Source organism: Coprococcus sp. OM04-5BH, from assembly GCF_003482105.1.
Classification (GTDB): domain Bacteria; phylum Bacillota; class Clostridia; order Lachnospirales; family Lachnospiraceae; genus Coprococcus.
The window spans coordinates 57,672-173,014 of record NZ_QULM01000004.1; the positions used below are offsets into that span (position 1 = coordinate 57,672).

Annotated in this window: 97 protein-coding genes, 2 tRNA genes, 1 pseudogene and 2 riboswitches (1 of these 102 only partly in view); of the genes and pseudogenes, 85 read left to right on the top strand and 15 right to left on the bottom strand. The window is 42.1% G+C overall.

Features of this window, described 5'->3' with window-relative positions:
- The 5 genes from clpB to DXB54_RS08645 all read left to right on the top strand — a co-directional run.
- On the top strand, positions 1-1,097 hold the 3' portion of the coding sequence (gene clpB / locus DXB54_RS08625; RefSeq protein ID WP_021938027.1) for an ATP-dependent chaperone ClpB. 1,474 nt of this gene lie to the left of the window's left edge; 1,097 of the gene's 2,571 nt are visible here — the last part of the coding sequence; its start codon lies off the left edge, out of view; it ends in the stop codon at positions 1,095-1,097.
- Positions 1,098-1,183: 86 nt separating this feature from the next.
- Entirely contained in the window at positions 1,184-2,419 is a 1,236-nt protein-coding gene (gene glyA, locus DXB54_RS08630) for a serine hydroxymethyltransferase (protein ID WP_021938026.1), read from the top strand.
- Positions 2,420-2,701: 282 nt separating this feature from the next.
- Positions 2,702-4,525, top strand: a complete 1,824-nt coding sequence (gene ftsH, locus DXB54_RS08635; RefSeq protein ID WP_118695018.1) for an ATP-dependent zinc metalloprotease FtsH — start codon at positions 2,702-2,704, stop codon at positions 4,523-4,525.
- Positions 4,526-4,673: 148 nt separating this feature from the next.
- Positions 4,674-4,904 (top strand): hypothetical protein, encoded by a 231-nt coding sequence (locus DXB54_RS08640; RefSeq protein ID WP_021938024.1) that lies wholly within the window; start codon positions 4,674-4,676, stop codon positions 4,902-4,904.
- Positions 4,894-5,451: a zeta toxin family protein gene (locus DXB54_RS08645; RefSeq protein ID WP_021938023.1), complete on the top strand. Its 558-nt coding sequence runs from the start codon at positions 4,894-4,896 to the stop codon at positions 5,449-5,451. Before DXB54_RS08640 ends, DXB54_RS08645 begins: the two co-directional genes overlap by 11 nt.
- 65 nt (positions 5,452-5,516) lie before the next feature.
- Here DXB54_RS08645 and yfbR read toward each other — a convergent pair whose 3' ends face one another.
- Positions 5,517-6,110: a 5'-deoxynucleotidase gene (gene yfbR / locus DXB54_RS08650; protein WP_021938022.1), complete on the bottom strand. Its 594-nt coding sequence runs from the start codon at positions 6,108-6,110 to the stop codon at positions 5,517-5,519.
- Between the two features lie 92 nt (positions 6,111-6,202).
- The gene (gene uvrC, locus DXB54_RS08655; protein ID WP_118694928.1) at positions 6,203-8,086 is read right to left on the bottom strand and encodes an excinuclease ABC subunit UvrC; all 1,884 of its coding nucleotides are present in this window, start codon (positions 8,084-8,086) and stop codon (positions 6,203-6,205) included.
- 315 nt (positions 8,087-8,401) lie between these two features.
- On the opposite strand from uvrC, the gene hprK reads away from it, so the two are divergent.
- From hprK to purB, 30 genes are all read left to right on the top strand, one after another.
- Positions 8,402-9,349 carry an HPr(Ser) kinase/phosphatase gene (gene hprK / locus DXB54_RS08660; RefSeq protein ID WP_021938020.1) on the top strand — a complete coding sequence of 316 codons (948 nt, stop codon included), beginning with the start codon at positions 8,402-8,404 and terminating at the stop codon, positions 9,347-9,349.
- A gap of 6 nt (positions 9,350-9,355) precedes the next feature.
- Positions 9,356-10,297 carry an ROK family glucokinase gene (locus DXB54_RS08665; RefSeq protein ID WP_021938019.1) on the top strand — a complete coding sequence of 314 codons (942 nt, stop codon included), beginning with the start codon at positions 9,356-9,358 and terminating at the stop codon, positions 10,295-10,297.
- 204 nt (positions 10,298-10,501) lie between these two features.
- Complete coding sequence (gene murB / locus DXB54_RS08670; protein ID WP_118694929.1) at positions 10,502-11,410, top strand: UDP-N-acetylmuramate dehydrogenase; 909 nt, start codon at positions 10,502-10,504, stop codon at positions 11,408-11,410.
- A 1-nt stretch (position 11,411) separates the two neighbouring features.
- Positions 11,412-12,290 (top strand): RNase adapter RapZ, encoded by an 879-nt coding sequence (gene rapZ / locus DXB54_RS08675; protein WP_021938017.1) that lies wholly within the window; start codon positions 11,412-11,414, stop codon positions 12,288-12,290.
- A 21-nt stretch (positions 12,291-12,311) separates the two neighbouring features.
- Positions 12,312-13,277, top strand: a complete 966-nt coding sequence (whiA, locus tag DXB54_RS08680; RefSeq protein WP_021938016.1) for a DNA-binding protein WhiA — start codon at positions 12,312-12,314, stop codon at positions 13,275-13,277.
- A gap of 17 nt (positions 13,278-13,294) precedes the next feature.
- Positions 13,295-13,552: an HPr family phosphocarrier protein gene (locus DXB54_RS08685; RefSeq protein WP_021938015.1), complete on the top strand. Its 258-nt coding sequence runs from the start codon at positions 13,295-13,297 to the stop codon at positions 13,550-13,552.
- A 95-nt stretch (positions 13,553-13,647) separates the two neighbouring features.
- A complete protein-coding gene (locus DXB54_RS08690) occupies positions 13,648-16,365 on the top strand; it encodes a tetratricopeptide repeat protein (RefSeq protein ID WP_021938014.1) in 2,718 nt (905 codons plus the stop codon).
- Between the two features lie 216 nt (positions 16,366-16,581).
- Complete coding sequence (locus DXB54_RS08695) at positions 16,582-17,067, top strand: hypothetical protein (protein WP_021938013.1); 486 nt, start codon at positions 16,582-16,584, stop codon at positions 17,065-17,067.
- Positions 17,068-17,189: 122 nt separating this feature from the next.
- Positions 17,190-18,470 carry a DUF4143 domain-containing protein gene (locus tag DXB54_RS08700; RefSeq protein ID WP_021938012.1) on the top strand — a complete coding sequence of 427 codons (1,281 nt, stop codon included), beginning with the start codon at positions 17,190-17,192 and terminating at the stop codon, positions 18,468-18,470.
- Between the two features lie 6 nt (positions 18,471-18,476).
- Positions 18,477-18,549, top strand: a tRNA-Thr gene (locus tag DXB54_RS08705).
- Positions 18,550-18,619: 70 nt separating this feature from the next.
- A complete protein-coding gene (locus DXB54_RS08710; RefSeq protein WP_021938011.1) occupies positions 18,620-19,159 on the top strand; it encodes a DUF5662 family protein in 540 nt (179 codons plus the stop codon).
- A gap of 153 nt (positions 19,160-19,312) precedes the next feature.
- Positions 19,313-22,909, top strand: coding sequence for a DNA polymerase III subunit alpha (locus DXB54_RS08715; protein ID WP_118694930.1), 3,597 nt, complete (start codon positions 19,313-19,315; stop codon positions 22,907-22,909).
- A 193-nt stretch (positions 22,910-23,102) separates the two neighbouring features.
- Positions 23,103-23,894 (top strand): TrmH family RNA methyltransferase, encoded by a 792-nt coding sequence (locus DXB54_RS08720; RefSeq protein WP_021938009.1) that lies wholly within the window; start codon positions 23,103-23,105, stop codon positions 23,892-23,894.
- A 204-nt stretch (positions 23,895-24,098) separates the two neighbouring features.
- Complete coding sequence (locus DXB54_RS08725) at positions 24,099-24,728, top strand: single-stranded DNA-binding protein (protein ID WP_021938008.1); 630 nt, start codon at positions 24,099-24,101, stop codon at positions 24,726-24,728.
- Positions 24,729-24,814: 86 nt separating this feature from the next.
- Entirely contained in the window at positions 24,815-24,964 is a 150-nt protein-coding gene (locus DXB54_RS11885) for a hypothetical protein (RefSeq protein WP_158578219.1), read from the top strand.
- A gap of 36 nt (positions 24,965-25,000) precedes the next feature.
- Positions 25,001-25,172, top strand: a riboswitch (Lysine riboswitch).
- 303 nt (positions 25,173-25,475) lie between these two features.
- The gene (gene dapA, locus DXB54_RS08730; protein WP_021938007.1) at positions 25,476-26,363 is read left to right on the top strand and encodes a 4-hydroxy-tetrahydrodipicolinate synthase; all 888 of its coding nucleotides are present in this window, start codon (positions 25,476-25,478) and stop codon (positions 26,361-26,363) included.
- A gap of 189 nt (positions 26,364-26,552) precedes the next feature.
- Positions 26,553-27,308 carry a 4-hydroxy-tetrahydrodipicolinate reductase gene (dapB, locus tag DXB54_RS08735; RefSeq protein WP_118694931.1) on the top strand — a complete coding sequence of 252 codons (756 nt, stop codon included), beginning with the start codon at positions 26,553-26,555 and terminating at the stop codon, positions 27,306-27,308.
- 33 nt (positions 27,309-27,341) lie between these two features.
- Entirely contained in the window at positions 27,342-27,674 is a 333-nt protein-coding gene (locus tag DXB54_RS08740) for a DUF6145 family protein (RefSeq protein WP_021938005.1), read from the top strand.
- A 14-nt stretch (positions 27,675-27,688) separates the two neighbouring features.
- A complete protein-coding gene (locus tag DXB54_RS08745; RefSeq protein WP_118694932.1) occupies positions 27,689-28,456 on the top strand; it encodes a type III pantothenate kinase in 768 nt (255 codons plus the stop codon).
- Positions 28,453-29,394 (top strand): tRNA dihydrouridine synthase DusB, encoded by a 942-nt coding sequence (gene dusB, locus DXB54_RS08750; protein ID WP_118694933.1) that lies wholly within the window; start codon positions 28,453-28,455, stop codon positions 29,392-29,394. Before DXB54_RS08745 ends, dusB begins: the two co-directional genes overlap by 4 nt.
- Before the next feature lie 187 nt (positions 29,395-29,581).
- Positions 29,582-30,430, top strand: coding sequence for a 3D domain-containing protein (locus tag DXB54_RS08755; protein WP_118694934.1), 849 nt, complete (start codon positions 29,582-29,584; stop codon positions 30,428-30,430).
- 60 nt (positions 30,431-30,490) lie between these two features.
- A complete protein-coding gene (gene thrC / locus DXB54_RS08760; protein ID WP_118694935.1) occupies positions 30,491-31,978 on the top strand; it encodes a threonine synthase in 1,488 nt (495 codons plus the stop codon).
- Between the two features lie 1,323 nt (positions 31,979-33,301).
- Entirely contained in the window at positions 33,302-33,727 is a 426-nt protein-coding gene (gene queD, locus DXB54_RS08765) for a 6-carboxytetrahydropterin synthase QueD (protein ID WP_118694936.1), read from the top strand.
- A gap of 37 nt (positions 33,728-33,764) precedes the next feature.
- The gene (gene queE, locus DXB54_RS08770; protein WP_118694937.1) at positions 33,765-34,433 is read left to right on the top strand and encodes a putative 7-carboxy-7-deazaguanine synthase QueE; all 669 of its coding nucleotides are present in this window, start codon (positions 33,765-33,767) and stop codon (positions 34,431-34,433) included.
- A gap of 1 nt (position 34,434) precedes the next feature.
- Positions 34,435-35,019, top strand: coding sequence for a GTP cyclohydrolase I FolE (gene folE / locus DXB54_RS08775; RefSeq protein ID WP_021937596.1), 585 nt, complete (start codon positions 34,435-34,437; stop codon positions 35,017-35,019).
- Positions 35,020-35,307: 288 nt separating this feature from the next.
- Positions 35,308-35,973 (top strand): 7-cyano-7-deazaguanine synthase QueC, encoded by a 666-nt coding sequence (gene queC, locus DXB54_RS08780; protein WP_118695021.1) that lies wholly within the window; start codon positions 35,308-35,310, stop codon positions 35,971-35,973.
- A gap of 138 nt (positions 35,974-36,111) precedes the next feature.
- The gene (locus tag DXB54_RS08785) at positions 36,112-37,017 is read left to right on the top strand and encodes a diacylglycerol/lipid kinase family protein (RefSeq protein ID WP_118694938.1); all 906 of its coding nucleotides are present in this window, start codon (positions 36,112-36,114) and stop codon (positions 37,015-37,017) included.
- Between the two features lie 165 nt (positions 37,018-37,182).
- Positions 37,183-38,535, top strand: coding sequence for a phosphoglucosamine mutase (gene glmM / locus DXB54_RS08790; protein ID WP_021937593.1), 1,353 nt, complete (start codon positions 37,183-37,185; stop codon positions 38,533-38,535).
- A 266-nt stretch (positions 38,536-38,801) separates the two neighbouring features.
- Positions 38,802-40,274, top strand: a complete 1,473-nt coding sequence (purF, locus tag DXB54_RS08795) for an amidophosphoribosyltransferase (protein ID WP_118694939.1) — start codon at positions 38,802-38,804, stop codon at positions 40,272-40,274.
- Between the two features lie 113 nt (positions 40,275-40,387).
- Positions 40,388-41,842 carry an adenylosuccinate lyase gene (gene purB / locus DXB54_RS08800; RefSeq protein ID WP_118694940.1) on the top strand — a complete coding sequence of 485 codons (1,455 nt, stop codon included), beginning with the start codon at positions 40,388-40,390 and terminating at the stop codon, positions 41,840-41,842.
- 103 nt (positions 41,843-41,945) lie between these two features.
- Here the strand turns inward: purB and DXB54_RS08805 are convergent, their stop codons facing one another.
- The gene (locus DXB54_RS08805; RefSeq protein ID WP_021937590.1) at positions 41,946-42,824 is read right to left on the bottom strand and encodes a LysR family transcriptional regulator; all 879 of its coding nucleotides are present in this window, start codon (positions 42,822-42,824) and stop codon (positions 41,946-41,948) included.
- A 291-nt stretch (positions 42,825-43,115) separates the two neighbouring features.
- On the opposite strand from DXB54_RS08805, the gene DXB54_RS08810 reads away from it, so the two are divergent.
- From DXB54_RS08810 to DXB54_RS08850, 9 genes are all read left to right on the top strand, one after another.
- Positions 43,116-44,399, top strand: coding sequence for an adenylosuccinate synthase (locus tag DXB54_RS08810; protein WP_118695022.1), 1,284 nt, complete (start codon positions 43,116-43,118; stop codon positions 44,397-44,399).
- Positions 44,400-44,664: 265 nt separating this feature from the next.
- Positions 44,665-45,129 (top strand): hypothetical protein, encoded by a 465-nt coding sequence (locus DXB54_RS08815; protein ID WP_118694941.1) that lies wholly within the window; start codon positions 44,665-44,667, stop codon positions 45,127-45,129.
- Positions 45,130-45,192: 63 nt separating this feature from the next.
- Positions 45,193-46,173 carry a biotin--[acetyl-CoA-carboxylase] ligase gene (locus DXB54_RS08820; protein ID WP_118694942.1) on the top strand — a complete coding sequence of 327 codons (981 nt, stop codon included), beginning with the start codon at positions 45,193-45,195 and terminating at the stop codon, positions 46,171-46,173.
- Positions 46,174-46,309: 136 nt separating this feature from the next.
- Complete coding sequence (locus DXB54_RS08825; RefSeq protein WP_021937586.1) at positions 46,310-47,524, top strand: NADP-dependent isocitrate dehydrogenase; 1,215 nt, start codon at positions 46,310-46,312, stop codon at positions 47,522-47,524.
- Between the two features lie 14 nt (positions 47,525-47,538).
- Positions 47,539-48,342 (top strand): glycosyltransferase, encoded by an 804-nt coding sequence (locus DXB54_RS08830; protein ID WP_118694943.1) that lies wholly within the window; start codon positions 47,539-47,541, stop codon positions 48,340-48,342.
- A 94-nt stretch (positions 48,343-48,436) separates the two neighbouring features.
- Positions 48,437-48,724, top strand: coding sequence for an Asp-tRNA(Asn)/Glu-tRNA(Gln) amidotransferase subunit GatC (gene gatC / locus DXB54_RS08835; protein ID WP_021937584.1), 288 nt, complete (start codon positions 48,437-48,439; stop codon positions 48,722-48,724).
- A gap of 23 nt (positions 48,725-48,747) precedes the next feature.
- Positions 48,748-50,217, top strand: coding sequence for an Asp-tRNA(Asn)/Glu-tRNA(Gln) amidotransferase subunit GatA (gene gatA / locus DXB54_RS08840; RefSeq protein ID WP_199708751.1), 1,470 nt, complete (start codon positions 48,748-48,750; stop codon positions 50,215-50,217).
- 1 nt (position 50,218) lies between these two features.
- The gene (gene gatB / locus DXB54_RS08845) at positions 50,219-51,652 is read left to right on the top strand and encodes an Asp-tRNA(Asn)/Glu-tRNA(Gln) amidotransferase subunit GatB (RefSeq protein WP_118694945.1); all 1,434 of its coding nucleotides are present in this window, start codon (positions 50,219-50,221) and stop codon (positions 51,650-51,652) included.
- 148 nt (positions 51,653-51,800) lie between these two features.
- Positions 51,801-53,240, top strand: a complete 1,440-nt coding sequence (locus DXB54_RS08850) for a sugar transferase (RefSeq protein WP_021937581.1) — start codon at positions 51,801-51,803, stop codon at positions 53,238-53,240.
- 165 nt (positions 53,241-53,405) lie between these two features.
- Here DXB54_RS08850 and DXB54_RS08855 read toward each other — a convergent pair whose 3' ends face one another.
- Together DXB54_RS08855 and DXB54_RS08860 are read right to left on the bottom strand one after the other, a co-directional pair.
- Positions 53,406-54,629: a UDPGP type 1 family protein gene (locus DXB54_RS08855; protein ID WP_118694946.1), complete on the bottom strand. Its 1,224-nt coding sequence runs from the start codon at positions 54,627-54,629 to the stop codon at positions 53,406-53,408.
- 324 nt (positions 54,630-54,953) lie between these two features.
- Positions 54,954-55,688 (bottom strand): glycosyltransferase family 2 protein, encoded by a 735-nt coding sequence (locus DXB54_RS08860; RefSeq protein ID WP_021937579.1) that lies wholly within the window; start codon positions 55,686-55,688, stop codon positions 54,954-54,956.
- A gap of 340 nt (positions 55,689-56,028) precedes the next feature.
- On the opposite strand from DXB54_RS08860, the gene DXB54_RS08865 reads away from it, so the two are divergent.
- The 4 genes from DXB54_RS08865 to DXB54_RS08880 all read left to right on the top strand — a co-directional run bounded on the left by DXB54_RS08865 (position 56,029) and on the right by DXB54_RS08880 (position 65,517).
- Positions 56,029-56,691: a DUF3592 domain-containing protein gene (locus DXB54_RS08865; RefSeq protein WP_118694947.1), complete on the top strand. Its 663-nt coding sequence runs from the start codon at positions 56,029-56,031 to the stop codon at positions 56,689-56,691.
- A gap of 127 nt (positions 56,692-56,818) precedes the next feature.
- Positions 56,819-58,894 (top strand): LCP family protein, encoded by a 2,076-nt coding sequence (locus DXB54_RS08870; protein WP_158578220.1) that lies wholly within the window; start codon positions 56,819-56,821, stop codon positions 58,892-58,894.
- 510 nt (positions 58,895-59,404) lie between these two features.
- The gene (gltB, locus tag DXB54_RS08875) at positions 59,405-63,946 is read left to right on the top strand and encodes a glutamate synthase large subunit (protein WP_118694949.1); all 4,542 of its coding nucleotides are present in this window, start codon (positions 59,405-59,407) and stop codon (positions 63,944-63,946) included.
- Positions 63,947-63,948: 2 nt separating this feature from the next.
- Complete coding sequence (locus tag DXB54_RS08880) at positions 63,949-65,517, top strand: glutamate synthase subunit beta (RefSeq protein WP_021937575.1); 1,569 nt, start codon at positions 63,949-63,951, stop codon at positions 65,515-65,517.
- Between the two features lie 310 nt (positions 65,518-65,827).
- Here the strand turns inward: DXB54_RS08880 and DXB54_RS08885 are convergent, their stop codons facing one another.
- From DXB54_RS08885 to DXB54_RS08900, 4 genes are all read right to left on the bottom strand, one after another.
- Positions 65,828-67,075, bottom strand: coding sequence for a 6-phosphofructokinase (locus DXB54_RS08885; protein ID WP_118694950.1), 1,248 nt, complete (start codon positions 67,073-67,075; stop codon positions 65,828-65,830).
- 31 nt (positions 67,076-67,106) lie between these two features.
- Positions 67,107-68,051 (bottom strand): DUF2156 domain-containing protein, encoded by a 945-nt coding sequence (locus tag DXB54_RS08890; RefSeq protein WP_118694951.1) that lies wholly within the window; start codon positions 68,049-68,051, stop codon positions 67,107-67,109.
- A 15-nt stretch (positions 68,052-68,066) separates the two neighbouring features.
- The gene (locus DXB54_RS08895) at positions 68,067-68,660 is read right to left on the bottom strand and encodes a hypothetical protein (RefSeq protein ID WP_118694952.1); all 594 of its coding nucleotides are present in this window, start codon (positions 68,658-68,660) and stop codon (positions 68,067-68,069) included.
- 74 nt (positions 68,661-68,734) lie between these two features.
- Complete coding sequence (locus tag DXB54_RS08900) at positions 68,735-69,193, bottom strand: hypothetical protein (RefSeq protein ID WP_118694953.1); 459 nt, start codon at positions 69,191-69,193, stop codon at positions 68,735-68,737.
- Positions 69,194-69,437: 244 nt separating this feature from the next.
- Here DXB54_RS08900 and DXB54_RS08905 point away from each other — a divergent pair, with 244 nt between their 5' ends.
- From DXB54_RS08905 to DXB54_RS08915, 3 genes are all read left to right on the top strand, one after another.
- Positions 69,438-69,731, top strand: coding sequence for a hypothetical protein (locus DXB54_RS08905; RefSeq protein WP_021937570.1), 294 nt, complete (start codon positions 69,438-69,440; stop codon positions 69,729-69,731).
- A gap of 45 nt (positions 69,732-69,776) precedes the next feature.
- A complete protein-coding gene (locus DXB54_RS08910; protein ID WP_118694954.1) occupies positions 69,777-71,555 on the top strand; it encodes a MutS family DNA mismatch repair protein in 1,779 nt (592 codons plus the stop codon).
- Between the two features lie 255 nt (positions 71,556-71,810).
- Positions 71,811-73,889, top strand: a complete 2,079-nt coding sequence (locus DXB54_RS08915; RefSeq protein ID WP_021937568.1) for a hypothetical protein — start codon at positions 71,811-71,813, stop codon at positions 73,887-73,889.
- A gap of 168 nt (positions 73,890-74,057) precedes the next feature.
- Here the strand turns inward: DXB54_RS08915 and DXB54_RS08920 are convergent, their stop codons facing one another.
- The gene (locus DXB54_RS08920; protein WP_021937567.1) at positions 74,058-74,564 is read right to left on the bottom strand and encodes a YqeG family HAD IIIA-type phosphatase; all 507 of its coding nucleotides are present in this window, start codon (positions 74,562-74,564) and stop codon (positions 74,058-74,060) included.
- Positions 74,565-74,744: 180 nt separating this feature from the next.
- Here DXB54_RS08920 and DXB54_RS08925 point away from each other — a divergent pair, with 180 nt between their 5' ends.
- The 13 genes from DXB54_RS08925 (at position 74,745) to DXB54_RS08985 (ending at position 88,591) form a co-directional block, all read left to right on the top strand.
- Entirely contained in the window at positions 74,745-75,653 is a 909-nt protein-coding gene (locus DXB54_RS08925; protein ID WP_118694955.1) for an Rpn family recombination-promoting nuclease/putative transposase, read from the top strand.
- A gap of 70 nt (positions 75,654-75,723) precedes the next feature.
- Positions 75,724-75,855, top strand: a riboswitch (FMN riboswitch).
- Positions 75,856-76,177: 322 nt separating this feature from the next.
- Entirely contained in the window at positions 76,178-77,305 is a 1,128-nt protein-coding gene (ribD, locus tag DXB54_RS08930) for a bifunctional diaminohydroxyphosphoribosylaminopyrimidine deaminase/5-amino-6-(5-phosphoribosylamino)uracil reductase RibD (RefSeq protein ID WP_118694956.1), read from the top strand.
- A gap of 321 nt (positions 77,306-77,626) precedes the next feature.
- A complete protein-coding gene (locus DXB54_RS08935) occupies positions 77,627-78,304 on the top strand; it encodes a riboflavin synthase (protein ID WP_118694957.1) in 678 nt (225 codons plus the stop codon).
- A 185-nt stretch (positions 78,305-78,489) separates the two neighbouring features.
- Positions 78,490-79,689: a bifunctional 3,4-dihydroxy-2-butanone-4-phosphate synthase/GTP cyclohydrolase II gene (locus DXB54_RS08940; RefSeq protein WP_118694958.1), complete on the top strand. Its 1,200-nt coding sequence runs from the start codon at positions 78,490-78,492 to the stop codon at positions 79,687-79,689.
- A gap of 447 nt (positions 79,690-80,136) precedes the next feature.
- A complete protein-coding gene (ribH, locus tag DXB54_RS08945; RefSeq protein ID WP_021937768.1) occupies positions 80,137-80,598 on the top strand; it encodes a 6,7-dimethyl-8-ribityllumazine synthase in 462 nt (153 codons plus the stop codon).
- Between the two features lie 102 nt (positions 80,599-80,700).
- Positions 80,701-81,519, top strand: a complete 819-nt coding sequence (locus DXB54_RS08950; protein ID WP_021937767.1) for an HAD family hydrolase — start codon at positions 80,701-80,703, stop codon at positions 81,517-81,519.
- The gene (locus tag DXB54_RS08955; RefSeq protein ID WP_118694959.1) at positions 81,519-82,340 is read left to right on the top strand and encodes a DUF1189 domain-containing protein; all 822 of its coding nucleotides are present in this window, start codon (positions 81,519-81,521) and stop codon (positions 82,338-82,340) included. Before DXB54_RS08950 ends, DXB54_RS08955 begins: the two co-directional genes overlap by 1 nt.
- Before the next feature lie 119 nt (positions 82,341-82,459).
- Positions 82,460-82,981 (top strand): CYTH domain-containing protein, encoded by a 522-nt coding sequence (locus tag DXB54_RS08960; RefSeq protein ID WP_021937765.1) that lies wholly within the window; start codon positions 82,460-82,462, stop codon positions 82,979-82,981.
- A gap of 125 nt (positions 82,982-83,106) precedes the next feature.
- Positions 83,107-83,649, top strand: a complete 543-nt coding sequence (locus tag DXB54_RS08965) for a DJ-1 family glyoxalase III (RefSeq protein ID WP_021937764.1) — start codon at positions 83,107-83,109, stop codon at positions 83,647-83,649.
- Positions 83,650-86,031 carry an ATP-dependent DNA helicase gene (locus tag DXB54_RS08970; protein WP_118694960.1) on the top strand — a complete coding sequence of 794 codons (2,382 nt, stop codon included), beginning with the start codon at positions 83,650-83,652 and terminating at the stop codon, positions 86,029-86,031.
- 96 nt (positions 86,032-86,127) lie between these two features.
- Positions 86,128-87,498, top strand: a complete 1,371-nt coding sequence (locus tag DXB54_RS08975; RefSeq protein WP_021937762.1) for a UDP-N-acetylmuramoyl-tripeptide--D-alanyl-D-alanine ligase — start codon at positions 86,128-86,130, stop codon at positions 87,496-87,498.
- 226 nt (positions 87,499-87,724) lie between these two features.
- The gene (locus tag DXB54_RS08980; protein ID WP_118694961.1) at positions 87,725-88,156 is read left to right on the top strand and encodes a DUF6465 family protein; all 432 of its coding nucleotides are present in this window, start codon (positions 87,725-87,727) and stop codon (positions 88,154-88,156) included.
- 249 nt (positions 88,157-88,405) lie between these two features.
- On the top strand, positions 88,406-88,591 hold the full coding sequence (locus DXB54_RS08985) for a hypothetical protein (RefSeq protein WP_147361027.1): 186 nt from the start codon (positions 88,406-88,408) through the stop codon (positions 88,589-88,591).
- 119 nt (positions 88,592-88,710) lie between these two features.
- Here DXB54_RS08985 and DXB54_RS08990 read toward each other — a convergent pair.
- Positions 88,711-89,991 (bottom strand): annotated as a pseudogene (locus DXB54_RS08990) (ammonium transporter); the annotation flags it as partial.
- Between the two features lie 276 nt (positions 89,992-90,267).
- On the opposite strand from DXB54_RS08990, the gene DXB54_RS08995 reads away from it, so the two are divergent.
- The 8 genes from DXB54_RS08995 to DXB54_RS09030 all read left to right on the top strand — a co-directional run bounded on the left by DXB54_RS08995 (position 90,268) and on the right by DXB54_RS09030 (position 101,085).
- A complete protein-coding gene (locus DXB54_RS08995) occupies positions 90,268-91,104 on the top strand; it encodes a helix-turn-helix domain-containing protein (RefSeq protein WP_118694963.1) in 837 nt (278 codons plus the stop codon).
- A 225-nt stretch (positions 91,105-91,329) separates the two neighbouring features.
- Positions 91,330-91,668, top strand: a complete 339-nt coding sequence (locus tag DXB54_RS09000; RefSeq protein ID WP_021937757.1) for a P-II family nitrogen regulator — start codon at positions 91,330-91,332, stop codon at positions 91,666-91,668.
- A 140-nt stretch (positions 91,669-91,808) separates the two neighbouring features.
- Positions 91,809-93,215 carry an ATP-dependent Clp protease ATP-binding subunit ClpX gene (clpX, locus tag DXB54_RS09005; RefSeq protein ID WP_118694964.1) on the top strand — a complete coding sequence of 469 codons (1,407 nt, stop codon included), beginning with the start codon at positions 91,809-91,811 and terminating at the stop codon, positions 93,213-93,215.
- A 387-nt stretch (positions 93,216-93,602) separates the two neighbouring features.
- On the top strand, positions 93,603-94,163 hold the full coding sequence (locus DXB54_RS09010; protein WP_118694965.1) for a manganese efflux pump MntP: 561 nt from the start codon (positions 93,603-93,605) through the stop codon (positions 94,161-94,163).
- A gap of 93 nt (positions 94,164-94,256) precedes the next feature.
- Positions 94,257-96,170 (top strand): DUF885 domain-containing protein, encoded by a 1,914-nt coding sequence (locus DXB54_RS09015; RefSeq protein ID WP_118694966.1) that lies wholly within the window; start codon positions 94,257-94,259, stop codon positions 96,168-96,170.
- A gap of 177 nt (positions 96,171-96,347) precedes the next feature.
- The gene (locus tag DXB54_RS09020; RefSeq protein WP_118694967.1) at positions 96,348-98,048 is read left to right on the top strand and encodes a S8 family peptidase; all 1,701 of its coding nucleotides are present in this window, start codon (positions 96,348-96,350) and stop codon (positions 98,046-98,048) included.
- 217 nt (positions 98,049-98,265) lie between these two features.
- Positions 98,266-99,696, top strand: a complete 1,431-nt coding sequence (locus DXB54_RS09025) for a thiolase family protein (RefSeq protein ID WP_118694968.1) — start codon at positions 98,266-98,268, stop codon at positions 99,694-99,696.
- Positions 99,697-99,741: 45 nt separating this feature from the next.
- Positions 99,742-101,085, top strand: coding sequence for an AMP-binding protein (locus DXB54_RS09030; protein WP_118694969.1), 1,344 nt, complete (start codon positions 99,742-99,744; stop codon positions 101,083-101,085).
- 51 nt (positions 101,086-101,136) lie between these two features.
- On the opposite strand, the gene DXB54_RS12405 is transcribed toward DXB54_RS09030, so the two are convergent.
- A complete protein-coding gene (locus DXB54_RS12405; protein ID WP_118694970.1) occupies positions 101,137-101,355 on the bottom strand; it encodes a LytTR family DNA-binding domain-containing protein in 219 nt (72 codons plus the stop codon).
- Positions 101,356-101,548: 193 nt separating this feature from the next.
- On the opposite strand from DXB54_RS12405, the gene DXB54_RS09040 reads away from it, so the two are divergent.
- Together DXB54_RS09040 and DXB54_RS09045 are read left to right on the top strand one after the other, a co-directional pair.
- Entirely contained in the window at positions 101,549-102,121 is a 573-nt protein-coding gene (locus DXB54_RS09040; RefSeq protein WP_118694971.1) for a hypothetical protein, read from the top strand.
- 45 nt (positions 102,122-102,166) lie between these two features.
- Positions 102,167-102,520, top strand: coding sequence for a hypothetical protein (locus tag DXB54_RS09045; RefSeq protein WP_118694972.1), 354 nt, complete (start codon positions 102,167-102,169; stop codon positions 102,518-102,520).
- 491 nt (positions 102,521-103,011) lie between these two features.
- Here the strand turns inward: DXB54_RS09045 and DXB54_RS09050 are convergent, their stop codons facing one another.
- Positions 103,012-103,581, bottom strand: a complete 570-nt coding sequence (locus DXB54_RS09050) for a hypothetical protein (RefSeq protein WP_118694973.1) — start codon at positions 103,579-103,581, stop codon at positions 103,012-103,014.
- Positions 103,582-104,048: 467 nt separating this feature from the next.
- On the opposite strand from DXB54_RS09050, the gene DXB54_RS09055 reads away from it, so the two are divergent.
- The 11 genes from DXB54_RS09055 to DXB54_RS09105 all read left to right on the top strand — a co-directional run bounded on the left by DXB54_RS09055 (position 104,049) and on the right by DXB54_RS09105 (position 114,425).
- Positions 104,049-105,371, top strand: coding sequence for a bifunctional folylpolyglutamate synthase/dihydrofolate synthase (locus DXB54_RS09055; protein ID WP_243104788.1), 1,323 nt, complete (start codon positions 104,049-104,051; stop codon positions 105,369-105,371).
- A gap of 34 nt (positions 105,372-105,405) precedes the next feature.
- Positions 105,406-105,885, top strand: a complete 480-nt coding sequence (locus DXB54_RS09060; protein ID WP_118694974.1) for an HD domain-containing protein — start codon at positions 105,406-105,408, stop codon at positions 105,883-105,885.
- Between the two features lie 76 nt (positions 105,886-105,961).
- A complete protein-coding gene (gene folP, locus DXB54_RS09065) occupies positions 105,962-106,765 on the top strand; it encodes a dihydropteroate synthase (protein ID WP_118694975.1) in 804 nt (267 codons plus the stop codon).
- Positions 106,766-106,814: 49 nt separating this feature from the next.
- A complete protein-coding gene (gene folK / locus DXB54_RS09070) occupies positions 106,815-107,636 on the top strand; it encodes a 2-amino-4-hydroxy-6-hydroxymethyldihydropteridine diphosphokinase (protein ID WP_118694976.1) in 822 nt (273 codons plus the stop codon).
- A gap of 12 nt (positions 107,637-107,648) precedes the next feature.
- Complete coding sequence (locus DXB54_RS09075) at positions 107,649-108,629, top strand: prephenate dehydratase (protein WP_118694977.1); 981 nt, start codon at positions 107,649-107,651, stop codon at positions 108,627-108,629.
- Between the two features lie 64 nt (positions 108,630-108,693).
- Complete coding sequence (locus DXB54_RS09080; RefSeq protein ID WP_118694978.1) at positions 108,694-110,229, top strand: Ppx/GppA phosphatase family protein; 1,536 nt, start codon at positions 108,694-108,696, stop codon at positions 110,227-110,229.
- 3 nt (positions 110,230-110,232) lie between these two features.
- Positions 110,233-112,359, top strand: a complete 2,127-nt coding sequence (locus tag DXB54_RS09085; protein ID WP_021938567.1) for an RNA degradosome polyphosphate kinase — start codon at positions 110,233-110,235, stop codon at positions 112,357-112,359.
- Positions 112,360-112,651: 292 nt separating this feature from the next.
- Positions 112,652-113,146, top strand: a complete 495-nt coding sequence (gene infC / locus DXB54_RS09090; protein ID WP_021938566.1) for a translation initiation factor IF-3 — start codon at positions 112,652-112,654, stop codon at positions 113,144-113,146.
- Between the two features lie 39 nt (positions 113,147-113,185).
- Positions 113,186-113,383, top strand: a complete 198-nt coding sequence (gene rpmI / locus DXB54_RS09095; RefSeq protein WP_021938565.1) for a 50S ribosomal protein L35 — start codon at positions 113,186-113,188, stop codon at positions 113,381-113,383.
- 20 nt (positions 113,384-113,403) lie between these two features.
- Complete coding sequence (gene rplT, locus DXB54_RS09100; protein ID WP_118694979.1) at positions 113,404-113,760, top strand: 50S ribosomal protein L20; 357 nt, start codon at positions 113,404-113,406, stop codon at positions 113,758-113,760.
- A gap of 206 nt (positions 113,761-113,966) precedes the next feature.
- The gene (locus tag DXB54_RS09105) at positions 113,967-114,425 is read left to right on the top strand and encodes a ferritin-like domain-containing protein (protein WP_021938563.1); all 459 of its coding nucleotides are present in this window, start codon (positions 113,967-113,969) and stop codon (positions 114,423-114,425) included.
- A gap of 275 nt (positions 114,426-114,700) precedes the next feature.
- Here DXB54_RS09105 and DXB54_RS09110 read toward each other — a convergent pair.
- A tRNA-Leu gene (locus tag DXB54_RS09110) sits at positions 114,701-114,784 on the bottom strand.
- A 224-nt stretch (positions 114,785-115,008) separates the two neighbouring features.
- A complete protein-coding gene (locus tag DXB54_RS09115) occupies positions 115,009-115,314 on the bottom strand; it encodes a hypothetical protein (protein ID WP_021938562.1) in 306 nt (101 codons plus the stop codon).
- Between the last annotated feature and the right edge of the window lie 29 nt (positions 115,315-115,343).

Genomic DNA, 115,343 nt, shown 5'->3' on the forward strand with positions numbered 1-115,343 from the left:
ACGATCTTAACAAGGCGGCAGAGTTACAATATGGTAAGCTTCCTGCCATCAAGAAGGAGCTGGAGACCCTTGAGGCGTCTGCTTCCGACAAGGAAAGGGAGCTGGTACATGAGGTTGTATCCGAGGAGGAGATCTCCAAGATAGTATCAAAGTGGACCGGTATACCTGTATCGAAGCTTACCGAAAGCGAGAAGAGCAAGACCCTTAACCTGGCAAATGAGCTTAAGAAGAGAGTCGTTGGACAGGACAATGCCGTAGAACTTGTAAGTGACGCCATAATCAGATCAAAGGCAGGTATCAAGGATCCTACAAAGCCTATCGGTTCCTTCCTGTTCCTTGGTCCTACAGGTGTAGGTAAGACAGAGCTTGCCAAGTCACTGGCAGCAGCCTTATTTGACAATGAGGCTAATATGGTCCGTATCGATATGAGTGAATACATGGAGAAGCATTCAGTGGCAAGGCTTATAGGAGCGCCTCCGGGATATGTAGGATATGAAGAGGGTGGTCAGCTTACTGAGGCTGTAAGGAGAAAGCCATACTCAGTTATCCTTTTTGATGAGGTTGAGAAGGCTCACCCGGATGTATTCAATGTATTGCTTCAGGTGCTTGATGATGGACGTATAACAGACTCCCAGGGCAGAACTGTGGACTTTAAGAATACCATAATCATCATGACCTCTAATATAGGTGGTGCTGATATAGCTGCCGAGGGTGGCAACATAAGTGATAAGGTAAGAGAAGAGGTTATGAGTGAGCTTAAAGCTCATTTCAGACCAGAGTTCCTTAACCGTATAGATGAGACGATCCTGTTCAATGCTCTTTCAAGAGAGAATATCAAGGGTATTGTGGATCTTATGCTGGCTGATCTTAACAAGAGACTGGCAGACCGTGAGATAAGGATCGAGCTTACAGACGCAGCCAAGGAGGCAGTGGTAGAACAGGGCTATGATCAGGTATACGGTGCAAGACCTCTTAAGAGATATCTCCAGAAGAATGTGGAGACTCTGGTTGCCAGGATGATCCTTTCAGGACAGGTAAGCACAGATAAGCCGGTAGTCCTTGATTACGACGGAAAGGGGCTTGTGGCAAGAAATTAATAAAATAAGAAAATGATTTCCCTTCCTTGCAAATGTGTGTGCAGTTTGATACTATATATACATTAAGTTTAGGAGGAATCATTAATATGTTTGGATTTGAGGAAATTACGAAGGTAGATCCTGAAGTTGCGGCAGCAATGACAGATGAGTTAAACAGACAGAACAATAATCTTGAGCTTATTGCCTCAGAGAATATTGTTTCAAAGGCAGTTATGGCAGCTATGGGAAGCCATCTTACAAACAAGTATGCTGAGGGATATCCGGGCAAGAGATATTACGGTGGATGTCAGTATGTTGATGTGGTTGAAGATCTTGCCAGAGAGAGAGCCAAGGAATTATTCGGATGTGAGTATGTAAATGTTCAGCCTCATTCAGGTGCACAGGCCAATATGGCAGTGTTCTTCGCTATCATGCAGCCTGGTGACACATTCATGGGTATGAACCTTGACCACGGCGGACATCTTACCCACGGTTCACCTGTCAACATGTCAGGAAAGTACTTCCATTGTGTTCCTTATGGTGTTAATGATGATGGATTTATAGATTATGACAATGTTCTTGCCATTGCGAAGGAATGTAAGCCAAAGCTCATAGTAGCAGGTGCTTCAGCATATGCAAGAGCCATTGACTTCAAGAAGTTCAGAGAGATAGCTGACGAAGTAGGTGCATACCTTATGGTAGACATGGCACATATTGCGGGTCTTGTGGCAGCAGGACTTCACATGAGCCCTATCCCATATGCACATGTTACAACAACCACTACTCACAAGACCCTTCGCGGACCTCGTGGTGGTATGATCATGAGCAGCAATGAAGTAAATGAGAAGTTTAACTTCAATAAGGCAGTATTCCCTGGTATCCAGGGTGGACCTCTTATGCATGTTATCGCAGGTAAGGCAGTATGCTTCAAGGAAGCTCTTACACCTGAGTTCAAGGCATATCAGCAGCAGGTTGTCAAGAATGCGGCAGCTCTTGCTTCTGCACTTATGGCAAGAGGCTTTGATATTGTATCAGGCGGTACAGATAACCACCTTATGCTCCTTGATCTCAAGAGACTTGGACGTACAGGTAAGGAGGTTGAGAAGCTCCTTGATGAGGTTCATATTACAGCCAATAAGAACACAGTTCCAAATGATCCAAAGTCACCATTTGTAACAAGTGGTGTAAGACTTGGAACACCTGCTGTAACCTCAAGAGGTGCAGATGAAGCTGATATGGAGATTATCGCAGAAGCAATCAAGGCAGCAGTCCTTGACGGCGATAAGGCAAAGGCAGAAGAGCTGGTTAAGAGCATTGTAACAAAGTACCCACTCTACGCATAAAAACTTTTTGAAAAAGTGTAATATAAAGAAGACCATCTATCCAATACAGGAAAGGTGGTCTTTTTTTATAAATTTTTTCAAAAAAAACAATAACCATTCCCTTATATTTTCCCCTATAGTATTGCCTGAAAAAGGAAATACTAATATAATGTTACAGGTAAAATCAGTTTTTAAGACTGAAATATCTTATACAGAAAGGATAAGCTATTGGACGATAAGCAGAATAATAACGACATAAATGGAAATGACAATAACAATAAAAATAAGAAAAATCCGAAATCTATGATAGTTCTTATTGTTATTTCCGTTGTCCTTACACTTTTGTTCTGGAAGGTGTATAACCGTATATCCGACGGACGTACAGATGAAGCCCCATACAGCCAGTTTGTACAGGCACTTGACGCCGGAGAGATAAGTGAGGTTGAAGTATACAGCTCACAGATCAAATGGGTGCCTAAGCAGGGAACAGGAATACTGTCAAAGACAACCTATGTGACAGTTCCTATCGCTGATGACAGTCTGGCGCTGAGACTTAAGACAGCAGCGGACAAATACGGAACAGAATATAAGGGCGTTGACGAAAGCGGTGGAGCCATATTCTACAGTATTATTTCAAATGTGGCTATATTTGCCCTGTTCTTCCTCTTCTTAAATCTCATGATGAAGAAGGGCGGAGGAATAATGAACGTAGGCAAGTCCAACGCCAAGGTATATATGGAGAAGAAGACCGGAGTTACATTTGCAGATGTGGCAGGGGAGGAGGAGGCTAAGGAGTCCCTCACAGAGATGGTTGACTTCCTTCATAATCCGAAGAGGTATCTTGACATAGGTGCGAAGCTGCCAAAGGGAGCACTTCTTGTGGGACCTCCGGGAACAGGTAAGACCCTTCTTGCAAAGGCGGTTGCAGGTGAGGCTAATGTTCCTTTCTTCTCAATGTCAGGCTCAAGCTTTGTTGAGATGTATGTAGGCGTAGGCGCCTCAAGAGTAAGAGATCTGTTCAAACAGGCTGCTCAGATGGCACCATGTATTATATTTATTGATGAGATCGACGCCATCGGTAAGAGCAGGGACAGCCGTCATGGCGGTGACTCCGAGCGTGAACAGACTTTAAACCAGCTTCTTGCGGAGATGGATGGTTTTGATACATCTAAGGGTATAGTTATACTTGCGGCAACCAACAGACCGGAGACTCTTGACAAGGCGCTTCTCCGTCCGGGACGATTTGACAGAAGAGTTATTGTGGAGAAGCCTGATCTTAAGGGACGTGAGGATACCCTTAAGGTTCATTCAAAGAATGTTAAGATGGATGAGACTGTGGATCTTCATGAGCTGGCACTGGCAACCTCGGGAGCAGTTGGTGCCGACCTTGCGAATATCATAAATGAGGCAGCTCTTGCTGCTGTAAGGAACAACAGAGACTTAGTTTCGCAGCAGGATCTTATAGGTGCCGTGGAGGTGGTATTTGCAGGTAAGGAAAAGAAGGACAGACTGTTAAGCAGAGAAGAGAAGCGTATAGTTGCGTACCATGAGGTGGGACATGCGCTGCTTGTGGCACTGCAGAAGCATACAGAACCTATCCAGCGTATAACCATAGTTCCGAGAACCATGGGTTCCCTCGGCTATGTATGGCAGGTGCCGGAGGAAGAGAAATATCTGGTGTCAAAGGCTGAGATGGAGGCTGATATTGTTACACTCCTCGGTGGACGTGCTGCAGAGGAGCTGAAATTCGCCTCTGTGACCACAGGAGCTTCAAACGATATTGAGCAGGCAACCAGAAAGGCAAGAGCCATGGTTACAGTCTACGGTATGTCTGATAAGTTCGGAATGGTACAGCTTGAGGCTGTAGAGGGTCAGTATCTTGATAGAAGCATGGCACTCCAGTGCTCCGATGAAACAGCTACCAAGATAGATAAAGAAGTAAGAGACATGATAAAGGCGTCATATGTTAAGGCGAAGGGCATATTATCAAAGCATCTTGATACTCTTGACTCCATTGCGGCTTTCCTTATTGAACATGAAACAATTACAGGAAAGGAATTTATGGAGATATTTGAGAGGATAGAAGGGGCAAAAGAAACAAAGGAAGCCCAGCCTGTACAGGCGTAGATAGAGAAAAAAAGAGCACCCATTCTGGGTGCTCTTTGATTTTGTAATGATTGTTGCTCTATTTTTATATGGATAAATGATCAATACTTTGTTATACTTTGAATATATTACATTATGCTAATTGAAATTTACAAAGGAGGCAGTGATATTGGTAGAAAAAATTTCATTTAATGATAAAAATATCAATGTGGTTTCTTTTGATAGTCGTGATCAGATGATTTCTTCTCAGGAGTCTGAAATGGACAGAAGAGCAATCTGTGCCGTGAAAGCAGCCGTTGAAAAGGCGGTTGTGTGTAAGAAGCCTGTTGCAAAGTATGACGTGAAAGCAAAGAAAGCATATATTCAGTATGCAGATGGGAAGATTAAATATGTTGACTAAGAAGCCCATGGTCTTATTTTTTGCGGGACCTAATGGATCAGGGAAAAGTACTATAACACAATATTTTGATATTGTGGGAGAATATACAAATGCAGACGATATGGTAAAAACTGTTGGCATGAGTAATGCAGTTGCGGCTGTTCTGGCAGATGAAAAAAGGTATCAAACCATTGACGAGAAAAGAGATTTTACATTTGAAACAGTTTTATCATCTGGATATAAATTGAAGATATTAAATAAAGCAAAAGAGGAAGGATATTTTATAAAGGGAGTATTCGTATTAACCGTTGATCCTAATATAAATATTGCCAGAGTTGAAGCAAGGGTGGCGTCAGGCGGACATGATGTTGAAAGAGAGAAAATAGTTAGCCGATACACAAAATCGTTAAAGAATATCCCTGCCCTTATGGAACTGTGTGATATATTGCATGTGTACGATAATTCGGTAGAGCCTGTTCGTATAATCAGAAAGCATAAGGACGATATAACAATTTTCCCTAACGATATATGGAGCGAAGAACAAATACTTGGCTTGTTGGGATTTTAGTAAAAAGAGAGTATCCACTTTGAGGAGGTTTAATAATATGCCACTCAAAACAGATACTCTCTTTTTTATTTCTTCAACAGTTCATCAAGGGTCTTGCCGTAGGCAGGAAGAAATTCTTCAACGAAATCCTTTACCTCCGGGAAATTCCCGGTCAGTTCATTTATCCTGGTAGTTGTAGACTCCAGTGCACTCTTAAATTCTGTGTTGCCGGAGCCTGTCTCTTCCATACATTTAATAAGGGCTGACAGCTTGTCGGCACATTTTACGAGCTTCCACAGGTCGGCGTCCTCATTGCTTTTGATGAGCACGTTCTCGTAAGCACCGCGGAGATCCTCGGGAAGCTTGTACAGAAGCTTTCTTAAGGCAATATTCTCAACGGATTTAAAGGCGTCGGTAAGCTCATCATTATAGTATTTCACAGGGGTTGGCATGTCTCCGGTAATTATCTCCGATGCGTCATGGTACATGCCGATCAGGGCGGCCTTCTCCGCGTCATAGTCCTTGCCGTAGCGGACATTTGCAATGGTTGCAAGGGCATGGGAGATGAAAGCAACCTCAAGGCTGTGCTCGCAGAGACTTTCCTCCCGGGAATTTCTCATGAGAGCCCATCTGTCTATATATTTCATTCTTGATATAAGTGCAAAAAAATTGTATTCCATAAAGTATCCTTTCTCTGTAATTAGTCGTGAAAGATCAGGCTCATAAAAAGATCATGGCTTATTTTTACTCTTCACGTTTATTATCTGTTTGTTTATTTATTATCTGTCTGTTTATTATCTGCCTGTTTATTATTTCTCTGTTTTGTATTCCCTGACGTTGGACTTTCCTTATGAAAGAAGTCATATACATTCTTCGCTGCGTCCTTTGTCATGCCGGGAGCCATGGACAGGGTGGTGGCATCGGCGTTTTTTATGGCAGCTATGTCCTTGAAGTAGGCAAGCAGTGCCTTTCTGCGCTTGTCACCTATTCCCGGTATGTCATCAAGTATGGAGTGAACCTGGGATCTGCTTCTGAGACTTCTGTGGTACTCAATGGCAAATCTGTGGGCTTCGTCCTGCAGTCTTGTGATCATGTTAAATGCCTGCGTATTCGCAGGGAATTCTATTTCCTCGTTGTTGTAGTAAAGACCTCTGGTCCTGTGGTGGTCATCCTTTACCATGCCACATACAGGGATATCTATGTGAAGATCATTGAGTACCTCAAGGGCGATGTTCACCTGACCTTTACCACCATCCATCATAAGGATATCCGGGTAGATGTTAAAACGCTCGTCAGAAAATCTTCTGTATAAAACCTCCCTCATACTGGCGTAATCATCGGGACCGTCAATGGTCTTAAGCTTGAACTTCCTGTAGTCGTTCCGCTTCGCCTTGCCATCCTCGAACACCACCATTGAGGCAACGGAATGATATCCGCTTATGTGGGATATATCAAATGCCTCAAGCCTTCTGGCAGATGGCACTCCGATCAGGTTTGCAAGCTCCTTTGCAGCTCCTACGGTACGTTCTTGCTCACGCTTTAGTTTTTCCGTATCCTGGGAAAGTACAAGGTGGGCGTTGTCCCTTGCCAGCTTAAGCAGCTGCATTTTCTCGCCCTTGGCAGGAATGGTTATCTTGACCTGGTTGCCACGACGCTTGCTTAAGTATTCCTCCACCAGCCCGCAGTCCGTTATTTCATGCTCAACGATTATTTCCTTAGGCAGATACGGAGTGGCGGCGTAGTACTGCTTGATAAATGCGTTCAGGATATCTCCGTAGGTCTCGGACATTACACCCTTCATGTGAAAATGTTCCCTGCCAAGCATTTTGCCTCCGCGGATGAAGAAGATGGATATAACGCCCTCGTTCATGTTGTTTGAGGCGACGGCGATAACGTCTCTGTCCTCAGTGCTGTTGTTATCCACGCGCTGCTTCTCGGAAATATGCTTCACGCTTTCTATAAGATCCCGCATTTCCGCAGCCCGCTCAAATTCCATCTCGCCGGCATATTCCATCATTTTATCGTTCAGATCCTTCAGGACAGGCTTGTAGTGTCCGTTCAGAAATGCTATGGCTTTCTCGATGTTTTCTGCGTATGCCTCCTTGGAGATATATCCCTGGCAAGGGGCTTTGCACTGGTTTATCTGATAGTAAAGGCATGGACGCTCCAGACCTATATCTCTTGGAAGCTTCCTGTTGCAGGTCCTTATATTATATATTTTCCTCAGTAATTCGATAGTATCCTTAACAGCCCGGCTGTTGGTGTAGGGACCGAAATACTTGGAGTGGTCACGCTTCATCTGATGGGCATAAAGAATCCTTGGGAAATCCTCATTTACAGTTATCTGGATGTAAGGATAGCCCTTGTCATCTGTAAGCATAGTGTTGTAGTGGGGGTGGTGCTCCTTTATGAGATTACACTCAAGCACCAGCGCCTCGATCTCGGAGCCACAGATTATATACTCGAACCAGGCAATATGACTGACCATCTTCTCGATCTTAGGTGAACGCTTGTAACCCACCTGAAAGTACTGGTGCACCCGGTTATACAGGTCTATGGCCTTGCCCACATAGATGATCTGGTCGTTTTTGTCGTGCATAAGATAAACTCCCGGCGTATGGGGGAGTTTCTTTAATTCTTCTTCTATACTAAACATGTATCTGATCTCGTTTCATAAAAATTGGTCTTAATAGATTATACACACAACCGGGAAAAAACAAAATAGCGAATTCCGGAAAAAGGTACTTAAAACAAAATACAAAAACCGGCAGAAAACAATGCTTAAAACAAAACACAAAAAACAATGCCTAAAACAAAATGCCAAATTGAAGAAACAACCTGTAAAAACAGTGGCAGTACAACCGAAAATATGATATCATGTCCCTATAGTGCGTGTATGTGGCACAGGGGAGCCCTAAGATGGGTAGTTGGGTGCCGCTTGCGTATAAAATAAGGAGGAACAAGTATTAGTATGGATTACAGTGTTACAGTTTCCCAGCTTATAGAGAAAATGAACCTTAAGAATTATACTCCGGAGATAGATACCGACAAGGTCCTTATAATGGATCCGGGTATGAACAGACCGGCGGTACAGTTCGGCGGTTTCTTTGAGCATTTTGATGCGGGAAGAATACAGATCTGTGGTAACGTAGAGCATGCCTATATCAAGGCTATGCATACAGAGGAAGAGAATATTGAGATCATGAATGAATTCTTCTCATATAAGCCGCCATGTCTTATATTCTGCCGTGGGCTGGAGCCTTATGAATTTATAATAGAAGCAGGAAGAAAGCATGGGGTTCCTGTTCTTACATCAGACGCTGTCACATCGGCATTTGTCCATGAGGTTGACAGATGGCTCCACGTTGAACTGGCACCGAGGATATCGGTACATGCCGTACTTGTAGATGTATACGGCGAGGGTGTTCTTATCATGGGTGAGAGCGGAATAGGTAAGTCAGAGGCAGCTCTTGAACTTATAAAGAGAGGGCACAGACTTGTGGCGGATGATGTTGTTGAGATAAAGAAGGTCAGTGAGGCAACACTTCTTGGATCGGCACCTAATATCACAAGACATTTTATTGAGCTTCGTGGAATCGGTATCATAGACGTAAAGTCATTGTTTGGTGTAGAGTGTGTAAAGCTTGAGCAGAGTATAGACCTTGTTATCAATCTTGAGGAGTGGAGCAAGGATACGGAATACGACAGACTTGGTCTTGAGGATCAGTATACGGAGTTCCTTGGAAACAGAGTGGTAAGCCACAATATTCCTATCAGACCGGGTAGAAATATTGCAATCATAGTAGAATCGGCAGCCGTAAACCACAGACAGAAGAAGATGGGTTACAATGCTGCACAGGAGCTCTATAACAGAGTTACCCAGAACATAATGAAGGGCAATGCAAAGAAGGAGGATTAATTCAAAATGGCAAAGTATGTATTTGGAGTAGATATCGGGGGAACAACAGTAAAGATCGGTATATTCACAGATGACGGTAAGCTTCTTGACAAATGGGAGATACCTACAAGAACTGATGAAGGCGGAAAGTACATCCTCTCAGACATAGCTGAATCCGTTGAAGACAGGCGTGTTGAGATGGGAATTGACAAGAAGGATGTTCTTGGTGTAGGAATGGGCGTCCCGGGACCTGTAAGAGCAGACGGAACAGTTCTCAGATGTGTAAACCTTGGATGGGGAATCTTCAATGTTGAGGAGGAGCTTTCAAAGCTTACAGGATATGTAGTTAAGGCCGGAAATGACGCCAATATGGCAGCCCTCGGCGAGATGTGGCAGGGGGGTGGAAAAGGCCACAGAAACATAGTTATGGTCACACTTGGTACAGGCGTAGGCGGAGGAATAATCATCAACGGAAAGATGATCTCCGGTGTAAACGGTGCCGGCGGTGAGATCGGACATATCTGTGTAAATGACAGCGAGACAGAAAAGTGCGGCTGCGGCAACACAGGCTGTCTTGAGCAGTACACATCAGCCACAGGAATAGTAAGAAGTGCCAATATCCTTCTTAATACAACAGACAAGCCATCAAAGCTCCGTACAGTACAGTATATTTCAGCAAAAGAGATATTTGACGCTGCAAAGGACGGCGACGAGCTGGCAGCTTCTCTTGTGGAAAATCACGGCAAGGTCCTCGGTAAGGCACTGGCACAGATTGCATGCGTAGTTGACCCTGAGATCTTCGTAATCGGTGGTGGTGTTTCAAGAGCAGGAGATATTCTTGTTGATACTACAAAGAAGTATTTCCTTGAGTATGCTTTCCATGCATGCAGAACAACACAGTTTGCTCTTGCAACCCTTGGAAATGACGCCGGAATATACGGTGGAGCCTGCAGCATAATCACAAAATAGTGTTTTTTCGGAAAAATTAGCTAAAAATATACAAGACATTTGAAAATCCGGCATTATTTATATGGATTTTTCATATTGAATTTAAAAAGTCTTTAATGTATGATATGAATGTTTAGTTAGCATGGGATATATTTGTCCCGTGGAAACTGAATAAAATATGGTACATCAGAGACTTTTTTCGTGTTGGAAGGTTTGGAGTTATATATGACAGAATTTATTGACGCATTAAGAGAAGCAGTTCATGCAGAAAATGTTAAACAGAATGTTTTATTAAAAGAGCATACAACCTTCAAGATCGGCGGACCGGCTGATTATTTTGTAAGCCCTGAAACAGCAGAAGCCATAGCTGATGTGGTCAGAATATGCAGAGACTATGACATGCCATATTTTATACTTGGAAACGGAAGCAATGTACTGGCAGCAGATAAGGGCTACAGAGGTGTGGTGATCAATATTATGGGCAGGATGAACAACATAGCTGTTGATGGTAATATCATAACGGCGGAAGCGGGAGCATCCTTAATTAAGGTGTCACAGGTTGCCAGGAATAATGGACTTACGGGAATGGAATTCGCTTCGGGAATACCGGGAAGCCTCGGGGGTGCTGTGTACATGAATGCAGGAGCCTACGGCGGTGAGATGAAGCAGATAATACAATCTGTAAGTGTTATAGATGAGACAGGAAAGCTTTCGGAGCTTAGCTGTGAGGAGATGGATTTTTCCTACAGACACAGCCTGGCTGAGGAGAAGGGACTTATCGTTACCGGAGCGGTCATAGAGCTTAAAAAGGGTGATGTAAGTGATATACAGGCAGAGATGGACAGCCTTCTGGCAAAGAGAAGGGAAAAGCAGCCTTTAGCTTATCCTTCTGCCGGATCAACCTTTAAGAGACCTGAGGGATATTTTGCAGGCAAGCTTATAATGGACGCAGGTCTTCGGGGATACAAGGTAGGAGGAGCACAGGTTTCAGAGAAGCACTGCGGCTTTGTGATAAATACAGGAGAGGCTACGGCACAGGATGTTGTAACCCTTATGGATGATGTTGTAGAAAAGGTAAAGAGGGAGTTTGGCGTGACTCTTGAGCCTGAGGTTAAGATGTTAGGAGAGTTCTAGTATGAGATTTGTTATTGTTACCGGTATGAGCGGTGCAGGAAAAGGTACTGCCCTTAATACTCTTGAGGACGCCGGATATTTCTGCGTTGACAACCTTCCGATACAGCTTATAAAGAGATTTGCAGAGATAGCTTATGACGAACAGATACAGGTGGACAATGTGGCAATCGGTGTGGATATAAGAAGCGGACGCGCACTGTCACAGCTTAATTCCTGCCTTGCAGATCTTAAGAAATGCGGCTTCCCTTATGAGATATTGTTCATTGAATGTTCAGATGCTACACTTGTTAAAAGATATAAGGAGACCAGAAGAAACCATCCGCTTTCCACAAGGGATGGCAGGATAATAGATGGTATAAAGAAGGAAAGGGAACTTATAGGTTTCTTAAAGGAAGAGGCAGATTACATTATAGATACCTCAAGCCTTTTGGTGAGAGAGCTTAAGAAGGAGCTTGACAAGATATTTGTCAGCAATATGGAATACGGTAATTTCATAATCACGGTCATGTCCTTTGGATTCAAGTATGGAATACCGAGGGATTCGGATCTTGTATTTGATGTGAGATTTCTGCCGAATCCTTATTATGATCTTGAACTGAGACCTCTCACGGGAAATGATGAGCCTGTCCAGAAGTATGTAATGAACTGTGATGAAGCTTATACCTTTCTTGATAAATTTGACGACATGCTGCAATTTCTCATTCCTAATTACATAAAGGAAGGGAAGAACCAGTTGGTTATATCCATTGGATGTACAGGAGGAAAGCACAGGTCTGTTACTATTGCAAATAATGTGTATACAAGACTTTCAAAATCCCCGTATACCGTAAGGATAGTACATAGGGATATTGCCAAGGACGCAATAGTAAAACAACAGTAATGATGGATACAGGAGCAGCATATGTCATTTTCTTCTGATGTGAAAAAGGAACTTGCCAGGAACATAAGTGCTGCAAGGCATTGCAGGATCGCAGAACTGGCAGGGATGATAGGCATGGTGGGACATGTGGACTGCCAAGACGGGAAGCCGGTAAGGATAGTGATATCCACCGAGAGAAGTGTCATAGCAAATACCATGTCGGAGCTTATAAAGAAGCTGTTCGGGCTTGTGCCTGAGTGCTCGGTAAAGAGAGCCGGGGCAGACAGCCGTGTGTACAGAATGGTCTTTAATAGGCAGGAAGATGTTGAGAGGATACTTACAACATTAAAGATAACAGAAAAAACAGAAAACAACGGTGGAAATGTCCGTGGCATGGATTGCCAGGAAATGCATATAAGCGGTCTTGTGATACAGAAGGACTGTTGCAGGCGGGCATTTATAAAGGGAGTCTTCATGACATCCGGATCCATAAGTGATCCGGAGAAGGGGTATCATTTTGAGGTGGTATGTGATAACCCGGAGAGGGCAGAGCTTATATCAGGTATAATACATAATTTTGATATAGACAGTAAGGTTATTGCCAGAAAGAGATACCATGTGGTTTACATTAAGGACGGCACCATGATAGTTGACATGCTTAATCTCATGGGAGCTTATTCTTCTCTTATGGATATGGAGAATATAAGGATCCTTAAGGATATAGCCAATAATGTGAACCGGAAGGTGAACTGTGAGGCCGCAAATCTTAACAAGACTGTAAATGCGGCAGTGAGACAGATCGAGGATATAGAGTATATTATAAAAGTAAAGGGTATACACTATCTGCCTGACAACCTGGTGGAACTGGCACAGGCCAGGCTTGAGGCAAGAGATGCATCCCTTAAAGAGCTAGGTGAGATGATAAATCCCCCGATAGGAAAGTCGGGAGTGAATCATAGATTAAGAAAAATCAGTGAAATTGCAGACCACCTTCGTGGCTGCAGGTAAAACTTAGGAGGATTATTATGGTTGAAAAAACAGTGGAAATCGCATTGACAGCAGTTTCGGAGGAAAGACCTGTTGCGGTACTGGTGCAGCTTGCAAGTCAGTTCGACAGCAAGATACATCTTATTTCCGGTAATAAGAAGATAAATGCCAAGAGCATAATGGGTATGATGAGTCTTGGATTCGCAGAGGGCGAACCTATTACTGTTCAGGCAGAAGGGCCGGATGAGGAGAAAGCCTGTGAACAGCTTGCTGCCTATATTCAAAACGAAAAATAATCCTGTGTATATATCGCTTTTTATTGCACCAGTGATTTTATTGTGATAAAATTAAATCCGTTAGTGGACATTCAATGTCATCGGAGGAATGTAATATGGGATTTTTTGGTGGCTTATTCAGTAAGATATCTTTCGTTGCGAAGTTTTCAAAAAAGAAAGAGCCTGTAAACAATGTGGAGCTTCAGTTCAATAAGGCTATGAACCTTATGGATAATGGAGATGGGGAGGAGTCAGTTACAATACTTGAACAGGTTTCAGATATCGGAATCATGGATCCTCAGTACAGGAGCTATGGTAATGATGCACTTCTGGTTCTGGCTGAATTCTTTGAAAAGGGAAAGTATCGTAACGCTAAGACAGAGATTGATCTTAATAAAGCAACTAAATACTTAGAGAAATATGTTAATCAGAACAAGGATGGAGATACCATATATAAGCTGGCCAAGATGCTTTTAGAGGTGCAGAACTTCTCAAAGGCCATAAAGTACTTTGAGATGTCAGCTACAGAGTGTGGCATCAAGGCTGCATATATGAATCTGGGAGCCATATATGAGAGTGGACTTAATCGTGTTGACCAGTATGGTAACAAGAGTGATTTTGTTGTCCCTGTCGATATGGAGAAGGCTATGCACTGGTACAAGCTTCTTGCAGACACCGGTGATGCCAAGGCTAAAGCATCATATGAGAGAGTACTTTATGCCAGCACCCATGAGGACAGTATCGAATTCGAGGAAAAGGACAGGCTTTATACAGAGATAGCCGCCAGAAGAAAGGAAAAGGGAAAAGAGCCTAGATATAAAGTTATCGAGGCCTCGAGACTCCAGTACCAGTATACATATGTTCATAATCAGGTTGAGGGGTATATACATAAGCTTCCTAAGGACTGGGTAAAGACAATTAACGAGTCTACGGGAGAGGAATATTACGCACCTAGTCTTACATATAAGGATTTCGCTATATATGTTTATTATGACAGTATACCAAAGGATTCAAAGAAGACCCTTGAGAATTACCTGAGATATTGTAATGATGCATTTGATGAAGAACTTCAGCTTAAGGCCTATGTAACAGAGTACGCAGATGGTATATGCACTACATACTATCATAAGGATCTTGAGAAGGGTATTGTTTCATTTGCATTTTATCAGGGACGCCGACTGGCATGTATGAGGTTCGTATGTGCATCAATGGAGATTATTGAGCAGTACGAGGAGATTATATTTGAAACAGCGAATTCATTTGCATTTATAGATCCGACTCTTGTAAGTGAGGAAAGTGCCAACAGAAAGGATATGCAGTATTACAATGAGGCAATATACTGTTACTATCTGGAAGACTATGAGGGCGCCATGAAGGCTGCCAAGCAGGCACTTAAGTTCGGAAGTATTAAGGCAAGTTATCTGCTTATAGAGTTGTATTATGATGAGGATTCACCATACAGAGATATAGAGAAAACCATCAGCTATGCGAAGCAGCTCTTTGAAGCTACAAAGGATCCTGAGCTGGCGTTTCTTCTTGGACTGGTATATGACCAGCAGCTTAAGGATTACATGAAAGCTCTTAACTGGTATGAGAATGCAGAACGTCTTGGACACAAGAGAGTCGCATTCTACCTTGGAAGGATCTACTACTATGGCTTGCTCAGAACCAAGAGAGATGGTGCCAAGGCACTTATGTATTTCAAGAAAGCACAGGCTAATGGTGTGTCTGAGGCTGATGGATACATAAAGGATCTTGAGGAGCTTAAGGGAGAGGATCTTCAGACAGCCGTTGAGAAGTGGGAGAGAGCCGTACAGGCAGGCAGTGAGTCTGCAGCCATCAAGATTGCAATGATGAAGCAGAGACAGATATTCTATATTGCTACACCATACGAGATTGAGAAGGCATACCTTGAAGCTCTTGGACTCGGAAGCGCTCAGGCAGGATACGAGCTTGGTAAGATTTATCAGCTTCAGGAGAAGCAGGATGATTACAAGGGTGAGATAAAGAGTATAAAATACTTTGAAAAGGCATTTAACGCCAACTATGATGACTGGGATAAGGTTAATCTGTTTAAGGTTATCACATATAAGTGTGAGAAGGGACTTCCTAAGGAAGAAGCTATCAAGCTTTATATTGAGAATGCAAGCATGGGATATGTACCTGCCATAGAGAAGCTCATTGAACTGGTTCCTACAACTACAGCTCAGATATGGTCACTGTATAACGCACTCATTGACCTTGCGGAGACCGGAGATGAGACAGCCATTGTGGCTATGAACAAGCTTGAGCTTAATTATGTCGATCTGGTTCTCAGAGAACCTGACAAGAAACAAAAGGTTGTGGAGAATAAATTCTTCCGCCTCTGTGTTCCTAAGGAGTGTACAGCTACTATAAACGATGAGGGCGGCACGATTAAGCTTGCGGATTCAATTGTAGAGTTTGCCGTGGCAGAGATGCCTGTCAATGCCAGTGCTGAGGAGGATTACCTTAAGATATACAAGCTTATATGTTCGGAATATCTTCCTGATGAGAATGCAGATATCATCATTGCCAATTCAAGAATGGTAGGATCGGCGATACTCGCAAACAAAGAGAATGTTCATTCTTACAGCATACTTCTTATAAGCTCGAAGAACCAGTATATATTCAAGCTGAGTTCAAGAGACAGAAGAGAAATGATGCAGTTCAAGGATGTACTTATAAATATGGCTAAGACTCTTGTGGAGACTGGTGAGATATACAGAGCTACAGGTGACAGCAAGAAGAATATCGGTCTTGCGTTCCTGTTAAAGACAAACGAGAGTGGATACCTTTCAATCGGAAAGCAGTAGTAATATCTGGCTGTGGATTTACATAAATCCCGGAGGAATACTCCGGGATTTTCTTACATGTAATGTCAATGAAGGTGGCATTACATTGTAGCAGCCCTTGCTGCAGACAATTTCAAATGGACGTCGGTATTTTATATAATGGTTGAGGAACATGTCATACATGTTATAGCAGAAGAATTATCAGAAATAATAAGAAAGAAAAAGGGGTAATGTGAAATGGCAATAACCGCAAAAAAAGAAGTAAAAGTCAGACCGGTAAGAATGGATGTAAGATTGGCGAATGATGTAGAGAAGCTTGCGAGGAAGACTTTTCGGTCGCAAAATGATATAGCTGTGATTGCCATGAGAAAGTATCTTTATGAGAATCGCAGATTTTTTATAGAAGACATGATAGATGATTGCATATTCAGAGAGATAGAGCCTACAATAACAGTAAGAAAAGAGTCAGCTGCCGTAAGCTATGGTGTTATAGGGATCACGGCAGATAAGACTAAGAATCCGGATGTATATCATATAAAGACTGTTGTCAGAAATAAAGAGGGAGAATATATTTTTTCAGATGTTCATGACATCAATATTACAGGGAAGAATGATGACTGGAAGTGTTATAAGGAGTTTGTATACGGAATAGCAATTAAGTTCATTAATGTTGAAGATGATTGCTATAAGGATTATTTTTACGACAGATTCCAGTACGATTAAGCAAATTTATATTTACTAAATTGCAAAAAAGTGTTATCCTATTATAGTCTTTGACGTGAAATTGTTACTGGTAAAGAGACAGTATGGTTTGCGAAAAGTGTCGTTGCAAGAGGTGATAGGAAATGTTTAGGAACATTATTAATGATTTGGCCGGCTGGTATGAAAGAGAAGAGCAAAAGGCGGCATTAATAAAAGGTGGTAAGGCTGTAGGTAAAACATGGGCAGCTTTAGATTTTGCCACAGGTTTTTTTGATGAGTATATTGTGATAGATCTGGCAGAGTATCCTGATCTTCTTGAGTATATATCGAAGGAAAGAAAACCGGATAAGGTTCATGCAAAATTAGTTACAACTGTAGATAAGTATGATTTTGAGGGCAAGCTACTTATATTTGATAATGCCCAGTTAAATACACTATCCATAAAAAATCTTGCGATGTATGCAGGAAGCAGAAAGGACTGCCGTGTGCTTATTATTGCAACTGCAGGCGGGAAGCTGGATATCGAAGATCAGTGCAAGGATATACTTGATGTGTTTGAAATGACACCTATGACCTTCGAGGAGTTTCTTAAGGCCGGCAAGGGTAGGAAATTGTGTAAGTATATTGAAAATCAGATGATGGATGCCCTGTCTGATGAGGTCAGAGAAAGTGTCAAGACAATGCTTGAGACATTCTTCCTTACAGGTGGAATGCCGGAGGTGGTCAGTGCATATTACAAGAATGAAAGCTTTATTGACGCTGATGCTGCATTAATTAAGCTGCTGGACAGAATCAATGAATATATTGTGGACACAGCACCCAGGAGAAGTCTCCGTAAGGTAGTGGCTGTGTGGAAGAGTATTCCTAAACAGCTCACCAAGGATAACAAGAAGTTTATGTATGGTTATGTGGATCCTAAGGCAAGAGCGAGAGAGTATGAGGATTCTGTGGAGTTTCTTGTTAAGGCCGGTGTTGTTAACAGAGTGTACAGAATTAAGGAAGGTGTGCTTCCTCTTGAAAACCAGGTGGACGAAAAGTCTTTTGAATTGTACCATCTGGATCATGGGCTCTTGAGGATCATGTCTGAAATAAAATGTACGGATGTTGATTTGAATAATGTGTATGATACTATGGGAGGCGTTATTGCCGAGCAGTATGCATACTCGGAATTAAAGGCAAATAAGAAGATAGGTACTTTATATTTCTGGATATCATCCGCAACTGCCAAAGTTGATTTTGTTTATGAGGGAGAAGGAGAGGTTATACCTGTTGATGTGCAGACTGCTCCCCATTCAAAGGCACAGAGTGTAAAGGTGTTTACAGGAAGATATAATAATAATACGTCGGTTAGAATTTCCACTGATGACATGTATGTTAAGAAGGGATTGTTGAATATCCCATTATATGGAATCTGGAATTTCTGATATATTGCCGAAATAGCTCAGTTGGTAGAGCAACGCATTCGTAATGCGTGGGTCGAGGGTTCGAGTCCCTTTTTCGGCTGGTTATAACCCCCAAGGTGTGGATACAGACTTTGGGGCTTTTTCATATAATGGAAAAGGAAGTGCATGATATGACAAAATGGTATAAGCATTTGAAGACAATAAATAATCATAAAAGAATGGTGATGAAGTATTGCTTTAAGGTGGGGCTTTATAAGCAGGGTTTACTACATGACCTGTCTAAGTACTCTTATACCGAGTTTTCTGTGGGGGCGAAGTATTATCAGGGAACAAGAAGCCCTAATGACGCAGAACGTGAGGACAAGGGTTACTCCGGCGCATGGCTTCACCACAAGGGAAGGAATAAACACCATCTTGAATACTGGATAGATTACAGTTCCAACAGGTCAGAGGGACTGGTAGGCTGCAGGATGCCGGTTAAATATGTTGTGGAGATGTTCTGTGACAGGATAGCTGCTTCAAGAAATTATAATAAAGATAATTATACGGACGCGATGCCTCTTGAATATTTTGAGAAGGGGAGATCAAAGACTCTGCTGCACCCGGAAAGTGCGGAATTGTTGTACAGCCTTCTTCTAATGCTTAAGGAAAAGGGAGAGGATGAAACTTTCATGTATATCAGAAAGAATATCCTTCACAACAAGAAATAATATTAATACACTGAGAAATGATATTAATACACCGAGAAATGATATTAATACACCGAGAAATGATAATAATACAACAGAAATGATATTAATATAAGACCTGATCGGAGTGCCGGTCCGGTTTGGAAATGATTTTAAGATAAATGGGAGGAATATATGGAATTTACTCATCTGCATGTGCATACTGAATATAGTTTGTTAGATGGCTCAGCCAAGATAAAGGAACTGGTTGCCAGAGCGGCAGAACTTGGATATGACTCCCTTGCCATAACAGACCATGGTGTCATGTATGGCGTAATTGATTTCTATGAGGCTGCCAGAGCTGTCGGCATAAAGCCCATAATCGGATGTGAGGTCTATGTAAGCCCCGGATCCAGATTTGACAGAGAGGTGAATAAGGGAGAAGACAGATATTATCATCTGGTGCTTCTGGCAGAGAATAATACAGGATATAAAAACTTGTCCAAGATAGTGTCAAGAGGATTTACCGAGGGCTTTTATTACAAGCCCCGAGTGGATATGGAGGTTCTTAAGGAATTCCATGAGGGCATTATCGCGCTGTCCGCATGTCTTGCCGGTGAGGTGGCAGTTAATCTGAGAAAGGGTAATTATGCGGGGGCAAAGGAAGCTGCCTTAAGACATCTGGATATATTTGGGGAGAATAATTATTTCCTTGAAATGCAGGATCATGGTATTCCGGACCAGGCAACTGTGAATGCAGGGGTTATGAGACTGTCAAAGGAGCTTGGAATACCTATGGTAGTAACCAACGACTCTCATTACATATATGCGGAGGATGCAGACGCCCATGATATCCTCCTGTGTATTCAGACAAATAAAAAAGTTTCGGATACGGACAGGATGAAATATGATGGCGGTCAGTACTATCTTAAATCAAAGGAGGAAATGTACAGTTTGTTCCCATATGCCGGGGAGGCTCTGGAGAACACCCATAAGATAGCCGAGAGATGTAATGTTGAGATAGTGTTTGGCGAGCAGAAGGTTCCTGAGTTTAAGGTTCCGGACGGACTTACTGCCTATGAGTATCTCACAAAGCTGTGTATGGAGGGACTTAAGGAGAGATATCCGGTTCCGACAAAGGAGATCACCGACAGACTGGAGTATGAGCTTAATACCATAAAGAACATGGGATATGTGGATTACTTCCTTATAGTCCACGATTTCATAAAATATGCCAGGGATAATGACATTCCTGTAGGACCGGGACGAGGCTCTGCAGCAGGAAGTATAGTTTCCTATTGCCTTCATATAACCAGCCTTGATCCAATAAAATATAATCTTCTCTTTGAGAGATTTCTTAACCCTGAGAGAGTATCCATGCCCGATATAGACGTGGATTTCTGCTACGAGAGACGTCAGGAGGTAATAGATTACGTTGTAAGAAAGTACGGTAAGGAAAAGGTTGTGCAGATCGTAACCTTCCAGACAATGGCGGCAAGAAATGTAATTAGGGATGTGGGAAGAGTTCTTGACCTGCCTTATGCTCTCTGTGACGCAGTTGCCAAGTCGGTACCAATGGAGCTTAATATGACCATCACCAAGGCTCTTTCAGTAAGCAAGGATCTTAAGGATATGTATGAACAGAAACCTGAGGTCAAGCACCTTATAGATATGGCACTTAAGCTTGAGGGACTTCCGAGAAATACGGGTATGCATGCAGCCGGCGTTGTTATCGGCAGGGATTCCATAGATGAGTATGTTCCTCTTGCCAAGGGCGGTGATGATTCTGTTATTACACAGTTCACAGCCACTACCATTGAGCGTCTGGGACTTCTTAAGATGGACTTCTTAGGCTTAAGAACCCTTACGGTTATCCATGACGCAGTAAGATTTGCCAAGGAACAGTATGGCGTAGATATAGATATAAATAATCTGGATTACAATGATCCTAAGATATTCGAGCTTTTAAGCTCAGGTCACACAGAGGGAGTGTTCCAGCTTGAAAGTGCCGGTATGAAGAGCTTCATGAAGGAGCTTAAGCCAAGGAATCTTGAGGATGTTATTGCGGGAATATCCCTGTATCGTCCCGGACCGATGGATTTTATACCTAATTATATAAACGGAAAGGAGCACCCGGAGACCATAGCTTACGATACACCTCTTCTCGAGGATATACTTAAGCCTACCTACGGTTGTATTGTATATCAGGAACAGGTTATGCAGATAGTCATGAAGCTGGCAGGATATACCCTTGGACGAAGCGATCTGGTGAGAAGAGCTATGTCTAAGAAGAAAGCTGATGTAATGGCCAAGGAACGTCAGTATTTTGTATACGGAAATGAGGAGCTTAAGGTGCCTGGCTGTATAAATAACGGTATATCCGAAGATGTGGCAAATAAGATATTTGATGATATGACGGATTTCGCAAAATATGCCTTCAATAAATCCCATGCGGCGGTTTATGCCATTGTGGCATACCAGACTGCATATCTCAAGTACTATTATCCTACATGCTTTATGGCTGCCCTTATGTCGTCAGTTAAGGATAACAGTTCAAAGGTTGCTATGTATATTGCCCATTGCCGTCAAATGGGTATAGAGATACTGCCGCCGGATATCAATGAAGGCGTCAGCGGTTTCTCGGTTTCAGGCAATGCCATACGCTTTGGTCTTTCCGGACTTAAGAGTGTGGGAACTGCCGTGATAGACCGTGTGGTAAGGGAAAGAGATGAAAATGGTCCTTTTAAGGATTTCAAGGATTTCCTTATGAGGATGTCTTCTAAGGATACAAATAAGAAGACTGTGGAAGCTCTTATACTCGGTGGTGCCTTTGACAGCTTCGGACTCTACAGGAAGCAGCTTATGCTGGCATATCCTGTTATTGCAGATGAGGTGGCAAGGGAGAAGAAGAATTCCATGGCAGGACAGTTTTCATTTGCAGATATATTCGGAGAGGAATTCCAGGAAATGACTGCCGTGAAGTATCCGGATGTGCCGGAGTACGACCAGCAGGAGAAGCTGTCTCTGGAAAAGAATGTTCTTGGAGTGTATGTATCGGGGCATCCATTGCTCCAATATACTGATATGCTTGACAGATATACCAATGCCCTGACTACTGATTTCCAGGTAGACGAGGAGAGCGGAAGCCCTAAGGTGAAGGATCAGATAATGTACACGGTTGGTGGAATAATAACCACAGTATCCACTAAGGTCACCAAGAACGGGCAGAACATGGCATTTGTGACTCTGGAGGATATGGTGGGCACAGTCGAGGTTGTGGTATTCCCAAGAGATTATGATAAGTGCCGCAGCCTGTTATTTGCAGACAGTAAGGTCCTTATAAAGGGGCGTGCCCAGGCGTCGGAGGAAGGAGGCAAGCTTATTGCCTCAGAGGTTATGAGCTTTGATGAAGCGGAAAATGGAAAGCATTTTAACACCTTCAGACAAGCTGCCGGATATTATTCTTCCGGTTCGGGGAATATGAATGGAAATGCGGGCACCGGTTATGGTAATTACAATAATTACGGCTATCAGGATAAAGCTTCGGGAGTCAGTGATGAGGAAGTCTGGGTGTGCTTTGAGAATATGGAGCATTACAATAAAGAAGCAGAGAAATTTTCTGCCATACTTGAGAACCACAGGGGCTTGTGCCCGGTGATGGTGCAGCTTCGAGCCGAAAGACAGATAAAGAACATGGGCAGAGGATTTCTTGTGAATCCTGATGACACTCTTATGGAGGAACTTGCCGGGGCTTACGGCGGCGACAAGGTGCTTAAGCGTAAAAGAAAGTAATCACAATAACTGTGCGGTGCCGGACATGTGTGACGGGATTTTGCAATGCCCGGTAATAATAAAGCCGGTAATGAAAAATGCTGGCAATAAAAAGCCGGTAATAAAATTGATGATAATAAAAAAGCCGCTAATGAGATTGGCGGACTAACAGTGACTGAAAGGTTACAAACAGGAAAAGGAAAAGCTTGATCATATGGAGATAATAAGTTCAAATTCCAATAAAAATATTAAGGAGATAAATAAGCTGAATAAGGACTCTGCATACCGTAGAGAGCGGGATGTGTTTGTTGTGGAGGGCATAAGGATGTTCACTGAGCTTCCTATTGAAAGGATAGAGTCAGTGTATTTCTCCGAAAGTGCATTTGCAAGGTATGGGGAAGAGCTGGGATATACCGGTAACGAGCCTTCTGTATATGTGCTTAAGGACAATATATTCCACAGCATATCCCAGACAAAGACTCCCCAGGGGCTTCTGGCGGTGGTGAAATGTTACCATTATGAGCTTGCAGACATTCTGGATCACAAGGGTGAAGCAGGTATGTATCTTTTGGTTGAGTCCTTACAGGATCCGGGAAATCTTGGTACCATAATGCGTACCTCGGAGGCGGCAGGAGTTACATGCCTTATAATAGGCGGAGCTTCCTGTGATCCCTATAATCCTAAGGTGGTTCGTTCAACCATGGGAGCCATATTCAGACTTCCATTTGTATATAATGTGGATCTTCTTGAGGCGGCAGAGCTTCTTAAGGAGAAGGGGGTCGTTATATATGGTGCCCATCTGGCAGGGCAGAACATATATGACGAGGACTTCACAGGCGGTACAGCATTTCTTATCGGAAATGAGGGAAATGGGCTGTCGAAGGAGCTCAGCAGTAAGGCGGATAAGCTCATAAAAATACCAATGTGCGGAAAGGTTGAATCCCTAAATGCGGCAACATCCGCGGCTCTGGTATCCTATGAATGTATGAGACAGCGAATGAAATAAAAAAATGTGATGTGACGACATAAGGAGTCGAAAAAATACTTCGTATATAATAAAATAGTCTTGGAAAAGGCTGTAGATACAGGTCGATAAGTATTTGGAACATTCGGCAAAACTAGATTGTTTAAGGCAGCATAAATCTTTTTCCCGGAGAATATTCTTTAAGGTAAACAAAATACATAAGGAAATACCGGAAGGGAGAAAGAAATGACGGAAAAAACTTTAAACAATAATCAGGTAGTTGTAGCAGGGGAGATCGCATCGGAGTTTGTGTTCAGCCATGAAATATTTGGTGAGGGCTTTTATATGGTAGATCTGGTGGTGAGCCGCCTTAGTGATGCCTATGATGTTATCCCACTTATGGTGTCAGACAGACTGTTTGACGTAACAACTTCTCATGTTGGTGAAAAAATTATGGCAAAAGGTCAGTTCAGATCTTATAATAAGCATGAGGAGACTAAGAACAGACTTATATTGTCTGTATTTGTAAGGGAAATAGAGACTCTTGATGAGGAGGAAGCATGGGACAGCAAGCCTAATCAGGTATTCCTTGACGGTTATGTGTGTAAGGAGCCTGTGTACAGGATGACTCCTCTCGGAAGAGAGATAGCAGATATATTGCTGGCAGTGAACAGGGCGTATGGGAAGAGTGATTACATACCATGTATCTGTTGGGGAAGAAATGCCAGATTTGCAGGCAGGCTTTCAGTGGGTGAGCATATTGCCTTATGGGGCAGGATACAGAGCAGAGAGTATCAGAAACGGATAGGAAATGACCAGGTGGTGAGCAAGGTCGCATATGAGGTATCCGTGAGCAAGATGGAATGCCTGGAATGATAAACGTGTGCGGGGGTATTACGAAAGATGAAGAGCAGGTTGAATATTGGTGTACTTATTGATGATGTAAATGCGGTTTTTTCAAATTGGGCGATAAAGGGGCTGAATTTGGGACCGTGGCAATAGATGCAGATCTTTTTATAATCCCGGGAATGTACCTTGATGACAAGGATATTTCCGGGAAATTTATTACAATATTCCTTGTGCTAAATGATATTGACACTGACCCTTTTTAGTGCTATAGTATGCACTATCTAGGGATTACTAGAATAAATTAAAGTAGAGGTGCGAAGTTAAAGAGTATTCGGTTTGATGTATATGGAGCATTTGAGAGCCGGGGAAAGGGAAGTTCGCCGAAGGGTATGTCAGCCCATAATGATATATTCTGGTTGTGCAGTTAAGAGCTGTATGACTGTCATCGTAAGATGGAGAGCTACTTAATAGGATAAAGATATTCTATAGGTCGGCTCACGTCGACCTATTTTTTGTGCAATAAGCCGTTATGCAGAAATTGTGCTTGCACAAATTTCTATATGACGGCCAATGTGCATCGAGCCGACAGGCGAGATGGCATTGATTGCATGTCGAGTAGGTGTCAGCCTGCTCGATTGACATTTTTTCAAAAGCATACAGCATTATTTTGCATGTAGTAAAAATCGTGGAAAATGTATAATAAAAAACAGGTAGACGGAATTATTGGCTCGCATGAAAAGCGAAGCAGTTTATAATATTTAGGAGGTTTTTATTATGGCAATATTTACAGGTTCAGCAGTTGCATTAGTTACTCCGTTTAAGGACAACGGAGACGTTGATTTTGATAAACTTAAGGAGCTGGTTGAGTTTCATGTTGCCCACAAGACAGATGCTATTGTTATCTGCGGTACCACAGGTGAGGCAGCAACCCTTTCACACGAAGAGCACCTTGAGTGCATTAAGAAGTGCGTTGAGTTCGCCGATCACAGGATCAAGGTCGTTGCAGGTACAGGATCAAATTGTACGGCAACCGCTATCTACCTTTCCACAGAGGCAGAGAGCTATGGCGTAGATGGTCTTCTTGTGGTTACACCTTATTACAACAAGGCTACACAGAAGGGACTTATCGCTCACTTCACAGCAGTTGCAAATTCAGTTTCAGTTCCTATTATTCTATACAATGTTCCTTCAAGAACAGGCTGCAATATCCTTCCTGAGACAGCAGTCGAACTTGCAAAGACAGTTGACAACATCGTAGGTATCAAGGAAGCATCAGGTAACATCGGTCAGGTTGTTAAGCTTGCTTCACTGGCACAGGGATGTATAGATATTTATTCAGGAAATGACGATCAGGTTGTTCCGCTTCTTTCACTGGGCGGAAAAGGTGTTATCTCAGTAACAGCAAATATAATCCCTGAGGATACACATGATATGGTCATGAAGTTCCTTGAGGGCGATATAGAAGGAAGTCTCAAGCTTCAGCTTAAGGCAGTTGAGTTATGCAATGCATTGTTCTGCGAGGTGAATCCTATTCCTGTCAAGAAGGCAGTGGAGCTCTTAGGACTCTGCGGAGGAACCCTTAGGATGCCGCTTACAGAGATGGAACCTGCAAATGTGGAAAAACTTAAGACAGCAATGAAGAATTATGGTATACTTGCTTAATAATTGTTGAGAGCGGTACACAGATTCGAGGATATTGTGTTGGAATATGACATAATATAAAGTAAAAGATCGGGTAGGTGTTTCCTACTCGATCTTTTGTTATGGTAGCGAGTCAGGTGCAGCAGCCTTGCCGCAGGCAAATTAGAATGCTGCTGTAAGGACAGTAAAAAAATACGGAGGACAAAATAAATGGTAAAGATTATTATGCATGGTTGTAACGGTAAGATGGGACAGGTTATAACGGACATGGTGAAGAATGACGATACTGCAGAGATAGTTGCAGGAATAGATGTGGTAGATAACAGGGATAACGGATATCCTGTATTCACTGATATAGACGCCTGCGACGTGCCTGCAGATGTTATCATAGACTTTGCAGCAGCGGTGGCAGTGGATAAGCTTCTTGATTACAGTGTGAAGCATAAGATACCTGTTGTACTATGTACCACAGGCTTAAGTGAGGCACAGATCGCCAAGGTTGAAGAGGCAAGCAGGAAGGTTGCAGTCCTTCGTTCAGCCAACATGTCTCTTGGAATAAATACACTTATGAAGCTTTTAAAGGAAGCTGCAAATATATTTGCACCGGCAGGCTACGATATTGAGATCGTTGAGAAGCACCACAACCAGAAGGTTGACGCACCCTCAGGAACAGCTCTTGCACTGGCAGACTCCATCAATGAGGCAAGAAACAATGAGTATGAATATGTATATGACAGAAGCCAGGTAAGAAAGAAGAGAGACAAGAAGGAACTGGGAATTTCAGCAGTCAGAGGCGGTACTATCGTAGGTGAGCATGAGGTTATATTTGCCGGTGTTGATGAGGTTATAGAGTTCAAGCATACAGCTTATTCCAAGTCGGTATTTGCCAAAGGTGCAGTTGAAGCAGGAAAATATCTTGCAGGAAAGCCTGCGGGATTATATAATATGTCAGACGTTATAGGTTAATTCCTGTAACAATAAGTAAATTGGAGCGTTTATATGGATTCTAATAAGATCGTATTATGTGCAAGTTCAAAATATGAGCAGAAGTATTATCTGAACCAGGATTTTATAGGTCTGCCTGATGAGATAAAGAAGGAACTCAAGATCATGTGCGTTTTGTTCACTGAGGATGTGGGCGGAATATTTACATTGTATTTTGATGAGGACGGCGGACTGAACATAGAGACCGAAGCAGATGAATATGACGTGTTATATGATGATATAGGCAGTGCCTTAAAGGTAAAGCAGCTCAGAAAAGAGAAGCAGGATTTATTTTCAAGTCTCGAGATGTATTTCAGAGTATTTTATCTTGAAGAGTATCAGGAGTAAGGAGAGAAAAGATAATGTTACTTGCAGTGGATGTGGGAAATTCAAATATCACTATCGGTGTGTTCGATGGCAACAGCCTGGTACATACCTCAAGAATGACAACAGGTATTTCAAGGACTTCAGATGAGTTCGGTGTATTCCTGGTGGAGCTTATGCAGATGAAGGGACTGACTGTTGATATGGTCACAGAGGTTATCGTGACATCGGTTGTTCCGGACGTTATGCATTCTCTTACAAACGGAATAAAGAAGTATTTTAAATCTAATCCTCTTATTGTGGAGCCGGGGATCAAGACAGGTATAAATATTGCCATACCAAATCCGAAGCAGCTTGGTGCCGACAGAATAGTTGACGCGGTGGCTGCATATGAGATCTATGGTGGACCTGTAATAGTTATTGATTACGGAACAGCTACCACCTATGACCTTGTAAATGAAAGCGGAAGCTTCGTGGCAGAGGTTACATCACCGGGTATAAGGCTTAGTGCAAATGCACTGTGGAAGGGAACTGCCAAGCTCCCGGAGATTGAGATAAAGGTTCCTGAAACTATCCTGTGTAAGGATACCATATCCAGTATGCAGGCAGGTGTATGTCTCGGACATATCGGTCAGACTGAATATATAGTAAAGCGTATGAAAAAAGAGTCGGGATATAAGACTGTAAAGGTTGTTGCTACAGGTGGTCTCGGAAAGATGATATATGAGAATTCGGATTGTATAGATGTGTATGATCCTAATCTTACTCTTCAGGGACTTAGGATTATAATGGACAAACAGAGATGATTTTCAAGGACAAATTAATTCTGGCGCCAATGGCAGGTGTATGTGACCTGCCATTTCGTCTTTTATGTAAGGAAAAGGGCTGTGACATATTATATACAGAGATGATAAGTGCCAAGGGCCTTTATTACAACAATAAGAACACCGGACCGCTGCTCATGACAACGGAGGAGGAGAAACCTATAGGTGTCCAGTTGTTTGGCTCAGATCCGGAGCTCCTTGCGGACATGGCAAATAAAATAGAGGATAGGGGTTTTGCATTTGTAGATGTGAATATGGGATGTCCGGTTCCTAAGATTGTAAATAACGGTGAGGGATCAGCACTTATGAAAGATCCAAAGCTCATAGGGGATATTGTAAGTGCCATGGTGAAGAAATGCAGACTTCCTATTACCATAAAGATAAGAAGCGGCTTCGACGAGGAACATATCAATGCACCAGAGATTGCACATATTGCGGAGGTAAGCGGTGCCAGTGCCATTGCCGTACATGGAAGGACAAGAAGCCAGTATTACAGTGGGCATGCGGACTGGGATGTCATAAGACAGGTTAAGGAGCGGGTGACCATACCTGTTATAGGTAACGGAGATATAAATGATGTGTTCGATGTTATAAAAATGAGAGAACAGACCGGCTGCGACGGTTTTATGATCGGCAGGGGAGCAAGAGGCAACCCATGGATATTTGACGAGATCAAGACATATCTTGAAACCGGGGAGATAAAGGCAAGACCTGATCTCCATGAAATAAAAGACATGATGTTAAGACATGCAAGGCTCATGATAGAGTACAAGGGTGAGTTTACCGGTATCCATGAAATGCGTAAGCACGTGGCGTGGTATTCGGCAGGCTTTAAGGATTCTTCCAAGCTGCGTAATCTTATAAACCAGGTTGAGACCTATGATGAGATGGTGGAGCTTCTTGATCGGTATATAAAATAGCAATATACAGGCTCCGGATATACAAAACAGGTGTCTATGGGGGTTGACCTGGTGTTGGGAAGATTATATAATTATTGGTACGATTGTTTTGACTGCGTCACGATTACTTCGTGACTGTGATGATCGTGTCTGGTTTGACAGGCGAATGTTAATAGGCTGATGTTCAGATCATAACGGAGGTAAAGGCATGAAGAAGTATAATAGTCCTAAAGCAATGTTAAGTTCAAGGATTAAGAAGACCGGTATAGGTATCTGTGCCGGTGTAATAGTTGTGTCTGCAAGTATTGGAAGCCTGGCGGCATTCAAGGCGGACGACAAGCGTGTCTATTCCAAGAACAAAAATATGTACATGTCAGAAGCCGGAGCTACGGCGTTGGAGGATAACAAATTCGATGTGCAGGTGGCAAGCTATACGGACGCCAACCCCGATGGTAATTTCAACGGCAAGGCAAGGATAGATGATGACAGCACCTTTGAACTGGCAAGTGCAGAAGATCATACTGCAAGAGATCATGTGGATCACAGAACAGGTGGTGCACTTATAGATACACCGGATAATCCCATAGAAGGAGCTACGGAAGAACCTACAACCCAGCAGTTTGTGTTTATACCAGCGGGAGGAAGTACCGGCGGTGGTAATTCCGGAGGCGGTAATTCCGGCGGAGGAAATTCCGGTGGTGGTAATTCAGGAGGCGGAGGCTCAGATGGGACTACAGAAGAGAAAAAGCCTACAGACGGAATGGAATATCTTGGTGAATATACCATAACTGCTTACTGTCCATGTGAGAAGTGTACGGGAAAGGTTGATCCTGACGGAATCACAGCCAGCGGTAAGAAGGCTTCACCTAATCATACCATAGCGGCTCCGACGGAATTTGAGTTTGGAACCAAGTTGTACATAGATGGTATCACATACGAGGTAGAAGACAGAGGCGGTGCCATAACCGGAAAGCGTCTTGACATTTATTTTGATACCCACGAGGAGGCACTTGCTTTCCCTATGGGAACCTATGACGTATATCGTCCAAAGAATTAGAAAATTTGCCGTGAGCTTATGCAAGCGGTATAACATCATATATATAAGGAGAATTGGCAGATGGAACTTATTTACAAAAGCACTAGAAATGCAAATGAAACAGCAACAGCTTCACAGGCAATATTAAAGGGTCTTGCAAATGAGGGCGGTTTATTCGTGCCTGATTCAATACCTGCGCTTGACGTGTCACTTGAGGCACTTGCAGCAATGGATTACAGACAGGTGGCATACGAGGTTATGAAGCTCATGTTCACTGACTTCACAGAGGAGGAGTTAAAGGCTTGTATCAATTCAGCATATGACAGCAAATTTGATACACCGGAGATCGCACCGCTTGTTAAGAAGGCAGGGGCATATTATCTTGAGCTGTTCCATGGCTCAACTATCGCGTTCAAGGATATGGCTCTTTCAATTCTTCCATACCTCCTTACTACATCAGCAAAGAAAAATGGTGTAAAGAACGAGATAGTTATCCTTACAGCAACATCAGGAGATACAGGAAAGGCTGCACTTGCAGGATTTGCAGATGTTCCCGGAACAAAGATCATAGTATTCTATCCTAAGCATGGTGTGAGTCCTATCCAGGAGAAGCAGATGGTTACTCAGAAGGGTGACAATACATTTGTAGTTGGAATAACAGGAAACTTCGATGACGCCCAGACAGGTGTCAAGAAGATGTTCTCAGATACAGAGCTTGCTGCATACATGGATGAGAAGGGATATCAGTTCTCATCGGCGAATTCAATTAATATCGGACGTCTTGTACCACAGATGGTTTACTATGTATATGCATACACACGTCTTGTGGCAGACGGAACAATAAAGGCAGGGGACAAGATCAACGTAGTTGTTCCTACAGGAAACTTCGGAAATATCCTTGCCGCATATTACGCTAAGGAGATGGGGCTTCCTATAGCCAAGTTTATCTGTGCTTCGAATGATAACAAGGTTCTCTATGATTTCTTCACAACAGGAACATATGACAGAAACAGAGAGTTCATTCTTACAACATCACCATCAATGGATATTCTTATTTCAAGTAACCTTGAGAGACTTATATATAAGATTGCAGGAAATGACGCAGTAAAGAACAGTGAACTTATGAAGTCACTTTCATCAACAGGTGTATATACGATCACAGATGAAATGAAGAAGAGACTTGAGGAGTTCGCCGGCGGATATGCTACAGAAACAGAGACAGCAGCAACTATCAAGAGGATATATGAGTCAGACAATTATATAATTGACACTCATACAGCAGTTGCGGCTACTGTATATGACAAGTATGTTAAGGAAACAGGAGATACAACTCCTACAGTTATCGCTTCAACAGCAAGCCCATACAAGTTCACAAGAAGTGTAATGAATGCTATTGACAGTGAGTATGACAGCAAGTCAGACTTCGAGCTTGTTGATGAGCTTTCAAAGCTTTCAAAGGTAAAGGTTCCACAGGCTATTGAAGATATACGTACCGCACCGGTACTTCATGATACAGTATGCGATAAGGAAGACATGCTTAAGGTAGTTAAGGGATTTTTAGGAATATAATATATCACGATTGCAAAGCAATCATCAATATAATTAGTGGCAAAATATACGCGACGCTTAAGTCTTGCTTAAGCGTCATCACGATTGCAAAGCAATCGTGATAATGGACAGTTCGTTTGTACCATCCTGTCGGTAAACAAAACTAGGGCATTATTAAAAATGGATCTGCGGTAGTGGCGGGGCTGTTTATATAATGTTTTAGTTTATAAAAGACGAAATGGTATATGCATTTCGTCTTTTTGTTATGGCAAAGAGAAAAGTGCGACATGCTTGCATGATCGCATTTGACGACTGCTGATCAGCAGATGAAACTTGCAAAGCGTGTTTTGTCGTTGTAAAAGCAACGATGAAAATGCAATAATTAAATAAGTCATGGGAATTCGAAGAAAAAAATGACCTAAAAGGTGAAAAGGAAAAAACAGGTCAAGAAAAACCGGGGAAAAAAATGACCTAAAAGGTGAAAAGGAGAAAACAGGTCAAGAAAAACCGGGGGAAAAGATGACCTAAAAGGCGAAAAGGAGAAAATAGGTCAAGAAAAACCGGGGGAAAAGATGACCTAAAAGGCGAAAAGGAGAAAACAGGTCAAGAAAAACCGGGGGAAAAGATGACCTAAAAGGCGAAAAGGAGAAAATAGGTCAAGAAAAACCGGGGGAAAAGATGACCTAAAAGGCGAAAAGGAGAAAACAGGTCAAGAAAAACCGGGGGAAAAGATGACCTAAAAGGCGAAAAGGAGAAAATAGGTCAAGAAAAACCGGGGGAAAAGATGACCTAAAAGGCGAAAAGGAGAAAACAGGTCAAGAAAAACCGGGGGAAAAGATGACCTAAAAGGCGAAAAGGAGAAAATAGGTCAAGAAAAACCGGGGGAAAAGATGACCTAAAAGGCGAAAAGGAGAAAACAGGTCAAGAAAAACCGGGGGAAAAGATGACCTAAAAGGCGAAAAGGAGAAAATAGGTCAAGAAAAACCGGGGGAAAAGATGACCTAAAAGGCGAAAAGGAGAAAACAGGTCAAGAAAAACCGGGGGAAAAGATGACCTAAAAGGCGAAAAGGAGAAAATAGGTCAAGAAAAACCGGGGGAAAAGATGACCTAAAAGGCGAAAAGGAGAAAACAGGTCAAGAAAAACCGGGGGAAAAGATGACCTAAAAGGCGAAAAGGAGAAAATAGGTCAAGAAAAAAGCGAAAAAACATGACCTAAACGCTGAAAAAAAGAAACAGGTCAAGAAAAACGAATAAGGCCGGAAGAAATATAATAAACGGCATTATGATATTGAAAACTGAAATTATACAAGAATATAGAGTAAGAAAAAACAGAAAGGAAGAAGTATGTACAGATTAGAAACTAATGCAAGCTTTGACAGTGCCCATTTTCTAAAGGGGTATCAGGGAAAGTGCAGCAACATACATGGACACCGGTGGAAGGTGGAGGTTGCAGTTGCAGGTGAGAGATTAAGTGAAGAGAAACAGACTAGGGGTATGTTGGTAGATTTTGGCAACCTGAAGGCTGACCTAAAGGCACTTACGGACTATTATGATCATTGCCTGATAATAGAGAGAAATTCCCTTAAGGATAAAACCATGGAAGCCCTTGTGGAGGAGGGCTTCAGGATCATACAACTTGATTTCAGACCTACAGCGGAGAACTTTTCCAGGATGTTTTATAATGAGATGGAGAAAAAAGGCTACGATGTTTATGAGGTCAGAGTATATGAAACTCCAAACAATATGGCAATATATTCTAAACCAGAATAGAGAAAAAACAAAACAGTATAAACTAAGGAGATAAAAAATGGCACAATTCAAAGTTGCTGAACGTTTTGTCAGCATAAACGGTGAGAGCGCAAGAGCGGGTGAGCTTGCGGTGTTCATAAGATTTGCAGGGTGCAATCTTAATTGCGGTTACTGCGATACAAAATGGGCAAATGAAAAGGATACGGAATATGAGCTGCTTTCCGATGAGGAGCTTATAAGCTACATTAAGAGAACTGAAATAAAGAATGTTACTCTTACAGGTGGTGAGCCTCTTATACAGGAGGATATAGATGAACTTCTTCTGAAGCTTTCCCTTGAGGGGGATATAAGGGTAGAGGTTGAGACAAACGGCAGCATTGATATAGCAGAGTTTAAGGCAGTTGCAGATGGAATTTCTTACACCCTTGATTACAAGCTTCCGGGAAGCGGATGTGAGGACAAGATGTGTATATCAAATTATAATTATGTTGATAAGAATGATGCCGTTAAATTTGTTGTGGGTTCCATCAAGGATCTGGACAGAGCGAGAGAGGTAATATACACATATGGACTTGATGTAAAGACAAGAGTATATATAAGCCCGGTATTTGGAAGCATAGAACTTGAGGACATAGTTGATTACATGATTGAAAATAACATGAACGATGTAAAGCTTCAGCTTCAAATGCACAAGATAATCTGGGATCCGGAGACGAGAGGAGTATAAAATGGCAATAGATAAGGACGCAATAAGAGAGCATGTAAGAGGAATATTGATAGCTCTGGGAGATGACCCTGACAGAGAGGGACTTAAGGAGACCCCCGACAGAGTTGCCAGAATGTATGAAGAAGTATTTGCAGGGATGAACTACACAAATGATGAGATAGCAGAGATGTATGGCAAGACCTTCAAGGAAGAGGACACAAGACATACTGAGGATATGGTGTTTGTAAAGGACATTGAGGTGTTCTCATACTGCGAGCACCATATGGCACTGATGTATGACATGAAGGTGTCTATAGCATATCTTCCTAAGGACAAGCTCATAGGATTAAGCAAGCTGGCAAGGATTGCCGATATGGTAGCCAGAAGACTTCAGCTGCAGGAAAGAATAGGCACAGACATTGCATATATTGTAAGTAAGGTTACAGGTTCAGAGGATGTGGCAGTTCTGATCGAGGCAAATCATAGCTGTATGACAGCAAGAGGAATTAAGAAGCCGGGAACAAAGACGTTTACCACAACCTTCAGAGGCAAATTTGAAAATGACATTACACTGCAGAACAAGCTGCTCCTGATGAACACTCATTAGGAGCAACGACAGGCAAAATAATGAAATAGATATCAAGTGTAATAATAAAATAGTTCAACAATAAATAAGTGCAAAAAAACCAAATGTAAAACCGGAGAGAAATATCAGAAGTAACGCGACAATCTAAATGTAAAACCGGAGAGAAATATCAGAAGTAATGCGACAATCTAAATGTAAAACCGGAGGAGCAATACCGGAAGTGACGCAAGGCTCCTGATACAAAAAAATAGAAAGGAAAAAAGAAATCTGATGATCCTTGATCGATCATCGGATTATAAGGTGATGACAATGAGAAATAAAGAAGAAGCGGTAGTAGTATTCAGTGGCGGACAGGACAGTACAACATGCCTTTTGTGGGCACTGAGCAGATACAAGAAGGTGTATGCTATTTCATTTGACTATGGTCAGAGACATGTGGCAGAGCTTGACTGTGCAAAGGAAATCGCAGAAAAACTTGGAGTGGAACATTATATACTCGATATGACATTGCTTAATCAGCTTGCACCTAACTCACTTACAAGATCAGATATTAAGGTTGATGAAAATGCGCCTGAGGTTGGAACACCTAATTCATTTGTAGATGGAAGAAATCACCTGTTCCTTTCATTTGTTGCGGTATTTGCCAAGCAGAAGGGAATAAGTGATATAATTACAGGTGTGTCCCAGAGTGACTTCTCAGGATACCCTGATTGCAGGGATGCATTCGTAAAATCTCTCAATGTAACTCTCAATCTTGCCATGGACTATGAGTTTAACATAATCACACCCCTTATGTGGATCGATAAGATGGAGACATGGAAGATGGCTGATGAACTTGGTGGACTGGAACTGGTTCACGATATGACACTTACATGTTATAATGGCATAAAGGGCGACGGCTGCGGACACTGCCCTGCATGTAAGTTAAGAAAGAGAGGCTATGACCTCTACATGAAGTACAAGAAGAATAAGTAGACCAGATCATGTGAAAAAGCAAAGTAAACTGTGACAGAAGCTGCAGAAAATATAACGAAAATGCCAGTGGAAAGTAACAGAACAAGTAACAGTAAAAGGTGCGCAGCCTAAAATAATAGACAGGAGATAATGTGTTTTATGAAGAAAATGTTGTTTGTTGTAAATCCTAAGGCAGGTAAGACAACACTTAAGAATAGCCTTGCAGATGTAATAGATATATTCATAAAAAATGACTACGAAGTTACCATTCATATTACACAGAATGCGGACGACGCGTCAAGGATAGCAAAAGAGAGAAGCACGGACTTTGATGTGATTGTGTGCGCCGGCGGAGACGGAACCCTTGCAAATGTAATAAATGGTATCATGCAACTTCCAAAGGCTGACAGAGTACCTGTGGGCTATATTCCATGTGGCTCTACAAATGATTATGCCAGGAGCCTTGACATTCCGGATGTGGGCATTAAGGCAGCGAGAAAACTGGTTAAGGCACAGCCATTTGCAGTGGATATAGGACATTTAACCGATAAGTTCTTCGTGTATGTGGCAGCATTTGGTATATTCTCGGATGTGAGCTATGCAACGCCACAGAATATGAAGAATGTGCTGGGACACGGAGCCTATGTGTTACAGGGCATAAAGAGCGTTATAAATATACCATCGTATCATCTGGTCATAGAGCATGACAACGAGGTGGAAGAGGACGATTTCATATATGGAATGGTGTCAAACTCCGTGTCTGTAGGCGGCTACAAGAGTATGGTGAGAAATGGTGTTGAGTTTGATGACGGTTTATTTGAATGCCTGTTCATAAGGAAGATCAGAAATCCTGCGGATCTTAACAGGACGGTTGGAAGTTTCATAGGAGGTTATCCAAATGACAAGAATATGGTTTGTTTCAGAACCTCAAATGTGAAAATCAGAAGTGACAAGGAGCTTGCCTGGACTCTTGACGGTGAGTTTGGTGGAAATACCACAGACTGTGAGATAGAGATTATACCGAGAGCTATAGATATCCTTGTGTCCGCTGAGGGGGATGAGTAATAATACATTGCTTGCACATATCTGTAATGATGATATAATGAGCGTTAGCGAGCGGGAATAAGCGTAGCTTATTCATCGGGAGCGGTGAGTGGCGATCATGAACTAAGGTCATGATATAATGTAATAATAAATTTAACTTAACATGTAAAAAGGAATGGAATAATTATGGGTAAGTATTTTGGAACAGATGGATTCAGAGGCGAGGCAAATAAGGACCTTACTGTAGAACATGCATTTAAGGTTGGAAGATATCTTGGCTACTACTATGGAAAGAAAAATCCTGAAGGAAGGGCTAAGGTAGTTATAGGAAAGGATACCAGAAGATCAAGCTATATGTTTGAGTATGCCCTTGTGGCAGGACTTACAGCCAGCGGTGCAGATGCATATCTTATGCATGTAACTCCTACACCTAGTGTGTCATACATTGTGAGATCAGATAACTTTGACTGCGGCATCATGATATCTGCAAGCCACAATCCATACTACGATAATGGTATAAAGGTTATCAACGGAATGGGATACAAGCTTGAGGCGGCAGTAGAGGAGGAGATAGAGGCATACATTGACGGTGAGATCGGTGAGATACCGCTTGCTACCAGAGATAACATAGGAAAGACTGTGGACTATACCATGGGACGAAACCGTTACATAGGTTACCTCATGACTATTCCTACAAGGCCGTTTAAGAACATGAGAGTAGGACTTGATACTGCAAACGGTGCGTCGTATCTTATCGCCAAATCTGTATTTGACGCACTGGGAGCAAAAACATATATCATAAATAACGATCCTGATGGATTTAACATCAATACTGAGTGTGGATCAACACATATTGAGAAGCTGCAGGCATTTGTCAAGGAGAATAACCTGGATGTGGGATTTGCCTATGACGGAGATGCGGACAGGTGTCTTTGTGTGGATGACAAGGGCGAGATCGTTGATGGAGATAAGATACTCTATGTGTGTGGCCGTTATCTCAAGGATAAGGGTGAGCTTAACAATAACACAGTTGTTACTACGGTAATGTCAAACCTTGGACTGTACAAGGCATTTGACAAGAAAGGCATTAACTATGAGAAGACTGCCGTTGGTGACAAATATGTATTTGAAAATATGATGGAGAACGGACACTCTATCGGTGGTGAGCAGTCAGGACATATAATCTTCTCAAAGTATGCTACCACAGGAGACGGTGTTCTTACCTCTCTTATGATAATGGAAGTTATCCTTGGAAGAAAGGTGAAGCTGTCAGAGCTGTTTAACAGTCTTACAATATTCCCACAGCTTCTGGTGAACATTAAGGTTACCAGCAAGGATGATGTTATGAACGACCCGGATATCCTTAAACTCAATGACGAGATCGCAGAGGAGCTTGGAGACGACGGAAGACTTCTTCTCCGTAAGAGCGGAACCGAGCCGGTTATCCGTGTAATGGTTGAGGCAGGTACAGATGAGCTCTGTAAGAAGTATGTGGACCGCATGGTGGACTTCATAAAAGAAAAGGGCTATGCCATATAATTAAAAGAATAAATACAGTGTTACAGCGATAATACTTGGGATTATTAAGCGTAACAGCCGAAATAAAGGAAATTTTTTATAATAATACTTAAAAAATTTCCTTTATTTTATGCAAGAAGCAGATTTGACCAAATTAGATTGACATTGAAATAGAAAACCTTTAAAGTTTAAATGGTCATTGTATATTGATACAGGTTACACAACTAAATAAAAGGTAATGCTTGTACGGGTTACCCGGAAACAATAAGGAACACGAGAGGCAGATTATGAACGACAATATTAGATCACATTATTATGATGAAGACGGTATACATGAGGAATGTGGTGTCTTCGGAATGTATGATTTTGACGGAAATGATGTGGCAAACTCGATCTACTATGGTTTGTTTGCATTACAGCACAGAGGACAGGAGAGCTGCGGAATAGCAGTGTCCGACACAGAGGGACCTAAAGGAAAGGTTCTGTCAAGTAAGGGAATGGGACTTGTAAATGAAGTGTTTACTCCTGAGGATCTTGGAAAGCTTAAGGGAAACATAGGTGTTGGACATGTGCGGTATTCCACTGCAGGAGCAAGCACCATTGAGAACGCACAGCCCCTTGTGCTTAATTATGTAAAGGGTACATTAGGCCTTGCTCACAACGGAAATCTTGTGAATGCACCGGAATTAAGGAGAGAGCTGTCCCTTACAGGAGCTATCTTCCAGACTACCATTGACTCAGAGGTTATTGCATACCACATTGCAAGGGAAAGAGTAAAATGCGGAACTGCTGAGGAAGCGGTGATCAGGGCGCTCAGAAAGGTTAAGGGATCTTACTCGCTGGTTGTAATGAGCCCGAGAAAACTTATAGGTGCAAGGGATCCGTTTGGTTTCAGACCCCTTTGCATAGGTAAGAGAGACAATGCATATATACTGGCGTCGGAAACCTGTGCACTTGATACTATAGGTGCGGAATTTGTAAGAGACGTGGAGCCGGGAGAGGTTGTTGCTATTTCACCGGACAAGGGAATAGTTTCCTTCAAGGACATGTGTCAGAAGGAACATGCAAGGTGTATATTTGAGTACATATATTTTGCAAGGACAGATTCATATATCGATCAGATGAGCGTGTATGAGTCCAGGATAATTGCCGGAAGATGTCTGGCAAAGGACAGCCCTGTGGAGGCTGATCTTGTGGTTGGTGTTCCGGAATCGGGAAACGCTGCAGCCCTTGGATACTCTATGGAATCTGGAATACCGTACGGAACTGCATTTGTCAAGAACGGCTATGTAGGAAGAACCTTCATCAAGCCTGACCAGAGCCAGAGAGAATCCAGTGTTAAGGTTAAACTTAATGTGTTGAAGAATGCAGTTAAGGGAAAACGTGTTATAATGATAGATGATTCCATCGTAAGAGGAACCACCAGTGACAGGATAGTGAATATGTTAAGGGAGGCAGGTGCCACAGAGGTCCATGTAAGGATCAGTTCACCTCCATTCCTGTATCCATGTTACTTCGGAACAGATATACCTGACAGGGAGCAGCTTATAGCTTACAACAGAAGTGTTGATGATATCTGCAGGATAATAGGTGCAGATACTCTTGCCTATCTGGACATTGACAGGCTTGGAGAGCTGTCGGGAGGAAGACAGTTCTGTCACGGCTGTTTCAGCGGAAAGTATCCTATAGCACCACCGACAGAGGATATCCGGGGCGAGCATGAGGATTTCAAGCGTGGAGCAGATTCAAAGGTAAAGTAGTTTAGGGAAGACCTGACAGGATTTTTATGTTATACTGTTAAAGTATGAAATAATCGCCGGTCTCAGACAGATCGGTGGGAGATAATAAGTTTTATGAAGAAAGGTGCAGACAAATGAGTAATGATAAGTATGTAAGCCCACTTTGTGAAAGATATGCAAGCAAGGAAATGCAGTATATCTTTTCACCTGACATGAAGTTTAAGACATGGAGAAGACTCTGGATAGCTCTTGCAGAGACAGAGAAGGAATTAGGCCTCAAGGACGCTGACGGCAATGACAGAATTACAGATGAGCAGATTGAAGAGCTTAAGAGCCATGTTGATGACATTAACTATGAAGAGGCTAAGGCCAGAGAGAAATTAGTTCGTCATGATGTTATGAGCCATGTATACGCATACGGTCTTCAGTGCCCTAAGGCAGCAGGTATAATCCATCTTGGTGCCACAAGCTGCTACGTTGGTGACAATACAGATGTTATCGTTATGACAGAGGCAATGAAGTTAGTCAGAAAGAAGCTTTTAAACGTGATCGCTGAGCTTGCAAAATTTGCAGAGAAGTATGAGGATCTTCCTACACTGGCATTTACACATTTTCAGCCGGCACAGCCAACTACAGTTGGTAAGCGTGCAACCCTGTGGATGCAGGAATTACTTCTTGACCTTTCTGACCTTGAATATATGATAGGACAGCAGAAGCTTCTTGGCTCAAAAGGAACCACAGGAACCCAGGCAAGCTTTCTTGAGCTCTTTAACGGAGATCATGAGACCATAAGAAAGATCGACGGAATGATAGCTGAGAAGATGGGATTTAAGGAGTGTTATCCTGTTTCGGGACAGACCTATTCCCGTAAGGTAGATTCAAGAATACTCAACGTACTTTCGGGAATTGCCCAGTCAGCACATAAGTTCTCAAATGATATAAGACTCCTTCAGCACCTTAAGCAGATCGAGGAGCCGTTCGAGAAGAATCAGATCGGTTCATCAGCTATGGCTTATAAGAGAAATCCTATGAGAAGTGAGAGAATTGCTTCCCTTGCAAATTACGTTATGGCAGATGCTTTAAACCCTGCAATTACAGCGGCAACCCAGTGGTTTGAGAGAACCCTTGATGACTCTGCAAATAAAAGAATATCAATACCTGAGGCATTCCTTGCAATAGACGGAATTCTTGATCTCTACTTAAATGTTGTTGACGGACTTGTTGTATATGACAAGGTTATCTATCAGGCGTTCATGAAGGAGATCCCATTCATGGCAACTGAGAATATAATGATGGACGCTGTTAAGAGAGGCGGAAATCGTCAGGAGCTTCATGAGAAGATCCGTGAGTATTCAATGGAGGCAGGAAGACAGGTTAAGGCTCTTGGCCTTGAGAATAATCTTGTGGATCTTATTGCAGCGGATCCTGCATTCGGTATGACAAAGGAAGAGATCACTGCAATCCTTGAACCTAAGAATTTCGTTGGACGTGCTCCTGAGCAGACAAGAGAGTTCCTTGCTGAGATTGTCAAGCCTATCCTGGATGCAAATAAGGACGAGCTTGGAATGACTGCTGAGATTAATGTATAAAATGCATTAAAACAATATTCAGATAAAATATCCGGTAATGAAAATATTTGTTTCTAAAATATTTTGAGTGGATATGTATTTAAAGAAAAATGGAACTGCTGTTTTACAGCAGTTCCATTAATTTTTTAGCGGCAACACTCATGCCGTGGGTGTGGTCGCTTATTATACACATCTTTCTTGCAGGGATCGGATTGTTGAACTTAAGTTCAAATACCTGGTGGTCGCTTATGGCGTCCTCGGCGAAGTCGTAGACTACAGAGCCTATCCCAAGATTTTTCGCTGCAAATTGAACTATCATATTACTGGTTGATAGCTCAAATTCAGGTGTGAGGGATACGGCATTCTGGAGAAGGAAGGTATCTACATATTTTCTTGTGCTGGTATTTGGCTCAAGGCAGATGAGGGGTAGCTCCATAAGGTCGTGGTATGACAGAACCTGATCCCTGAGATATTCGAATTTCTTTCCGGCAATGAAGCAGTCCCGCAGTGGTCTTGCATCCCGTATGGACAGTCTTGTGTCTCCGGGCAGTGGGGTACTGACTATGCCGAAATCTATTCTGTTGGCATAAAGGTGTTCGATGGTAAGTGGAGTGGGAGCGTTGGTGACAGTTACCTTTATTCCGGGATACAACTGGTGGAATTTCTCCAGGTATGGGAGCAGATAATATTGTAGCGTCATGTCACTGGCACCTATTCTTATCTCACCGGAATCCATGTCTTTTAGATCAGTTAGTTTTTTTTCTCCCAGAAGTATGCTTTCATAACCCTTTGCCACATAGTGGAACAGGGTTTCCCCTGCCTGGGTCAGCTTGACACCCCTCTTGGTGCGGATGAATAATTCCGTATCCAGATCATTTTCCAGGGCTTTTATCCCCTGACTTACCGCAGGCTGGGATATGCACAGCTCCTTTGCTGCCAGGGTGATGTTGCCGGCTTTCGCCACATAATAAAAAACCTTATAGTATTCAAGATTTATATTCATGGTTAATGAGACCTTTCCTTGTGTTCTTAATTCGAAATTTACAAAAATATTATATCATAAAATATACTTATGTTAAATATAAACAATATTAATTTTACTTATATTTAACAATTAGATATAATCATAAAGTAAAAGGTGTAAAGTTTCTTTTACACCTTTTCTCTATTATGTATAGTTTTGTACAATGTGATGATTTCTGCCACATCGTTACATTTGATGTGTGTGCCATCATTATGTTGTAAGGACAAATCAATGATTGCCGATAAAGGCAACGAAAGAGAGGAATTTATTATGGTAAGAGCAGTCGTAGGTGCAAACTGGGGCGATGAAGGAAAAGGTAAGATCACAGATATGTTAGGACAGGAGTCAGATATAGTTATCAGATTCCAGGGTGGAGCAAATGCAGGTCATACTATTGTAAATGACTATGGTAAGTTTGCACTCCATACACTTCCGTCGGGAGTTTTCAGCGATAACGTAGTAAGTATAATCGGAAATGGTGTTGCACTTGATATTCCAAAGCTTTTTAATGAGATAAAGACAGTTGTTGCACAGGGGGTTCCTACACCTAAGATCCTTGTTTCAGACAGAGCACAGATGGTAATGCCATATCATATCATGTTTGATACATATGAGGAGGCAAGACTTGCAGGTAAGTCATTTGGCTCAACAAAGTCAGGTATCGCACCATTTTATTCAGATAAATATGCAAAGATCGGTTTTCAGGTTTCAGAGTTATTCGAGGATGAGGAATACTTAAGGGACAAGATCGAGAGAGTTATAACCCAGAAGAATGTGTTACTTGAGCACTTATATCATCAGCCATTATTAAAGGTAGATGATATCTACAATACATTAATGGAATACAAGAGCATGGTTGAGCCTTATGTATGTGATGTTTCAGCATACCTCTACAAGGCTATCAAGGAAGGAAAGAATATTCTTCTTGAGGGACAGTTAGGATCAATGAAGGATCCTGATCACGGTATCTACCCAATGGTTACATCATCATCAACACTTGCAGCATACGGTGCCATCGGCGCAGGTATCCCACCATATGAGATCAAGCAGATCATCACTGTATGTAAGGCATATTCAAGTGCCGTTGGTGCAGGAGAATTTGTAAGTGAGATATTCGGCGATGAGGCAGATGAGCTCAGAAGACGTGGCGGCGACGGCGGCGAATTCGGTGCTACCACAGGACGCCCAAGAAGAATGGGATGGTTCGACTGTGTTGCTTCACATTACGGCTGCAGGATTCAGGGTGCAACAGATGTGGCATTTACTGTACTTGATGTACTTGGATACCTTGACGAGATTCCTGTATGTGTTGCCTATGATATTGATGGCGAGATTACAACAGATTTCCCAACAACAAATAAGCTTAGGAAGGCTAAGCCTGTATACGAGACTCTTCCTGGATGGAAGTGCGATATCAGAGGTATCAAGAACTACGAAGACCTTCCTGAGAACTGCAGAAAGTACATTGAGTTCATCGAGGAAAAGATCGGCTTCCCTATCACAATGATCTCAAATGGTCCTGGAAGAAACGATATTATCTACAGAAATAAGTAATAGATCAGGATAATGACTGTTAAGGCGATTCCTTACAGTGGACAGAAAACGGCGGTGTTCATGCGACACCGTCTTTTTTGTTATCTGTTGTGGCAGTCGTCAAGTGCAACATGCTTGCATGATTGCATTTGACGACTGCTAATCAGCGGATAAAACTCGCATAGCGTGTTTTATCGCTGTTTTTTGGGTTGAAAGAGTGCGGCAACAATTATATAATTATGATGTTATGTCGCAAGGCAAATATGAGAAAACGGAAGAAATAATATTGGAAGAACATTTAACACACATAGTTAAGAAAAGACCTGCCACAAGAAATGCATACAGGATTGTAGGGCTTATATTCATTATCCTTGGAGTGTGGCTTATATACATGGCATTTAACGGAAGCGGAATGAGGATGATAAAGGCTGCTTTTGGAATATGTGCCATATTGTATGGCTGTACATTATTTGCAGGGTCCTTCAGACCGGCAGCATATACCGCCACCTATGTATTTTCTGATGATGGTATACACATGATACAGAAGAACAGGACCAGGATAATATCCTATGACAGTATTACAAATATTAATCTCGTGATTCCGAATCCGGACATGCCTTATTATATAATAAAGCTTGATATGGGAAGAAAGAACATGATACTCCCTTTTTCGGGTAAACGCGGCCAGTGTGACGCCATATATAAGGTACTGCTCAAGAAGACTGGAATATATAATGAGGCAACTGAGTAAACGAACATAGTTTAATTGGACATGGTTAAATTGCCGGATGTTCAATAAGGTTGGAGTGATAAGATGAAAGATAAGATTTTAGAGATTCTAAGGGAAAGTAATGATTTTGTGTCAGGGCAGGAGCTGTGCCGGAAACTTGGGGTTTCAAGAACCGCCGTATGGAAGAATATAAACAGCCTTAAGCAGGCAGGATATGTAATAGAAGGGGTAAATAATAAGGGCTATCGTCTTGTTTCTGAGCCGGATGTGATGTCTGAGGAGAATATCAGAAAGTACATGGCTCCGGATAGCATGATAAAGAGGATATTTTATTATGATGAGACAGACTCCACCAATATCCGGGCGAAGATCGCCGGAGAGACAGACGGACAGGACGGTGATCTGTTCGTGGCAGACTGTCAGGTAAGCGGAAGAGGAAGACGTGGCAGAGGCTGGACTACGGACAGCAAAACAGCTATTGCTATGACATTTCTCCTTAAGCCGTCTGTTGAGATAACCACTGCCTCAAGACTTACTCTTGTGGCAGCCCTTGCCATAGCAAGGGCACTGGGACATGTTGAGGGCATAAAGCCTCAGATCAAGTGGCCTAATGACATAGTGATCGGCGGTAAGAAGATATGCGGTATCCTTACGGAGATGAGCTCTGAGGGTGAGGATATTAAATATGTTGTGGTAGGAATAGGGATAAATATATATAACAGGGAATTTCCGGAGGAGCTTAAGGACAGGGCTACTTCCATATTCCTGGAAAATGGCAAAGGTGCCAACAGGTCAAAGATCGTGGCCTGTGTTGCAAATGAGTTTGAGAGGCTTTACCGTATGTTCTGTGAAAATCAGGATCTGGGATTTATGGTGGATGAGTATAACGAAATGCTGGTGAACCTTAACCGGAAGGTGTATGTGATAGAAAATGAAGATAAAACCGAATACACAAGCCTTGGCTTAAGTCCTGACGGAGGTCTCAAGGTCAGGGATATAGACGGCAAGGAGTCAGAGATAATATCCGGAGAGGTGTCTGTCAGGGGCATATACGGATATGTATAAGTAAGATTAAGTAGTGGAGTACCAAAAAGTAATAATTTGCACAGGTAACGTACATCTGCTATAATCGAGAGGACGTTAAGCTAAATGAATATCAGGGGGGATTCCCTGAAAAGATAAATTAAGGAGGCTTTTTAAGATGAATAAGATTCAAATGACAACACCACTTGTTGAGATGGATGGAGATGAGATGACCAGAATACTCTGGAAGTATATAAAGGATGAACTTATATATCCATTTATAGATCTCAAATCAGAATATTATGACCTGGGTCTGGTACACAGAAATGAGACAGACGATAAGGTTACATTTGACTCAGCATATGCAACAAAGAAGTATGGTGTAGCTGTTAAGTGTGCAACCATAACTCCAAATGCAGCCCGTGTTAAGGAATATGATCTCAAGGAAATGTGGAAGAGTCCGAATGGTACTATAAGAGCTATACTTGATGGTACAGTGTTCAGGGCACCTATTGTTGTCAAGGGAATCGAGCCATGTGTTAAGAACTGGGAGAAGCCTATTACAATAGCAAGACATGCCTATGGCGATGTATATAAGAGTGTAGAGATCGACGTTCCGGGTCCCGGTACTGCAGAGCTTGTATTTACAGGTGATGACGGACAGGTTATCAAGGAGACCATCCATAAGTTTGACGGACCGGGAGTTATCCAGGGACAGCATAATATTGACAAGTCTATTGAGAGCTTTGCGAGAAGCTGCTTCAATTATGCTCTTGATACAAAGCAGTCATTATGGTTTGCCACAAAGGATACGATCTCAAAGAAGTATGACCATACATTCAAGGATATCTTCCAGGAGATATTTGACAATGAGTACAAGGAGAAGTTTGATGCAGCAGGAATCGAATACTTCTATACACTTATAGATGACGCAGTTGCAAGAGTAATGAAGTCAAAGGGTGGTTACATCTGGGCATGCAAGAACTATGACGGTGATGTTATGAGTGATATGATCTCATCTGCATTTGGTTCACTTGCCATGATGACATCAGTACTTGTTTCACCGGACGGAAATTACGAGTATGAGGCAGCTCACGGTACAGTAATGAGACATTACTACAAGTACCTTGCAGGAGAAGAAACATCAACCAACTCGGTTGCAACAATATTTGCATGGTCTGGCGCTTTAAGAAAGCGTGGAGAGCTTGATGGAATCAAGGAGCTTCAGGACTTCGCAGATAAGCTTGAGGAAGCAACAATAAAGACTATAGAGGATGGAAAGATGACAAAGGATCTTGCCCTTATCACAACCCTTCCTAACCCTGTAGTATTAAATAGTGAGAACTTTATAAAGGCTATCAGAGAAACATTGGAGGCATTATTAGGTTGCTAGGATATAGTGTATTGATGGCGGTCTATTATAAGGAAAAATCTGATTGGTTACGCATAAGTCTGGACAGTATATTTGCCCAGACTTATGTGCCGTCAGAGGTTGTGATAGTAAAGGACGGACCGCTTAATGCTGAGCTTGATTCTGTACTTGATGAATACGAAGACACATATAAGGAAAAGATAAAGATAGTAGCCCTCCCTGAAAATGGAGGACTTGGAAAGGCTCTGGCAGCAGGACTTAAGGTGTGCACAAATGAATATATCGTAAGGGCGGATACAGATGATTATTCAAAGCCTGACAGGGTGGAGAAGCAGCTTAAGGCAATGGAGGCTCATTCTGCCGATGTGATAAGCTGCTATGTCAGTGAGTTTGACAGAGACATGGAGCATCCGGATAAGATCAAGGCTGTGCCTGTCACCCATGAGGAGATCATGAAGTACGGAAGAAGGAGAAATCCATTTAACCATCCGGCAGTCGTGTTCAGAAAAAGCAGGGCAGTACATGCCGGTGGATACAGACATGCTCCGTGGATTGAGGACTATGACCTGTGGATAAGAATGCTTATGGACGGCTCAAGGGGGTACAATCTTGAGGAACCGCTGGTGTGCATGAGGGTAAATTCCGACACCTATATGCGTCGTGGTGGCAGGGAATATCTGAAGTCCATGAAGGCCTTTAACAGGAAGTATTACAAGGCAGGCTGGTTTTCATTTGCAGATTATATGGTAAGGACATCAGCCAATATCCTGGTGGCTCTTTCCACGAACAGGCTCAGGGACATAATATACAAGAAGTTCTTAAGGAAACAAAGCATATAAGAATTTGCAAAGGATACCAATATATGGTAATATCAAGAAAGTGGCTTTATATGCCATTAACTCATTTTATAGATTCGTAAAGGTGGATTGGCCAATGACAATTACAGATGAAACCATTGATTATGTAGGCATACTCGCCAAGCTGGAGCTTTCTGCGGAAGAGAAGGAGCAGGCGAAGAAGGATATGTCTGATATGCTTGATTATGTGGGCAAGTTGAACGAGCTTGATACAGACAATGTAGAGGCCATGAGCCACACATTCCCATACAACAATGTATTCCGTGAGGATGTGGTGACAAATGGTGATGATAGAGAGAATCTTTTAAAGAATGCACCGGAAGAAAAAGACGGCTGCTACAAGGTTCCGAAGACATTTGATTAAGGAGGTAGAAGGACTTGGATTTAATGAGTTTGACTGCCGTTACATTAGGCAAGAAGATAAAAGCAGGAGAGGTAAGCGTTGCAGAGGCCGCCAAAGCCTGCATGGACAGCATTGAGAGATATGACAGCGAGTATAACTGCTTTGTGACAGTGGCTGACAGAGAAGGCGTGATGAAGCAGGCAGAGGAGATACAGAAGAAGATAGATAATGGGGAGCTTACAGGTCCCCTTGCAGGTGTGCCTGTGGCTATCAAGGATAACATGTGTCTTAATGGAATGCTCACCACATGCTCATCAAAGATACTTTCAAATTTCGTACCTACATATACCTCAGAGGCTGTAGAGAAGCTTATTGAGGCAGGTATGGTCATAGTAGGCAAGACAAATATGGATGAGTTCGCCATGGGAAGCACAACAGAGACCTCTTATTACGGCGAGACAAAAAACCCATGGGACAAGAATAAGGTTCCGGGTGGTTCATCAGGTGGTTCTGCGGCAGCAGTTGCGGCAGAGGAGGTTGTATGTGCCCTTGGATCAGATACAGGTGGTTCCATAAGACAGCCTGCGTCATTCTGTGGTGTTACAGGTATCAAGCCTACCTACGGAAGAGTCTCAAGATATGGTCTTATTGCATACGGTTCATCTCTTGATCAGATCGGACCTCTTGCAAAGGATGTTACAGACTGTGCGGCACTCCTTGAGATCATTTCCCAGTATGACAAGAAGGATTCCACATCAGTGAACAGAGATGATAATGATTTCACCGGTGCTCTTGTGGATGATGTAAAGGGGCTTAAGATAGGTCTTCCGAGAGATTATTTCTCAGAAGGGCTTGACCCTGATATAAAGGACGCTGTTTATGCGGCGGCTAAGAAGCTTGAGGAAAAGGGAGCTATTGTAGAGGAGTTTGACCTGGGAATGGTTGAGTATACTATCCCTACCTACTATATAATAGCAGCGGCAGAGGCAAGCTCAAACCTTGAGCGTTTCGACGGAGTTAAGTACGGCTACAGAACAGACAGCTATACAGATCTTCACAACATGTACAAGAAGAGCCGTTCAGAGGGCTTCGGTCCTGAGGTTAAGCGTAGGATCATGCTTGGTTCATTTGTACTAAGCTCAGGATATTATGATGCTTACTATGTAAAGGCGTTAAAGGCTAAGGCACTTATAAAGCGGGCCTACGACAAGGCATTTGAGAAGTATGACATAATCCTTGGACCTGTTGCGCCTACAACAGCTCTTAAGATGGGAGAGTCACTCAGTGATCCTATCAAGATGTATCTTGGAGATGTATATACAGTACCTGTAAATCTTGCAGGACTTCCGGGTATATCACTTCCGTGCGGATATGACAGGGACGGAATGCCGATAGGACTTCAGATGGTCAGCGACGCATTTAATGAAAAGACTATAATAAGAGCTGCTTATGCATATGAGCAGACAAGAGAATATAAGAGACCTGCAGATGTGGCAGAAAGGGGGCAGAACTAACATGAGTAAAGCATATGAAACAGTCATAGGACTTGAGGTTCATGTAGAGCTTGCAACCAGGACAAAGATCTTCTGTGGATGCAGTACAGCATTCGGCGGAGCACCTAATACACATACATGTCCTGTATGTACAGGTATGCCGGGTTCACTTCCTGTCCTTAACAAGGCAGTGGTTGAGAAGGCTATGGCAGTTGGTCTTGCCACAAACTGTAATATTACAAGAAATTGCAAATTCGACAGAAAGAACTATTTCTATCCTGATAACCCACAGAACTATCAGATATCCCAGTTATACTATCCTATATGCAGGGACGGTAAGGTTGAGATAGAGGTTGAGGGAAAAAAGAAATTTGTAAGGATACATGAGATCCATATGGAGGAGGATGCAGGCAAGCTGGTCCATGATCCATATACTGACAGCTCACTGGTAGACTTTAACCGTTCAGGTGTACCTCTTATTGAGATCGTATCAGAGCCTGATATGCGTTCCGCAGATGAGGTTATTGCGTACCTTGAGAAGCTCAGACTTATAATACAGTACCTTGGTGCTTCAGATTGTAAGCTCAACGAGGGCTCTATGAGAGCCGATGTAAACCTTTCCGTAAGAGAGGTTGGAGCAGAGGAGTTCGGTACAAGAACAGAGACCAAGAACCTTAATTCCTTCAAGGCTATTGCCCGTGCCATTGAGAACGAGAGAGAGAGACAGATCGATCTTATTGAATCCGGCGAGAAGGTAGTTCAGGAAACAAGAAGATGGGATGATACAAAGGAATATTCATATCCTATGCGATCAAAGGAAGACGCCCAGGATTACAGATATTTCCCTGATCCTGACCTGGTGCCTATACACATCAGTGACGAATGGATTGAGGAGATAAGATCAAAGCAGCCTGAGTTCAGAGATGAGAAGAGGGCAAGATACAGAGAAGAGTATCAGATCCCTGATTACGATATTGACATTATCACAAACTCAAAGAAGCTTGCAGATATATTCGAGGATACCATAGCTCTTGGAGCAGCACCTAAGAAGGTGTCTAACTGGCTCATGGTAGAGACCATGAGACTCCTTAAGGAGAATGTGATGGATCCTGAGGATATTAAGTTCACAGCTAAAAATCTTGCCAAGCTTATTAAGCTTGTGGACGCCAGAACCATCAACGGAAATGTTGCAAAGGAAGTGTTCGAGCATGTATTTGCTGAGGATATAGATCCTGAGGCTTATGTTAAGGAGCATGGCCTTGCAACCGTAAATGATGAGGGTGCCCTTAAGACAGCCTGTGAAGCAGCCATAGCAGGAAACAGCAAGGCTGTAGAGGATTACAAGGGCGGAAAAGAGAAAGCTCTTGGTGCACTTGTGGGACAGGTTATGAAGGCAATGAAGGGAAAGGCTGATCCGGGATCTGTTAATCAGATGCTCCGGGAGCTGTTGAAATAACTGTGTTAGTCATTTGCCAGAGTAAGCGCCTATGTGTTGAATCACATTTTGAATGGTGCTTACGGGATGCCTCCGGGTGTAAACAAGGGGGCACTACTAAACAGACAAATTTTAAATGAACTGATGTTCAATAAAGCAGGAGTAAGATATGGAAGAGAACAGACCTGTTAAAAAAAGAGAAATCTATAAGAGAGTGATATCATTTTTTGAAGGCTTTGTATTGCTGGCTATAGAAGTGTTGATGTTTGCGTACCTGTGGTACACAAATTACTCAAAAGACATTATAATACCTTTCGCCATGAGAGGTAACTGGGCTGTTGTAGGAATGTATGGACTTATAGTGTTCCTGTTCACTAAGCTTTATGGTGGTTACAAGGTGGGATTTTTAAGGATCATAGATGTACTTTACTCACAGATCCTGTCTATGGTATGCGCAAATATTGTTGCATACATACAGCTCTGTATGGTATGTCGTGATTATATTAATCCACTGGTTCTTGTAGAGTTGTCGGGAGCGGAGCTTCTGGTTATATTTGCATGGGTGTTTATATGCAGATATATGTACAGAAAGTATTATCCTCCAAGACATCTGCTTCTTATATATGGATACAAGACTCCTAAGGAGTTCATTGAGAAGATAAATGCCAGAAAAGACAAATATGTTATTCAGGATATAATACATGTCAGTGAAGGCGAGAAGGTTATCAAGGAGAAGATCCTTGATTATGAGGGCGTTATAATATGTGAGACTAAGGCATACATAAGAAATGAACTGGTTAAGTATTGCTTTGAACATTCCATCCGTTCCTATGTTGTTCCGAAGCTGTCAGATATCATCATCCTTGGAGCGGAGCCTATCCACCTCTTTGATACACCGTTGCTTCTGTCGCGTAACAGAGGCTTAAGCGGAGAGGATGTAATCGGTAAGAGAATCCTTGATATTATATGTGCCATTATACTTTTGGTGTTATTCTCGCCATTTATGATAATAATTGCCCTGTGTATCAAGCTCTATGACGGAGGACCTGTATTCTATAAGCAGGACAGACTTACCTTAAACGGAAGAGTGTTTAAGATATACAAGTTCAGAAGCATGAGAATGGATTCTGAGAAGGCAGGAGCCCAGCTTGCCAAGAAGAATGATGACAGGATCACACCTGTTGGTAAGGTCATCAGATCACTTCATCTGGATGAGCTGCCACAGATATTCAACATACTTAAGGGCGATATGTCGATGGTGGGTCCAAGACCTGAAAGACCGGAGATTGCAGCTCTCTACAGGGAAGAGTTCCCTGAGTTCGATTATCGTCTTAAGATGAAAGCGGGACTTACAGGCTATGCCCAGGTGTACGGCAAATACAATACAACACCAAGAGACAAGGTTAAGCTGGATCTTACCTATTATGAGCAGTATTCGGTATGGCTTGATATTAAGCTCATTCTGTTGACGTTTAAGATCCTGTTCCAGAAGGAGAATACTGAAGGAATAGATGCAAATATGACAACAGCCATAAGAGAGGATGTTAAGAAGCGTGTAAAGAAGAATGAGAAGCCGGCTGATTTTGATGAGACAACGGATTCGTTCTAGTCATCTGATATACGGATCAGTGTGCAAGTGATCCAAAGAAACGATAAAACAAATAAATGAAAAAATCCGGAGAATGTTACACACATCCTCCGGATTTTTGTAATAAGACTTTATTCAAAAATCATGCTTGCATGATCGCATCTGAACATTGCTGATTTATTTAATCTACAGTGTATATCCGTTTTTAACCAACAGAGCCTTGGCTGTTTCAATAGAGTCAACGCCTGTGGCATTCTTAATAGGGGCAAATTCCTTTTCTCTTACAACCTCAAATGGAAGACAGGTCTCCATGTAGCCTATCATATCAAGGGCAAGAGTCTCAAACTTATAACCGTTTGGTTCCTCAGGCTTAACAAGCTCACCTTCATTATTAATGTAAGGAACCTTTTTCTTTACCACATGAAGCGGCATTTTCTTGTCTAACAGGTTCATAAGCTTGTCTACAGGGAACATATAGTTGAGGGTGACACCATAGTTGTATGCGTACTCACCCCGTTCATTTTTCTCGTAAGCCATTTCCTCGCTTAATTCATAGTATTCAACAATGAAAGGCTTTCCGTCCTTCATACAGAGAACACCTACACGCTCATGAGGATCTGCTTTCTTTATAACCTTGCCGCCTGATACATAGCCTTCCTTAAGAACAGCCCCCAGGAAGACAGGGTCGGCAATGCCTTGAAGAACATTGTCTACAGAGAATACATTTATCCATTTAATATTGTCCTTAACAATTGTATCCATAAGGCCTGCTCGCTCAAGAGAAGAGAACCAGCCGCCGTTGCCATTTGGAGAGAGACATATCCGGCCCTTGTCCTCTAAGAGGATCTTGCCGTCAAAATCTGTTGAAGGAACCATTTCCTGGCGGAAGAAGTGGATATAATCCCTGTTGTATCCGAAATAATCATGCTCTCTAAAGAATGTGGTGGTCTGCTCATGGTTCTTCACATTTGTCATTATGAAGAAGTGAATCCATGTACCGGACTCATGCACTACATCCAGAGTGTGCTCCACAAGAAGCTGGAAGATGAACATATCCTTTGTCTCACCAACATTCAAGGTCCCCTTAGGACCATCAAAACCAAGGCGGGTTCCTTGTCCGCCGGCAAGAAGCACCAGTGCCAGATCCCCTGCCTTAATGGCTTTAAGACCTGCAGACTTGTATTCGTCGCGTTTTTTCTCAATATCCTCAAGCATCATTGCTTTTATAGGCACAATGGTAGATTCCTTTTTCTCTTCCTTAGCATGAAGATTATCTAAAATAGAAAAGTCTATATCTGAGATCTGCTTTAACAGAGACTCTTTTCCTTCGTTGTCAAGCTCATCATAGTACCTGAGTATGTGTAACTGATTCTTAGCTTTCAGCAATTCGTATGCTTCGTTATAATTCATAATTTTCTCCCTATTCTTGGAACATCAGCCCATTGAAATTGGTTTATTTGGTATCGCCCCTCACATTCGTGTTAGTGGTGTCACCTCACATACGTGTTGGTGTTGTCCCCTCACATTCGTTCGGCGACATTTCGTCGGTGTCATTCCAATATGCATCTTCGATGCATAGACACCTCCTCTCGGCGTCATTCCAATATGCATCTTCGATGCATAGACACCTCCTCTCGGCGACAGGTTGATTGTGCCATTTCAATATGTGTTTTCAACACATGGGTGCTTACTCTGGCAGCGGGCTGATGCTGCATATCAAATCATATCGATAGTTTAATTGTAGCTCTTTAGTTTCTTCTTAATATTTATTGTGTCCTTAAAAACTTGAAAAATGTCAGCGGGCTTGATCCTGCGGCCGTCTCCTGCGTCATCTCTTGAGTAGTTTAAGGTGATGGGAGCCTCGGCAATACGGAAGCCCTTTTTATTTGCCTTGGCAAGAATCTCAATGTCAAAGGCGTAGCCGGCGGTATCAAGAGTGCCGGTGATAGGCTTTATGACAGAATTTTTGAACAGCTTTATACCTGTCTGGGTATCATGGACATTGAGGCGGAAGAGTACCTTTAACATAAGGTAGTATCCGTAACTCATGATCTTTCTGATCAATGGGTAGTCAAGCTTTGAGTCCTTGTGAAGCTTTGAGCCGATAACTATATCTACATCCTGTTCCTTCATTATCTTAAGGAAGCCCTTGAGCATTTTAGGGCTAAGCTCCAGATCGGAGTCAAGGAATGCGATATATCTGCCGGAGGCGTTTTCTATTCCGTGACAAATGGCGTATCCCTTACCATGGTTATCACTGTAGCCGTAGTCTGAGACTGAGGCGAGCTTAGAGGCTGCTCTTTTTATCTCATCCCAGGTGTTGTCTTTGCTTCCGTCATTTACAGCGATTATTTCATAGCGTCTGACGAAAGTACTTAAGATCTTATCTGTCTCTACCAGATTGTCATATATATGCTGTCCTTCATTATATGCAGGCATAACAACAGATAAAGTTATATTTTCATTCATTTTAGTCACCAAAATCCGTAAATAATTATGTGTTTAAGCGGAAATATCACTGGTGGATTTCCACCTCTAAACAGTCTTACAGACAATATACATTTTTTGATAATGGCTGTCAAGTCTAAGGGGGAAAGGGGCAGAACTTAAGTGATATGGGAGATTCGCGTCGTCATTTTCAAACTGTTTTCGGTCATAAATATAATTTGGGACTGTTTTTTACAACCACTTTACTTAAAGGATATCTGGATTACATGTGGAGATGGCAATGTGATGTGAGAAGGCAATGTATTTTGCGGATATATATTTAGATTGACTTATATAAAAATTGATGGAGGATATAGGGCTGATGAATATTCTTGTGTGGGGAGCTATTGGTGCGGTGGTAGTCCACCTGTTTATGAAGGTGAGAAATAATGAGATAGATAAACCGGAAGAGGAAAGAAACCATGATCTTATCGGATATAATCTGAATGGATACGATAAAAAGCCGGGTGGATACAGCAAAGAGCCAAATGGACGCATTAAGGAGACGGGTGGGCATAAGAAAAAAGGCGGAGGCATGGCATTTGTATATATTGTCGGGATAATTGCCTTGTGTGGCATAGTATCCATAGCCGGAGCCTTAAAAGCGAAACGGCAGGAGCAGGATATAATAGATAATGGAAAGAAAACTGTGGCGGCTGTGACCGGGGTTGAAGTGTACGACACCTATGATACAGATGGTGATATAAATACGGAGAAGGATGTGTATCTTCAATACAAGGTGGATGGAAGGATACATAAGGCGATAATAAAAAAAGCTCATTTTTATCCTTCGGTGGGAGATCAGGTTGATATTTATTACAGAAGCAATCAGCCGGATGATATAGTGTGCCTGGCAAATACTCATGGAATCATGTCTGTAAAGTTTAAGACAGGTGTGGGAATATTGGTTTTTGTGGCATTTATGGTGGCGATATACATGTGGACCCGGATAAAGGAAGGACAAAAAGATAGCGGGATGCAATAAAAACGAAACAAAAATGCAATAAATTATGCCACTCTGCCATGCCTGTCTTGTAAAAATTGTAAAAATAATGTATTATACAAGAAGGTATGCAAATAAACACACAATTTTGATTGAGAGGAAATCCGTGATGGATAATAATATGTCAGAATACGAGAAGCGTCTGGCTGCCTTTAAGGCACAGGCAATGCAGAGAGCTGATGAGATAGTTGGAGATTTTGAAGACGAAGATGATCTTTCATCTATAATATCCAGACATAATGCAGGGGCAACCTCATCCGGTAAGGATGATATTGCAAATGACAGGATGGGCAATTCCGCAGGGAAAGCCCATGACGTAAGGAGAGCTGGTGACGTTAAGAAAGCTGATGATGTTAAGAAAGCTGATGATGTCAAGAAAGCTGGTGATGTAAGGACGGACAGATTAAAGCCTGCGTCAACAGGCTTTGAGACGAAACAACCTGAAACCACATCAGTACCTGCAAGTGAGACTATGAAGGTTAATATACCTGATAGTGTAAAAAAGAAGATAGAAAAGCCGAGGAATCTTGATGAGGAGGTTGAATCGGTACTGGCACAGGTTAATGCTCTTGCAGAGGCGGCTGCATCTCTTCATGAAAATGATATGCCGGCAGAGGAAGAGAAAGATGACAGTACAATGGATCAAAATACTGCAGGACTTGATGATGACGGCGGAAGTCATCCGGGAAGTGCTGCGGCAGACCATATTGATGATATTCGGGAAGAGCAGGGTACCGCAGGTTACCGGGAGGAGACTTGCGCGCATGACGGGACTGATGATTATCAGGATGGGGCTTACGATGACGAGACCGATGATTACGGAGAAGAGACCTGCGCAGACGAGACCGATGACTATGGAGAAGAGACTTACGCTGACGATGAGACAGACTATGATCAGAATGACGAATATACAGATGAAGAGACCGATGGATACCATGAGGAATATGAAGATGAGCCGTATCCGGAGGATGATGGCAGGGATCTAGGATACCTTGATGATCTCTATGAGGGCGAGGAGCATATGCCTGAGGAACTTCCGGTGGAAAAGAAGAAGAGCAATAAAGGCTGGACAGCAGTGTTTATTGTGATGGTACTTGCATTGGCAGCTTTATGCGTGGTTTATCTCAAGCAGAGAGCGACTCTTATGGGAGACGATATAAATGTTATCAATATCAAGCAGGCAGATATAGTTACCAACGAAGGCGTTGCCGAGGAAACAAAGGGATACACTACTATAGCCCTTTATGGTGTTGATTCAACAGACAGCAACAAGGGCAGCGGCACCAACAGTGACTGTGTAATGTTACTCAGCATAAACAATGCTACAGGAGAGATCAAGACAGTATCAGTATACAGAGATACATTGCTTGAGACCTATGGCATGGACAACAGTGCAATGAAGGTCAATTACGCTTATCAGATGGGCGGAGCATTGACAAGTATCAATACACTTAATACAAATCTTGATCTTAATATTACGGATTTTGTTACTATTGATTTTGACGGACTGGCAAGTATAATAAATGCCATTGGTGGAGTTACCATTGATGTGGATGAGAGCGAGCTTGACGCCTTTAATTTAAGCATTGCAAATCAGATAAAGGAGTCCGGTGACTTTATCGAGGGTATCCACTCTGCCGGCAAGCAGGTGTTAAACGGCGAGCAGGCAGTGGCATATTCAAGGATAAGGACTACCGATAAGGGAGATATAACAAGAACAGAGAGACAGAGAAAGGTTCTTTTTGCCATAGCAGGCAAGGTTAAGAGCATGGATGCTGCCACAGTTCTTAAATTCGTAGATGTGTCATTTGGATTTGTCTCTACAAGTATCACCAAAGATGAGATGGTTAAGCTTGCCAAGAAGGTGTCCGCATATGAATTTAAGGAAGAGATTGGTTTCCCTATGGAGTACAGCTCAGTTATACTTTCCGATAATCAGGGAGTTGTAGCTGCAAATGATCTGAGCAGCAATGTCAAGAGGCTTCATGAGTATCTCTATGGAAATGGAGGATACACTGTATCTAATACTGTAAGTGACATAAGTGACAGATTAAAGAGTCTTACAGGAGTAACAGGTACGGGAGATGCGCAGGCAGGCGGTGTGGGAGATGCACAGGCCGGTCAGGAAGCAGATACCACCGGTGAAGAGGAGTCCAGCGAGGAGGGAACTACTGCTGCTGAGTAAGACGGTGACGTGATAATATCATAATAGTATTTTTGTACTCGTATTGTTATAGAAATAATTTGAAATAATCAGAAAAAATAATCTAATATAAGCAATATATCAGAAGACCATAAACTACAGTTTTGATGACTGTGATTATGGTCTTTTTTTATTGAAATAAGCTCTTATATTAGTTAAGTCTGTGTATAACGGGACGACAGGGACTCTAATGAAAAAAGTATACGCAATTAAATGAATAGTAAATACAATAAAACGCATATAAGAGAATTGCGAAACTATCTGACAACTTGATAAAATTTACTATTTACAAACTGGATAAAAGGTAGTATAGTATCGAACTAGAAAAGGAAAAACAAGCAAAAAGCAACATTTACACAATAAAAACAAGCAAAAAACAAAAATACCGCAATTTTATTAAGAAAGGTATTTGCCTTTAAAATACGAGTAAAGTGTAGAATGATATAAAAAGGAAGGCACGCCGAGCCGTGCCAATAACCAGGAGGTGCAGTGATGAAAGAGTTACGAGAAAGCATAGGTTTATATGACAGCAGTTATGAGCATGACAACTGTGGTATAGGAGCTGTTGTTAATATAAAAGGAATCAAAACTCACGAGACGGTGAACAATGCACTTAAGATTGTAGAAAATCTTGAGCACAGAGCCGGAAAGGACGCAGAGGGTAAGACCGGAGACGGTGTTGGTATTCTTCTCCAGATATCCCACAAGTTCTTCAGCAAGACAGTTTCGGCCATGGGATATGATCTTGGAAATGAGAGAGAGTATGGCGTTGGTATGTTCTTCTTCCCTCAGAAGGAGCTTCCGAGAAAACAGGCCATGAAGATGTTTGAGGTTATCGTAGAGAAGGAAGGTCTTGAGTTCTTATGCTGGAGACAGGTGCCTACAACTCCGGGAATACTTGGAAAGAAAGCATTGGATGTTATGCCATGTATAATGCAGGCGTTTATTAAGAAGCCTGATTCAATAAAGAATATAATGGACTTTGACAGAAAGCTTTACTTTGTAAGAAGGATATTTGAGGAAAGTAATGATGATACATATGTACCTTCACTGTCAAGCAGGACAATAGTATACAAAGGAATGTTCCTGGTTGGAGAACTGAGACTCTTCTATAATGATCTGCAGGATCCTGATTATGAATCAGCAATCGCACTGGTACATTCAAGATTTTCAACAAATACAACTCCTTCCTGGCTGAGAGCCCATCCATACAGATATCTGTGCCATAACGGTGAGATCAACACAATCCGTGGAAATGAGGATAAGATGATAGCCCGTGAGGAGACCATGGAATCAACTATCATGCAGGATGAAATGTACAAGGTAATGCCTGTGCTGGATCCTGACGGCTCAGACTCAGCAAGACTTGATAACTGCCTTGAGTTCCTTGTGTTAAATGGAATCCCGCTTCCTCTTGCGGTTATGATAACAATTCCTGAACCTTGGGAGAATGACAGATATATGAGTCAGGAGAAGAAGGACTTCTATCAATACTACGCAACCATGATGGAGCCGTGGGATGGACCTGCTTCTATATTATTTACAGATGGAGATGTAATGGGAGCCGTACTGGACAGAAACGGACTCAGACCATCAAGATATTACATTACAGACGATGATTACCTTATCCTTTCGTCAGAGGTTGGTGTTCTGGAGGTTGATCCTGCCAAGATCGTGAAGAAGGATAGATTGAGACCGGGACGTATGCTTCTTGTGGATACTGTGAACGGACGCCTTATTTCAGACGAGGAGATCAAGGAGAAGTACGCCAAGGCTAAGCCATATGGTGAGTGGCTTGACAGCAATCTGGTACATCTTTCGGATCTGAAGATACCCAACGTACGCGTTGAGGAATATACAGACGAGGAAAGACAGAGACTTCAGAAGGCATTTGGATATACCTATGAGGATTTCAAGAATACCATCTATCCAATGGCAGAAAAGGGTACAGAGGCTATACATGCCATGGGTACAGATACTCCGCTGGCTGTTTTATCAAATCATCACAAGCCGCTGTTTAACTACTTCAAACAGTTATTTGCCCAGGTTACAAACCCACCTATTGATGCCATAAGAGAGGAAATCGTAACCTCCACATCAGTATATCTCGGAAAGGACGGTAACATCCTTGATGAGAAGCCGGAGAATTGTCATGTGCTTAAGATCAATCATCCTATCCTGACAAATACGGATCTTCTTAAGATAAAGAACATGAAGGTTGAGGGCCTTAAGGTTGCAACTCTTCCTATATTATATTATAAGAACACATCAATGGAGAAAGCCATAGACAGAATGTTCGTTGAGGCTGATAAGCTCTACAGGGATGGGGTAAATATCCTTATACTTTCAGACCGGGGGGTTGATGAGAACCATGTGGCTATACCATCACTGCTTGCTGTGTCAGCTATGCAGAAGCATCTGGTAAGAACAAAGAAGAGAACTTCGGTTGCCATTATCCTTGAAAGTGCAGATCCAAGAAATGTACATCATTTCGCTACACTTCTTGGCTATGGTGCCTGCGCGGTAAATCCATATCTTGCCATTGACACCATTAAGCAGATGGTTGATTCCCATTTGCTGAACAAGGATTTCTATGCTGCAGTTGATGATTACAACAGTGCAATATGTCATGGAATAGTTAAGATAGCTTCCAAGATGGGTGTATCCACCATCCAGTCATACATGGGTTCACAGATATTTGAATGTATCGGACTTTCAAAGGAGGTTGTGGACAGATACTTCACCAACACTGTAAGCGTTGTGGGGGGCTCAGGCATAGCAGAGCTTGAGAAGACAGTGGATGATCTTCATTCATCAGCATTTGACCCGCTGGGACTTGATACAAACCTTGCCCTTACAAGCATAGGTGCCCACAAGTTCAGAGGAAACAAGGAGGAGCACCTGTATAATCCTAATACAATACATCTTCTCCAGTTGTCCACATGGACAGGTGACTACAGCAAGTTCAAGGAGTACACCAAGGCACTGTACAACGAACAGAGACCGTTCCATCTGAGAAATCTCATGGAGTTCAAATATGCAGATAAACCAATACCACTTGATGAAGTAGAGCCTGCAAGCTCCATTGTTAAGAGATTTAAGACCGGTGCCATGAGCTACGGATCAATTTCAAAGGAAGCCCATGAATGTATGGCAATAGCCATGAACGAGCTGGGTGGAAAGTCCAACTCCGGTGAGGGCGGTGAGTCTGTTGAGAGACTTACCATAGGACCTGACGGTAAGAACAGGTGCTCAGCCATCAAGCAGGTGGCTTCGGGAAGATTTGGTGTCACATCAAGATATTTGGTAAGTGCCAAGGAGATCCAGATAAAGATGGCACAGGGTGCAAAACCTGGTGAAGGCGGACACCTTCCGGGCGGTAAGGTATATCCTTGGATCGCCAAGACAAGACTTTCAACTCCGGGAGTAAGTCTTATATCTCCACCACCTCATCATGATATTTACTCTATCGAGGATCTGGCACAGCTTATATATGATTGTAAGAATGCCAACAGGGACGCGAGAATATCAGTAAAGCTTGTTTCAGAGGCAGGGGTTGGTACTGTAGCAGCCGGTGTTGCCAAGGCAGGTGCTCAGGTAATCCTGGTATCCGGCTATGACGGAGGAACAGGTGCAGCACCACACAACTCAATACACTATGCAGGACTTCCATGGGAGCTTGGACTTGCTGAGACCCATCAGACCCTTATAAAGAATGACCTGAGAAATAAGGTTATCCTTGAGACTGACGGTAAGCTTATGACAGGCCGTGATGTGGCTATAGCAGCAATGCTTGGTGCAGAGGAGTTCGGATTTGCAACTGCTCCACTGGTAACAATGGGCTGTGTAATGATGAGAGTATGTAATCTGGATACATGTCCTGTGGGCGTGGCAACACAGAACCCTGAGCTTCGTAAGAGATTTAAGGGTAAGCCTGAGTATGTGAAGAATTTCATGCTGTTTATAGCTGAGGAACTTAGGGAGTACATGAGCAAGCTTGGTATAAGAACAGTTGATGAGCTGGTAGGACGTTCAGATCTCTTATATGCCGGAGAAGAGGCTAAGAAGAGAAATGTGATCCTTTCAAAGATCATTGATAACCCATACATTGATATGCCTCAGAATAAGGTTAAGTATAACGAGAAGAATGTATATGACTTCAAGCTTGATCAGACAATTGATATGAGGATACTCATGAAGCAGCTTGGCTCGGCATTGGCCAAGAAGCAGAGAAAGAGCATTGAGATAGATGTTGTGAATACTGACAGATCGGTAGGTACCATATTTGGCTCTGAGATCACAAAGAAGTACGGCGAGAGCCTTGAAGAGGATACTTATCTGGTAAAGTGTAACGGTGCCGGCGGACAGAGCTTTGGTGCATTTATTCCAAAGGGACTTACTCTTGAGCTTGTGGGTGACAGCAACGACTACTTCGGTAAGGGACTGTCAGGCGGTAAGCTTATTGTATATCCGCCAAGAGCTGCGAAATATAAGCATGAGGATAATATCATAATAGGAAATGTTGCCCTTTACGGTGCCACAAGCGGTAAGGCATTTATAAACGGTGTGGCAGGTGAGAGATTTGCAGTCCGTAATTCCGGAGCTGTGGCTGTTGTAGAAGGTGTCGGTGATCATGGCTGCGAGTACATGACAGGCGGTAAGGTGGTTGTTCTTGGACGAACTGGCAAGAACTTCGCTGCGGGTATGAGCGGAGGTATCGCATATGTCCTTGATAAGTCCAACGATCTCTACAAGAGACTTAACAAGGAAATGATCAACATAGAGACCCTCACTGACAAGTATGAGATAAATGAGCTTAAGCAGCTTATCATGGATCATGTAAACAATACCAATTCAGAGGTTGGAAAGAGGATCCTTGATGACTTCGCAGGTTATCTGCCTAAGTTCAAGAAGATCATTCCTGTTGATTACGAGAGGATGATGAATACCATGGTTTCTCTTGAGGAAAAAGGAATGTCAAGTGAACAGGCGTCAATAGAAGCATTTTACAAGATCAAGAATGGAGGTAAATAAATATGGGAAAGCCAACAGGATTTATGGAGTATGAAAGAAAGACAAGTGTTGAGATAAGTCCAAAGGAAAGAATCAAGAATTTTAATGAGTTCCATATTCCTCTTTCAAAGGAAGAACAGAAGATACAGGCGGCGAGATGTATGGACTGCGGTGTGCCTTTCTGTCAGGCAGGTATGATGATCTGTGGAATGACTTCAGGATGTCCCCTTAACAATCTGATACCTGAGTGGAATGACATGGTTTATAATGATAACTGGGAGCATGCTTACAGCAGACTTGCTAAGACAAATAACTTCCCTGAATTTACAAGTCGTGTGTGCCCTGCTCTGTGCGAGAAGGCATGTACCTGTAACATAAACGGAGATCCGGTGTCTGTAAGGGAAAATGAGAGAGCTATTATTGAAAATGCCTATGAGCAGCATCTTGTGCCAAGTGAGCCTCCTAAGGTAAGGACAGATAAGACTGTGGCTGTTATAGGCTCAGGACCTTCCGGACTTGCTGTGGCTGATATGCTTAATTCAAGAGGCCATAACGTGACTGTATATGAGAGAAGCGACAGGCCGGGCGGACTTCTTATGTATGGTATCCCTAATATGAAGCTTGAGAAATGGGTTATCGACAGGAAGATATCCTACCTTAAGAAGAGAGGCATAACCTTTATTACGAATACAGAGGTTGGTCCGGGAAAGGCAATGAAGAATAATTCCGTAGCCAAGGACGATCCGATGAAGGAATACCTTAAAAATCCAAACCAGAAGTATGTTAAGGCTGAGGATATCCTTAACCGGTACGATGCTGTAGTTCTTGCCTGCGGTGCTTCAAATCCAAGGGACATCAAGGCAGAGGGAAGAGATGCCAAGGGAATATACTTCGCTGTGGACTTCCTTAAGACTACAACCAAGTCCCTGGTTGATTCTGAATTTGCAAATAACAAATATGTAAATGTTAAAGGTAAGAAGGTATTAGTTATCGGTGGCGGTGACACAGGAAATGACTGTGTGGGAACCTCCGTAAGAGAGGGCGCAGCAGATGTTGTACAGCTTGAGATGATGCCTAAGCTTCCTGATACCAGAGCTGCAAATAATCCATGGCCTGAATGGCCAAGAGTCTGCAAGACAGACTATGGTCAGCAGGAGGCTATTGCAGTATACGGACATGACCCAAGAATTTATGAGACAACTGTTAAGGAGTTTATAAAGGACGAGAATGGAAATGTTAAGGCTGCCAGATGCGTAAAGCTTGACTGGAAGAAGGATTCTGAGACAGGTCGTATGAATATGACAGAGATCGCTGACAGTGAGTATGTTATAGAATGTGATACAGTCCTTATTGCAGCAGGCTTCTTAGGCTGCCAGACATATGTGGCAGAGAGCTTCGGTGTGGAGCTTAATCCAAGGACAAATGTAAAAACAGAAGGCCCTGACAAGTATGCCACAAATGTTCCTAAGGTATTTGCCGCAGGTGATATGCACAGAGGCCAGTCGCTGGTAGTATGGGCAATACATGAAGGAAGAGAAGCAGCAGTTGAGGTAGACACCATGCTTATGGGTTACTCAAATATGCAGGATTAAAAATGAAGATAGAAGTGTAACGTGTTTTTAACATTGTTACAGGAAATAAAAAAGCCCCGATCAGATCGGGGCTTTTTTAAAACAACAAAAGAAAAAAATTATTAATTTAAGAACTGTATTTATACTACAATATAAATATGAACAGAATATGTACAAAAATATAAAGGTTTGAAAAGTTTGTTTAAAATAAAAATGACGAAATTTGCCTGATTGTCAATACTGCACAAAGGTAAATCCGCCATTTTAATTTCAAGGTAAAAATGCACAAAACATAAAAATCCTGAATATGAACTTGTATATAATATTAACTTTACTCCTCAACCACAGGCTTGTTTAAGTGACTTACATCAAGGTATGCCGGAAGCCCGTCTCTGTACTGTAATGATACCTCTCCGATAATAAGTGGACGAAGATATGCAGTCATTTCTTCTGTCACATCGTTCTTCTCAGGTGTTATCCACTCAAGAGGAACGGATTTTGCCTTATTTGCAACATTTGCAACGTCAGTTGGTTCGATGATCCACTGGTATGGGTCGTTGCTTATGCGGTTGATAGACGCCATGATACCGGTCTTGCCGGTGGCTGCGTATTTTACTGCTGCCTGCCCCAGTGCAAATGATTCGTTGATATCTGTTCTTGAGGCAATGTGGGCTGAACATCTCTGGAGCACATTTAACTCAATAGAGCGTACCTTGATGCTCAGTTTTTCTTTAACAAGCATCTCCAGAGCCTTTCCTGTACCGCTTAACTGGGCATGACCGAATTTGTCGGCTACTGCAGAGGTGGCACTGATGTAATTGCCGTCCTTGTCATGTATACCTTCTGATACGGCTATGATAACAGTTCTGTTGGTCTTTAATTTCTCTTTTATATCTTCAATGAACTGATCTTCGTCAAAGTCAACCTCAGGAAGGTAGATAAGATGTGGAGCAGGGCTGTACTGGTTTCTTGCCAGAACAGAGGATGCGGTGAGCCAGCCTGCATCACGTCCCATGATCTCAACTATGACGATACTTGGAATGTCGTAGATATATGTGTCGTGGGCAACCTCAAGCATTGTGGTGGCTACATACTTGGCAGCAGAGCCAAATCCCGGTGTGTGGTCGGTTATCATAAGATCGTTGTCAATGGTCTTTGGTATACCCACAATCTTCACATCAGAGCCGATTTTCTTGCCGTACTCTGACAGCTTCATAACTGTATCCATTGAGTCATTGCCGCCGATATAGAAGAAAGCACCGATCTTATGCTCTTCAAACCTGCCAAATATGGTTTTATAAGGTGTTTCATCATCATTGTAGTGAGGCAGCTTATAACGGCAGGAACCCAGGTACATGGCAGGACTCAGTTCAAGAGTATTTACCAGTGGGTACTTGGATAGTGCCATTAATGAAAGATCCATAAGATTGTTCTCAAGAACTCCCTTTATTCCGTGTATTGCACCAAATACTCTTGTGAAGCTTCCGTTTTTTCTTACTCCGTCAATAACGCCTGCGAGAGAAGCATTTATTGCTACGGTAGGTCCTCCTGATTGTGCTACTATACAGTTATCGTTCATTTGTAATTTCCTCCCTAATATTATCTGTATGTTACATGCATTTGCGTACTATAAATTTCTCAAAAAGGATAGCAGGGCAGTAGGACAGCTTTGACTTTCGTAAGCCTTCTATACCCATGTCCTCCTCTCTGTTTATATAGGTATAATCCATAAGTCTTCTGGACACAAATTCCCGGTTGATCATTGGATATATACCTCTGATGGTATCGTCGGCTTTCTCAAAATGGACATCAAAGGTATCCTTTGTCAGCTCCTCACCAAGGGTGAAGGCGGCAGGAATGTTGTCCACCTTTATAAGACCTCCGATCATATTAAGCTCCCTCATGTGCTCCAGGGAATATTTTATTATATCGTATTCGTAGCGGTGCTCCATATCCAGTTCTCTGTCAGGACCATAGTTGTTGTGTACCCAGCGTCTTGCCACGTAGAGACAGTCATCTATGTTGTTTTCGGTGACATCCTCGTATATATAATCCGGGTGGGATTTGAGAAAGCTGTTGATATGGTTCCTTTTGCCGTGGAGCTTGCTTCCCGAAAGGCTTGCGAGCTTTTCTGACAGATAGATATAGTCTGCCTCGTCACGATTTTCCTCACGGATATACATGCCGGGATACCAGTTGCTGATGATATCGGCCTGTGCTCCGGTACATTCTGCGATCACCGGGACAGAAGAGTTCTCTTCAAAGTAGCTCACCATCCGGTCAAATACTTTCTTTGCTTCCTTAAGATAGTCTTCATCCTTAAGGCTGTCCTGATAGCTTGAATTTTTTTTGATGGGAAAAGTAAAAGAAGAAGGATGTCCTTCTTCTTTTCCCACGAATACCATCATATCGTCTACAATGGTATATACTGTTTCGTAAAGTCTGGACCACAATATATTATTTGCTATGCCGAAGACACAGTTTCTAATATTCAATGAACCCAGATATTCTTTTAAGGTGTCGATATTTTCTAAAGATGGGTTTATAAAATCCATAATGTATTTACATCCTTATTCAGGACACTTTAAAAGGACTGCAAGATCCTTATGTCCATATTTTTTGAGAGAATCTTTGATGAGAGATATCTCATTCTGGGAAGTCTCGATAACAACTTCTTCGAACAGACCGTCAACATATTCTTCCCATTTGGACAAGATCTGTTCCTTTGCTTCATTTGACAATGGAGGAAGCTCGAGATCTTCATCTTCATCCTCACCATACACCTTGAATATAGGAGCGTCAGGGGTGAGGGCATCCTTTCCATACGCAATAGTATATAATTCTTCTGTGTGAACAAATCCACAATCGTACATTTCAATAATGAGATCGTCAATACATTCCTTGATATCATTGAAATAGTGCTTGGCTTTCAGTCTGTCAATTTCGTCCTCGCTGTCCATATCGTACTTATTGTACCAGTATTTGTCACTGGTAGCATGAGCTTCATCATATGCTATGGCACCTTCGATACGGTTGTTTTCTATAACAACGGTGCGGTTGGTACTCATTCTGCTTTTAACAACTGAAGCAGTCCAGATGATAAGTGCAATCAACAGAATAACAAGACCACAGACCAGGACAAGTTTAAGTCTTTCCGAATCCATTTTGTTACCTACTTTCAATATTATTTCTAAACAACGCCCACATTATACTACATAAGTAGTAGATTTATCAATCCTTAAAAATCCATTCTGCCGGTATCGTCTATTGATTCAAGATCATCTGATGTATCTGTGAGACCTTCATTTTCATAAAGGATAGGAGAAGCTTCGGTTTCTGTATCTTCTGAAGCATTATCCTTGGTGTCTGTATCTTCGGAAATTATGTCCGCCGGCTCTGTGTCTTCTTCTGCCTTTGCCTCCTCGGCTGCTATATCCTCAGGATCAGGCTCGGCAGCATAGTCGTCCAGTGAGAAATAATCCCTGTCGGTCTCGTCTTTTACAGGCATTTTCTCCATTATGCTGTCTTTGACTTTTGCAACCTTCTCATTTACCTTTGATACTTTGTCGTCAACATCGATCTTCTCATCCAACTTCTGATAAGCTGTGCTTGCCTTTATCTTGTCTCTGAATACGTAACATACACTGCCGATGGCGGCAGCAGCTACAACAGTCTTTAATAATTTGTTCTTGCTCATGATAATGCCCTCCATAAAATAAGACTTTCATAAAATATTACTTCTATTCTAATATGATTATGAACAAAACACAAGACGAATATATTCTGAAACAGGGTAGAAACAAGCTTTTTATGATATTTTAATAATTAACCCCACATAATTAAATTGCGAATAAGGGACAAATGATATAATATAAAAGATAGCTATCTGCTATGCAGGATATCAGTCCGAAGGCAGTGTACTAGGAAAGAGGAAAATGATCATGAAGAAGAAAAAATTATATGAAGCACAGAAGAACTATCTTACCTGTTCAATACTGTTATTGATAGCAGGTGCATTGTTAGCCTTTTATCTGGGCAAATTCGCATTTGGAATAGGAACGATGATAGTGGGAATATTATGCCTGATAGGCTTCTTTGTGTTGCTTAAGAAGCAGGGGCTGTGCACAGTTTATGTGGATCCGCCGGAGAATAAAAAGGCAAAGGATACTGACGAAGAAGACAAAAAGATATCTGGGGGAGATAAGAAGACTTCTGCCGGGAATAAGAAGAAATAATCGTAAGTAGATGCAGATCGGATGGATGTAGGAGATTGGTAGTATATGGATAGATTTGAGAAGGAAAAGCAGCGGCTTGAAGAAGAGATAAAGATACTTGAGCACAGATATTCTGTATACGGCACCGTAAGGTTCATAGTATTCCTTGTTATGGCGGCAGGTATCATAATAGGTGTGTACGACAGTAAGACCGTATGGCTTGTGGCTGGATTGGCGGCTGCTGTGGGTTTTGTGGCACTGGTATTTCTTCATGGACGGGTAAATGAAAACCTTGAGTATGCCCGTGCAAAGAAGCTGGTGTGTGAGAGATATATAAGCAGATACTCTGATGATTGGAAGAAATTCCCTGAGGATGGCAGCGAATATCTGACAGATGAAGACCTGGTGGCAAGGGACATGGATATCCTTGGACCTAATTCATTGTATCAGTTTGTAAATGTATGTGGTACAGAGGATGGTAAACGTACCCTTGCGGCAACACTCAAGAATCCGGATTTCATGCCTGATGAAATAGTTAAGCGGCAGGCGGCAGTGAAGGAACTGGCGGGAAAGCAGAATTTTGTAGTGGATTTTGAAGCCTTGGGCGTTAAGGCGGGAATGGGTAAAAAGAAAAAGTACACCTCAGATGTATTTGTGGAGTACTGCAACGGAGACACTCATATTCCTGTAATATTCAATGTGCTGAGATTTTTACTGCCGGTTGTGACAATAACTCTTATTGTGCTGGCGGCAGCTTCCCGAATAAGCTATGCATATCCGGTGATATCATTTTTCGCAGTGCTGTTGTTTGCATGGGGAACATCGGGCGTGGCAGGACAGGCGGTTATGCCAATGGTGTCATTTGGCTATGTTCTTGAGGATTACATCAGGATGTTTGAGATGATAGCCGAGGAGGATTTTCAGGCCGACATATTAAAGGATATAAAGCAGAGTATTTCTGCGGAGAGTGGTGCACTTGAGTCTGTAAAGAAGCTTAAGACAATATGTGCGGCCTTCAACATAAGATATAATCCTGTAGTTCATCAGTTGTTATGTGGTCTTCTTATGTGGGACTTTCATCTGGGTGTGATGATGGATCGCTGGAAGAACAAAAACGGAGAGTACGTTGAGGGCTGGATCAGGGCAGTTTCAAGACTTGAGGAGCTTATAAGCCTGTCTGTTATAGATACCACAAGGGCAGCCTGTTATCCGGAGGTCACAAGACATGAAAAGGTATCGGTTAAAGGTATGGGATTGAGGCATCCCCTTATAGAGCCTTCCGTTGTAGTTGCAAATGACGCTGATTTCCAGGGGGGAACCACCATCATAACAGGATCAAACATGTCAGGTAAGACCACATTCTTAAGGACTCTGGGAGTTAATCTTGTGCTGGCGTATGCCGGTGCACCCGTGTGTGCAGATACCTTTAAGGCTGACTACATGAAGATATTTACATCCATGAGGGTTACCGATGATGTAAGCAACGGAATATCCACCTTCTATGCGGAGATACTCAGGATAAAGAGCATGGTGGAGTACAGAAAGTGCAACAAACCTATGCTGTGTCTCATTGATGAGATATTTAAAGGAACGAATTCCGCCGACAGGATAGTGGGAGCCAGAAGGGTCATCAGCAAGCTTTCAGCGGCTTCTTCAATGACTATGGTATCCACCCACGATTTTGAATTGTGTGATATTGAGAATTATGATGGCAGTCATGCTGCAAATTATCATTTTGAAGAATACTATGAGGGCGACCAGCTTAAATTTGATTACAGAAAGAAGGATGGACGCTGTACCACCACAAATGCCATGGCGATACTTCACATGGCAGGTCTGGATTAACAGGATTGCTCCACCAGGATATAAGTTTAATAAGTTATTGAGAGAACCCGTCATTTATGGCGGGTTTCCTTGTAAAATCTACTAAAATTACGGTAGAAAAGCCCTTGTGTGGTTTTGCACAATTATGCACAATGCCGATTTGTGAAATTTACTAAAAAGATTGTTGAATGGAAATTTTTTTTGTGATATAGTACAAATATAAGATTATTTTTATCCAAAGAATACAAAAAACGACATATAAAGGAGGAATAGAATATGTTACCAGCAAATATAGCCGCAGGTAGTGATAATAATGTTCTATCCATAGCAGCATCCAATAACAAGGGACTGCTCATAAGATTTTTGAACGAGCAGGTTGAAGACGGATTTTATGCTCTTGTTATTGATTACTTGAAGGACAGCAATTTTGATCTGTCATCCATGATGGTAGATGATGATGTTAAGGCACAGTGTACAAAGCTCTATGAATTAGCCGAGTTTGTAGACTTTAATATCAAGGCTACAGGAAGATATGAGATTGAAGAATGGATAGAGCCATTGTTCAAGTTTATTTACGGAGATATTGATCCGAGCGATATTGATGCTCCTATAAGCGCAACAGGTATCTACAGATACAGTATCTGGCTTATTTATCTCTATCAGACAGAGAAGTTCCCAGAGGCAATGAGACTTATCGGAGAGAGGATTGCACCGCTTCTCATCAATGTAAGCTATCAGATCCTTGAGGATGATGACAGACCTAAGAACTTTGATAAGGCGGTTATGGGATATCTTGATCTTATCAATGTTGTCATGGAGATGGAGCTCCCTCTTTCATCAGCAGGATCAGACGCATATATCAATAACCTTGAGGTTCTCTTCGATTATGTTGTTGAGGATCCACATGTGGGTAATGATTATAAGATCCAGTTCAGCATTGGTCTCTTTAATGCATATATAGCAGATAAGAATTACGCAAAGGCATTTGAGTTCTACGGACTTAATGCAGAGTTTATACCTATTGACAACCTTGCAGTTTACGAGAACTTTAAGGAGCTTATCAGAAACTGCAACAGTGCACAGAGCACCAGTGTTCTCTCAAGAAGCGTTGTTTCTGCTATTTCAAAGCAGGAGATCTACAACAAGAGGATCGATACATTATTAGGTGAGGTTGCCAGCTTCGTAAAGAAGGTATACAAGTATATCGAGGACGAACCTGAGATGAAGAAGAACCTTCAGACTCTTGGAACAGGAGCACAGCTCACCGGTAAGACAAATATATTCGAAGGTCTCTATGAATATAATCTTGTATTCCATGAGTGCGGAATAAAGGCTATCGTAAACAGCGACATGTCCACACGTTCATGGGAGGAGAAGTACGAGATACTTGAAACCTTGTATACAACGCTTAATGTTGTATTTGATGGATACAACGTATACGAGATTTCAAACAAGATCGAGCACCAGTACATTGAGCTTACTTGGATCGGCAACTATGTAAATGCCAATCCTAACCTCCTTAAGCAGTTCTTCAGCGTAAAGGAGAAGATCAAGGCATTCAAGGTTAGAAAGAATTCTATCCTTGAGAAGAGCAAGACAAATTACGAGATCAAGAAGATGATCGATGACAGACAGAAGCACCTTCTGTTCATGGCTGCTGAGGACATGATCGTAAACGGACTTAACAAGGGTAAGACACCTATCATCAGCTCTGGTTATGACCTTAACACAGCTAAGAGATATCTTCAGGAAACATATGACAAGTGTGTTCTTCCTCCTAAGTATGAGACAGAGAGTGCAGGAACATCAGGCGGTGGTGGATTCTTCGGTAAGAACAAGGGTGCTGCTATGAGCAATGACCTCTTAAGACTTCTCAGAGACGCAACTATCGAAGAAATGTTATGCAAGTCAGAGTGGTTATGGCATCAGCATGTTGACAAGGGACTTGATAAGCCAACCCAGGAAGAAGCAACATATTCGGTTGCATGTCTTGTAAAGGTTGTAAACAGGATCCTTGACAAGAAGGGAACTTCAAAGGCTGCTGCTTCTCCTAACAAGAAGGTTATCATTACAAAGACAGGTAAGGTTATCGAGCTTTCAGATGAGTCAGGTCAGGCACCTGTTAAGCAGCAGGAGTCAGGTGTTATCGACGCTATCGACAACATTGTAGTAACTCTTAAGGATAAGTCAGAGGCGAATGTTGAGTATGTTAAGTCATACATCGAGGATCTCTTAAGCTCACTTATGAAGACCAAGTTCGATAAGGACACAATGCTCACACAGTTTGACGCAGAAGAGCTCAGAGCAAAGACCTTCCAGGTTATCAAGAGACTTAACCTTGATATGCTTGCTTAATCAATACGAACAATTATTAAGAACAAAGAACATATAAAACAACAAAGAAAAGAACAAAGAACGAGAAACGCCCGGGCCTTACGACCCGGGCGTTTTTTTCGGAAATAGCATTACATTACAAAAATTATCATGACAAATGCTATCGTTTTTCCTGATGATCAGGCGGCACTATTTAATCAGTTTGTGTTTTCTCAGATAGAAGAAGAGTATGAGCTTCTCAGGTATTCGCTTTAATATGATCTGGATCTCCTCGTGCTTATCTATTGGTTTAACAAGTATTGAGTAAATGCCAAGTTTATTTGCACCCCACAGATCGGTGAATAGCTGGTCCCCTACGAAGAGGGTGTGTTCAATGTCTGAGGACGTTTTATCAAGGGCGGCAAGATAGCCTTTTTTAAGAGGTTTGCCGGCCTTGTAGACGTAATCTGCCTTGACTTTGGCGTTGAAGGAGGCCACTCTTGGCTCCTTATTGTTTGAAACCAGACATATCTTAAAGCCTATAGTCTTAAGCCGTTCAAATAATCGGATGGCTTTTTTATTCGCCGGAGCACCATGGGTCACCAGGGTATTGTCGATATCAAATAATATGGTCCTAAAGCCCATATCGTAGTATTTTCTGAAATCTATAACATAAGTTGAAGAATAGTATTCTTTTGGATAAAAAGTTTTGAACATAGGGGAATTCCTTTCTAAATCATTCAAGGGAAGTATAACATTTCATGACCGTCCTTACAACCGGGACATGCCTGTATTATATAAAATCTTTTTTAGAAAAGCGTCACAGAAATTTCAGATTTTATCCATTGCCAAAAAGGATATTTGCAAATAGAATGTAATTAGATAATAGGATGAAAAATGCTTGGAGAAGCCTTGCTTGCGTTTGAAGTAATGTCATATGGAAGTGAGGTTGAAAAAATAGGAACTAAAGATGTAACACAAAAGCTTTTGGAAGATTACAATGATGTATTTGCAGACATTGTAAATGTTCTTTTGTTTGATGGAGAGAAAAAGGTCAATCCTGATGAACTTGAAAATGTGGCGGTTCATTCTCAGTACAGAGATGAACAGGGAAAACTCCACGAACAGGAAAGAGATGTGGCTAAGCATTGGAAGAAAAATGGTGTTAAGCTTTCTCTTTTTGGATTGGAAAATCAAATGAAGGTTCTTGAAAGAATGCCCCTCAGAGTGTTTGGGTATGAGGGTGCGTCCTACAGAAGTCAGTTGGATCAGAAAGCACTGGAACCGGTGGTTACACTTGTGCTGTATTTTGGAGAGCAGCATTGGAAAAAATCCAAAAGATTAAAGTCATTGTTAAACATACCGGCCGGATTAGATAAGTACATAAATGACATTAATGTAAATGTCTTTGAGATATCCTGGCTGACACAGGAGCAGATAGGAAAATTTACCAGTGATTTTAAGGTCGTTGTAAATTTTTTTGTTAAACGTAGAATGAACAGAGATTATGTTCCTGATGATCCTACAGAGATAGTGCATGTGGATGAGGTGCTGAAGCTATTGTCAGCGGTGACCGGCGATGATCGGTATGAGGTGTTATTGAATGACAAGGAAGGAGTGGGCAGTATGTGTGAAGTTGCACAACGATTAGTGGATAAGGGCATTAAAGAAGGACAGGAGAAGTTATTAGAAGCGATTAAGGCTGCAAGGACCAATAATTATACAACCACAGAAGAACTTGTAAATAATGGTTACGATCAGAAGACTGCAGCGGGTGCTATGGAGGCCTTAGGCTTTGAGGGATAGTATGTATGAGCTTTTCTATGGGCTTGCATAATTCAAACATATGTGGTATCCTTTACCCGTCAATAAAATTAATATTCTTCGGGGCGGAGTGAAAGTCTCCACCGGCGGTATTTAGCATGGAAGCTATAAGCCCGCGAGCCGCATGGCATGACCTGGTGAGAATCCGGGGCCGACAGTATAGTCTGGATGTGAGAAGTAAGATATGAGATCAGGATAGAGACAGCTAAAGCAATATGATGTTGTTGATGGCAGTTGGTTATCGGATGATTTAAGAAATTTTGAGCCGGAGGTATTAATCCCCCGGCTCTTTGTTTATTGTAATGATGTCATAGACATCGTTACGTTGCAGCAACCCTTGCCGTAGGAAGCACCAAGTGTCGAAGACACATTTAGAATGGTGCTGACGACTTGCCGCCGAGTGTAAACGAGGGGGCGTTACCAAACAGGCAATTTCAAATGGTTGCTGCTCCCATTATTGTAATGATGTCAAGGGCAGATACATATATACAGAAAGAAGTGATCAAATGGAACACAATTCAGTTGTGATTACAGAAGAAGATAAGAAATATATGCGGCGGGCAATAGAGCTTGCGAAGCTTGGAACCGGTGCAGTGAACCCTAACCCACTGGTGGGGGCGGTTATTGTTAAGGATGGCAGGATCATAGGTGAAGGATATCACAGAAAATATGGTGAGCTTCATGCGGAGCGGGATGCCATAGCCCATCTTACAGAGGACGCCGAGGGAGCGGACATGTATGTTACTCTCGAGCCATGCTGTCACTACGGCAAGCAGCCACCCTGTGCCCTGGCGGTAATAGAACATAAGATAAAGCGGGTATTTGTAGGCTCAGATGATCCAAATAAACTGGTTTCAGGTGGCGGATATAAGCTCCTTCGGGACGCGGGAATAGAGGTTATCACCCATGTGCTCAAGGATGAATGTGACGGCATAAATGATGTGTTCTTTCACTATATTGTGAACAAGACTCCTTATGTTGTAATGAAATATGCCATGACCATGGACGGCAAGATAGCGACCAGGGAGGGCTACAGCAAGTGGATAACAGGAGAGACTGCCAGAAACCATGTGCAGGAACAGAGAAATGCATTATCCGGAATAATGGCAGGAATAGGTACTGTATTAAAGGATGATCCCATGCTTACCTGCAGGATACCTGGTGGAAGAACACCGGTGAGGATCATTTGCGATACCCACGGAAGGATTCCTGTGGACAGCAACATAGTAAAATCTGCAGATACGGTCAGAACAATAATCGCTGTGTCTGACAAATGGATCGATACTTCCGATGGACAGGAAAAGGCCAATAAATTAAATGATATGGGAGCTGAGATACTTGCTGTTCCTGAAAATGACGGACACATAGATCTTAAGGCTCTTATGACAGAGCTTGGTGCCCTGCAGATAGATGGAATATTGCTTGAGGGTGGAGGAACCCTTAACGAGAGTGCTCTTAAGGCAGGCGTTGTAAATGAAGTGGACGCCTATATAGCACCTAAGATATTTGGCGGAGCAGGTCACTCCCCTGTAGATGGCGAGGGTGTTTCCCTGCCGGATGAAGCATACCGGTTCAGACTTGCGAAAACTGAGCAATATGGGGAGGATGTTCTCTTGATATATAAAAAATTATAGTAAAAATATTCAGGTGATTTATTAGAGAATCAAATTGCATGATCAAATAATATGATTTGCATGGTATGTTCCATCCAGACAATAGTGATATTTTTCGTTATGAGGTTTTGACCTAGCTACCAGCACAAAGCCCACGTTCAAATCCGAAGGGTGCGTTTGGGCGGCTGCTGGTTAAAAAGCGGTCAAACCGAATAGAAAAAATCACGTGGCTGGTGGAATATGGCCATGTAGATCAATATGGCCATGTAGATCAATATGACTATGTAAATCATATTAATAGACACATTGCATGAAATGTTTTTAATAGAAGGATGTGAGCAGATGTTTACAGGGATAATAGAAGAAATGGGAACCATCAGGAAGATAGACAGGGGAGCGGCCTCCTGCAAGCTGATGGTCAAGGCCTCAAAGGTTCTTGAAGGAACCATGGTGGGAGACAGCATTGCTACAAATGGCGTTTGCCTTACAGTGACCGCAATGTCTTCCGATGGTTTTACCGCAGATGTAATGCCTGAGACCTTAAGACGGAGTAATCTTGGAAAATTAAGCTCTGGAAGTTATGTAAACCTTGAAAGAGCCATGAGTGCAAATGGCAGATTTGGCGGACATATAGTTTCAGGACATATAGATGGCACAGGTACCATCCGGGAAATGAAGAGAGAGGATAATGCAGTCTGGGTTACAGTGGATTGTGACAGGAAACTTCTGAAATATATCATTGAAAAAGGCTCAATAACCATAGACGGAATAAGCCTTACGGTAGCATATGTGGATGACACCTGTTTTAAGGTATCAATAATACCTCATACCGCCGAAGAAACCACACTGCTAAAGGGGAAGCCCGGCACAGTGGTTAATCTGGAGAACGACATAGTAGGTAAATACGTGGATAAGCTGCTACATTTTGATGAGATGACCGGTGGCACAGAAAAAAAACCAAGCAAGAAAAGCAGCGGAGGGCTTGACATGGGCTTCCTTGCTGAAAACGGATTTGCCTGATAGATAATGTCTTAGATATGTCCAAATACAGATGAATCGTTAATTAAAGCAGGTCGATAAAAATAGTCTGATGAATAAGAGTGGACTGATAAATAAAAATAGATCGGCAAATAAAAGCAGATCGACAAATAAAAATAATTTCATAAATAAAATAAATCAATATTTAGATAAAGAAAGGAACAGACATGGAATTTAACAGTATTGAAGAAATTGCTGCAGATCTTGCGGCAGGAAAAGTAGTAGTAATGCTCGATAACGAGGACAGAGAAAATGAAGGAGACGTTATATGTGCTGCTGAATTTGCCACGACCGAGAATGTAAACTTTATGGCAAAATACGCAAGGGGACTTATCTGCATGCCTATGGCAGGTGAGTACGCAGATAAGCTTAACCTTCCTCAGATGTGTATAACAAATACAGATAATCACTGCACAGCATTTACAGTGTCTGTAGATCATGTAAGCACAACAACAGGTATCTCAGCAGAAGAGAGAGGCATAACAGCCAGAGCATTTGTGGCAGATGACGCAAAGCCGGCAGACTTCAGAAGACCTGGACACATGTTCCCGCTTACAGCCGTACCGGGTGGAACCATAGAGAGAAATGGCCATACAGAGGCTACAGTAGATCTATGTAAGGTTGCGGGCCTTAAGCCTTGCGGTCTCTGCTGTGAGATCATGAAGGATGACGGAACCATGGCAAGAAAGGATGACCTTATTGCATTTGCAAAGGAGCATGGACTCAAGATCTCAACCATAGCAAAGCTTATCCAGTACAGAAAAGAACATGAGGTGTTCGTTGAGTGTGTTGCCAAGGCAAAAATGCCTACAAGATATGGCGAGTTCACCATCTATGGATATATCAATAAGTTAAACGGTGAGCACCATGTGGCTCTTGTTAAGGGAGATATAACAGACGGCGAGCCTGTTCTATGTCGTGTACATTCAGAGTGTCTTACAGGAGATGCCCTTGGCTCAGCAAGATGTGACTGCGGCCAGCAGTATGACGCCGCCATGAAAATGATCGCAAAAGAGGGCAGAGGCGTGCTTCTTTACATGAGACAGGAGGGCAGAGGCATAGGTCTTATTAATAAGATAAAAGCCTATGAGCTTCAGGATCAGGGACTTGATACAGTTGAGGCAAATCTCAAGCTTGGCTTCCCTGAGGACGCAAGAGATTATACTATCGGTACCCAGATACTTGTGGATCTCGGAATAAGAAAACTCAGACTTCTCACCAATAATCCGCTTAAGGTATACGGTCTTTCAGGCTACAACCTTGAGATCGTAGAGAGAGTCCCTATAGAGATGGAACCGGGCAAATTTGACGAGTTCTACCTCAGAACCAAGAAAGAGAAGATGGGCCATATCTTAGATAACGTATAAAATATAGGATTGTAAAGTTTGGCATTATGTAAACCACATTATACAAAGCTGTATTATGTAAACTGGTGAAATGCAATATAAACAAAATCATTACCAAGTATATGATGTTATAAATATTTTACATCATAGAAGCTCGTATATAGATATGATCAAAAGCGTATATGAGCAGCGATTTTGTAATATATAAGTCCATACCATAGCGAAATTTTCGTTATGAGTCTTGGGAAGCTTTAGGCACAAAGCCCATGTTTGAACCCGAAGGGTGAGTTTGGGCGACTGCCGTTAAAAAGCGAGCAAAGGGAATAGAAAATGAGCGTGTATGGCGTTATATTACAAAATACGCTGCTAAACAAAAATATAATTAAAAAAGTGTCAAATGACACATAAAAAAGACAGCACGCCATCATTTCGTGAGCCGTGCCAATAATTAAAAAGGAGATAAAGATCATGAAAAAATTAGAAGGAAAAATGGTAGCAAATGGTGCAAAGATTGGAATTGTTGCAGCAAGATTTAACGAATTTATAGTATCAAAGCTTGTAAGCGGTGCAGAGGACGCACTCTTAAGACATGACGTAAACCCTGATGACATTACAGTAGCATGGGTGCCGGGAGCATTTGAAATCCCACTTGCAGCCAAGAAGATGGCTATGAGCGGCAGATACGACGCAGTGATCTGTCTCGGAACAGTAATAAGAGGTGCCACAAGCCATTACGATTATGTATGTAATGAAGTATCAAAGGGTGTTGCGGCAGTTGGCCTTGAGTCAGGAATACCTGTAATGTTCGGTATTGTTACAACAGAGAATATTGAACAGGCAATAGAAAGAGCCGGCACCAAGGCAGGAAATAAGGGATATGACTGTGCAATGGGTGCCCTTGAGATGATCGACCTTATGAAGCAGATGTAAAGTTTTTCAGGAAAAAAGGTTGTGTCAGACGTTAAATAAAAAACGGAAATTTAAAGTCAGCCGGATTTAAATGGACTGATATTCAAAAAGGAGCAGCTTTATATGGCAGAGAATTATAGCGTAAACAAGGATACAAAATTACTTTTTTTCGATATTGACGGAACCCTTATTACCGAGGACGGAAGAAGATATTTCCCTGAAAGTGCAAAAAAGGCACTAAGGCAGGCAAGGGAAAATGGCCATCTTGTATTTATAAATACCGGCAGAGTCATGTGCAATATAACCGAAGAGATAAAGTCGGCAGGCTTCGATGGTTTTGTATGTGGCTGTGGAACATATATAAGCTACAGAGATCAAGTCATCTTCCACAATGAACTCAACAGAAAACTGTGCCATGATATAGCTATGATATGCAGAAAAAGCAGGATGTACGGGCTTTATGAACATACAGACGGTGTGTATCTGGACGGCTGTAACAAGGACAATGAGCTGTTAAAGGAAATGGTAGGATATTTCAGGAATAACGGCATAAATGTAGGAGAAGATATAGAGGACGGCAGATTTATATTTGATAAGTTCTGCTGCTGGTATGATGAAAAGAGTGATCTTCAGGGCTTTAAAAATGCCATAGAACCATATTTCGATTACATTGACAGAGAAGGGAATTTCTGTGAGATAGTGCCAAAGGGGTTCAGCAAGGCCACCGGAATACAGGCGCTCCTTGACAGATTTGACCTGCCTCTTACAAATGCCTACGCCTTCGGAGACGGTAACAATGATGCCCCGATGTTGAGTTATGTGCCTAATAGTATTATAATGGCAAAAGGACCTGAGGAGCTTAAGAAGAAGTGCATGATGGTCACAGAGGACGCCATTGACGATGGCATATACAATGCGTTAAAGAGATTGGAGATTATATAATGAATGAAACTCCTGCAAATGAAAATAAGTTAAGGCTTATAGACAGACTGTCCATAGCTGTAACAAGTCCTAAGAATTATGACGAACTTGTTAAGCTTAGCACAGGTAAGGTAGTAACCTATATGATTTTAATTTCCTTCCTTCTGGCTTTCATAGAATTTGGAATAAATGCCATAACCTATGTTGCCAGGATTGGTGGATTTGAAAATCTCATCCTAAACAGTATGCCTAAATTCACATATCAGGACGGAACCCTTGACATGGAGGATGAATTTTCCATGGATGTTGGAAGTGCTACTATATATGTGAACACAGATTACACAGACATAACCCTTGACGACATAAATTCCGATGGAATATATATTGCCTTTGGCAGTTCAAATGTGATCATGGGCTTAAAGAGTACAGGCATGCAGTATACCTATTTTGATTATAAACTGTCTGACCTGTTCTGGGGAGACTTTGATAATCAGGGTTTAAGTACCATGGTGCCTCAGTTTTACATGTATATAATATTTGTGGCATTATTTGTGATGGTATCAAAGGCAGTGAAGATACTTTTCCTTGCACTGGTGTTTACAATAATTGCAAGGCCTCTTGCAATGAGGTTTAATACCGGGTATGAATTTGCCCAGGTATATAAGATATGTATATTCGGACAGACACTTTCATTCCTGCTTACAGCGGTCAATACCACAGCAGGATATATTATAGGACCTTCACTTATGACATTTATCACGCTGATAATTTCGTTTGTATATATCAACAGGGCTATCATGAGCAAGGCAAATATATCCGATATACCACCGGGAAGCCTGTAAATATGAAAATAGTAAACGGGCAGATGCCGGCAAGGTGGATATGCAGGTATCCGTATAAAAATATGCAAATGCCATAATATGCCCATTAAAAGCATGTAATATCCGGTAAGGAGACAGATATGGAGATAGAAAAGAAATATATTGTAAATACATTGCCTGATAAGCTTGACAGCTACAGGTGTAAGAGCCTTGAACAGGCATATATATCCACAAGTCCTGTGATAAGAGTCAGAAGATCGGATGACAGGTATATCCTTACAGTAAAGTCAAAGGGATTAATAGAAAGAGAAGAATTCGAGCTGGACATGGACAGAGCGGAATATGAAAGTCTTGTAAAAAAAGCTGATGGAAATGTAATATTAAAGAAGCGTTATATAATCCCTGTTACAGATACCGACGGTGGCTGCGGGGATAAGGATGTTGATGCTGGACTTAAGGTAGAGCTTGATATATTTGAAGGGGATTTCAAAGGACTTGTATATGCAGAGGTGGAGTTTCCGTCGCTGGAGTGGGCTGAGAAATTCAAAGCCCCATCCTGGTTTGTAAGGGATGTCACCGGAGAAGGAGCATATCAGAACAGTGCTTTGAGTACTATGGATAAGGCAGATATTCCCGATTTCATTGAAAAGACATTGAGATAAGATGATATCGCAGATTTCATGGCAGAGACATCGAGATAAGAGGATATTCCAGATCTTATGGCAAAGATATTGAACTAAAACAGAAGATACATGAGTATAAAAAAGATTAAGAAGGAGGAAGACTGATGATAGCAAGAATGTTATTTGCAACCGGATATGAAGAAGTAGAAGCACTTACAGTAGTTGACCTTTTAAGAAGAGCAGGAATAGACTGCAGAATGGTATCGGTATATGATGAGGACTATGCAGTGGGAAGCCACAACATAACCATCAAGATGGACGAGAAGATATCAGAGATCGGTGGCGACGCAGACGCTGTTATCCTTCCGGGTGGAATGCCGGGAGTTACCAATCTCATCGCCAGTGATAAGGTTAAGGAGATCGTGACCGGCCAGTATAACTCAGGAAAGCTTGTGGCAGCAGTGTGTGCAGCACCTACAGCCCTCGGAAGCTTTGGAATACTTAAGGATAAGAAGGCCACCTGCTATCCGGGAATGGAGGGACAGCTTAACAGCAGAGAGTTCCTTACAGATCCGGTTGTTACAGATGGAAATGTAGTGACCAGCAGAGGCATGGGAACATCTATAGAATTTGGACTTAAGATCGTAGAATTATTAAAGGACAAGGATACAGCAGATGATCTGGCTGTAAAGATCGTATACAGATAAATGGTTGACATAAGTATTTCGGTAAGAAAACTTGTAGAATTTATCCTTCGCAGTGGAGACATAAGCGATGGTAGTAGTGGGACTCTGTCAAAGGAAGCCATGAATGCGGGAAGCCGTATCCATAGAAAGCTTCAGAAAATGGCAGGGTCTTATTATGATGCAGAAGTTTCTCTCAAGCATGCCGTCACAAGGGAGGATATATGTCTTGTGGTTGAGGGCAGGGCTGACGGTATCATAGATCAGAGAAGCAACAAAAATGCGGACACTGATTACATGATAGACGAGATAAAGGGTGTGTACAGAAAACTGGATGACATAGAAGAGCCGGAGACAGTACACCTTGCCCAGGCTAAGTGCTATGCATATATATGGGCATTGAAAAATAAACTTAAGGATATTTCAGTACAGGTTACTTATGTAAACCTGGAAAGCGAAGAAATAAAAAGATTTTCAGAGCTTTATACCGTTGGTGAGTTGGAGCAATGGTACACAGAGCTTATGGACAAGATGTTCATGTGGATAAAGCTTGCCCTGGAACACAGTAAGGAGAGAAACAGCTCCATTGAGAATCTGGAATTTCCGTATTCCTACAGGAAGGGACAGAAGGACATGGCCGCCTGTGTCTATAACACCATAAAGAATGGGGAGCATTTGTTTGTTCAGGCACCTACCGGAATCGGCAAGACCATGGCAGCCATATTTCCCACGGTGAAATCATTTGCCACAGGGCTTACGGAGAAGCTGTTTTATCTTACAGCCAAGACCATAGCAAAGAGCGTTGCGGTAAATGCATTTGCTGTGTTAAGGGATAAGGGGCTGTACTTTAAGACAGTTATCATAACCGCCAAGGAAAAGGCGTGTCCTTTAGATGAGATGAACTGTGACCCGGAGAAATGCCCCTACGCCAAAGGTCATTATGACAGGGTAAATAATGCTCTCTATGAAATGGTGAAAAATGAAAATGTAATAGACAGGGACTGCGTGGCAGGATATGCAGAGAGGTATAAGGTGTGCCCCTTTGAGCTTAGTCTGGACGCAAGCTTATTTGCCGATGGGATAATATGCGATTACAATTATGTGTTCGATCCCCGGGTGAACCTTAAAAGATTTTTTGCAAAGGATGACGGACAGGCGGGAAAATACGTTTTTTTGGTGGATGAGGCCCATAACCTTGTGGACAGGGCTTCCTCCATGTACAGTGCCGTGCTCATAAAAGAAGATTTCCTTGAAGCAAAGAAGATAATAAAGAATTACAGCGTTAAGACCACCAGAGCCATTGACCGGTGCAACAGGGAGTTCCTGGCTCTGAAACGGCAGCTTGTGGGGCTTGACTATATGGAGCTTGCTTCCATAGGAGATCTGGAATTTGCCCTGATGAACCTGTATTCCGCTCTTGAGACATTTCTTGAGGATCACAGGCATATAAAAGAACGCAAAGAGGTAATGGAGTTTTATTTTAAGATCAATACCTTTTTAAACATCAGGGATCTGGTGGATGAAAATTATGTAATATACGATGAGCTTCTTTCTGACGGAAGGTTCATGGTGAAGCTGTATTGCATAAAGCCCTCGGCAAATCTCTCCCTGTGTATGAGCAGGGGCATTGCCACGGTATTTTTCTCGGCAACCATACTTCCTGTAAAATATTATAAGGAAATGCTGTCAGATTCGGAAAGTGACAGGGCAATATATATACCATCCCCATTTGACAGGGAAAAAAGAAGAATATTGCTGGGAAGAGATGTAACAACCCGGTACAACAGACGCAACAAAAATGAATATCTTCATATATTTGAATATATAAGGAAAATTGTGGACGCCCATAAGGGGAATTATATGGTATTTGTCCCCTCTTACAATATGCTGGAGAAGCTTTACGACATTACCGAAGAAGAAGGAGTCGGAGATTATCATGTGATGACCCAGAGCCCGGCAATGACCGAGACTGAGAGAGAGGAGTTCCTTGAGGAATTTGACAGGAGAAATGACATACTGGCGTTTTGTATAATGGGAGGCATATTCTCCGAGGGAATAGATCTTACAGGTGAAAGCCTTGTGGGGGCAGTGGTGGTAGGACCGGGTCTTCCACAGGTATGTAACGAGAGACAGATACAGATGGATTTCTTTGACAGAAACGGCAGGGACGGATTCAGGTATACATATCAGTATCCGGGGATAAACAAGGTGTTCCAGGCAGCAGGAAGAGTCATAAGGACTGAGAAGGACATGGGAGTTATTGCTCTTCTGGATGAGAGATTTGCCTACAGGGAGTATACGGAATTATTTCCAATAGAATGGAACGATCACCTTACCTGTAACCGGGAAAATGTCCGGAGACTTTTGGAGAATTTCTGGGATAAGTACAATAGAGATAATTCTTAGATATACATTTTCCTCCAGAGGTGCTATAATGATTGGCACACGTTGAAAAATGTCAAAAAATAAATGAAAAATGATACTCAGTACAAGGAGACAGATATGGTTAATGTTACTGTTAGGGATATACTGAAAGCCACCGGCGGTGAACTGCTTTCAGGAAATGAAGATACGGAGCTTCTTGATATCTGTACGGATTCAAGAAAGATAAAGGCAGGAGATCTGTTTGTACCACTTCTGGGAGAGAAGGTAGACAGTCATATATTCATCGATAAGGCAATGGAAGTCGGTGCCGCCACCCTTACATCGGAGCATGACGGAATAGTGGAGTCAGATAAGGCTTACATAAGGGTAGACAATACCCGTGATGCACTTCAGGATATCGGATTATACATAAGAAAAAGGTATGACGATATGCCTTATATAGGGGTTACCGGAAGTGTAGGAAAGACAACTACCAGAGAAATGATAACTGCAGCCATCAGTACATCAAAGAGGTGCTTCCATACAAAGGAGAACAGAAATTCTCAGGTGGGAGTTCCTGTAACATTGTCAGAGCTTGACAAGGGATATGAAGCAGCAGTTATTGAGATGGGTATCTCGGAGCCGGGAGAGATGGAGCGTCTTTCAAGAATGGTAATGCCAAGTATATGCGTTGTTACTATTATAGGTGTTGCTCATATTGAGCATATGGGTTCCAAGGAGAATATCAGAAATGAGAAGCTTAAGATAGCCAGCCACATGAAAGAAGGGGGAATAATGCTCTTAAACGGTGATGATCCTCTTCTTAACGAGGTTAAGGGCAGGATTGACTATAAGACCATAACCTTTGGCTGTGGTGAGGAAAATGATTTCAGAGCCACTGATATAGTAGCAAAGCAGGGACACACATATTTCAAGTGCCTGCACGACGGAGAGTCTGTTGATGTGTGCCTTGCCACAATGGGAAGACATAACGTAAGAAATGCCCTTGCGGCAATAGCTGTGGCATATCTTCTGGGGATACCTATGGAAGTGGCAAGTGAGGGCTTCAAGGATTTCTATGGAATAAGACAGAGAGTGCTGAAGCTTGAGGGAAGATATACCATAATTGATGATGCTTACAATGCAAGTCCTGATTCAATGAGGGCTGCCATTGATGTTCTCTGCGATTACAAATGTGAGGGCAGGAAGATAGCGGTTCTTGGAGATATGTTTGAGCTGGGTGAGAACAGCAGGAAGTACCATCGGGAACTGGGTGAGTATATAAGAGACAAGAAGATAGATGAGGTTGTAGTAGTAGGTAAGGATTCCATGGAGATTAAGAAAGCCATAGATGAGTGCCCGGATTCCTACTGCAAGGCATATTCATTCAGCGACAACGAGGAGGTGTCCATATATCTTATGGCTATTATGAAGCCTGAGGATGTGGTACTTATTAAAGGATCGAATGGAATGAAACTCAATGAAGTGGTGAATATTCTTATGAATTAGGGCTTTTTGTTATACAAAAGTTACAAAAAAAAACCACTAAAAAATATATTACCCCCGAAACTATGGTGATTTTGACAGATATCTGTCAAAAATGTCTGACTATTAGGTAAAAAGGGAGAAAAAAAGCAGCATTATTGAAAAAAGCCCGGAAATAAGGTATTATCAAGGTAACTTGAAGCATATAAAATTTTTAAGTTATATAATAATTATTATGGAGGATTAGATAATGGCTACAGCAAAGAAGACAGAAGACGCTAAGAAGGTTGTTAAGGCAACTCCAGCAGATTTAGTTGCCAAGGTTGAAGCAAGCAAGAAGGCAGCAGCTAAGGCTGAGGCTCCAAAGGCTGAAGAGAAGAAGGCAGTACCTGCTAAGGCAGCAGCTCCTAAGAAGACAGCAGTTAAGGCTGAGGCTCCAAAGGCTGAAGAGAAGAAGGCAGCACCTGCTAAGAAGGCACCTGCTAAGAAGGCAGCAGTTAAGACAAGCGAAACAGTATTCATTGAGTTCGCAGGTGGTCAGATTGAGATCGCTTCAATCGTTGAGAAGGTTAAGGAAAGCCTTGCAGGTAAGGTCGTTAAGGACTTAAAGGTTTACTACCAGCCAGAGAAGAGTGTTGCATACTATACAGCAGATGGCGAGTCTGGTTCAGTTAATCTTTAATCAGTAGTCTTTAATATAATACAATACTTAATAAAAGAATTCCCCGGATGTATGTTCAGGGAATTTTTTTAAGTTTAGGAAAGGGTTTACTTCATATTCTTAGAAGTTGCAGTTTGCATGTGGCTGTCAGGGGGGACTGTGCTATAATAGACTCCGTAGCTCAAAAAAACAGAAGCAGAGGCTTGTACTTATACAGTGTAAGCCATAGTAGGATCATGCCTGTGGCATGGCGGATATGGGGTGATACAGGTGGCAGACATTATTTCATTTGAAGACAGAAAGAGAGAACTTAAGAATTCCGGCAAGATACCGGGAAGGATATACAGGGATAACGATATAATGGAAAGTATATGCAACAAGGGATACAGCGACAGTGATATAAACTATATATTCCGCAAGGAAATTCTGGAATTTGATATAAGGAAGATATTGTGATAAAGACATTATAAGGAAGACGTTGCAGAAAGATAAAACATAAGCCCCGGGGAATAATCCACCGGGGCTTACTTTTGTAATGATTTATAAAGGTATTTATTATGGAATTCCTACTTGTTGATGGTGAAGTCAGCGTATGCTGATGGAAGACCATGTTCCTTAATGTCGAGACCTTCGATCTCTTCCTCCTCAGTAACTCTGAGTCCGAGAGTAGCCTTGATAATAAGGAATGCGATTGTGATAGTTACGGCTGTCCATGCTGCAATGGAGAAGAGACCTGTCAACTGTACTCCCAGTAAGTGGAAGCCACCGCCGTAGAAGAGACCCTTGCCGCATATCTGGTTTGCACCATATGTAACGCCATCACCAAATCCTCTTGCAAATGCAGGAGCTGTATCAGTTGCAAATAAACCTACTGCAATAGTACCCCAGATACCATTTAAGCAGTGAACTGCAACAGCACCAACAGGGTCATCAATATGAAGCTTGTGATCAAGGAGCCATACACCGAATACTACAAGCAAGCCGGCAACAGCACCGATTATAGTAGAACCAAGAGCGTCTGTAACATCACATGAAGCTGTAATAGCTACAAGACCTGCAAGTGAAGCATTAAGACACATTGATACATCAGGCTTGCCATATTTGATCCATGTGAATATCATACAAACTACTGTTGCAATGGCAGGAGCAATAGTTGTTGTAAGGAAGATAGAACCTAACTCCGCAACGGTTGTTGCGGCTGCACCGTTAAATCCGTACCAGCCGAGCCAGAGGATGAATACACCTAAAGCACCAAGTGGAAGGTTATGACCAGGAAAAGAATTTACCTTAGTTACCTTACCGTTCTTGTCTCTGTCGAACTTACCGATACGAGGTCCAAGTAAAGCAGCACCGATAAGGGCTGAGATACCACCTACCATGTGGATACATGTTGAACCGGCGAAATCGTGGAAGCCAAGGTTTGCTAACCAGCCGCCGCCCCATACCCAGTGGGCTTCGATAGGATATATTACAGCAGAGATGATAGCTGAATATACACAATATGAAATAAATTTTGTTCTTTCTGCCATGGCACCTGAAACAATAGTAGCGGTTGTGGCACAGAACACAAGGTTAAATACGAAGTTTGAAAAATCAAAATTTGCATAGTCTGTGAAAATGTCAAATCCAGGTTTTCCGATTATGCCTACAATATCTTCACCAAGTAAAAGTGAAAATCCAATGATGATGAACACCACCGTACCTATACAGAAATCCATAAGGTTTTTCATGATGATGTTTCCTGCGTTCTTGGCTCTGGTAAATCCTGTTTCAACCATTGCGAAACCAGCCTGCATCCAGAATACCAACGCGGCTCCTATAAGGAACCATACTGCAAAGATTGCTGAGTTATCCATAATAATTCCTCCTTCTTCTTCCCACCGCCGATCCATTTGTATTTTGCCTGGGGCAATGGATCAGGGGTTTACAACGATACAAAAAAATAAGACATGTCACATTCCGGGCGGGAACTCTGACACGTCTTTGTGCATCGCATTGTTTAAATTTAGGTTGAGTATATGACTGTGAAATGGTAAAATATTGTAAAAATCGGACATGTATTTATTAACCTTTATTTATTAAGCAGAGACTTAATAATATAAAGAGAACACTGAAGGAGAGTATATTTTATTATGTTTTACGCAGAGGACATATACCAGAAGAACATAAAATACAATTCAGAGCTTTTCTTTAATGAGAAATTGCCCATGATCGGCTGCGAAACAGACTGGTATACCGCATATGCCGGAGCGGGAGTTAAGGAATATACGGTTTATTGCCAGCTCCTTCAGGGGATAATGGTGGTATTTGCAGAGGGATTGGTTGACATAATTCCGTTGGGCAGAATGAAAAAAGCCATTACATATAAAGAAGGAATAAAAAGCTTTGTGGTATTGCAGCTTCCCTTCGGATACTCCATGAGGGAGGAGGATATATCGGCGATAAGGACGGCTATAGGTAGAGATACTTCCTATAAGAAGATGTCTGCAGAGTTGGACAATGCATCCCGGACAGGAGAGCGGTTAGATATTTGGGTCAATAATGGTGGACAGGATGTTTTCAGAACATGGGCAGAGAAGGTTATTTCTATATTAAGGGACTGTATTGAACCGAAGCACATAGACAGCACAGTGCTTTCCATTACAACACATATATCTCTTAGAAACGGAAAGGTTAGGGTGTCGGAGCTTACAGAGTTGTTTGATTATACCGAGAGAACCATAAGGAGAAAATTCATGGCTGAGCTTGGGGAGGATCCCAAGTTGTACTGCCGGGTGAAGAGAGTGGAGACCACAGTAAACAGGATCCGTTCCTATCCATATGATGATATCAGCTCCTATATGGAGGAATGTGGCTTCGTGGATCAGTCTCATTATCAGAATGAATTTAAACAGATAATGGGTACTACGCCGGGAAAGTTCATAAAAAGAGTCAGGAAATTACAGAGTGATACATCGATGGGAACTTAATAATATTAAGTGATCTGCGGGAAAAAAAGGCAAATATTTTACTGCTACATTAGATAATTATTTAATTATTCTGTCTTTTGGTAATTTGTGGAATTCTGGATTTTCCTATGCTAAAATATTGTCAGCAGTTGGATAGTGTGACTGTGTAAAGGGAACATATCTGCCGGAATTTCACAGACAATATTGTCAGGCAGATCAATATGAAATAACAGGAGGACCTGAATTATGAAGAAAGTAGAGATTGTTGTTCGTTCAGAGAAACTTGATGATGTAAAGTCTATCTTAGATGAGTGTGAATCAACCGGTGCCATGGTGTCAAACATTATGGGTTATGGTAATCAGAAGGGTTACAAGACAACCTACAGAGGCAGTGAGTATGTTGTAAATCTTATTCCGAAGGTTAAGATCGAGACAATAGTTACCGATGATGTTGCAGACAAGGTTGTATTTAAGGTCTGCGAGAAGATATCAACCGGTAAGATCGGTGATGGTAAGATCTTCTTATATGATGTTGCAGATGTTGTCCGTATCCGTACAGGAGAGCGTGGAGAGCAGGCTCTGTAATAAAATTTGCAGAAAACATGATACGCTTTATAGCCCGATGTCAATTATTGGTGATATCGGGCTATTGCTGTCTTAAGAGAAAAATGTTAAGATGTAAGGCATAGTGATAAATCAGAAGAAACAGAAAACCGGAGGATAACATGTCAGAAAATTACAATGACAATATAGACAATAAAGATGAAAATGATAAGGATGACGAGTACGAGAAGTACTGTTATCTCTGCAGAAGACCGGAGAGCGTGGCGGGAAAGCTTATCGATATGCCGGGGGGCATAAGCATATGTCCCGATTGCATGCAGAAGACATTTGACAATTTCAACAACAGCGGTCTTGGAAGCATGCAGTTCCTTGACCTGTCAAATCTTTCAAATATGGGCAATCTTGATATGTCACAGCTTTTCAAGAATGACATACCGGATAAGCAGAAGGTGAAGAAGAAGGCGGCAAAGCCTAAGAAGGAGGAGCCGGAGCTTACACTCCAGACCATACCTGCACCTCATAAGATCAAGGCAATGCTTGACGAGTATGTAATAGGTCAGGAGTATGCCAAGAAGGTAATAAGCGTTGCAGTGTACAATCACTACAAGAGAGTCCTTACCAATACAATGGATGATATTGAGATAGAAAAGTCCAACATGCTCATGGTGGGACCTACAGGCTGTGGTAAGACCTACCTTGTTAAGACCATAGCGAAGCTGTTAAATGTGCCTCTTGCCATAACCGATGCCACAACCCTTACAGAGGCAGGCTATATCGGTGATGATGTAGAGAGCGTGCTTTCAAAGCTTCTTGCAGTGGCAGACAATGATGTGGAGAAGGCTGAGAGAGGAATAGTATTTATCGACGAGATAGACAAGATCGCCAAGAAGAGAAATACAAACAGCCGTGATGTCAGCGGAGAATCAGTACAGCAGGGACTCCTTAAGCTCTTAGAGGGAGCTGATGTGGAGGTGCCGGTAGGTTCGGGAAGCAAGAATGCAATGGTTCCCCTTACTACTATCAATACAAGAAATATCCTGTTTATCTGTGGCGGAGCATTCCCTGATATTGAGGAGATAATAAAAGAAAGACTTAACAAGCAGGCTTCCATGGGATTTAAGGCAGATCTTAAGGACAAATACGACGATAACCCAAATCTCTTAAGGGAGCTTACAAATGACGACTTAAGGGAATTTGGAATGATACCTGAGTTCCTCGGACGACTTCCGATACTCTTTACACTGGACGCTCTGGACAAGGATATGTATGTGAAGATACTTAAGGAGCCTAAGAATGCCATCCTTAAGCAGTACAAGAAGCTTCTTGCCTTGGATGAGGTAGACCTTTGCTTTGATGATTCGGCATATGAAGAGATCGCTGCCCAGGCAATGGAGAAGAAGACCGGAGCCAGAGCCCTTCGTGCCATTATTGAGAAATTTATGCTGGATATCATGTACCAGATTCCAAGGGATGATAATATCGGAAGAGTGACCATCACCGGAGATTATATAAGAGGCACAGGAAGCCCACTTATCGAAATGCGTGGTGTGGAGAGACTTCCGGGCTAGGAGCGGGATTTAAAGGAAGCAGTCAGGAGCAGTTTCGAAGAGGAAATGCTTAAAGATGCTTTAATAAAATATATGCTCTTGAAAAACTTCTTGATAAAAGTTTATCATTATGATACAATCTACGAAGTCCGTAAGGGAGTAGTCAGCATTGGAGACAATGTTGTAGTATCAACATAATGGTATTTATACCTGGTATTACTGTAAATGATGAGACTTAAGAGACAGCTTGTTTGCTGTCCCTTGAGTCTTTTTTTATTTATTGTAATGATGTCGCAGACATCGTTACGCTGCAGCAACCCTTGCCGTAGGCAATTTGTAATGGTTGCTGCTCTATTTATTGTAATGATGTCGCAGACATAGTTACAATACTGATATGAAGGAGAATTTATGAAGATCACAGAACTTTTTATTTTAGCGGTAGGCTTATCCATGGACGCATTTGCAGTGTCCATATGTAAAGGATTGTCCCTTGGCAAGATCAAGGCAAAGCATATGTGCATTGCAGGAGCCTGGTTTGGCGGCTTTCAGGCATTAATGCCACTTATCGGATATTTCCTTGGAAGTTTTCTTGCAGACATGGTAACAAAGTGCTCCCACTGGATAGCATTTGTTCTGTTGGCTATCATAGGTGCAAATATGATCCGTGAGGCTTTCGGAGAAGAGGAGAAGCTTAACAATGATATGGGCTTTAAGACCATGCTGCTCATGGCGGTTGCCACCTCAATAGACGCTCTGGCGGTTGGAGTTACATTTGCATTCCTTAAGGTAAATATAGCTGCTGCCGTATCATTTATCGGTGCCACCGCATTTGTATTATCTGCCCTTGGTGTGAAGATAGGAAGTATATTCTGTGGCAGATACGAGAAGAAGGCAGAGATAGCTGGAGGATGTATCCTCATCCTCATCGGAATAAAAATAGTACTTGACGCATATGGCATATTAGGATAATTTTATGGATAGAATATAACTTGAATATATTCTGTAACGGCAGTGATATTTATGAAATATGACAGCCGTATCAAATGAAAACGGAGATGAAATATGTATAAGAAAAATCTGATAAGTAAGATAAGGAAAGGCACAGCACTTGTTTTAAGTGCCGTTCTTATGTTTTCAATGGCTGCCTGTGGCAAGGAAAATGTAAAGGGATCCATCAATGATAAGACCACAGAGGCTGCTGTGACCACAGAGACAGATAGCAATGAGGACACAGAAGATATAACAACAGAGGATATGAGCCAGTATCAGGAGGATCCTGAGGAGCAGGCAAAGTTCGACGAGTTCTTGGACAGGTACTACAAGGCTGAGGTTACAACAGATACTATTTCATATAACTACAGCATAAAAGACGGTGAAGCAATGGGAATAGAGGAGCCTGAGGTGTCCCTTGGAGATACTGATATGTCTGATGAGGCTGTTGCTGCAGAACGTAAGAAATATGCAGATTTCAAGGCAGAGCTTGAGGGCTTCAGCTACAAGGCACTGACTGCTGACCAGAGACTTACCTATGACATGCTTGACGAGTATCTGACAGTTACAGATATGGCATATGATAATATCTACCTGATGGAGCCGTTTTCCCCTATGAGAGGACTCCAGGCGAATCTTGCCACCAACTTCACAGATTACAGATTTGATGATAAGGGTGATGTGGAGCGTTATATCCAGCTTATAAATATGGTGCCGGATTACTTTAACTCTTATCTTGATTTTGAAAAGGTTAAATCAGAGAAGGGCTACTTCATGTCAGATGACGTGTGCGACCAGGTTATCGAGCAGTGTGATACCTTCCTTGAGAAGACAGATGATCATTTCATGATCACAGTATTTGACTCAAATATTGATGCCCTTGATTTCCTTACAGATGAGGAAAAGGCAGATTTCAAGGCACAGAATAAGGAAGCGGTCTTAAACAGTCTTCTTCCTGCATATCAGAATGTAAAGGATGTGCTTACATCCCTTAAGGGAACCGGTCAGAATGATCTTGGAATATGCTACTACGATGGCGGCAAGGATTACTACGAGTATCTTCTTAAATATTACACAGGCACAGAGAAGACCCCGGAGGAGGTTATCAACATGTTGGATGACAACCTTAACCAGTTGTTCATTGATATGTATGCACTTTACGGTGAAAATCAGGAGGCTTACGAGTATTTTGTTGAGAATTCAGATACATTGTTCTCCACAGAGGGTATGACCTCAAAGGAGATCATAGACGAGCTTATGAGCAAGAATGCCAAGAACTATCCTGATTTCAAGAATATAGAATATGATGTTGACAATCTTGATCCGGCAATGGAATCAATCCTTGAGAATACTCTTGCCTATTACATGGCACCGGCATATGACGATCAGGATCACAATATAATCAGGGTAAATGGAGCCCATGCGGACAGCGGTCTCTGGACAACACTTGCCCATGAGGGATGTCCGGGACACATGTTCCAGAATGCATACTATATGTCCTTGAATCCAAATCCTGTAAGAACCCTTTACAATTTCCTTGGATATAAAGAGGGCTGGGCAATGTATGCCTGCTATGATTCTATCGGAAGCTATGAATTTGACAATCCTGAATATGCAGATGTGCTTACAAAGCTTTACAAGATAAATGATGAGATTGGCTACCTTGCCACAGGCAGGATAGACATAGGTGTTCATTATGAAGGATGGTCAGTTGATGATGTGGCTGATTATCTTAACAAGTCAGGCTTAAACGGTGAGATTGCCCAGGATATATTTGACAGTATCATAGGTGATCCTGCGGTATACCAGAGCTACTCAACAGGATACTACGAGATGGCTGAGCTTGAGGAATATGCCGAGAGACAGCTTGGCGATGATTTCGACCTTAAGGAGTTCAATACAGTCATCCTTAAGACCGGACCTATCCAGTATGACATCTTAAAGAGAGAGGTTAAGAAATATATAGCCGAGAAGAAGGCTGATTAGTCAAATTGGGCAGGCAGATTTAATAGTCTGATTAAAAAATTGAATAGTGAGTCATCTAAGTAATGTGAACATGTCGGGCGTGTATGGGATAATGTTTAGTCATGACGGAGGCTTCGGTTAAATATACTTGTTGTATATGACCATTATGGTGAACTGATTTCAAGGGAGGGTATACCTATGAATGAAAATTGCTATGAGGCAGTATACAGTGAGGATTATGCAGATTATATAGTTGAATACAACGGAGACAGGCAGGTATTGGAAGAGATTTATTCCAATGCCTGCCTGTTTTTTATTGATAACAGGTATGCAATACTTTATTCCAAAAAGAGAAGCGACTACATGGAGAGCTTCGGGAACCTGGCATACAATATATTTCCCAAGCTGTTGGCACCTATGGACGCGGCGGTGGGAGAGGCAGCTTACAATACTCCTTCTATTTTGTCCATGATCAACGGGGAAAATCTTGACAACGAAAGTGTTCTTGGACTTGACGGAAAGGATATTGTCATTGGAATCGTTGATACAGGAATAGACATTTTAAACGAAGAATTTTTAAACGAATACGGCAGAACCAGGATAAAATATGCATGGGATCAGAGCGTTAATTCATCTTCCGGTGATGGTTATGCCGGAGAATTCCCCTTTGGAACGTATTATACGGAGGAGCAGCTTAACAGGTTTGTTGAGGAAGGAAACAGTGTGCTCCGTGGAGAGGATAACCATGGAAATTATCTTGCTTCCATAGCCGCCGGGAGAAATAACGGTATTGCAGTAAACAGCGACCTTGTGGTGGTGAAGTTAAAGAAGGCAAAGGAAAATCTCAAGGAGCTGTACGGAGTTAGGCAGGGAGAAGCCTATTCGGAGGCAGATATAATGCTGGCGATTGCGTATATCCTCCAGTGTTCCTACAGATTAAGGAAAACAGTGTCCATACTTATAGGCTTTGGAACCAACAGTGGAAGCCACACAGGCAGTGCGGCCCTTGAGGCATACATAAATAATATAGGAATATTAAGAGGCGTATGTGTCAGTGTTGCCGGGGGAAATGAAGGCTCCGCCGGTCATCACACTGATGGGGACATAGAGGATAATGAACAGGCGGTCATAGAGATAAATGTGCCGGAGAAGACTGCATTTACCCTTGAAATATGGGGAAAGGCTCCCGGAGTATATGCTATAGGCATGGATATTGCCGGTGGCGAGATAATTGATCGTATCCCGCCTCGGTTTGACAGAAGTCAGATAATAAAACCTATATTCGGCGGGGGAACCATATATGTGGATTATTTTCTTGTGGAGGGGCAGGCCGGGGACGAATTGATACTGGTAAGGTTCTTTGACACCCCAAGAGGACTTTACAGGATAACCCTTACAGCCACCGGGACAGTGGAGAAGCAGTACAGGGCATGGCTGCCGGTGAGCAGTTTTGTGCCGGAGGGACTGGTATTTACCAATCCTGTAACCTGGGGGACGGTGACGGTGCCGGGAACTGCGGTGACACCAATAGTTTCCGGGGCATATAATTACAGCGACGGAAGCATATATGTAAATGGCAGTCGTGGCTACACTGCGAATTCAGTGGTGAAGCCCGATATTGCAGCTCCCGGAGTGAATATCACCGGAGCGGGTCCTTACGGTACAAAGGTTACCGGAAGCGGAAGCTCCATAAGTGCAGCCTGTGCAGTCGGTGCCGCCGCCCTTATGCAGCAGTGGTCCAGGGACAGAGGACTGTCACCATACATAAACGGCAATCAGATCAGGCAGTACCTTATAAGGGGGGCAGACCGTGAGAACAGCCGCCGGTATCCAGACAGGTATTACGGCTTCGGGACATTGAACCTGAGGAAAACCTTTGAGTCTTTGAGGAATTTGTAAGGGATTTATGATGGGATAAAAGCTGATATAATGCCCATATTGAAATAGTGGTGTATAAAAAAGATAATATAGGAATAGAAGAGAATAGAAGAGCTATGGCCCAAATGAAGATAACAGAGAGAATATCATGAAAATGATAATGTTATATAATTGCGGAAAGGGAAAAATAGTTGTATATTTTCATTGGACTATAAATTACAATCTTGGCAGGTAGAGAATGGATAAAGTATATTTGCTTGGTGGCAGACGAAGCTACATAGGTGTTGAAAATGGAATATATAGAAATGTAAGTGCTGAGGAGCTGGGAGCATTTGTAATAAAAAAAGTGATGGACAGCTACGACATTTCGCCGGAGGATATAGATCTGGTGGCGGTAGGAAATGCTATCGGAGCAGGGGGAAATATAGGACGTCTTGCTTCCCTTATGGCAGGGGTCCCGGAGAAAACTCCGGTGGTGACAGTGGACTCCCAGTGTGGCTCCGGGCTTGCAGCCATTATGCAGGCGGCAATGCAGATAGAGCTTGGCATGGCAGATGTAGCTATAGCCGGAGGATTTGAAAGCAGCTCAAGTGCACCTGAAAGGCGCATAAATAAACGACATCCGGACTATACGGTGGACGGAGATAATGTATTTAAGGTGGCGAAGTTTAAGCCGGGACCCTATGATGAGCTGGCAATGTTTAAGGGGGCGGAGAAGTGTGCCGCAACCTTTGGCATGGATAGGCATGAGCTTGACATGTATGCCATAAGAAGCCACAGAAGAGCGGCACAGGCAAGGGAGAATGGAGAACTGGATGACATACTTGCCGGAAGCTTTTACGAGTACGACAGAAGCAGGAGAGCTGTGGAGGATGATGAACCAGGCAAATGTGTAAATGTAGAAACAGACAAATGTGTAAATACAGAAGCAGAACAACATAAAAATATGACTTTGACAAGAAAAGAGCATCCTGAAAAGGATGAGGGCATAAGGGACAGGATATCCGAGAAGTTACTCACAAGACTTCCGGCGCTGGTTCCCGGTGGAAGTTATATCACGGTGGGAAATGTATGCCTTACAAATGATGGGGCGGCATTTGTACTGCTTTGCTCGGAACGTTTTCTGAAAAAGTATAAGGAAAATAAAAAATATATCAAGGACATGAATGAAATCATACATCCCTTCAAGATAGTTGACATTGTTTCTGTGGGGGCGTCACCGGATATGAGCCCTGTCAGTATAGTTCCTGCTATAGATAAGCTCTTGAGCAGGAACAACCTGAAGGCTTCAGATATATTGGCATGGGAGTATAATGAAGCATTTGCAGTTATAGATAAGTTGATGGAGAGTTATGTAAACAAAGACTTTTCAAATGCAAATGTATTTGGTGGCGCATTGGCATACGGACATCCTTATGGGGCGTCCGGAGGCATAATAACCTTACATCTCATGAAAGCTATGGAGAAATTGATGGCGGAGGAAGCCGAAGTCTCAGCAAATAATAGCGTGGATAATGAAGCCGGATATAATGATGTGGACAATAAAGATTGGAACATTGTTGTAAAAGGTGAAGATGTTTCGGAAACAGATATATCAGAAACGAGATACGGAGTATGTGCAGTTGCCGCCGCCGGCGGAATAGGCACGGCCATGCTCGTCAGCAGGTGAGATGTTTCGCTGAATTTTGTACAGAATAGCGAGGTTTACATAAATATGAAATATAGAAATTACTATGAAATGATAAAAACAGTTCAACCTGATAGAGTTGCTCTGATAGAAGATGGAAGAATATATACCTATGGAGACATTATCAGGCAGGCAGATGTCGTGTCAGATCGGTACAAAGGCATACTGGCAGGAAGTCCAGAAAAAAATATTTGCACGGGAAATTCAGAAAAAAATGTGGCAGCTGAGTTGGGAAGCGTGATAATTCTTGAAAATGATATATGTCTTATAGTGAAGGATACTGTTGCCCTGGAGCTTGTATATTTTATTGGAATTATGAAGGCCGGGAAGGTGCCTGTAATATGTGGCGGCTATCCTGATAATGAGGAGCTTGACACAATAAAGTCTATAGAGGTTCCTCATGGTGCAGTGATGGGAGTCATGACATCAGGAACCACAGGAAGTTCAAAGGTGCTATTTAGAACCATGGAGAGCTGGGCAGATTATTTCCCTGTGCAGAATAAGCTTTTTTCCATGGGTGGAGATACTGTGCTGTTCACACATGGTTCCCTGTCATTTACAGGAAATCTGAACCTGTACATGGGGCTTATGCATGATGGTGGCAGGATCGTGACAACCAGGAAATTTGACCCGAGATATTGGGCTAAATGCATAGATGAGAATTATGTAAACTATATATATCTGATCCCGGTGAAAATGATGGCCCTGGTGAAGTCTTATTCGAAAGCCGGAGGGCAGGCTGATAATATCTGTAATGCTGCTATAAAGCATTATATCACCGGCTCACAGTCCTTTGGTGCAGAGGAGGCCGCAAGAGTAAAGAGGATTTTCCCTGAATGTGACATGCTTGTTTATTACGGAGCCTCAGAGATAAATTATATAACATATCTCACCGACAGAGAATTCACAGAGGATTCAAGGCTGGTGGGAAGACCATTTCCTGAGGTGGATGTCAGCATAGAGGACGATGTGTTTGTGGTTGACAACTCGTTTGGCGTTATTGGTGCTCCAAGACCTTATAAGACAAATGACCTGGGCTTTGAGGACGAAGAAGGAAGATTTTATTTCCTTGGAAGGGCTGATGATATAATAGTTGTAAATGGAAGAAAGCTGTCAGCCTACAAGATCGAGGAAGCCCTGCGTAAGTATCTCGGGGTAAAGAATGTAGCTGTGAAGTCAGTTAAAAATGGTGATGACGAATCTATATGGGCATATTACGAGTCAGAAACAGAGAAAACAGATGAGAGTTATGTAAATATAAGGCAGAGCCTTGCGGATGTTCTGGAAGCCTGCGAGATCCCGAAACATTTCGTCAGAGTCGACAGCCTGCAGAAGACCGAAAGTGGAAAAGTGCTGAGAAGACTAGTGTAATGAATATGCAGACCGGTAAGGTTACAGATATATGTGAAAGGTAATAGGAAATTAATATTTTAATTGACTTATGAGAGATTTATAATATGTCTGGCCTATAGGGATAGATGTCAGTTCATCTGCGCTTTTTACTGCAACATATCTGGTTGTTATGTCATAGTTTGCAATGAAATTCTTATTTATAATATAGCTTTTGTGGCATCTGATGAAGTTTCCAGGAAGTACTTTCAAGATTTCCTTAAGAATTGTTGGTGCTGGAGCTAAAGACATGTAGCGTCAGCCCTCGCCGTAGGCGATTTATTATGGGCTGATGTTCAATGTTAGAGAGCCGTAATCATGAAAGAAACTATTGTCTGGTGTGGTGATGCAGGAACGGATTTTTATTGAAAAAGTCTTTTGCGGATGCTATTATAAAATACGATATTTGGCATGGCTTGAGTTCAATCAGAATAAGGAGCGAAAAATGAAATACTGTATAGAAAATGAATTAAACACCATGGATTTTCATGATGCAACCATTGAGGCAGTAGATTGGGACGACAGGGAAAATGTGCAGGCTGTTCTAACATTCACACTGACTGGAGTTATAGTTAAGGCGGAAAATTCCCAGAATGAGATGTATACAGACAGGTATGCAGATACCATGAATCTTAGATTTACAGGAGCAGAAATTCAGGCAATCCTGCTTGAGGGGCACAAATTGTATGATGCCGATGACAGGCTTATAGAACAGGTGCCTGACAGACCGTTTAGTGCAGAGGAGTATAGGCAGGTACTGAAGAAATTTGCAAATAGTGCCATATTCTATGCCGGAATTCCTAAGGAAAAGGTTGTTGAGAATTATGTAAACTTCCCTGGCTCTGCAGCAGAAAACACAACCATGGGAGATGGCAGTGATGCCTGTAAAAGAAAAGAATGCTTTCAGATGATAATTGATACCGATGAGGAAGAAAATCCGTCATATGTGCTAAGCTTCTTCTATGATAATGCAACAGCGTCCTTCGAGCACTTACTCAATAAGGCAAATATAATGTAAAAAACAGGAATGCGATACTGTTTAAATTGCAGGGGAGGATCAGTTATGGCGAAGAGAATAAAACAATATCTCGATTATATAGAAGAAATATTAAAAAGAGAAGATTTGGATTTTATCGATGAGCAGAGAAAACATCTGATCCAGATAAAGTTCTTTATGCATGAAAGGCTTATACATCTTATAGTTACGTTCCTTTTTGCAATACTTACAGTGGCTGGTTGTATGGCATTTGTAATATATGAGAAAATATCACTGCTTGTTCTTGCACTAGCATTTATGGTGCTTCTTGTGCCATATATCAAACATTATTATCTCCTTGAAAATAGTGTCCAGAAAATGTACGAACAGTATGACAGGATGCTTGCCAAAACCGACCCGGAACATTTTCAGGTGAAATAAAATTGCGAGAAAAACATGACCTAAAAATGCAAAATGGCAAAACAGGTCAAGAAAAAACCGAAGAAAACATGACCTAAAAATGCAAAATAGCGAAATAGGTCAAGAAAAACCAAGGGAAAACATGACCTGAAAATCCAAAACAGCAAAACGGGTCAAGAAAAATCCAGGGAAAACATGACCTGAAAATCAAAAAGTGGAAAACAGGTCAAGAAAAGCAAAGAAAAAGCATGACCTGAAAATCAAAAAGTGGAAAACAGGTCAAGAAAAACACAGAAAAAACATGACCTAAAAGTCCAAAACGACAAAACAGGTCAAGAAACCAACCCAGAAAACAGGTGCCATAAAAAAATATGTATGTCAAAAGCAAAAAAATTGTTTTGACATACATATTTTTTATCACGGTCCACAGTTGATAAGGCGCCAAAAGCGTGAAATAAACAGCGTTTGATACCATGAAACCTAAATTACGGCACATGCACGCCCCTTATTCCCTACTTTAAGTCAGAAAAATCGTACTCTACCGCCTTTTTGTCAGAACCAACCTTATATATTTTTCCGGTATCCGGATCAACATAGAAGTCGCCCACCTTCTTGTCTCCATTCTTGGAGTCATGAAGCTCAATATGGTATCCGCGCTTTCCATCAGCATATTCAACAAGATCCTTATCATTATTAGTTACGGAATAACGGCCTGAAGAGTCAGGAAGCATTCCCATGAAACGATTATAGGCATCATCAAATGTTCTTACAGAACCATTTATCATGTCACCGGCACCATTGGCAATATTGTCAGCAGCATCACCGACCCCATGTGCAGCATCATTTACAGCGTCCCCCGCGCCATCTGCCACGTCCTTAACAGCATCACCGGCTCCATCAGTCACATCTTTGACAGCATCACCGACCCCATCAGTCACGTCTTTAACAGCATCACCGGCTCCATCAGCAGCATCTTCCACAGCATTACCTGCATCATCAACAGGATTATCGGAACCGGAGCAGGCTGTAATTGCAATACACATCATGCAGCACATCAGCAATAAAATTATTTTCTTTTTCATGATAATTTCCTCCAAATGAATATTATGAGATTATTATGTCATGTAAATTAAGAAAATATTCGTTCCGCAGAGTTAGATGCACACTTTGAATTGGGTTATTATGAAATATAATAAAACCATTGATAGTTCATGCCGGATATGCTACTTTAAAATGAATATTGTCAAAATAAAATATAGCATAATGCCAAATTAAAAATATTACAAACAGCAAAAATGCGGTATGTTGTATAAGAACAACACACTTACACTGAAGATGGGCGAGGAGGTTTCAGTATTTGGACGTATACAGAACCACTACTGTAAAAGTGGAACAGGTTCTGGTATACACTGTGACTTTTTGCTGCTGTTATCGTTGAGATAATATTTAAAATATTGTATTATATAAGTTAAATGTGACGTGGTGTGTCAACTGGATATGCAGCTCTGGCCATTTAAATTTTACATGGCTGGAGTTCAAGAGGAAGAGGATGATAGATATGACATATGAAGACGCATATAAATACATAAAAAAGGCGGAAGGAGCAGGGATTGTTCCGGGGCTGTCTACTATAAAAGAACTGCTTTCCAGACTGGGAGATCCCCAGGACTCTCTAAATGTTATTCATATAGCCGGCACCAATGGAAAGGGTTCTATATTTGCATTTCTCGAATATATATTAAGGGCGGCAGGCTACAGAGTAGGAAGATACATTTCGCCAACTATATTTACATATCTCGAACGCTTTCAGATAAATTCCCGGTATATGACGGAAGAGGAATTTGCAGAGATAATGGAAGCTGTCGGGGGAGCTGCATCCGGTATGGAGGCTGACGGATTGAATTATCCTACAGCCTTTGAACTTGAAACAGCTATGGCATTTCTATATTTTAAGAAGAAAAAAGTGGATTTTCTTCTCCTGGAGACAGGGATGGGGGGAAGGCTTGATGCCACAAATGTAGTAAAAAAGCCATTATGTACCGTCCTTGCCAGCATAAGCATGGACCATATGAAATTTCTGGGAAATGATCTTTCGGGGATACTTCGTGAGAAGATGGGTATCATGAGACCGGGAGTACCATGCGTGGCATATCAGCTTCAGGAGACCCTCAGACCGGCATATCTGGAGGAGTGCGAAAGACTTGCAGCTCCGGCAGATATGTGTGATTTCAGCAGGATCAGGATAACAGCAATAGAAAAGGATTATACAGAATATATATATGACGGCAAGTGTTACAAAATAGCCTTAAATGGACTCTATCAGGTATACAACAGCGTAGTGGCCATAGAGGTGGCAAGATGTCTGAACAGATACAGTGGCTGCAGCATAACGGATGAGCAGATAAAGAAGGGTCTTGCCGCTGCCCGGTGGAAGGGGAGATTTGAACAGGTAGGAAGTGATCCTGATATATATATAGACGGAGCTCATAACGTAGGCGGCTGGCAGAGCCTGGCGCAGAATGTAAGAGAGTATTTCAAAGATAAAAGGCTGATCTACGTATGCGGAGTGTTCAAGGATAAGGAATATGAGAAGATGCTTGATATAATGGCACCATACAGTGATACACTTATAGCTGTGACACCTCCTAATGAGAAACGTGCGCTTCCAAAGGAGGCACTTGCACAGGCAGCAGAGAAGCATTTTCAGAATGTGTATACTGCTGAAACTGCAACGGAGGCAGTGAAAAGAGCCGTGGATCTGTCAAGGACAGATTTCGTAGATGGTGAAACAGGTATTCAGAGCAGAGAGGAAACAGTTGTACTTGCTTTCGGCTCACTTTCGTTTATTGGAGAGCTAAGCATCGGCAGATAAAAAATGCAGGCAAAAAACAAGACAGGACATTTACATGGAAAGAATAGACAGAATATTCAACAATGAAAAATTCAAAAATTATATCCGGGTGATAGAAGAAAAGGAAACAGATCGTATATATTGCAGACATGGATTGGATCATCTTCTGGACGTGGCAAGACTGGCATATATCTTCTCGCTTGAAGATAAGGCAGATGTGACCAAAGAATTGATATATGCAGCAGCACTGCTTCATGATATCGGAAGGGCAGATGTAGATGACGAGGGAATCGATCATCATAAACTGAGCTGTCGGTATGCAGTTGACATAATTAGAGAGGCTGGATTTGATAAGTGCGAAGAAAATGAGATCATAAAGGCTATAAGTTTACATAATTCTAGCAACAAAAAGAAAAAAGGACTTTCTCTGTATATCTACAGAGCCGATAAGCTTTCAAGAGACTGCTATAACTGTAAGGCTATAGATACCTGCTACTGGAAGCCGGAAGAAAAAAATATGAACATAGAATATTAAGCCCTTTGCCGGAGCAGGCAATGCCCAATAGGCAAATTTTAAAGGGGCTGATGTTTTACACAATAAGGGGGATATCATGATAATAGGAAAGTACGATTTTAATGAGGACAGACCATACATAATGGGAATTTTGAATGTGACACCGGATTCATTTTCGGATGGAGGTTTGCATAACACAATGGATACCGCAAGAGCAGCCACAGAGCAGATGATAAAGGATGGGGCTGACATAATCGATGTGGGCGGTGAATCCACAAGACCGGGACATGAGAAGATTTCGGATCAGTGCGAGATCGACAGGGTGTGCCCTGTTATAGAAATGATAAAGAAGGAATTTGACGTTCCCGTTTCTCTGGATACCTACAAGGGAAAGGTCGCGGAAGCAGGAATACTTGCAGGTGCAGACCTGATAAATGATATATGGGGGCTGAAGTGGGACAAGGATATGGCAGATATAATCGCCAGACATGACAAGGCATGCTGCCTTATGCACAACAGGGACAACACAAATTATGTAAACTACCTTGAGGACGCCATCAAAGATCTTGACGAGTCGGTGCAGATGGCATACAAGGCAGGAATAGATAAGAATAAGATAATGGTAGATCCCGGCATAGGCTTTGGCAAGACATTGGAGCAGAACCTTATCATGATGAACAATCTGGAGCTTCTTAAGAAGTGGGGACTTCCGATACTTCTTGGAACCTCGAGAAAATCCATGATAGGACTTACCCTTGATCTTCCTGTAAATGAAAGGGAGGAGGGCACCATTACCACCTCTGTTATAGGACTTATGAAGGGCTGTCAGTTCTTCCGGGTTCATGATGTCAAGGCGAATTACCGTGCCCTTAAGATGGCACAGGCGATACTTACAGCATAAGGTATGTGGCGGAAACTTAATATTGTAGTATATAGATGGGAGAATCTGCATGGATAAGATAAAGATAAGAGGTCTTGAGATATTTGCAAATCACGGTGTGTTTGAAGAAGAGAAGATATTGGGACAGAAGTTCATAGTAAATGTAGATTTAGTTATGTCAACCAGAAACGCAGGCCTTACAGATGACCTGAACAAGTCCGTGGACTATGGGGCAGTGTGTAAGCTCATAAGTGAGATCATGAAGGATTGCAACCATAACCTGATCGAGGCGGTTGCCGAGAATGTGGCGTCAAGTATACTTTTGAAATACCAGGATGTGCAGGAGGTGGATCTGGAGATACAGAAGCCATGGGCACCGGTGCATATGCCGGTGGATACGGTATCTGTGGAGATAACCAGAAAAAGGCATGTGGCATATCTGGGTATCGGGTCCAATATGGGAGATAAGGAATCATATCTTGATTACGCCATAGATGAGCTTAACAATGACGATTACACCAAGGTCACCAAAGTGTCAGACTTTATTGTAACAGAGCCTTACGGCGGTGTTAAGCAGGATGATTTCCTTAACGGCTGTCTTGAGGTGGAGACTTTAAGGACACCGGAGGAGCTTTTAAAGCTTGTGAACGCCATTGAGGCGGGAGCAGGAAGAGAGAGACGTATTCACTGGGGACCGAGAACTCTGGATATAGACATACTTTTGTATGATGACATTGTTTACGATTCGGATGATCTTCATATTCCTCATGTGGAAATGCACAAGAGAGAGTTTGTACTGGAGCCTTTAAAGAATATAGCAGCCTACAAGAGACATCCTCTTAAGGGGCTTACTGTTTCAGAGCTATTTGATGAACTGAAACATAGAAAATAATTGGAGAAATAAATGTACACAATAGAAGACTTGAGAAGTGTAGAAAAAGAAATAGCAGAATTGTCAGAGGTCAGAAAAAAAATCATGTCTGAGATAGCAGTCTCCGGCGGCAATGTATTTGCAGAGGATGCGGAGAAGCTTCCCTGGAGAGCGGATTTTAAGGGCGTGAACAGTCTGGACATAAATGAAGACACGGTGGTGGCGTATCAGGGAGTTCCCGGAGCATACAGCCATCAGGCAATGTTCAAGTTCTTTGGTGACGATATAAAAAATATAAATGTGGAAGCATTTGAGGATGTAATAGATGTTATAAACAGTGGAAAGGCGGATTATGGGGTTCTTCCAATAGAGAATTCCTCTGCCGGCTTCGTAAACGGAATATATGATATGGTTGGAAAGAGCAACCTTACTGTGGTGGGAGAAGACCAGGTACATGTTGCTCATGCCCTGCTTGGGGTTCCGGGGGCAAGGATTTCTGATATAAGGCAGGTATATTCCCATCCACAGGGACTGATGCAGTGCAAGGATTTTCTTGATACTACGGACTGGGAGCGTATCAACGTGGCAAATACTGCGGTGGCGGCACAGAAGGTCATAAACGAACAGGACAGGACTCATGCAGCCATAGCCAGTGAGCTGGCAGGAAGGATCTACGGCCTTGATATATTAAAAAAGGGCATTGTAAACAATAATAATAACACCACAAGGTTCATAATCTTAGCAAGGGGTAAAATGTATGTAAAATCAGGGAAAAATGTTATTATTTCCTTTTCCTTGCCCCATGAAAGTGGTACACTTTATAACATACTCAGCAACATAAATCTGAATGGGATCAACCTTACAAACATTGAGTCTAGACCCTTAAAGGGAAAGACCTGGGAGTATAAATTCTTTGTGACCATGGAGGGGAATATGGACGATCCGAGAACCATATCTGCATTGTCAGGAATATACAGAGACTCATTGGATTTCAGGCTGATAGGAACTTATTAAATATAAAGAAGAGAATTAAAGATAAATTATATGCAGAAAAAATAATGTCAGGGGGTAGTACATTATGGCATACAAAACATTTGCAGCAATAGACGTGGGATCAAACCAGATTAATATGAAGATCTATGAGATTGCGTCAAAGAAGGCTGCCAGGGAGATAGACAGCGTAAGCGGCGTAATAGAGCTGGGAAGCGATACATACAGGAACGGACGTATAGAGGAGTCGTCCTTAGATAAGCTGTGTGATATCTTAAACAAATTCAAGAAGAAAATGAAGGAATACAGGGTTGCGGAATACAGGGCATATGCCACCTCTGCGGTAAGAGAGGCAGAGAATGCTGAGTTCGTTATTGAACGGATCATGATGAGAACCGGCATGAAGGTTGAGATCCTCAGTAACTCAGAGCAGAGGTTCATGAACTACAAGGCATACGCAGCCAAAAAGGGAAGTGAGGAGCAGCTTGCCAGCAAGAATGCGGCACTTCTTGATATTGGTGCAGGAAGTCTGCAGATATCAATATTTGACAAGCAGAATCTGGTAAATACCCAGAACCTTCCGATAGGTGCCGTGCGAATAAGAGATTATCTTCAGAAGTTCGGCGCAGATACAGTGGAGCTTGAGAACATAATGGAAGAGTATGTGTCAAACTTCATTCTGGAATTCAGGAACATGTTCTTAAATGAAAAAGAGATAAAGCGTATAATCGCCATTGGCGATGGTATCAATAATTTAAAGAAGGTGGGACCGGAGCTTAATATTGAGAACAGTATTTCAAGAGAGCAGTTCGGAACTTTGTATAAGAGAGTGTTTGATATGAATCCGGAGGCACTTTCTGAGAACTACGGAATACCATATGAGCAGGCAACCCTTATGCTCCCTATGGCTATCATATATCAGTCATTCTTAGACAAATCAAAGGCCGAGGAGATACTTACACCGAATGTTACCTTTTGTGATGGTATTGTTGCCCATTACATGGACAAGGAGGGCTATACATATATAACAAAGGACTTCGACAATGACATAATCCAGTCGGCGTACAGCCTTGCCAAGAGGTATAAGTGCAATACGGCCCATATTGAGAATGTATGCAGTAACGCTCTTGCCATATTTGACAGTTTTAAGGGAACCCATGGGCTGGACAAGAGAGAACGGCTGCAACTTCAGATTGCGGCAATTTTGCATTGCTGTGGTAAGTATATCAACATGAATGAGAGTACACTTATTTCATATTACATAATAATGGCTACAGAGATACTTGGCTTGTCTCACAAGGAGAGAGAAGAAATTGCGAATATCGTACGATACAATGTTTATTATCTTCCCTCTGCAGCCAAGGCAAGCGGCACTATAAATACTGCAGATTATATGAAGGTTGCCAAGCTTGCTGCCATATTAAGACTGGCAGACGTTCTTGACAAGAGCCACAAACAGAAGATTGACAGCGTGAGAGTTACAATAAAGAATGATACGCTTACCATAGTGGCTGATACATTTGAAGATATAACACTTGAGATCGGAACATTTAAAGAAAAGACAGCATTATTCAAGAAGGTATACGGAATAAAGCCTGTACTGAAGCAGAGAAGGGGGTTATAAAGGATGGCAGAGGAAAAAACATTATTTTACAACAGAGAGCTTAGCTGGCTGGAATTTGACAAGAGATGCTTAAGCGAGGCAAAGGATAAGACTATACCGATATTTGAAAGAATAAAATTCCTCAGTATCACAGCATCCAACCTTGATGAGTTCTTCATGGTAAGAATAGCGTCCCTTACAGATATGGTACATGCAGATTATACCAAGAAGGATATTGCGGGGATGACACCTAAGGAGCAGCTTGATAAGCTGAAGGAGGGCACCAAGGAGTTCATGAAGAACCAGTACCATACCTACAACAGGTCACTGCTTCCTCTTCTTGAGACAAATGGGCTTAAGATAGTGGGCCACTATGAGGATCTTACGCCGGAGCAGTCAAAGTATGTGGATAAGATATTTGAAAAGGATATTTACCCGGTACTTACTCCTATGGCGGTGGATTCGTCAAGACCGTTCCCCCTTATTAAGAATAAATCTCTTAATATCGGTGCCCTTATATATGACAAGAAGAAGGATGTTACAGATATAGCAACCGTACAGGTGCCATCAGTTCTTCCAAGGATAATCTCATTACCATCAGCAGATAAGAACGTAAAGGAGATAATCCTTCTCGAAGAGGTTATAGAGAAGAACCTTGATAAGCTCTTCCTGAACTATGACATAGTCTGTGCCCATCCATACAGGATCATGAGAAATGCTGATTTCTCCATTGATGAAGAGGAGACAGCAGATCTTCTTAAGGAGATAGAGAAGCAGCTTAAGCAGAGACAGTGGGGCGAGGTTATCCGACTTGAGGTGGAGGATAACATGGACAAGAAGCTTTTAAAGGAGCTTAAGAAACATCTGAACGTGGCAGATGATGTAGTTTACAAGATAAATGGACCCCTTGACCTTACCTTCCTTATGAAGGTAAATGGTCTTGAAGGCTTCGACCATCTGAAGTATCCTAAGTATCCACCACAGCCTGTGCCGGGGATGGGAGATTACAGCAGGATATTTGACAGGATCAAGAAGCATGATATACTTCTGTTTCATCCATATTACGAGTTCACTCCTGTTATTGAGTTTATCAGACAGGCGGCAAATGATCCTGATGTACTTGCCATCAAACAGACTCTGTACAGAGTAAGTGGTAATTCACCTATTATTGCCGCCCTTGCCCAGGCAGCGGAGAACGGCAAGCAGGTTACGGTACTTGTGGAGCTTAAGGCAAGGTTTGACGAGGAAAATAATATTGCATGGGCCAAGAAGCTTGAGAAGGCAGGCTGCCATGTAATATATGGTCTTGTGGGACTTAAGACCCACTCAAAGATAGCACTGGTGGTAAGACGTGAAGAGGATGGTATCAAGAGATATGTCCACCTTGGAACAGGTAACTACAATGACGCTACAGCAAAGCTCTACACAGATATGGGACTTCTTACCTGCAGTGATCCTATCGGAGAGGATGCCACAGCAGTATTTAACATGCTGTCAGGGTACTCAGAGCCTAAGAAATGGAACAAGCTGGCAGTGGCACCTATATGGCTTAAGGATAAGTTCCTCATGCTCATAAACAGAGAGGCAGAGAATGCACGTCAGGGAAAGAAGGGACGTATCATAGCAAAGATGAACTCTTTGTGTGATCCTAAGATTATGCATGCTCTTTATGATGCTTCGGCAGCAGGAGTTAAGATAGATCTTATAGTGAGAGGCATATGCTGTATCAGAGCAGGGGTTCCGGGGCTCAGCGAGAATATATCGGTGAGATCAATAGTTGGAAATTATCTTGAGCATTCAAGAATATTCTATTTCTACAATGACGGATTTGAGGATATATACATGGGAAGTGCCGACTGGATGCCTAGAAACCTTGACAAGCGTGTGGAGATAACCTTCCCTGTGGAGGATCCGGAGCTTAAGGAGAAGATCAAAAATATTCTGAAGATACAGCTGGCAGATACCTTAAAGGCTCATATAATGCAGCCTGACGGAAGCTATGAGAAGCAGGATCTCCGTGGCAAGGTAAGACTTGATTCCCAGATGTACTTCGTTGAAGAGGCAAGAAAAAGCCAGAAGGAAGAGGATGAAGTAGAAGATAAGAGAGTGTTCATTCCTGTTGAGGCAGAAGAACCGGAGGAAGATATATAACATATATATTATAGAAGTCTGAAGATCAGTATAAAAATGTCTGAAGGCTTCATGAAAAATATTTAATGAATAACATGTAAATATACTTGACAACATATAATATAGATGGTAAAGTATAGAAGCTGTGTGTAAGTAACACAGATACAACAAAGCAGAGTGTCCACTCTCACCTTAGCACATTTGGTGACTCGGGTTTATATGAAGCATGATTTTATAAAAATAGCTAAGTATAAAGTGGATGGTTTGCGCTGTCCACTTTTTTTAATGGAGGTACAAGGTCATTAGCGAATTAATGATTAACGAACAGATAAGGGATCGCGAAGTGCGATTGATTGGTGAGGATGGCCAGGTTGTTGGCATCATGTCTTCAAAGGAAGCTCTCAAGATCGCAAAAGAAGCAGAGCTGGATTTAGTTAAGATTGCACCGCAGGCAAAGCCGCCTGTATGCAAGATTGTTGATTACGGTAAGTACCGCTATGAGATGGCCAGAAAAGAGAAAGAGGCCAAGAAGAAGCAGAAGACCATGGAGATCAAGGAAGTAAGATTTTCTCCAAATATCGATACTAATGATTTGAACACCAAGATTAATATGGCAAGAAAGTTCATATCTCATGGCGATAAGGTAAAGGTTACCTTGAGGTTCAGAGGAAGAGAGCTTGCCCACGTTGAGCAGACCAAGGGAATCCTTGATGAGTTTGCTGAACAGCTTTCAGACATAGCAGTGGTTGATAAGCCGGCTAAGTTTGAAGGAAGAAGTATGATAATGTTTTTAACCCAAAAGCGTTAATTTAAGATAAGATTTAAATCTAAGGAGGAATACACTACAATGGCTAAATTAAAGACAAAAAAAGCAGCAGCTAAGCGTTTCAAGGTTACAGCTAGCGGTAAGTTAAAGAGAAGCAAAGCTTACAAGAGTCATATCTTAACAAAGAAGACCACAAAGAGAAAGAGAAATCTTAGAAAAGCTACAATGACTGACTCAACAAATGAGAAGGTTATGAAGAAGATTTTACCTTATATTTAATAGATTGGAGGAACAGACTAATGGCAAGAGTTAAAGGCGGTATCGGCGCTAAGAAGAGACACAATAGAGTACTTAAGCTCGCTAAAGGATACAGAGGAGCTAGAAGTAAGCAGTATAGAGTAGCAAAGCAGTCAGTAATGAGAGCTTTAACAAGCTCATATGCTGGTAGAAAGCAGAGAAAGAGAGAGTTCAGACAGTTATGGATCGCTCGTATCAATGCAGCAGCAAGAATGAATGACATTTCATACAGCAAGTTAATGCATGGTCTTAAGGTTGCTGGTGTAGACATCAACAGAAAGATGCTTTCAGAGATGGCTATTTCAGATCCTGAAGGATTTGCCAAGCTTGTAGAAGTTGCTAAGGCAGCTATCGCTTAATATAAAATAAGTAAGTATAAAAGAAGAGGAAGTCCGTATGGGCTTCCTCTTTTGCTGTAATGATGCCTGAGACATCGTTATGCCGCAGCAACCCCAATTTCAAATGGTTGCTGCTTTTTTTATTGCTTTTTATCGCTGTATGGTGAATATTTCCAGCACAAGCTGTCAATAATATCCTTGAAATCATAATGAAAAGGAGAATTTCAATGGAATTAAAAGAAAAAGAACGTATGGCAATAACAGATCTTCAGACCCAGGAGCAGAGCTGCGTAGAGAAATATGCCAAGTATGCAGAGCAGGCAAGAGATCCTGAGCTTAAGAATCTTTTTGGAAGATTACAGCAGGAAGAGCAGAAGCATTATGACAGCCTTGAGCAGGTACTTAATGGTACAGTTCCGGCATGTGACTGCAATGATACCGCCGGAAAGGACTATGAGCCGGAGGCTGCCTATGGAATGTTAGATGACTCAGAGGATAAGAAGCATGATGAATTTCTCGCTACAGACTGTATAGGCACAGAAAAGCTTGTGTCAGGCGAGTACAATACAGATGTGTTCGTGTTCGGGGACACTGCCATCAGAAAGCTTCTGGCAGATATACAGGTAGAAGAGCAGAACCACGCAGAAATGCTCTATAAGTATAAGGTAGCAAACGGAATGGCTTAAAAATAAAAAATGGACACCGTCTAGCACCGACCGAGCCGGCAGGCGAGACCTTGAACCGGGGTCAAGAGGCGCAGCCTCTTCAACAAGAAAAAGACACCGGATAAAATCTGATACACTTACTGTTAGAGGAGCGGGAGATGGGGTGCTGGTGTTCGGTGGACACCGTCTAGCACCGACCGAGCCGGCAGGCGAGACCTTGAATCGGGGTCAAGAGGCGCAGCCTCTTCAACAAGAAAAAAGACACCAGATAAAATCTGATGTCTTTTTCTTGTTGATGCGGGAGATGGGACTTGAACCCACACGCCGTTTCCAGCACTAGATCCTTAGTCTAGCCTGTCTGCCAATTCCAGCACTCCCGCATGTCTTTTTTTGTTATTCTGTGTTGTGCTCTGCTCAACACAAGTGATATAATACCACTCCAATATATGGTTGTCAACAAAAATTTTAACTTTTTTTGATTTTTTTTACTACCCCTTATTTCTGCCATGATCTGCACGGTAAAAGTCCTGCTCCAAGGCTCGTGACTACACATAAATAAAGCACAGGGATATGTTTATCCCTGTGCAGATCCTTACTGTGATATTTATATCTTTATCATATTGGTGAGCTTACGTTCAACCTCTTCCATAAGATGTCCCTTGTAAGCCTGATAATACTCGTGTGTGAACTGGGTATACAGGAATTTGTTCCATAAATTGCTGCAATATGTACTGTCAAAGTCATAGTAAGAATCAGTATAGATCATACCGTTACTGTATCTAGTAACATCAAGATATGGCTCCTTGCCTGCATAGCTTAATCTCATAACAAGGTTTTTCTGTTCGCTGCAACATGCGAACGTCTCTAGGAACATCTTCATTTGTTCCTTAGTAACTCTTTCAACAAACATAAATCTCGACCTCCCAATAATTGTCCCTG

Coding starts and splice junctions, on each gene's coding strand:
- glyA (WP_021938026.1), top strand. CDS start 1,184: ATGTTTGGATTTGAGGAAATTACGAAGGTAGATCCTGAAGTTGCGGCA.
- ftsH (WP_118695018.1), top strand. CDS start 2,702: ATGATAGTTCTTATTGTTATTTCCGTTGTCCTTACACTTTTGTTCTGG.
- DXB54_RS08645 (WP_021938023.1), top strand. CDS start 4,894: ATGTTGACTAAGAAGCCCATGGTCTTATTTTTTGCGGGACCTAATGGA.
- yfbR (WP_021938022.1), bottom strand. CDS start 6,110: ATGGAATACAATTTTTTTGCACTTATATCAAGAATGAAATATATAGAC.
- uvrC (WP_118694928.1), bottom strand. CDS start 8,086: ATGTTTAGTATAGAAGAAGAATTAAAGAAACTCCCCCATACGCCGGGA.
- hprK (WP_021938020.1), top strand. CDS start 8,402: ATGGATTACAGTGTTACAGTTTCCCAGCTTATAGAGAAAATGAACCTT.
- DXB54_RS08665 (WP_021938019.1), top strand. CDS start 9,356: ATGGCAAAGTATGTATTTGGAGTAGATATCGGGGGAACAACAGTAAAG.
- murB (WP_118694929.1), top strand. CDS start 10,502: ATGACAGAATTTATTGACGCATTAAGAGAAGCAGTTCATGCAGAAAAT.
- rapZ (WP_021938017.1), top strand. CDS start 11,412: ATGAGATTTGTTATTGTTACCGGTATGAGCGGTGCAGGAAAAGGTACT.
- whiA (WP_021938016.1), top strand. CDS start 12,312: ATGTCATTTTCTTCTGATGTGAAAAAGGAACTTGCCAGGAACATAAGT.
- DXB54_RS08685 (WP_021938015.1), top strand. CDS start 13,295: ATGGTTGAAAAAACAGTGGAAATCGCATTGACAGCAGTTTCGGAGGAA.
- DXB54_RS08690 (WP_021938014.1), top strand. CDS start 13,648: ATGGGATTTTTTGGTGGCTTATTCAGTAAGATATCTTTCGTTGCGAAG.
- DXB54_RS08695 (WP_021938013.1), top strand. CDS start 16,582: ATGGCAATAACCGCAAAAAAAGAAGTAAAAGTCAGACCGGTAAGAATG.
- DXB54_RS08700 (WP_021938012.1), top strand. CDS start 17,190: ATGTTTAGGAACATTATTAATGATTTGGCCGGCTGGTATGAAAGAGAA.
- DXB54_RS08710 (WP_021938011.1), top strand. CDS start 18,620: ATGACAAAATGGTATAAGCATTTGAAGACAATAAATAATCATAAAAGA.
- DXB54_RS08715 (WP_118694930.1), top strand. CDS start 19,313: ATGGAATTTACTCATCTGCATGTGCATACTGAATATAGTTTGTTAGAT.
- DXB54_RS08720 (WP_021938009.1), top strand. CDS start 23,103: ATGGAGATAATAAGTTCAAATTCCAATAAAAATATTAAGGAGATAAAT.
- DXB54_RS08725 (WP_021938008.1), top strand. CDS start 24,099: ATGACGGAAAAAACTTTAAACAATAATCAGGTAGTTGTAGCAGGGGAG.
- dapA (WP_021938007.1), top strand. CDS start 25,476: ATGGCAATATTTACAGGTTCAGCAGTTGCATTAGTTACTCCGTTTAAG.
- dapB (WP_118694931.1), top strand. CDS start 26,553: ATGGTAAAGATTATTATGCATGGTTGTAACGGTAAGATGGGACAGGTT.
- DXB54_RS08740 (WP_021938005.1), top strand. CDS start 27,342: ATGGATTCTAATAAGATCGTATTATGTGCAAGTTCAAAATATGAGCAG.
- DXB54_RS08745 (WP_118694932.1), top strand. CDS start 27,689: ATGTTACTTGCAGTGGATGTGGGAAATTCAAATATCACTATCGGTGTG.
- dusB (WP_118694933.1), top strand. CDS start 28,453: ATGATTTTCAAGGACAAATTAATTCTGGCGCCAATGGCAGGTGTATGT.
- DXB54_RS08755 (WP_118694934.1), top strand. CDS start 29,582: ATGAAGAAGTATAATAGTCCTAAAGCAATGTTAAGTTCAAGGATTAAG.
- thrC (WP_118694935.1), top strand. CDS start 30,491: ATGGAACTTATTTACAAAAGCACTAGAAATGCAAATGAAACAGCAACA.
- queD (WP_118694936.1), top strand. CDS start 33,302: ATGTACAGATTAGAAACTAATGCAAGCTTTGACAGTGCCCATTTTCTA.
- queE (WP_118694937.1), top strand. CDS start 33,765: ATGGCACAATTCAAAGTTGCTGAACGTTTTGTCAGCATAAACGGTGAG.
- folE (WP_021937596.1), top strand. CDS start 34,435: ATGGCAATAGATAAGGACGCAATAAGAGAGCATGTAAGAGGAATATTG.
- queC (WP_118695021.1), top strand. CDS start 35,308: ATGAGAAATAAAGAAGAAGCGGTAGTAGTATTCAGTGGCGGACAGGAC.
- DXB54_RS08785 (WP_118694938.1), top strand. CDS start 36,112: ATGAAGAAAATGTTGTTTGTTGTAAATCCTAAGGCAGGTAAGACAACA.
- glmM (WP_021937593.1), top strand. CDS start 37,183: ATGGGTAAGTATTTTGGAACAGATGGATTCAGAGGCGAGGCAAATAAG.
- purF (WP_118694939.1), top strand. CDS start 38,802: ATGAACGACAATATTAGATCACATTATTATGATGAAGACGGTATACAT.
- purB (WP_118694940.1), top strand. CDS start 40,388: ATGAGTAATGATAAGTATGTAAGCCCACTTTGTGAAAGATATGCAAGC.
- DXB54_RS08805 (WP_021937590.1), bottom strand. CDS start 42,824: ATGAATATAAATCTTGAATACTATAAGGTTTTTTATTATGTGGCGAAA.
- DXB54_RS08810 (WP_118695022.1), top strand. CDS start 43,116: ATGGTAAGAGCAGTCGTAGGTGCAAACTGGGGCGATGAAGGAAAAGGT.
- DXB54_RS08820 (WP_118694942.1), top strand. CDS start 45,193: ATGAAAGATAAGATTTTAGAGATTCTAAGGGAAAGTAATGATTTTGTG.
- DXB54_RS08825 (WP_021937586.1), top strand. CDS start 46,310: ATGAATAAGATTCAAATGACAACACCACTTGTTGAGATGGATGGAGAT.
- DXB54_RS08830 (WP_118694943.1), top strand. CDS start 47,539: ATGGCGGTCTATTATAAGGAAAAATCTGATTGGTTACGCATAAGTCTG.
- gatC (WP_021937584.1), top strand. CDS start 48,437: ATGACAATTACAGATGAAACCATTGATTATGTAGGCATACTCGCCAAG.
- gatA (WP_199708751.1), top strand. CDS start 48,748: ATGAGTTTGACTGCCGTTACATTAGGCAAGAAGATAAAAGCAGGAGAG.
- gatB (WP_118694945.1), top strand. CDS start 50,219: ATGAGTAAAGCATATGAAACAGTCATAGGACTTGAGGTTCATGTAGAG.
- DXB54_RS08850 (WP_021937581.1), top strand. CDS start 51,801: ATGGAAGAGAACAGACCTGTTAAAAAAAGAGAAATCTATAAGAGAGTG.
- DXB54_RS08855 (WP_118694946.1), bottom strand. CDS start 54,629: ATGAATTATAACGAAGCATACGAATTGCTGAAAGCTAAGAATCAGTTA.
- DXB54_RS08860 (WP_021937579.1), bottom strand. CDS start 55,688: ATGAATGAAAATATAACTTTATCTGTTGTTATGCCTGCATATAATGAA.
- DXB54_RS08865 (WP_118694947.1), top strand. CDS start 56,029: ATGAATATTCTTGTGTGGGGAGCTATTGGTGCGGTGGTAGTCCACCTG.
- DXB54_RS08870 (WP_158578220.1), top strand. CDS start 56,819: ATGGATAATAATATGTCAGAATACGAGAAGCGTCTGGCTGCCTTTAAG.
- gltB (WP_118694949.1), top strand. CDS start 59,405: ATGAAAGAGTTACGAGAAAGCATAGGTTTATATGACAGCAGTTATGAG.
- DXB54_RS08880 (WP_021937575.1), top strand. CDS start 63,949: ATGGGAAAGCCAACAGGATTTATGGAGTATGAAAGAAAGACAAGTGTT.
- DXB54_RS08885 (WP_118694950.1), bottom strand. CDS start 67,075: ATGAACGATAACTGTATAGTAGCACAATCAGGAGGACCTACCGTAGCA.
- DXB54_RS08890 (WP_118694951.1), bottom strand. CDS start 68,051: ATGGATTTTATAAACCCATCTTTAGAAAATATCGACACCTTAAAAGAA.
- DXB54_RS08895 (WP_118694952.1), bottom strand. CDS start 68,660: ATGGATTCGGAAAGACTTAAACTTGTCCTGGTCTGTGGTCTTGTTATT.
- DXB54_RS08900 (WP_118694953.1), bottom strand. CDS start 69,193: ATGAGCAAGAACAAATTATTAAAGACTGTTGTAGCTGCTGCCGCCATC.
- DXB54_RS08905 (WP_021937570.1), top strand. CDS start 69,438: ATGAAGAAGAAAAAATTATATGAAGCACAGAAGAACTATCTTACCTGT.
- DXB54_RS08910 (WP_118694954.1), top strand. CDS start 69,777: ATGGATAGATTTGAGAAGGAAAAGCAGCGGCTTGAAGAAGAGATAAAG.
- DXB54_RS08915 (WP_021937568.1), top strand. CDS start 71,811: ATGTTACCAGCAAATATAGCCGCAGGTAGTGATAATAATGTTCTATCC.
- DXB54_RS08920 (WP_021937567.1), bottom strand. CDS start 74,564: ATGTTCAAAACTTTTTATCCAAAAGAATACTATTCTTCAACTTATGTT.
- DXB54_RS08925 (WP_118694955.1), top strand. CDS start 74,745: ATGCTTGGAGAAGCCTTGCTTGCGTTTGAAGTAATGTCATATGGAAGT.
- ribD (WP_118694956.1), top strand. CDS start 76,178: ATGGAACACAATTCAGTTGTGATTACAGAAGAAGATAAGAAATATATG.
- DXB54_RS08935 (WP_118694957.1), top strand. CDS start 77,627: ATGTTTACAGGGATAATAGAAGAAATGGGAACCATCAGGAAGATAGAC.
- DXB54_RS08940 (WP_118694958.1), top strand. CDS start 78,490: ATGGAATTTAACAGTATTGAAGAAATTGCTGCAGATCTTGCGGCAGGA.
- ribH (WP_021937768.1), top strand. CDS start 80,137: ATGAAAAAATTAGAAGGAAAAATGGTAGCAAATGGTGCAAAGATTGGA.
- DXB54_RS08950 (WP_021937767.1), top strand. CDS start 80,701: ATGGCAGAGAATTATAGCGTAAACAAGGATACAAAATTACTTTTTTTC.
- DXB54_RS08955 (WP_118694959.1), top strand. CDS start 81,519: ATGAATGAAACTCCTGCAAATGAAAATAAGTTAAGGCTTATAGACAGA.
- DXB54_RS08960 (WP_021937765.1), top strand. CDS start 82,460: ATGGAGATAGAAAAGAAATATATTGTAAATACATTGCCTGATAAGCTT.
- DXB54_RS08965 (WP_021937764.1), top strand. CDS start 83,107: ATGATAGCAAGAATGTTATTTGCAACCGGATATGAAGAAGTAGAAGCA.
- DXB54_RS08970 (WP_118694960.1), top strand. CDS start 83,650: ATGGTTGACATAAGTATTTCGGTAAGAAAACTTGTAGAATTTATCCTT.
- DXB54_RS08975 (WP_021937762.1), top strand. CDS start 86,128: ATGGTTAATGTTACTGTTAGGGATATACTGAAAGCCACCGGCGGTGAA.
- DXB54_RS08980 (WP_118694961.1), top strand. CDS start 87,725: ATGGCTACAGCAAAGAAGACAGAAGACGCTAAGAAGGTTGTTAAGGCA.
- DXB54_RS08995 (WP_118694963.1), top strand. CDS start 90,268: ATGTTTTACGCAGAGGACATATACCAGAAGAACATAAAATACAATTCA.
- DXB54_RS09000 (WP_021937757.1), top strand. CDS start 91,330: ATGAAGAAAGTAGAGATTGTTGTTCGTTCAGAGAAACTTGATGATGTA.
- clpX (WP_118694964.1), top strand. CDS start 91,809: ATGTCAGAAAATTACAATGACAATATAGACAATAAAGATGAAAATGAT.
- DXB54_RS09010 (WP_118694965.1), top strand. CDS start 93,603: ATGAAGATCACAGAACTTTTTATTTTAGCGGTAGGCTTATCCATGGAC.
- DXB54_RS09015 (WP_118694966.1), top strand. CDS start 94,257: ATGTATAAGAAAAATCTGATAAGTAAGATAAGGAAAGGCACAGCACTT.
- DXB54_RS09020 (WP_118694967.1), top strand. CDS start 96,348: ATGAATGAAAATTGCTATGAGGCAGTATACAGTGAGGATTATGCAGAT.
- DXB54_RS09025 (WP_118694968.1), top strand. CDS start 98,266: ATGGATAAAGTATATTTGCTTGGTGGCAGACGAAGCTACATAGGTGTT.
- DXB54_RS09030 (WP_118694969.1), top strand. CDS start 99,742: ATGAAATATAGAAATTACTATGAAATGATAAAAACAGTTCAACCTGAT.
- DXB54_RS12405 (WP_118694970.1), bottom strand. CDS start 101,355: ATGTCTTTAGCTCCAGCACCAACAATTCTTAAGGAAATCTTGAAAGTA.
- DXB54_RS09040 (WP_118694971.1), top strand. CDS start 101,549: ATGAAATACTGTATAGAAAATGAATTAAACACCATGGATTTTCATGAT.
- DXB54_RS09045 (WP_118694972.1), top strand. CDS start 102,167: ATGGCGAAGAGAATAAAACAATATCTCGATTATATAGAAGAAATATTA.
- DXB54_RS09050 (WP_118694973.1), bottom strand. CDS start 103,581: ATGAAAAAGAAAATAATTTTATTGCTGATGTGCTGCATGATGTGTATT.
- DXB54_RS09055 (WP_243104788.1), top strand. CDS start 104,049: ATGATAGATATGACATATGAAGACGCATATAAATACATAAAAAAGGCG.
- DXB54_RS09060 (WP_118694974.1), top strand. CDS start 105,406: ATGGAAAGAATAGACAGAATATTCAACAATGAAAAATTCAAAAATTAT.
- folP (WP_118694975.1), top strand. CDS start 105,962: ATGATAATAGGAAAGTACGATTTTAATGAGGACAGACCATACATAATG.
- folK (WP_118694976.1), top strand. CDS start 106,815: ATGGATAAGATAAAGATAAGAGGTCTTGAGATATTTGCAAATCACGGT.
- DXB54_RS09075 (WP_118694977.1), top strand. CDS start 107,649: ATGTACACAATAGAAGACTTGAGAAGTGTAGAAAAAGAAATAGCAGAA.
- DXB54_RS09080 (WP_118694978.1), top strand. CDS start 108,694: ATGGCATACAAAACATTTGCAGCAATAGACGTGGGATCAAACCAGATT.
- DXB54_RS09085 (WP_021938567.1), top strand. CDS start 110,233: ATGGCAGAGGAAAAAACATTATTTTACAACAGAGAGCTTAGCTGGCTG.
- infC (WP_021938566.1), top strand. CDS start 112,652: ATGATTAACGAACAGATAAGGGATCGCGAAGTGCGATTGATTGGTGAG.
- rpmI (WP_021938565.1), top strand. CDS start 113,186: ATGGCTAAATTAAAGACAAAAAAAGCAGCAGCTAAGCGTTTCAAGGTT.
- rplT (WP_118694979.1), top strand. CDS start 113,404: ATGGCAAGAGTTAAAGGCGGTATCGGCGCTAAGAAGAGACACAATAGA.
- DXB54_RS09105 (WP_021938563.1), top strand. CDS start 113,967: ATGGAATTAAAAGAAAAAGAACGTATGGCAATAACAGATCTTCAGACC.
- DXB54_RS09115 (WP_021938562.1), bottom strand. CDS start 115,314: ATGTTTGTTGAAAGAGTTACTAAGGAACAAATGAAGATGTTCCTAGAG.